This window comes from Tepidiphilus thermophilus (assembly GCF_001418245.1).
GTDB lineage: Bacteria > Pseudomonadota > Gammaproteobacteria > Burkholderiales > Rhodocyclaceae > Tepidiphilus > Tepidiphilus succinatimandens.
Genome location: NZ_LIPU01000004.1, coordinates 1 through 112399, shown reverse-complemented (window position 1 = coordinate 112399; position 112399 = coordinate 1). Strand labels below are relative to the sequence as shown.

Below are 112399 nucleotides of genomic sequence, written 5' to 3'. Positions count from 1 at the left end.
TACGCGCGGCATTTTCGGGCGGAGATGGGGAGCATTGGCTGAACATGAGCGAGACACGAACGGCCGGTACGCGACTCGAGCACCTGCCAGCGAGCGGCAGGCGCTCGGTTTGGCGTTGCGCGAACCCTTGGACGTGGACGCGACTCAGCCGTAGATTTTCCCCGAACGGATGAGGTTGCGCGCGATCACCAGCTGCTGGATCTGCGTGGTGCCTTCGTAGATGCGGAAGAGCCGCACGTCGCGGTAGAAGCGCTCGATGCCGTATTCGGCCATGTACCCCGCGCCGCCGTGGATCTGCACGGCCCGGTCGGCCACGCGGCCGCACATCTCGGTGGCGAACATCTTGGCGCAGGCCGCCTGCAGGTTGACGTTCTCTCCCGCATCCCGCAGGCGCGCGGCATCGAGCACCATGCAGCGCGCGGCGTAGATCTCGGCCTGGCTGTCGGCGAGCATCGCCTGGACTAGCTGGAATTCGGCGATGGGCTTGCCGAACTGCTCACGCTCACAGGCGTAGCGCAGCGCATCCTGCAGCATGCGCTCGGCCACGCCGACCGCGGTTGCGGCGATGGCGATGCGCCCTTTGTCGAGCACTTTCATCGCCGTCTTGAAGCCTTGGCCTTCGCGTCCGCCGATGAGGTTTTCGGCCGGCACGCGGCAGTTCTCGAAGACGACGTCGGCGGTGTGGGCCCCGCGCTGGCCCATTTTGACGTCGGGCGGGCCGACCCACAGGCCCGGTGTGTCGCGCTCGACGAGGAAGGCGGAGATGCCGTCGGCTCCTTTTTTGGCAGGATCGGTGCGGGCCATCACGGTGAAGATGCCGGCTTCCGGGGCGTTGGTGATGAAGCGTTTGGTGCCGTTGAGCACATAACAGTCGCCTTCACGCACCGCGGTCGTCCTCAGGCTTGCTGCGTCCGACCCGGCGCCCGGTTCCGTCAGAGCGAAGGAGCCGATGAGCTCGCCGGAGGCGAGGCGGGGCAGATAGCGGGCTTTCTGCTCCGGCGTCCCGTCGATGACGATCGCCTGGCTGCCGATGCCGCAGTTGGTGCCGAAATAGGAACGGAAGGCCGGCGAGGTGTGCCCCATTTCGAAGTACACCCGCACTTCTTCCTCCATGGTGAGCCCCATGCCGCCGTATTCTTCGGGGATCGTCAGGCCGAAGAGCCCCAGGCGGCGCATCTCGGCGACGATCTCCTCGGGGATGCGGTCGGTGCGCGCCACTTCCGCCTCGGCCGGCACCAGACGCTCGCGTACGAAGCGGGCGATCGTGTCGAGCAGAAGCGTCAAGGTTTCCTCGTCCCGGATCATCGACGCGCCCTCATTTGACGTATTTGCGGAAATCGGGCTTGCGTTTTTCCTGGAACGCGCGCACGCCCTCGGCCGATTCCGGCGTCTCGTAGTAGAGGCGCAGCGCCTGCATCGCCAGCGCTCCCATGCCGCGGATCATCTCGGTGTCGACGTTGAACGACTTCTTCGCCAGTGCGATCGCAGTCGGGCTCTTCTCCAGGATCTCGTCGCACCAGCGGCGCACTTCCTCGTCGAGCCGCTCGGGCGGCACCACGGCATTGACGAGCCCCATGGCCAGCGCTTCCTGGGCCGTGTAGCGCCGGCACAGATACCAGATTTCGCGTGCCTTCTTCTCCCCCACGACGCGCGCCAGCAGCGCCGTACCGAATCCGGGATCCACCGAGCCTACCTTGGGACCAACCTGGCCGAACTGCGCCGTCTCGGAGGCGATCGCCAGATCGCACAGCGTCACGAGCACGTTGCCGCCGCCGATCGCATAGCCGTTCACCCGCGCGATCACCGGCTTGGCGATGTCACGGATCACGCTCTGCACTTCCTCGATCGGCAGGCCGATGGCACCACGCCCGCCGTAGCCGCCCTCGTGGGTGCTCTGGTCTCCGCCGGTGCAGAACGCCTTGTCACCGGCGCCGGTGAGTACCACCACGCCGATGCTGCGGTCGAAGTCTGCATCTTTGAAGGCGTGGATCATTTCCTCGCAGGTTTGGGCGCGGAAGGCGTTGTAGCGCTGCGGGCGGTTGATCGTGATCGTGGCCACGCCATCGACCTTGGTGTAGAGAATGTCCTGATATTCCATCTTCTTGCTCCTTCCTTTTGGGTGGATCAGCCGGCCATCGTCAGGCCGCCGGAGACGCTGATGACCTGGCCGGTGATGAAGGCCGCTTCGTCGCTGGAGAGAAACACCACGATGCCCGCCACGTCTTCGGGTTCGCCCAGACGGCCGAAAGGGATTGCCTTGATGAGCGCCGCGCGCAGCTTCTCTCCTTGTTCGCCTTCGCCGGCAAAATCGCGAAAGAGTGCCGTGTCGGTGGGGCCGGGGCAGACGACGTTCACGTTGATCTTCTGCCGGGCGAGCTCGCGGGCGATCGTTTTCGAGAACGCCACCAGCCCGCCTTTGCAAAAGGCATAGACTGATTCGCCCGACGAGCCCACGCGCGCCGCGTCCGAGGCGATGTTCACGACCCGCCCCTTGCCGCGTGCCGCCATCCGGCTCAGCACCGCGTGGTGCATGTAGAGCGGCCCGTAGAGATTGACCGCCACGATCTTGTCCCACAGCGCCTTGTCGGTTTTGAGGAAAGGAGCCGCCCGGTCCCAGCCCGCGTTGTTGACGAGGATGTCGATGGGGCCGAGATCATTCTCGACCGCCGCCACCGTGGCCTGTACCTGTTCCTGTACGGTGAGGTCGACGGGGTAGGCTTTGGCCTTGCCGCCGGCGGCACGGATCTCCCCAGCCACCTCCTCGGCGGCTTTGCCGTTGAGATCGAGCACCGCTACAGCCGTGCCCTCTTCGCCGAAGCGGCGGCAGATGGCCGCACCGATCCCGCCTCCGCCGCCCGTGATTACCGCTACTTTGTCGCGCAAGCCTTTCATCATCTTCCTCCTTCCTCCTTGGTATCGAACACGATCCCGGTGCCGGGACCCCTACGGTTATACTTTCCTATTCTTTCCCGCCGCGTGCCTTTGCGCCATGAGTTGCCCATGAAGGATCTGACCCCTGAAAAGACCCTCGCCATCGTCGAGATCAACAACCGTCTCTTCTTTCGTTTCTTTCAGACGGCCAACACGCTGCACACCAAAGGGACGCAGGCGCTGAGCGAGTTTGGCGTGACCACCCAGCAGTGGTCGGTGCTCGGGGCACTCTCCCGTCCGCAGGCGGCCGAGGGGATGACCGTGGGTGAGCTCAGCCGCTATCTGCTGGTGAGCCGGCAGAACCTTTTCGGCATCCTCAACCGCCTGGAACGCCAGGGGTACGTCGAACGCGTCACCGGCGAGGAGGACCGTCGCTCGCGCAAGGTGCGCCTTACCGCGAAAGGGGAGAAGCTCTGGGCCGATCTTGCCGAACCGATCCACGATTTCTACGACAAGGCGCTCAAGGGGTTGTCGTTCGACGATCGCATCACCTTCATCCATTATCTCAACGTTCTGCATAACAACATGGCCAAACTCTAGGGGCGATGCCGGGCGAGCATCTGCCGGGAGATGATCATCTTCATGATGTTGGCGGTGCCGTCGCCGATCTGCAGACCGAGCACGTCGCGGTAGCGCTGACCGAACGGCAGATCGTTGCTGTAGCCTCCGTGACCGTGGGCGATCAGGCACTGCTGGATGATCTCGCAGGCGAGCTTGGGGGCCCACCACTTGCACATCGCCGCCTCGGCCGTGTGCGGAAGCTCTTGGTCTTTCAGCCATAAGGACTACCGCCACGTCGGCTTGGGTAGCCATCGAAATCGAGGCCTTCTCTCCGTTGAGCACGAAATGATCGCCTTTGCGCTGCGCTCGCAACCGGATGCGGGCGGCGTCCGACCCTGCGTGGGGTTCGGTCAGGGCGATCGCGATGAGTTTCTCTCCCGCCGTCACTGCCCGCAACCATTCCCTTGCCATGGAGGAGCGGCCGTACGTATTGTGCAACGATCTGCCCGCACAAGGAGGCGAGGAGATTGACATAGGCGACGTTGAAATCGCCCCTGGCGATGCTCTCGAGCAGTAAGCCGCTGCTGAGGCGATCCAGCCCCGAGCCACCGAAGTCCACGGGGAGCTCCGGCGCGATGAACCCTAGCTGGCCCATCTCCCGCGCGAGCTCCCTTTCGATCCGTCCTGCGTGCTCGCGGGCACGATAGCCCGGTTTCAGCCTTTGCGTGGCGAACCGGTCGGCTGCATCGACCAGTGCCTGTTGGTCTTCGCTGAGCGACAACTCCATCTCCCCCCCCTTCCTTCTTTTATCGTCAGTTTTTCTTTTCATTCCGCCGACGAGGATCAGTCTAGGGGAAGGGAAAGTTAATGTCAATACATTTACTTTTACACCTGAAAATTTGATTCGTGGCATGATTTTTATTGAAAACAGGTTGACACGATAATCGCAGGCTGCTAGCGTGGCTTCCCGAACGTCCCGTCGAAAGGGGTGCGTCTAAGGAGGAGACCATGGAGTTCAACCCTGTTTTACTTTTTCGCCACCGACCTGCCATGGTCGCTGCAGGTATTCATGCTAACGGGTACGGGAAGCGGGTGGCTGAGAGAGTGCGTTAGAGAGCCGGGAAGAGGCTTGGCCCCGGTATCGTCTCATGTCATCGCTGCGCAATCTTTCCGCGTCAGACTCGGGGCATCGTGGTCGCGCCGGAGGGAAAGATGCGCAAGGAAGAGGCGGTGGCGGCGCTGGGACAGCGTTCCTTGCTGTTGCCCGGCTGGGTGCAGGCGGCGCTGGCGGCCAATGACCGGCTCAAGCTCTATCTGAGCTTGCTGCAGGAGGCGGCGCGCCATGCCGGTGATCCGCAGGCGGCGGTGACGGACTGGTCGGCCGAGTTCGCCCGGGCGGGGGTGACGGAGACGGGGTGGCTGCAGGAGCTGGTGCGCAGCGCCTATCTTGCCGACGGGGTGCTGATGCTGCGCCATCTCGACCGGTGGTGCGAGGCGGTGGCGGCCGATCTGCAGACGATGGCGCGCCCCGTGTGCGAGTCTGCACCGTCGGGGCCGGCCGAGCTGCTGGCGCGGCGCGATGCCTGGCTCGAATTCTTGCATTCGCTCGATCCGCAGGAGGGGCTGGAACCCGAGCAGCTCGCTGCCTTGACGCATGGCGAGCGCGAGCGCGGCGATAGCCTGCACCTGCTGGTGATGGACCTGCACAAGGCGCTCAATGCGCTGGCCGCCGAGATCGCCACCGAGGAGCTCGACGGGGCGAACGTCTGGGGGCTCGCGCCCGAGGATCGGCCCTTGGTGCGGGCGTTCATGCGCGGACTCAGGCGCACGGCACCGCTCAAGTTCTCTCACCCGGGGCTGGATACGGCGGCCACGCGCGACGGCGCGCGCCTGCTCATCCAAAACGACATCGGTACGAACGACGTGCACGTGCTGGTGGTGACGGTCGAAGATCTGGAGATCCGGCTGAACTATTCGGATCTGCATCGCGGGCGTTTCCGTTTCTTCCAACGCTTGCTGGAGGAGGTCGGTTTCGTCTGGACGGTGCAAACCTCCGCCGCAGGGGCGGGCCTCAACGCGGGGCGGCCCTACATGGTGGGGGAGGCGGTGTTTCGCGGGCAGGATCGCGCTGCGCTCGAGGAGGCGCTGGAGGAGCTGGCTGCCAAGATCGTGTTCGTGATCGACTGGAACCGGGCGCGCAAGCGCTTGCAGCAGTTCGTCGGCAAGGCGCAGGCCCAGGAGATCCTCTACCGGGCGGCCAAGGAGGAGTGCGGGCACATGGGGTGGTTGCTCGCCGGGGGCGAGCGGCTGGTGTTCGCGGCCATGGAATCGGTCGATGGCGAGGCGTTTCGCATCGGCGATCGGCTCGACGAGGTGTTGGGTCCGCAGGCGGCCGGTGAGTACCTCTTCACCTTGCTGCGCGTGTCGAGCCGCATGCTGCTCGAGCGCCAACCGGTGGATCTCGTCGCCGACGAGGCGCGCATCCTGCTCGCCCGTCTGCTGCGGCAGCGCACTTTCGAGCTGGAGCTGCTGGCCGAGCATGCGGCGTATACGCACGCCATCGCGCGCGAGGTCTGCGCCGTGCTGGAGGAGGAGCCTGGGCCCGAGGCGCTCGAAGCGCAGGGGCAACGCGGCAAACAATGGGAGCGCGAGGCCGATCATCTCCTGATGCAGGCGCGTGCGCGTGCCGAGCGTCACAGCCGCTGGCAGCCTCTGGTGGCCTTGATGGAGCATGCCGACGACGTGTCCGATGCGCTCGAGGAGGCGCTCTTTTTGCATTCGCTGCTCTTCGTTGGGCCCTTGGCCGGGCTCACGCCGGGGGCGCGCGAGCCCCTGAGCCGGCTGGCGGACACGACCTTGGCGGCGATTCAGGATCTGGTGCGTGCCGTAGAGATCGCCCGCGCGGTGAGTGCGCAGGGGGAGGCGGAGGACGAGGACGCGTTCTTGCAGACGCTGTGGCGCATCCTGCGCGCCGAGCGCCTGTGCGACCAGCTCGCGCGCGAGGCGAGCCGCGCCATCGTCGCGACCATGTCCGAGAAACCCACGGGGGCACAGATCGCCGGGCAGATGGCTGCCGCGGTGGAGAAAGCCTCCGACGGTCTGCTCGCCGTGGGGTATGCCTTGCGCCAGATGGTGATGGCGCGCACGGGGGTGACGTCATGAACGCGCCGCATTGGCCCGAGGCGTGCTATCTGATCGCTGGTCGTCGGGAGATGGAGACTTTGCCGCGCAAGGCCCATCCTCCGAGCAAAGGGGTGCTGCAGCTCGGGAACAAGGCGTGGAACCTGTGGCTGATGGCGAGCGCCGGCTTGCGCGTGCCGCCGGCGCTGGTGCTGGGAACGCCCTATGCGCACCGGCCGGTCGCGGCGTGGGAGGAGGCGCTCTTCACGGCAGGATTGCCGGCGCTGGAGGCACTCACCGCTCGGCGCCTGGGTGATGCACGTCGTCCCTTGCTCGTGTCGGTGCGCTCGGGGGCGCCGGTGTCGATGCCGGGGATGATGGAGACGGTGCTCGACGTGGGCTTGTGCGACGAGACGGTGCCGGGGCTGCTGCGCCTGACCGGCAATCCGCGGCTGGTGTGGGATTCCTACCGGCGCTTGGTGGCGGGCTACGGCGAGGTGGTGGCCGGGATCGACCCAGGCGTGTTCGAGGCGGCGCTCGCGGAGCTCGCCCAGGGGCGGGAGGAACAGGCGCTCGCTTTCGACACGCTGCGCGCGCTCACGCGCCGTTTCCTGGAGTGCTACCGCGAGCAGGCGGGCGAGGCGTTCCCTCAATCGGTGCGGGTGCAGCTGCGCGAAGCGGTGCGGGCGGTGTTCGCTTCCTGGAATGCCCCCAAGGCCGTGGACTACCGGCGGCATCAGGGGATCGACGACGCGCTCGGTACGGCGGTCACCATCCAGCAGATGGTCTTCGGCAACGCGGACCGGCGCTCGGGGGCCGGGGTGGGATTCACGCGCGACCCGACCGACGGGACGCCGCGGCCGTGGGTGGATTTCCTCTTCGAGGCGCAGGGCGAGGACGTGGTCTCCGGGCGGCGCAATGCCGTGGGGCACGAGCGGCTGGCCGCGCGTCTGCCCCAGGTATGGGAGGAGCTGTGCGACGGTGGGACGAAGCTGGAGCGGCTCTTCGGCGACATGCAGGATTTCGAATTCACGGTGCAGGAAGGCACGCTCTTCTGGCTGCAGGCGCGCTCGGGCAAGCGGACCTTGCGGGCAGCCGCGCGCATCGCCCTCGATTTGCTCGACGAGGGAGTGATCGATGAGCGCGCCGCCTGGGAGCGTACGCGCGACATCGCCTTGGAGGAGCTGGCGACGGTGCGCCTGGCCACCGAGGGAGGGGAGGCGCCGCAGCGGCTCGCGTGCGGGATTCCGGCCTCGCCCGGCATTGCCGGCGGTGAGCTCGCGCTCGATGCCGAACGGGTGGCGGAGCGAGTGGCTCAGGGGGCCAAAGTGATCTTGGTGCGGCAGGATGCCGAGACGGCCGACGTCGCGGCGCTGCGCCAGGCCGGGGGACTGCTCACCCGGCGCGGGGCACGCACCTCGCACGCGGCGGTGGTCGCGCGGCAGATGGGCAAGGTATGCGTGGTCGGGTGCGAGGGCTTGACGATCGACGGCTGGGCGCGCAGCGTGCGCTTCGGCGAGCGGGTCGTGGCCGAGGGAGAGCCGATCACGCTCGATGGCAACGACGGCAGTGTCTATGCCGGACTGGTGCAGACGCAGACCGTTCCTGATGCGGCGCTGCAGGAGCGGCTCGCCGCGCTGCGGGCGCGCTTTGCCGGGGAGGGGGAGAATGCCTGAGCGACGGCTGCGTCTGAGTGTGGTCACCGAGACCTATCCCCCCGAGATCAACGGGGTGGCGCGTACCGTCGGGCGGATGCTGCAGGAGGCGGTCGCCGCGGGCCACGAGCTCGAAGTGGTGCGGCCGGATCAGGGAAGAGCAGAAGGGGAGGAGCTCGCGGGCGTGGCCTCGCTGCGGGTGGGCGCGATCGCCTTGCCGCGTTATCCGGGTTTGCGCATGGGGTGGCCGGCGTATGGACGACTCGTGCGCCATTGGCGGCAGAAGCGGCCCGATGGGGTGCATCTGGTCACCGAAGGACCGCTGGGTCTGGCGGCGCTCGCGGCGGCGCGCCGTCTGGGCATTCCGCTCACCTCGGCCTTGCATACGAATTTCGACGCCTATGGGGCCCATTACGGCCTCGGTTGGTTGCGCGGCGGGATCGCGGCCTATCTACGCGCTTTTCACAATGCGACGCAGTGTACGTTCGTGCCGACGCAGCGCCAGCGCGACGCCCTGCTCGCGGCGGGATACCGCCGGGTCGAGGTGCTCGCGCGCGGCGTCGACGCCGAGCTGTTCTCTCCCGCGCGGCGCGATCCGGCGCTGCGCCGGCACTGGGGCGTAGGGGAGGAGGGGCTGGCGGTGCTCTACGTCGGGCGGCTCGCGCCGGAGAAGAACCTCGATCTGCTCGCGCGGGCGTTTCAGGCCATTGCGGCGCATCGTCCTGAGGCGAAGTTGGTCGTGGTGGGGGAAGGGCCCATGGCGGCCTGCTGGCGGCGCGATCATCCTGAGTTCGTTTTCTGCGGCGCGCGCCGGGGCGAGGATCTGGCAGCGCACTACGCCTCGGCCGATCTCTTCCTCTTTCCGAGCCTGACGGAAACCTTCGGCAACGTCGTGCTCGAGGCGATGGCGAGCGGCCTGCCGCTGGTGGGCTACGACGAGGCGGCGGTGGCCGAGTGCGTGGAGGACGGCGTGAGCGGCTTGTCCTGCCCGCCGGGGGATGAGGACTCCTTCATCGCGCGGGCCTGCCGGATCGCCGCCGATGCCCCCTTGCGGCGGCGTCTGGGCACGGCGGCGCGCGCCGCGGCGGCTCGCCGCTCTTGGGCCGAGATCTTTCGCCAGGCGGAAGCGGTGCTCTGCGCCGTGCTGCAGGAAGGGGGCGAAGCGGTGAGTGTGACATCAGCGTAGAAGGGGGTCGATATGCCTGCCGTTCGTTCCGTCTTTCTCTCGGACATCCACCTCGGGACCCGCGCCTGCAAGGCTGAGCGCCTGGTCGATTTCCTGCGCGAATATCCGGCGCAGTATCTCTACCTCGTGGGCGACGTCGTCGATTTCTGGGCGATGCGCCGCGGCATCTACTGGAGCGCAGCGCAGAATACGGTCGTGCAGAAGATCCTGCGGCGGGCGCGCCACGGCGAGCGAGTGATCTTCATTCCCGGCAACCACGACGAGGCGCTGCGTGAATACGTCGGGGCTGCTTTCGGCGACATCACGCTGCACGCCGAGTACGTGCACCAGACGGCCGACGGACGGCGGTTCCTGCTCATCCACGGCGACGAGTTCGACGAAGTGACGCGCCATCATCGCTGGGTGGCGCTGCTGGGCGATGCGGCCTATGGCGCCCTCGTGCGCGCCAACGTCGTCTGGGCCTGGGTGCGTCGCCGGATGGGGCGGCCGGGCTACTGGTCGCTCGCGGGACACGTCAAGCGCAAGGTGAAGAAGGCGCTGGAGTTCATGTACGGGTTCGAAGACGCGGTGATGCGCAGCGTGCGCGAGCGGGGGCTGGACGGCATCATCTGCGGCCACATCCACTGGGCGGCGATCAAGGAGGTGGACGGTCTCACCTACGCCAACTGTGGCGACTGGGTGGATTCCTGCACGGCCATCGTCGAACACCTCGACGGTCGGCTGGAGCTGGTGGACTGGAATCGGGAGATCGCCCCCCCGCCGCCGCCTCAGGCGCCGCGCCGCCTGCTCGAGCCGCTACCACCCGAAGTCGAGCTCGCCGACGTGCTGCACCGCGCCGACGGCATCCTGTAGGGCCCCTCGGACACCCTGCTGCGCGGTGCTCCTGTAGCGCTCTGCTCACTTCTGCCGGCGGCGTTCGACGAAGAGCGAGCTGCCCGGCGTCTTCTTCGCCATCTTCTTCGCCACCGAGGCCGCTTCGGCCACGGCGTGGTGACTCTCGTAGCGCTGTGGCTCGTCGATGACGACGGCGCCGACCGACAAGGCGCACAGCGGGAAGAAGACCGTTCGCCCTTGCCGGTCCTCGGCCTCGATGCCGCCGCGGGCGCGGTCTTCGGGATGGTAGAACTCTGGGATACGCGCATCGAAGGTGCGCAGCAGCGCCTCGGTGCGTTCCTGCCAGTCGGGACTGCCCCACAGCACGATGAAGTCGTCCCCGCCGATGTGGCCGACGAAATCCCTGGCCGGATCGGTGTGCTCACGCAGCAGTTCGCCCACCAGCCGCAGGATGTCGTCCCCGCGGCGGAAGCCATAGATGTCGTTGTACGGTTTGAAATGATCGAGATCGAGGTAGGCGGCCACGAACGGTTCGCCCCGCTTGAGCCGGGCATCGATCTCCCGCTGGATGGGGACGTTGCCGGGCAGGTTGGTGAGCGGGTTGGCGTGACGGGCCGCCTCGAGCTGCAGGCGGGTGATCTCGCGCAGCAGCGCGTGCCCGTTGCCCAGTCCCAGGTAGCGGCCGGAGTCGGTGATGATGAAGCCCTGCACCAGGTGTTTGGGGTCGAGCTGGGTGATGAGATCCGAGAGTTGCTGCAGGCTCATGCGCCGGTCGATCACCAGCGCGTGGCGGTCGAGATACATAGTGCAGGGTCGGTGTCCGTAGAGCTCGCGCCGGTAGGGGCGGGCGTAGGCATCCATGAAGTGATTGCGCGCGATGAGCCCCAGCGGCACGCCGTCGGCGACCACCGGTTGGGCATAGAGCTCCGGGTCGCGTTCGAAGCGGGCGAAGACTTCCTCGTTCGTCGTCTCCGGCGCAAGCGGGGCGACGTAGTGCACCAGGGAGGCGACGCTCGCCTCTGCGCCCGCGGGTACGGAGGCGTCGAGCACCTGCTCGGAGCGGAAGTGTTCCGGCTCGGGCCGATATTCGGGTCGCGGTTCGGGCCGGCCGAAGAGATACCCCTGACCGAGGGGGATGCCGCACTCGCGCACCACGGCGAGTTCGGCCGGCGTCTCGATGCCCTCGGCGATCACTTGGGTGCGGCTGTTGCGGGCGATGCGCGCGATCGACTCCAAGAATTGCCATTTGATCGGGTCGGCGTGTGCCCCTTGCACGAAGTGTTTGTCAATCTTGACGAAATCCGGCTCGAGCTCCGACCACAATCGCAGCGAAGAAAAGCCTTCGCCCAGATCGTCGATGGCGATGGCAAAGCCGAGGCTGCGGTAGTGCGCCACGGCATGGCGCAATTGGGCGTAGTCCAGGCCCGGCGTGGCTTCGGTGAGCTCGATGACGACTTCCCGCGGTGACAATCCCGCCTGTTCGATCCAGGCGAGCGTCCGGCTTTGATCGCCCGGCTGCACCACCATCGCCCCCGGATCGACGTTGAGCAGCAGTTTCCCTTGGCCGCCTTGAGCAGCGAAAGCGGCGATGACCGTCTCGCGGCAGAGGTATTCGAGCTCGCTCAATCGCCCGAGACGGCGCGCCGCGTCGAAGAGCACCAGGGGAGCGTGCAGCGAACTGTCGCTGGGGCCGCGGATGAGCCCTTCGAAGCCGAGGAGTCCGCCGTCCTCCAGCGTGATCACCGGCTGGAAACGCGCTGCCAGGCGTCGTTCCTGCAACAGGCGTTCCAGCTCGGGGAGGACGTCGGCGGGATAGGGAGGGCACATGATTTCGGTCAGGGAATCCATGGACGAATTTCGCCACGACAAGGCGCATCGCCCGCCATCGTAGGCGAGCTGTGTGACGAGGATGTGACGCCGACGCCGTTGCTGCAAAGAGGCTCAGGCATGATTATTGCTGGTTCTAGTGGGCATGCCGCACGGTGCGGTGGAAATCGGAGGAACCCCCAATGCGCGAGCACGACGCGCCGGAATGCCTGGAAACATCGGTGCGCTGGCACCGCCATCCCGAGGACACGATCCTGAGCTATCGTGATTGGCAGCTCATGAGCCATTTCCAGCCGATCTTCAGCATCGCGCACGGGCGCATCGTCGGGCTGGAAGCCTTGCTGCGGCCACAGCACGAGGGGGTGGAGGTGCCACCGCTGCGGTTTTTCACCTCGAGTCTGCACCCCGAAGAGCTCATTCTGCGCGACCGGCTCGCCCGTCGGTTGCACTACGAAAACTTTCGGCCGCTGGCAGGCGACGATCTGTGGCTTTTCGTCAATCGGGCACCGCAGGCACAGCTCACCGAAGAAGACGATCTCCCGGCCGGGCTCGATCCGCACCAGGTCGTGGTCGAGCTCACCGAGGACGAGAGTACCGATTCCGGGTGGCTGCGCGAACTCATGGCCCGCTACCGGGCGCTCGACTACCTGGTCGCGCTCGACGACTTTGGTGCTCGTCATTCGAACCTCGACCGGCTCTTCACGCTCGCGCCCGACATCGTCAAGCTCGATCGCACGCTGATTTTGTTCGCGGAAGAGGACGCGCGGGTGCGCCGCAGTCTCCAGCGGCTGGTGGCGCTCATCCGCGACACCGGTGCCTTGGTGCTCTTCGAGGGCGTGGAAACCGCGGCGCAGGCGCAGCTCGCCGTGCAGGCCGAAGCCGATCTCGTGCAAGGTTTCTACTACGCCCGGCCGCAGCCGCGCGCTTTCGCCCTCAAGAGCACCTGGGGCGCGCGGGAGAAACTGCACGACCCGCTGCGGGCGCGTCCTGTGCGCCGTCGTGAGGCGGTACCCAAAACGCTCGAAGAGGTGTTCCGGCAGACCTTGCGCCGCGTCGCTTTGGGAGAAGACTTTGCTCTGGCGAGCGCCGAGTTGATCGCCCGCCCCGAGGTCTATCGCGCCTATCTGCTCGACGCAAACGGCCGCCAGCTCGGGCACAGCGCCTCGCGTGTGCCGGTGACCCTGCTGCGTTACCTACCGCTGGCCGATGGCGCCGGTGCCCTGTGGAGCGCCCGGCCCTATTTTCGCCGTGCCATCGCCATGCCCGGACGAATCCACTTGACCGACCCCTACCTCTCGGTACCCGATGGTACCTGGGTACGCACCCTTTCCGCCACGGCCCACGGCGAGGCCGGCACTTTCGTCGTCTGCGCCGACTTGGCGGCCGATACCCTCGATGCGGAGAATGCACCATGACGGCACAAACCTTGACCCATTCGAACCCTTTTGGTGCAAGTTATGCCCCGCCGCGCGCGGACGGCGCGCTCAAGAGCCGGCGCATGGCGCTCACCCCCGCCGAGCGGCACTGGCTGCCCTGGTTCGGCAAAACCGGCAAGCTCGCCATGGGCTGGGCCTGCTGGCTCAACCGCCACCGCTATCCGGCGATCGAGCGCACTTTCGAGAGCATCGCCGCCACCCGCGTGCGCCTGCTCGAAGACTGGACGCGGACGCAGTGGGAACACCTCGCCGATCTGGCCCAGACCTACGCTGGCCGGTTCGACCAGGCGCTCGATGCCGAACCCTTGCGCCAGAAACGCCTGCTCGCCGCGGATTGTTCCGAACTCTTCGTCATCGACCCGAAAGGGCGGGTGCTCGCCTCGACTGCGCCGCAGCACGTCGGCAAGCAGGATCTGCCGGAGAAAGCCGTCGCCGCCGGGCTGAGCGGCCCGTTCCTGCACGGCCCCTACGCCGACCCATTCACCGAGACGCTGGGGCCGACGACTTCGCGTTTCCACGACGAAGTCACGCTGATGTTTTACCACCCCATCGTGCGCGACGGGGAGACGCTCGGCTGTGTCTGCGCCCGCGTGCCCAACGACGTGATCGGCGATCTCATCCAGCGCGAGGCGGGGCACATCTACCGCGACTCGGGCGACAACTACCTCTTCATGGTCGAATCGCGCTTCGATCCGACGATCGCCCCGGGCACGGCCCTGTCGCGTTCGCGCTTCGAGGATGAAACGTTTACCCTCGGAGACAACCTCAAGCGCGGCGTTTCCACCCCCTACGGCACCGTACGCGTGCAGCGACACACCGAGCTCGAGCTGCGCTTCGTCGACCCGGCCACGGGGCAACTGCACCCCGGCGTGCGCGAAACGATCCGCTGCGGCGAGAACCTCTTCGTCACCTATCCCGGCTATTCCGACTACCGACACATCCCGGTGATCGGCAAGGGCATCACTTTCCGGCTGCCCGGTTCGCCCGATCGCTGGGGGATGATGTGCGAAGCCGATCTCGAAGAGGTCTATCGCCATCGCCCGCTGGGGTTTCAGCTCACGCGCGATTTCCTGCTGCTCGTCGGCGTCGCGGCGCTGCTGGCGACGGTGTTCGCGGCCTACGCCGCACCGCCGGCGCCGACCGTGGTGGTGGCGATGGTCGCGGTGCTGCTCCTCGGCTATGCGCCGCTGCTGCGGCGCCGCGTGCGGGCGTTCACCGGACGGCTCGACGCGATGGCCGAGACGATGCGCTCGCTCGCCGAGGGGGAAGCCAACCTCACCCAGCGCTTCGATCGTCGCCTGCTCGCCGAGGACGAGAGCGGCGAGCTCGGCCGCTGGATCGACAGCTTCATCGATTCGCTCGACGGCACCTTGGGGCAAGTGGTGCGCACCACCGACGAGGTGCGCCAGACGCACGGCGAGATGATCGACAAGAACACGGAAGCTGCTGGCACCGCCAATGAGCTCCTTGCCGAGGTGCAGCATCTGCTCGACTCGCTCGGCGAGCAGCTCGCCGAGATCGACACCGCCACCCATACCGCCGAGGAAGTGCGCACCGCGCTCGGCACGGTGGTGGAGAACGCCCAAACCCAGTTTCAGACGGTGCGCACCCAGACCCAGGCGATCCGCGATTCGATCGACGCCGCCAGCCGCACCATCCAGGCGCTCAACCAGCGCACCGAGGAGATCGGCGACATCGTGGCGGTGATCAACGACATCGCCGCCCAGACGAATCTGCTCGCGCTCAACGCGGCGATCGAGGCGGCGCGCGCCGGCGAGCACGGGCGCGGATTCGCGGTGGTGGCCGACGAGGTGCGCAAGCTGGCGCAACGCACGGCCAGCGCCACCGGCGACATCCGCGGCAAGATCGAGGGCATCCAGCACGGAGCGCGCGAGGCGGTCTCGATCATGGAATCCGGCGTGGCCGACGTCGAGAACGGTCTGCGGCTTGCCGAAGAAGCGGTCTCCGAGCAGGGCGAGGTGCACGAACTCGCCGAACGACTGCTGGGCGTGATCGAGCGCGTGGCCGAGCGCAGCCGCGTGAACGGCTCCATGATGCAACGCTTGGCGGCGATCGCCGACGGCATGCGCGGCTCGTTGGCGGCGCTCGCGGCGAGCGTCGACCGGGTCAAGCACGCCGCCGGCAAGCTGGGTGCTTCGATGCGGCGCTTCCGCGTGACGAGCGCGCGTTGAGCACCGGCGTGTTCCCTCGGGAGGACGAACATGACGAAGAACGAATCCGGCGCACGACGCGCCCCGCCGCTGGCCGTGGCGCTGAGGCACGTCGCTTACGAAGACTTGGGTCTGCTCGAGCCGTGGCTCGTGTGGCGCGGCTGGCGAGTGCGCTATATCGACCTCGGTCTCGACGAGCTCTGCGGCTGGGATGCGCTCGCGCCCGATCTGCTCGTCGTCCTCGGCGGCCCGCTCGGCGCCGAGGACGACGCGGATTTTTCTTTTCTGCCCGATGAAGTAGGGATCATCCGTTCCCGGATCGCGGCAGGCCGCCCCACCTTGGGGATCTGCCTCGGGGCGCAGCTCATGGCTCGCGCTCTGGGGGCACGGGTGCGACCCATGGGGGCGAAAGAGCTGGGCTATTTTCCGCTCGAACTCACCCCGGCGGCGGCCGGAACCCCCATCGGCCGGATCGGCGCACAGCCCGTGCTGCACTGGCACGGGGATTTCTTCGAGTTGCCCGACGGCGTGCAGAGCCTGGCACGTACCCCTTTGTGCCCCAATCAGGCGTTCATGGCGGGGGAGCACGCCATGGCCTGGCAATTCCACCTCGAAGTCGCCCCTTCTCGACTCGAGCGCTGGCTCATCGGCAACATCGATGAGATCCGGGCCTGCGGTCTGCGTCCGGACGAGCTACGCCGCCAGGCGCGGGCGCAGGAAGCGGGATTGCAGCAGGCAGCCGCAGCGGTGATGCAGGCGTGGTTCGAGCGGCTTGATCTCTGAGGTTGGCGCTCATCCACCCCGTGCGCCAAATCGGTAAGAGCGCACGTTGGAAGAATTTTTCTCGACAGAAGGATCGGCGATTTTCTCCTTTTCCAAGACGTCTTTTGATGAATTTTGCATTATTATCGCTCTCAGCCGGAGAATGAGTGCAAGGAGTTCTTCATCCTCGGCCATATCCTCGATTTCCTTCAGCACCTCCAAGGCTTGTTGTGCGTCTTTTTGCAGCCGTGCCAGATCGATGTTGTATTCCAGCTGACGACGGACGCTGAGTTTGAGTCGGGCGAGTAGTCGAATGAATTCGGGGTCGCTGGCGTCGATCATGGTTTCGTCCCGATCCTGCTTGATTGTTCATGCCCCCTCGACCGGACGTTGCCACAAACGATGGGCGAGGGGGTGTTGATCAAAAGCTTTTTTGGAACGAAAGAACTACTCTGGCATCGGCCACCTCTTCGCCGTCCCAGGTATAGGCGGATTTACTGGCATCGGTGTCGGTATAGGCCAGGGTGGCGACGCCGAAGCCGAGATCCTTGCTCACGCCGAGTTTCCAGTCGGTGTACGAGGCTGCGTCGTTGTCTTCCACTTCCTGATGCCCGACGTGGCCGAGCACACCCCAGCCCCCGCCCAGGTCATAGCTGGCCGAGAGATCGAGGTAGTAGCTGCCGCGGGTATCGCCGCCATCGTCGGTGGTCCAGCCGACGAAGTGGTCGGAAACCGTGTGGTAGTATTTGAGGGCCACCGTTTTCCAGGACAAACCGGCGTAGACTTCGGTGGTGTCCGGGTCGACCGCTCCCGAGATTTTGTCGCCGGGATAGTAGTACGTGATGATGCCGAAGTCATAGCCGAACGAGTCGGCGAAGGTGCCGCGAAAGCCGCCATAGAGGTCCACTTCGAGGCTGTTGTCCTCTTTGTAGCCGCCAGCTTCTACCCAATCGACGTTCGAGCCCCACAGTCCGACGTAGAATCCGCTATCGTGCGCCAATTCGAGGCCGCCTTGGACGGCGGGCTCGTTTTGTGTCTGCGACACACCGCGAAAGACATAGTCGCTGGTGGCCCCGAGGGTGAAACTGAGCGCAAACGGGCTCTTGGCCGTATCTTCGGCATGGGCCAAAGAGACGCCGAGCACGGCCAGGGTGGCGGTGAGGGGAAGCAGAGGGGTTTTCATGAAAGTCTCCGGTGGACAGGCCAGACGTTAGGAAGCAAGAACGATGCCAGTCGTTTTTTCCCGTTTGGCCGTGGCTTGCGGGCAGGCGCAGGGTGCCCCTTGCGCCATCTTGGGGCGGAAGATGCTTCGTTCGAGGGCAAGGGAACAGGGAGAGGCCCGAAAATGTCACGAAACCGTCACCGTTTCGCGATATAACGGCAACACGTTTCTGATGGCACGAGCGGAGGGATCATGGCGGCCAATGTGCTGGTGGTCGAGGACGAACCGGCGATCCTGGAGCTGATCGCGGTCAATCTCGAACAGGCGGGATTTCACGTGCTGCGCGCGTCCGAGGCGGAGACGGCCTTGCGGCTCATCGGAGAGGCGCTGCCGGATCTGGTGCTCATAGACTGGATGCTGCCGGGGCTGTCGGGCATCGAACTCGTGCGCCGCTTGCGGCGGGAAGAGCGTACGCGGGTGCTGCCGCTCATTTTGCTCACGGCGCGCGGGGCCGAGGTGGACAAGGTATTGGGGCTGGAGGCGGGGGCGGATGATTACGTCACCAAACCCTTTTCGCCGCGTGAGCTCGTGGCGCGCATCCGGGCGGTGCTGCGCCGGCGCCGGCCGGAGGTGGGCGAGGAGGTGCTCGAGGCGGGTGGCTTGAAGCTCGATCCGGCGGCGCGGCGGGTGCTGGCAGAAGGGCGGGTGGTGGCGCTGGGGCCGACCGAATTTCGCCTGCTGCATTTCCTCATGGTGCATCCGGAGCGGGTGCACAGCCGCTCGCAGCTGCTCGACCGCGTCTGGGGGGATCACGTCTTCGTCGAGGAGCGCACGGTAGACGTGCACGTGCGCCGCTTGCGCGCGGCGCTCGAACCCTATGGGATGGCGGGTCTGATCCAGACGGTGCGCGGGGCGGGGTACCGGTTTTCGGTGCAGACGGCACAGGAAGCATGAAGACGGCGCAGCGGCTGCGGCGACAGCGCCGTTTCGCTTGGCGGCGGCTGGCTGGCGTGGGAACGGTTGCAGCGGTGGGTGCGCTCTTTTCCTGGCCGGCGGGGCTAGGCCTGCTCGCGCTCGGGCTGGGCTGGGCATGGTGGTGCGTCGAGCGCGAGTTTGCCGAGGTGCTGGGGGAAGCGCTCACTGGAGCGCCTCATGAGGATCTTTCCCCCCGGGCGCGGCTGGTGCTCGAGCCGCTGCGGGCGCAGGAGCGGGTGTGGCGGCGCCGGGTGGAGGCGGCACGGCGCGACCGGGAGCGCCTGATCGCGGCCTGGGATCGCCTGCCGGTGGGGGTGGTGTGGCTGGCGGCCGACGGGACGATCCGCCGGCTCAACCGGCGCGCCGAGGATCTGCTGCAATTACAGCGCCGCCTGCATGGGGGGCAGCCGCTCGCCCTCTTCCTGCCCGAGCCGCGCTGGCTCGAACGCATTCGCGCTTCGGGCGAGGCCGGGTTTACCGGCGAGGTGCCGCGGCGCGGGGAAACGCTCCATTGCCGCCTGCAATGGGTTCCGCTAGAGGAAGGAGAGGCGCTGCTGCTCGTCGAGGATCGCACCGAGGCGATGCGGCTCGAGCGGATGCGGCGCGATTTCGTCGCCAACGTCTCGCACGAGCTGCGCACGCCGCTCACCATCGTGCGCGGCTACGTGGAGACGGCGCTGGATGCGCCCACTCCCCTGCCACCGCCCTTGGCGGGCTATCTGGAGCAGGTGCATGCGCAGGCGGTGCGCATGCAGCGGCTGGTGGAGGATCTTCTGACGCTGGCGCAGCTGGAGGGGACGCAGCCGCCGCCGGCGAAATGGGTCGACGTCGGGGAGCTTCTGGAGACGGCGGCCGCCCAGGCCAGAGGCGTGGCGCCTGAGGGGCTGACGGTGGAGGTGGATTTCCCGCCGCAACCCGGCGCGATCTTGGGTGTGCGCACCGAGCTGGAGTCGGCCTTGGGCAATCTCGCCCTCAACGCGGTGCGCTACACGCCCGCGCCGGGCCGGGTGGTGATCGGAGCGCGTGCGGCGGAAAACGGCGAAGGGGAGCTCTTCGTGCGCGATACCGGCATTGGGATCGCGCCGGAGCACCTGCCGCGCCTCACCGAGCGCTTCTACCGCGTCGATCGGGCCCGCTCGCGCGACCGCGGTGGCACCGGCCTGGGGCTGGCGATCGTCAATCACGTGGCGCAACGCCACGAGGCGAGGCTATTCATCGACAGCGCGCCGGGCAAGGGGAGCGAATTCCGGCTGCGCTTTCCCTCCGGGCGCTGGCGCGAGGGCGAGGCGGTCAAATGATGACTGGGTCGATCCAGAAGAAGGTGAGGATCAGGTAATCCTCGCCCTTTTCGAGGACTTCCTGCACGCGGGCGCCGCGCGTCTTGTGTTCGACCCACAGGTTGAGCAGCTTGGCTTCGGTGCCGATCTCGAGCGGAGCGAGCAGACGGTGCGTGCCTTCGTCGCCACGGCTCGTGTCGGGAAACCAGAAAGCGGGGTACCAGGGAGTTGGCGGCGCTCCTACCACGGGGAAGTGCTGCACCGCCGTCGGGCGGGGGATACCGGGGATCTGCTCGAGCCCGAGGTGGATCTCGCCGTCGAAGGTTGCTTGACGCCAGCGCACGCGCGTGAGCATGCCGCCGTAGGTCTTGGGGTGTTTGCGCACGAGAAGCAGCCGCCCGGGCGGCCAGCGGGTGAGCTCGCTGCGCGCGCCGCTGCGGCGGATGCGCCACCCCTTGGGACTGCAGTCCATGGCATCCCACTGCGTGAGGTGGGGGGAGTAGAGCAGCTCGTTCTTTTCCCGCTCGCGCTCGGTGAGATCGACGTCGCTGACGGTGCCGCCGAAGAGCTGGATGCGCTGGGCTTCCTCGAAGGTGCGGCGCACCGACACCGCCGTGGGCGGCTCGAAGGCGCGTCCCGTAAAGTAGAAATAGATCGCTGGCCAGTCGGAGACGACCTGCAGCCCTTCATTGCTCGGCTCGCGGGGTTCCTGTCGCTTGGGCGGCTCTCCCGTCCAGCGCTGCGACAGGGTTTCGAGGAGCAGGCGCTCGTCGGTGGATAAGCCCGTCTGAGCGAGCCGCATATGCACTTTGGGTATGAGTGCGCCGGCATCGTAGAGGCGCAGCATCTTGGCGTCGGCCAGGGCAAGCGCGGGGATGGGGGGCGAATTTCCGGCGAGGTCGATGCCGTAGCGATCGTCGATGCGATCGAGCCACTCCGGCGGAACGAACTGGGCGTAGGTAGCCAGTTCGAGCGCGAAGGTAACCACCCGCGGCAGCATCGACATGGGCAGGGCGTTGGGATTGGCGAGATGGATGAGGGCGGCGGCGTGGTGCACTTCGCGGCAGCTCAGCCGCAGCGGAGTGCCGAAAAGACCGTCGTCGACGCGTCGATTGGCCACGTTGGCGCGCTCGGCGCGCAGCAGCGCCTGGTGCAAGCCGCCCCAGAGGGTGTCGGGAACGCGCGTGAGCTCGAACCAGAAAATGAGCATCATGCGCAGCAGGCACCAGCTCTGGCGTTCGTGGGCGAGCGCGCAGTAAGGCGAGGAGGGAACGGCCGCCGGGTGCTGCGTGGCCTTGGTGTACAGCTTGATGAGCTTGCCCCAGGCTTTCAGGTACGGAGATTCGCGCGTGGGCGGGCTGCGGCGCGGCCAGCCAACGCGGTGCAGGGCCGCGCGCAGCAGGTCGGCACGATCGACGAGCTGGGAAAAGGTGGCGAACTCCTGGCCCAGGAGGCTGTCGGCCAGGATCTCGAACTCGGCCGCCGGAGGGGCCGATTCCGGGGCAACGGCCAACAGATGACGCAACCGCTCGTCGATGGCTTCGATCGTCTCCTGCATGGCGGGCCCTTTACCTATGCCGACGGAAATGGCATTGTAGCCGATTTACCCGAACGGTTTTTCCGGTCCGAACGCGATGGGAGCATCCCGTCAGGCGGTGAGTTTGCGCCGCAGCAGTTCGGTCACACGTTGTGGATTGGCCGCGCCGCGCGAGGCTTTCATCACTTGGCCGACGAGGGCGTTCAACGCCTTTTCTTTGCCGGCGCGGAATTCCTCCACCGACTTGGGATTGGCGGCGATCGCCGCTTCTACCAGCGCTTCCAGGGCGCTCTCGTCGCTCACCTGCTTGAGACCCTGCGCTTGGATGATCGCGTCGACGTCCTCGCCTGCACCCGCCCACAGCGCTTCGAACACCTTCTTGGCTCCGGCATGCGAGATCGTGCCATCCTGCACGCGGCGTGCCAGGGCGGCGATGTGTGCTGGGCGCACGGGGCTCTCGCCGATCTCGATCCCGCTGCGGTTGAGCCTGGCGGCGAGCTCGCCGAGAATCCAGTTGGCGCAGGGCTTGGCGAGTGCAGGGCCCACGGCGGCAACGGCGGTCAGATAGTAGTCGGCCAGTTCTTTGCTTGCCGTGAGGAGGTTGGCATCGTAGGGGGTGAGGCCGTGTTCCTCGACGAGCCGCCGCCGCAGCGCCTGCGGCAGCTCCGGGAGGCTTGCCCGCACTTCTTCGATCCAGGCGCGGTCGATGACGAGCGGCAGGAGATCGGGATCGGGGAAGTAGCGGTAGTCGTGCGCGTCTTCCTTGGTGCGCATCACGCGGGTCTCGCCGCGCTCGGGATCGAAGAGCACGGTGGCCTGTTGGACGGCGCCGCCTTCCTCGAGCGTTTCGATCTGCCAGCGGACTTCGTAGTCGATCGCCTGCTGCAGGAAGCGGAAGGAGTTGAGGTTCTTGATCTCGCGACGCGTGCCCAGGCGCGTCTCGCCCTTGGGGCGCACCGAGACGTTGGCGTCGATGCGAAACGAGCCCTCCTGCATGTTGCCGTCGCACACCCCGATCCAGCGCACCAGGGCGTGCAGCGCCCGGGCGTAGGCCACCGCCTCTTCGGCCGAGCGCATGTCGGGCTCGGAGACGATCTCGAGCAGCGGCGTGCCGGCGCGGTTGAGGTCGATTCCGGTCATGCCGTGGAAGTCTTCGTGCAGGCTCTTGCCCGCGTCTTCTTCGAGGTGCGCGCGCGTGATGCGCACGGTTTTCTCGTAGGCGGCTTCTCCCTCGCCCACCTGCACGGTGATGGCGCCGTTTTTGACCACCGGCAGCTCGTATTGGCTGATCTGGTACCCTTTGGGCAGGTCGGGGTAGAAGTAGTTCTTGCGGGCGAAGACGCTGCGCTGGGCGATTTCGGCCTCGATCGCCAGCCCGAGGCGGATGGCGCGCTCGACGGCGCCGCGGTTGAGCACGGGCAGGGTGCCGGGCAGGGCCACGTCGATGGCACATGCCTGGCGGTTGGGTTCGGCGCCGAAGGCGGTGGAGGCGCCGGAGAAGATCTTGCTGCGCGTGGTGAGCTGCGCGTGGATCTCGAGGCCGATGACGGTTTCCCAGTCGGTGCGGTTCATGGCGGTTCCGTGGTTTACAGCGGCGGCAACCGGCGGTGCCAGTCGGTTTTTTGCTGGAAGACGTGGGCGGCGAGCAGCAGCCGCGTCTCGGCAAGATAGGGGCCGATGAGCTGGCAGCCGATGGGCAGCCCTGCCGCGTCGAACCCGCAGGGGTGCGACAGCGCCGGCAGGCCGGCGAGGTTGGCGCCGATGGTATAGATGTCCTGCAGGTATTCCTGCACCGGATCTTGACCTTTTTCGCCCAGGCGCCAGGCCGTGGTGGGCGCGGTGGGGGCGAGGAGGAGGTCACAGGAGGCGAAGGCCCGGGCGTAATCTTCGGCGATGAGGCGGCGCAGTTTCTGCGCCTGCAGGTAGTAGGCGTCGTAGTAGCCGTGCGAGAGCACGTAGGTGCCGACGAGGATGCGGCGCTTCACTTCCTCGCCGAAACCCTGGGCGCGCGTCTTGCGGTACATGTCGTCGAGGTCGGTGTACGCCGGGGCGCGGTAGCCGTAGCGCACGCCGTCGTAGCGCGCGAGGTTGCTCGAGGCTTCCGCCGGGGCGATGACGTAGTAGGCGGGAATGGCGAGCTCGGCGCGCGGCAGCGACACCTCCACGAGGCGCGCGCCCAGGGCTTCATAGGTGCGGGCGGCTTCTTCGACGGCGCGGCGCACGTCGGCGTCGAGCCCCTCGACGGCGAAGAATTCACGCGGCAGGCCCAGGCGCAGCCCATCGAGCCGTCCGTCGGCGGCGGCGAGCGCCGCGGCATGGTCTTCGACTGGGCGTTCGAGCGAAGTGGAGTCGCGCGGGTCGAAGCCTTCGATGGCCGTGAGGGCGAGCGCGCAGTCTTCGGCGCTGCGGGCGATCACGCCGGCTTGATCGAGCGAGGAGGCGTAGGCGATGATGCCGTAGCGGCTCACCCGCCCGTAGCTCGGCTTGATGCCGGTGACGCCGCACATGGCCGCCGGCTGGCGCACGCTGCCGCCGGTGTCGGTGCCGGTGGCTACGGGCACGATGCCGGCGGCCACGGCCGCGGCCGAGCCGCCCGAGGAGCCGCCGGCGATGCGGTCCGTATCCCAGGGATTGCGACAGGGGCCGAAGTGGGAGTGTTCGTTCGCCGAACCCATGGCGAATTCGTCGAGGTTGGTCTTGCCGAGGGACACGGCGCCGGCTTGGGCGAGCCGCTCGACGACGAAGGCGTCGTACGGCGGCACGAACTCGGCGAGCATGCGCGAGGCCGCGGTGGTGCGCACGCCCTTGGTGCAGAAGAGGTCTTTGTGGGCGATGGGGATGCCGGAGAGTAACGAGATGTTTCCGGCACGGCGGTGTTCGTCGGCGGCGCGGGCGGCTTCGCGCGCGCGCTCCGGCGTGAGGGTGATGAAGGCGTTGAGTCGTTCCTGCAGCGCTTGCGCGCGCTCGAGGGCGGCCTCGGCCAGCGCTTCGGCGCGGGTGCGACCTTCGGCGAGCGCGGTGGCAAGCTCACGCAGCGAGGAGGCAAGGAGCCGTTCTGTGCTCATTCGATCACCTTGGGCACGAGATAGAGGCCGTTCTCCGCCGCGGGGGCGAGGGCGAGCAGGACGTCGCGCTGATCCGGTTCGGTGACGGCGTCCTCGCGCAGGCGCTGTGGCAGATCGAGCGGATGGCTCATGGGTTCGACGCCGCTGGTGTCGACGGCTTGCAGCCGATCTACCAGGGCGAGGACCCGTTCGAGGTCGGCACGGAACGCCGCCGCGTGCTCGGCGGTCAATTCGATGCGGGCGAGTTCGGCGAGGCGGTCGAGGTCGATGGCGGGCATACGGCAGACCCTGTCGCGTCCAAAGCTTTGTAGAGTATCATATTCGCGACCCTTTTGCCGAGACTTCCCCGTGGGGGGCGACTCCTTCGCGCCACGACGTCCTAGGCCGGCGAATGCCTGCGTTTCCGTTTCTCCAAGGACCCAACATGTTCGGTTTTCTGCGTTCTTTGTTTTCCAACGATCTGGCGATCGACCTTGGCACGGCCAACACCCTCATCTACATGCGCGGCCGCGGCATCGTGCTCAATGAGCCCTCGGTCGTGGCGATCCGCATCGATCCGTCCACCGGCAAGAAAGTGATCCAGGCCGTCGGGCAGACGGCCAAGCAGATGCTGGGGAAGACCCCTGGCAATCTGCAGGCGATCCGGCCGATGAAAGACGGCGTGATCGCCGACTTCGTCGTCACCGAGCAGATGATCAAACAGTTCATCAAGAAGGTGCACTCTTCCAGTCTGCTCTCGCCCAGCCCCCGCATCATCATCTGCGTGCCTTGCGGCTCGACCCAGGTGGAGCGCCGCGCGATCCGCGACGCGGCGCTCGCCGCCGGCGCGAGCAAGGTGTTTCTCATCGAGGAGCCGATGGCTGCGGCGATCGGGGCGGGTCTGCCGGTGGCCGAGGCCACGGGCTCCATGGTGGTCGACATCGGCGGTGGCACCACCGAGGTTGGTGTGATCGCGCTGGGCGGAATGGTTTACTCCGGCTCGATCCGGGTGGGCGGCGACAAGTTCGACGATGCCATCGTCAACTACATCCGGCGCAACTACGGCATGCTCATCGGCGAGGCGACGGCCGAGCTCATCAAGAAACAGGTAGCCATCGCCTTCCCCTCGTCCGAGGTGCTGGAAGTGGAAGTCAAGGGGCGCAACCTCGCCGAGGGGATTCCGCGCAGTTTCACCGTGTCGTCGAACGAGATCCGCGAGGCGATCGCCGATCCCTTGAACCAGATCGTCTCGGCGATCAAGATTGCGCTGGAGCAGACGCCGCCGGAGCTGGGTGCGGACATCGCCGAGCGCGGCATCGTGCTCACGGGCGGCGGCGCCTTGTTGCGCGATCTCGACCGCCTCATCCAGGAAGAGACGGGGTTGCCGGTGATCGTGGCCGAGGATCCGCTCACCTGCGTGGCGCGCGGCTGTGGCATGGCGCTGGAGAAAGTCGATATGCTCGATACCCTCTTCGCCACGGAATGACCTACGGTTTCGGGGAGTTGCGATGAATTCCCCGCTCGGCGCCTCACCCAACGTTCCGCGTTTCCATCGCGCGATGTCCCCCGGGCAGCGCCTGGGGCTGGCGACGCTCGCGTCGGTGCTGCTCTTGGTGCTCGATCTGCGCTTCGGGGCGCTGGGAGCGGTGCGCGATGCGGTCTCGGTGGTGCTTCGCCCGGTCCAGGAGGCGGCGCACTGGCCGGTGAAACTCGCCGCCGACGGGTCGATCTATTTCGCCACGCTCGCCGAGGTGCAGGCCGAGAATGCGCGTCTGCGGCGCATCGAGACGGAGGACCGGCTGCGCGCGGCCACCTTGGCCAGTCTCGAGGCGGAAAATGCCGAATTGCGGCGCCTGCTGGGCATGGGCAAGCGTGCCGAGCTGCGCACCCTCGGCGTCGAAGTGCTCTACGATGCGCCCGATCCGTTCAGCCGGCGCATCGTCGTCGATCGCGGGGCGAATGCCGGCGTGCGCCTGGGCCTGGCGGTGCTCGATGCCGATGGGCTCGTGGGGCAAGTGACGCGCATCCAGCCGCTCGTGTCGGAAGTGACCTTGATCACGCAAAAAGACCATGCGGTGCCGGTGATGGTGCAGCGCAACGGTGTGCGCGGCGTGGTCTATGGCCTGGGCGACGGCTACCTCGAATTGCGCCATTTGCTCGCCGATGCGGACGTGCGCGCCGACGACCTGCTCGTCACCTCCGGCCTCGATGGCGTGTTCCCTGCGGGAATTCCCGTGGCGCGGGTGGTATCCGTCGACACCGGCGCGGGTTTTTCCCATATCGTGTGCGAGCCCGTGGCCTTGGGCGAGCGGCGGCGTTATCTCATGGTGGTCGAACGCGTGCCGGCGAAGGAAGCGTCGGCGGGAGGTGCGTGATGCAGGCCGTTTCCCGTCCGGCGCGGGTGCTTCAGCCGCCGCGGCCGCGCTTCATTTTCCTTACCCTGGCGCTGGCGTTTTTTTGGGATCTGATTCCCAAGGGGGGGTGGGGGTTCTGGCCCGAACTGACGCTGGCGGTGCTTACTTTCTGGGCGATGCGCGATCCCGATCGGGTGGGCGTGGGGACGGCGTTCGTGCTGGGAGTGATGCTCGACGTGGGGCGCGGCGTGGCCTTGGGACAGGAGGCATTGGCCTTGGTGTGGGTGGTCTATCTGGCGCAGCGCCGTTCGGCGCGCATCCTGTGGTTCGGCGGCTGGGGCCAGGCCCTTTTGCTGTTGCCCTTATGGGTGCTGGCGCTCGCCGTGCAGGCGGCGGTCCGTCTGGCCGCGGGGGGCGACTGGCCGGGATGGGGGTATTTCGGCTCGGCCTTTGCCAATGCCGCCTTGTGGCCGCTCCTGAGCTACGCCCTGCTATGGCCGCAATGGCGGGCGGTGCGCTCGGACGCTTCGGCGTCTTTGTCCTGAGACGGGCATGACGGATAGCGGATTGGACGGCGAGGCGGTGGTGGGTCGGACGCGCCGGCGTCTGGCGGTGCTGGCCGTCTTGATCCTTGCTGGTTTCTCGGTCCTGCTCGGCCGCCTGCACCAGCTGCAAGTGCGGGAGCACGCGCGCTTTCAGACGCTGGCCGAAGACAACCGTCAGGCGTTCGTGCCCATCGTACCGCATCGCGGCCAGATCCTGGACATTCACGGTGAGGCGCTCGCGCGCAACGTGCGAGCCTATACCCTGGAGATCGATCCGGCGCAGGTTCGGGATCTCGATGGCACGATCGATCGCCTCTCCAAAATCGTCACGATCGAAGAGAGCGACCGCAAGCGCTTCCTGCGTCAGATGCGGGACCAGCGCGGCCTGGGCAGCATCGCGATCCGCCAGCATCTCACGGACGAGGAAGTGGCGCGCTTCGTGGCCTGGAAGTTCGCCTTTCCCGGCGTCGAGGTGCAGGCGCGGCTCTTTCGCGAGTATCCGCAGGGCGAAGCGACGGCGCACGTGGTCGGTTATCTCGGGCGAATCAACGAGCAGGATCTGGAGCGGCTGGAGGGCGAGGGGCTCACGGGTGCCTACCGCGGCACCGACTATACCGGCAAGGAAGGTATCGAGGCGCAGTACGAGGCGCTGTTGCACGGCACGACCGGCTGGGAGCGGCTGGAAGTGAATGCGGCGGGGCGGGCGGTGCGCCGGCTCGACCGGCGCGAGGCGGTGAGCGGCAAGGATCTGGTCTTGACGATCGATGCGCGCCTGCAGCGTTTCGTGCTCGACGCCTTTGCCGGGCGGCGCGGGGCGTTCGTCGCGCTCGACCCGCGCGACGGGGCGGTGATCGCCATGGTTTCTTCCCCCTCTTTCGATCCGAAGCTCTTCCTCGACGGTTTGACGCAGGCCGACTGGGAGCGGCTCGCTCTGAGCGAGGATCGTCCCCTCTTCAACCGCGCCTTGCGCGGTACCTATCCGCCCGGCTCGACTTTCAAACCCTTCATGGCCATGCTCGGGCTCACCTCGGGCAAGCGCCAGCCGGGGCAGCGGTTCGACCGGCAAGGGATGTTCGAGTATTCCGGCGTCAAGTTGTATGACAAGAAAAGCAGTTGCCAGAGCGGGGTCGATCTGCACCGGGCGCTGGCCTTCTCCTGCAACGTCTATTTCTATACGCTGGGTAACGAGCTGGGAATCGATGCCATCAGTTCCTTCATGGGTAAACTGGGGTTCGGACAGCGCACCGGCATCGACCTGCCCGGCGAAGCGTCCGGGGTGTTGCCTTCGCGCGAATGGAAACGGCAGCGGTTCAAGAAGGCGAGCCAGCAGCAGTGGTTCGGCGGCGAGACGCTGTCGACCTCCATCGGTCAGGGCTACAATGCCTATACGCCCTTGAAGATGGCACATGCCTTGAGTATCCTCGTCAACGGCGGCGTGATCCGCAAGCCGCACGTGCTGGCGGCCACGCTCGATCCGGCCACGGGCGAGCGCATTCCCGTCGCCGGTGAGGTAGCCGGCTTCGTCAAACTCGATCCCGCGCACGTCGATGCCGTGCTGCGGGCGATGGTCGACGGCGCGCGCATCGGCACCTCGGCCCGCGCCTTTGCCGGGGCGGCCTATTCGGTGGGCGGCAAGACTGGCACGGCGCAGGTCTTCTCCTTGCAAGGGCGCAAATACGACCCCGATGCCACCGATGAGGATCTGCGTGACCATTCGTGGTACATCGCCTTCGCTCCGGCCGACGAGCCCCGCATCGTCGCGGCGATCATCGTGGAAAACGGCGGCCCCGGCGGCCGGACGGCGGCTCCCCTGATGCGGCAGATCTTCGATTATTATTTTGCTTCCCATGTGGAACCCGGAGAAGAGGGCGGGCGATGAATCTCATGCCATGGCTCGCTGTCTTGAAGCGGATGGGACGGCGTTGGGACCCTCCGCTCATCGCCTGTGTGCTGCTGTTCTTCGCCGGCGGGCAGGTGGTGCTGATGAGCGCTTCTCCCGAGCGGGTCGATTCCCTGTGGCTGCACCAGATCTTGGCGCTCACGGCGCTTTTGGCGGCAGCCCAGGTGCCGTTTCGCTGGTGGTTTCGCCTGGCCCCGCCGCTGTATCTCGTGGGGGTGCTGCTGCTGGTGGCCGTGCTGCTCTTCGGCGAGACGGCCAAGGGGGCGACGCGCTGGCTCGATCTGGGCGTGGTGCGCATCCAGCCCTCGGAACTTATGAAGCTCGCGGCGCCGCTCATGCTGGCATGGTACTTTGCTCGGCGGCGCCAGTCGCTTGCGTGGTGGGATCACGCCGTGGCCTTCGCGCTGCTCGCGATCCCCGCCGCGCTGATCCTGAAGCAGCCCGATCTGGGCACGACCATCCTGGTGGTGGCCGCCGGTGGCTTCGTCCTCTTTTTCGCCGGGCTGTCGTGGCGGCTCATCGGGCCGCTCGTACTGGCGCTGGCGATCGGCGTGGGGGCGCTGCTCGTGCAGGGCGATCGCTGGTGTCAGCCGGACGTGGCCTGGCCCATGCTGCACGATTACCAGAAACAGCGCGTGTGCACGCTGCTCGATCCGGAGCGCGATCCCTTGGGCAAGGGATTCCACACCATCCAGGCGGCGATCGCCATCGGTTCGGGGGGCGTGTGGGGCAAGGGGTGGCGCGAGGGGACGCAGTCGCAGCTTTCTTTCGTGCCGGAGCGCCACACCGATTTCATCTTCGCGGTGCTTGCCGAGGAGTTCGGTTTCTTCGGCGCGGCGGCTTTGCTGTCGGCCTACGCGCTGCTGCTGCTGCGCGGCGCCTGGCTTGCCGCCCGCAGCCCGAGCTGGGCCGGGATGCTGATGGGAGGGGCGGTCGTCGGAACCACTTTCGTCTATGCGTTCGTGAACGTGGCGATGGTGAGCGGCATGTTGCCGGTGGTCGGCGTGCCTTTGCCGTTCATCAGCTACGGCGGAACGGCGCTGGTGACGCTGGCCACCGGTCTGGGGTTGCTCTTGAGCGCGGCGGCCGAGAGTGCCCCTGAGAGAGGTTTTTCCGCCTGGCGGGGGGTGGCATGAAACGCGTGCAGAGATGGCCTGCGGCCAGCGTGGTGGTCCTCGTCGGTCTGAGCGTGGCGGCCTGCGGTTCGCCGCAGACGAAGCGCACGGCAACCGAGGCAGGGGTGCGCAGCGCGATGGTTTCCGGCGAGGAGCCGATTCCGCGCGTCGAGCCCTTGCGTCCGGCCAATGCACGCGCTTACACCGTGCTCGGCCGCACGTACTTCCCCATGACGGATTTTGCTCCGTACCGGGAGATCGGCCTGGCTTCGTGGTACGGCCGGCAGTTCCATGGCCAGCCGACGGCTACGGGCGAGACCTACGACATGTATTCCTTCACCGCCGCGCACAAAACACTGCCCATTCCCAGCTACGCGCGCGTGACCAACCTCGCTAACGGTCGACAGGTGATCGTGCGGGTGAATGACCGCGGCCCCTTCGTCTCCGAACGGCTCATCGACCTGTCGTTCGCGGCGGCCGACCGCCTGGGGTTCGCCAACCAGGGGACGACGCAGGTAGAAGTGGAGCTGATCCTGCCGGAAGAGATTCGCCTGGCCGAGGCGCGCGGCGAGCCGATTCGCGCCCGCGGCAGTGAAAACCGGCCGACGACGCTCGCTGCCCGTTCCGCGGCTACCCCCACACCGGCGGCAGGGCGCACGCCGCCCGAGGCGGAAACCGCCCCGACCGCCGTGCCGCCCGTGATCGCCACGGCCAGTACGCCGGCGAACGAGGCGGCGGCCGTACAGACTGCGGCCGTTCCGACGCAAGAGGCGATTGCGGCGGTCCCGCTCGCACCCACTGCGATCGAGCGCACGGTTCCGGCGCCTGGCTATTACCTGCAGCTGGGAGCGTTCGCCCAGGCAGACAACGCCGATTCCTTCCGGCGGCACGCGGCGACGATGTTGCCGGAGATCGACTTGCACGTGGTCGCCGCAACGGACAAAGTCCGCGTCTGGGCCGGGCCGTTCGCCGACGAGGCGGCGGCGCGCACGGCAGCGCGCATCGTCACGGCACGCCTGGGCGGCAGCGCCTTCGTGGTCACCGCCCCCTGAAGCGTCGCGGCGTATAATGGGGTGCTTCGCAATGTGTCGTAGGAGTCGGAGCGTGAGGTTTCCTCGGACGATTCAGGCTTTGTTTGCGTTCTTTCTGGTGTGCTGGGTCGCAGTGGCGCAGGCGGTGGTGCCGCCCATCACCCTCAATGCCCGGCAGTGGGTGCTGATCGATGCGCGCACGGGCGAAGTGCTCGCCGGCAAGGATGCCGACCAACCGGCCGAGCCGGCCTCCATCACCAAGCTCATGACCGCCTACATCATCTTCGGTGCGCTGCGTGACGGGCGTCTTCGGCTCGACCAAAGCGTGCCCGTCTCGCCCACGGCGTGGAAGATGGGCGGTTCGCGCATGTTCATCGACCCCAAGATGGCGCCCACGGTGGAGCAGCTGCTGCGCGGCATGATCATCCAGTCGGGCAACGACGCTTCCGTGGCCTTGGCCGAGGCGGTGGCCGGCAGCGAGGAGGCCTTCACCGCCCTCATGAACGATGCGGCGAAGAAACTCGGCATGAAGAACTCGCACTTCATGAACGCGACCGGCATGCCCGATCCGCAGCACTACATGAGTCCGCACGACATCGCCCTGCTCGCGCGCGCCCTCATCGACGAGTTTCCCCAGTTCTACAAGATCTATTCGGAAAAGGAATACGTCTTCAACGGCATCCGCCAGCCCAACCGCAACCGCCTGCTGTGGCTCGACCCCAGCGTCGATGGCATCAAGACGGGGCATACCGCCAGCGCCGGCTACTGCCTGGCCTCTTCGGCGCAGCGCGAGGGGCGCCGGCTCATCGCCGTGGTGCTGGGGGCGCCCTCTGACGAGGTGCGGGTACAGGAATCGCTCAAGCTGCTCAATTACGGCTTCCAGTTCTTCGATGCCGTCAAACTCTACGATGCCAACCAGACGGTGGCCACGCTGCGCGTGTGGAAAGGCGAGAAGAAAGAAGTGCCCGTGGGCTTCACCTCCGACGTGGTGCTGACTCTGCCGCGCGAAGACGCCAAGCACGCCCAGGCGCGCTTCGTCGGCGAAGAGCCGCTGCTCGCGCCCGTGAGCAAAGGGCAGCCGGTGGGCCGGGTGGAAGTGACCGTCGAGGGTAAACCGCTCACCACGCTCACCGCGGTGGCGCTCGAGGACGTGCCGCAGGCAGGATGGTTCGGCCGCGCCTGGGACGCGCTGGTGCTGTGGCTCAAGCGTTGGTGAATCCTACCTCGGTGCACTGGCTCGGCCGGCAGTCCTACCAGCCGGTGTGGCGCGCCATGCAGCGCGCCACCGCCGAGCGCGGGGGAGATGCCCCCGACCGGCTGTGGTGCCTCGAACACGAGCCCGTCTATACCCTGGGGCTTGCCGGCCGTCCCGAGCACCTGCTGCCCCAGGGGCGGGCATTGGGGATCCCCGTGGTGCACATCGACCGCGGCGGACAGATCACCTATCATGGCCCGGGGCAGCTCATCGTCTATTTTCTCCTCGATCTGCGCCGCCGGGGTTTGAGTGTGCGCGCCCTGGTGCACCACATCGAGCAGAGCGTGATCGACCTGCTCGCCAGCTGCGGCCTGCACGGCGAGCGGCGTGAGGGCGCCCCTGGCGTTTACCTCGCTGGCGCCAAGATCGCCGCGCTGGGGCTGCGGGTGAAGAATGGCTGTACGTACCACGGGCTCTCGCTCAACGTGGACCTCGACCTCTCGCCTTTTGCCGGCATCAATCCCTGCGGCTATGCGGGGCTCGTCACCACGCGCCTGCGCGATCACGGCATCGATTGGAGCGTGCGCGAGACCGCCGAGCGGCTGCTCGGGCCGCTGCAGACCTGGCTCGGGCCGCTTGCCTGGAGCGCTGCTCCCGACCCCTGGGCCCCGCCCTCTTCCTGAAAGGAACCGATCATGGACCGACCCGTCGATGCGCCCGAGAAAGCCCGCGGTGCTCAAAAAACCGCCCGCATTCCGATCAAGATCGTCCCCAAGGCACCACTGCCCAAACCCGAGTGGATCCGCGTGCGCCTGGCGGGCGGCGAAGAGGCCGAACGTTTCCAGAGCATCAAGGCGACCTTGCGCGCGCACCGGCTGCACACCGTGTGCGAGGAGGCCTCCTGCCCCAACATCCACGAGTGCTTCGGCAAGGGCACGGCCACCTTCATGATCCTGGGCGACGTCTGCACGCGCCGCTGCCCCTTCTGCGACGTGGCCCACGGCAAGCCGCTGCCGCCGGATCCGGCCGAGCCCGAGCACCTCGCGCGCACGGTGGCGGCCATGCGCCTGCGCTACGTGGTCATCACCAGCGTCGACCGCGACGACCTGCGCGACGGCGGCGCGGCGCACTTCGCCGCCTGCATCCGTGCCGTGCGCGAGCATTCGCCTTCCACCCGCATCGAAGTGCTGGTGCCGGATTTCCGCGGCCGGCTGGAGGCGGCGCTGGAAGCCTTCGCCCACGATCTGCCCGACGTGATGAACCACAACCTGGAAACCGTGCCCCGGCTCTACCGCCAGGCGCGGCCCGGGGCCGACTATGCCCATTCCTTGCGGCTGCTGGCGGAATTCAAGGCGCGCCATCCCGAAGTGGCGACCAAGTCCGGCCTGATGGTGGGGTTGGGCGAAACCGACGAGGAGATCGTGCAGGTGATGCGCGACCTGCGCGCGCACGGCTGCGACATGCTCACCATCGGCCAGTATCTGCAGCCGTCGTCCGGGCACCTGCCGGTGGAGCGCTACGTTCCGCCCGAGACCTTCGCTGCCTTCGAGCGCGAGGCACTCGCCCTGGGATTCCGTCATGCCGCCTGCGGGCCGCTCGTGCGTTCTTCCTACTGGGCCGACCGCCAGGCGCAGGAAGCGGGCGTGGCCTGACCCGGCGCGTATGGAGCTCAATGCGGCGCAGCGCGCGGCGATCACCCACCTCGACGGCCCCTGCCTCGTGCTCGCCGGGGCCGGCAGCGGCAAGACGCGCGTCATCACGCACAAGATCGCCCACCTCATCCAAAAGGTGGGGCTCGCCCCCCGGCACATCGCCGCCATCACCTTCACCAACAAGGCCGCTCGCGAGATGCAGGAGCGGGTGGCGGCGCTCCTGGGCGGGCGCCTCCCCGGCGGGCTGACCGTGAGCACTTTCCATGCGCTCGGTGTGCGCCTGCTGCGCGAGGAGGCGCCGCATCTCGGCCTCAAGCCGAGATTCTCCATCCTCGATCCGGCCGATGCGCAGAACGTGCTCGCCGAGCTCCTGCCCGCGGCCGAGCGCGGCATCGTGCGCCAGCTGCACTGGCGCATCTCACAGTGGAAGAACGCAGCGGTCGAACCGGAGGAGGCCGAGCAGCTCGCCGGCGACGAGCTCGCCGCGGCCGCGGCGGCGGCTTACCGCGACTACGAGCGCACGCTGCGCGCCTACCACGCGGTCGACTTCGACGATCTCATCCTCTTGCCCCTGCGTCTGCTACGGCGCGATGCCGAGGTGCGCGAGCGCTGGCAGAACCGGCTGCGCTACCTCCTCGTCGATGAATACCAGGACACCAACCGCACCCAGTACGAGCTCCTGAAACTGCTCGCCGGGCCGCGCGAAGCCTTCACCGCCGTGGGCGACGACGATCAGGCGATCTACGGCTGGCGCGGCGCCGACGTCGAGAACCTGCGCCTGCTCGCGCAGGACTACCCCCGGCTGCGCGTCATCAAGCTGGAGCAGAACTACCGCTCCAGCCGCCGCATCCTCGCCGCCGCCAACACGCTCATCGCGCACAACGACAAGCTCTTCGACAAGCGCCTGTGGTCCGAGCACGGCGAGGGCGACCCGGTCACCGTGTTCGCCTGCCGCGATCCCGAGCACGAGGCCGAATGGGTGGCGGCGCGGCTCGATGCCCACCGTTTCCAGCACCGCGGCCGCTGGCGCGACTATGCCATCCTCTATCGCGGTAACCATCAGGGGCGGCTCTTCGAGCAGGCCCTGCGCCAGCACAAGATCCCCTACACCCTCACCGGCGGGCAATCCTACTTCGACCGCGTCGAGATCCGCGACGTCATGGCCTACCTGCGGCTGCTGCTCAACGAGGACGACGACCCGGCCTTCGTGCGCGCCGTCACCACGCCGCGGCGCGGCATCGGCCCGGCGAGCATCGAGGCCCTGTCGCGCTACGCCGGCCTGCGCCACCTGAGCCTGTCGGCGGCATTGCGGGAAGAAGGCGCGGCAGCGCACGTGCCGGCCGCGGCGCTGCAGGCCCTGCGCACCTTCGCCGGCTTCCTCGACCGGCTGCGCTGGCGGGCTGAGCGCGAGCCGGCCGCCCGGCTCCTCGAAGAGCTGCTCGCGGCGATCGACCTCGAAGGCTGGTATCTCGCGCACGGGCAGCCGCGCGAGGCCGAGGCGAGGGCGCGCTCGCTGCGCGACTTCGCCGCCTGGGTGGGGCGCAAGGGAGAGGAGGAAGGAAAGACGCTACTCGAGCTCGCGCAGACGCTCAACCTCGTCGCCCGGCTCGACGAGGGGGAAGACGATGCCGACGCGGTGCAACTCGCCACCCTGCACGCGGCCAAGGGGCTGGAATTCAAGCACGTCTTCCTCGTCGGCGTCGAGGAGGGCATCCTGCCGCATCAGGCGAGCCTGGAAGAAGAGCGGATCGAGGAAGAGCGCCGGCTCATGTACGTCGGCATTACGCGTGCGCAGCGCAGCCTGACGATCACCTGGTGCGAGCGCCGGCGCGAGGGCAAGGAATGGCGCAGCGTGGAGCCGTCGCGCTTCATCGCCGAGATGGGCGATGGCGTGCAGACGCGGCGGCGCGACGAGCCCGTGGCCAAGGAAGACGCCCAGGCGCGGCTGGCGCGTCTGCGCGCGATGCTCGAAGGCGGCTAGCGCCCCAGCCAGCGCTCGAGCCGCGGCAGCAGCTCGTCGGGGCCGAGATAGCCGGCCACGCGCAACTCGCTGCGCTCGGCGCCGCCGGGTGAAAAGAAAAGGAGCGCCGGCGGCCCGAAGAGCTCGAAGCGACGCAGCAGCGCGCGGGCGGATTCGTCGGCGGCGGTGACGTCCGCTCCGACACGGACCACTCCAGCCAGGCGCTCGCGCACGCGAGGATCGTCGAGCGTGACGCGCTCCAGTTCCAGGCAGGAGACGCACCAGTCGGCCCGCACGTCGACCAGCACGGGGCGATCGCTCGCGCGCACGGCCGCCTCCAGCTCGGCGAGCGAGCGCACCGTGGGAACCTGCTGCGCCGGTGCCGCTGCGGCGGAAGCGGCCGACAAGCGCAGCGCGAGCGGCTGCAGGGGGTCGCGTCCGCCGGAGAGCAGGCCGATCAGGGCGACGATGCCGTAGGTGGCGAGCGCCAGACCCACGGCCTTGCCCAGGCGTCGCATGGCCGACGCCTGCGGGGGTAGGGGGTCGATCGCGTGCAGGAAGACGCCGGTGCCCAAGGCGAGCAGCGCCCAGCCGAGCAGCCACAGCCAGTCCGGCGCCACTGGCCGCACGATCCACCAGGCGAGTGCCAGCATCAGCACGCCGAAGGTGCGTTTCACGCCCGTGAGCCAGGGGCCGGAGCGCGGCAGGAGTTCCCGCGCGCCCATACCCACCGCCACGAGCGGCGCCCCCATGCCCAGCCCCAGCGCGAAGAGCGCCCAGCCGCCGAGCCAGGCGTCTCCCGTGCGGGCGATGTAGAGCATCGCCCCGGCGAGCGGCGCGGCCACGCAGGGGCCGACCACCAGCGCCGAGATCGCTCCCATGAAGGCCACCCCGAGATAGCGCCCGCCCGGCAGCCGCCCGGCGGCGGCATCGAGCCGGGTCTGCCAGGAGGACGGCAGCTGCAGCTCGTAGAGGCCGAACATCGACAAGGAGAGCAGCACGAACACCAGCGCAAAGCCTCCCAGCACCCAGGGCGTCTGCAGGGCGGCCGAGAGCATCGTGCCCGACAGCCCCGCGAGCGCCCCCGCGAGGGCATAGACGGCGGCCATGGCCAGGACGTAGGCGAGCGACAGGCCGAACGCCCGTCCGCGCGAGACGTGTTCCTTGCCTCCGACGATGATGCCCGAGACGATGGGGATCATGGGGAAGGTGCAGGGCGTGAAGGCGAGCAGCAGCCCCAGCCCGAAGAAGGTGGCGAGCATGGGGGCCCAGTGGCGTCCGGCGAGCGCCTGCGCGAGCCGCCCACTCTCATCGGCCGGCAACGCGCTCGCAGGCGGCGCAGCCTCGGAGGTCGCAGCGGGGGACGTCTCCACGGCACCGCGCAGCCGCTGTAGCAAACTCGCGGCAGGAGGGGCGGCGGCCACCTCGAGGTCGGTGACCACCGGCGGAAAGCAGATGCCACCGTCCCAGCAGCCTTGGTAGGTGAGGCGCAGGTGCTGCGGGATTTCGCCTTCGTAGGGAAGGGGGATGGCGACACGGTCGCGGTAAACGTAGACGTCGCCGAGGAATTCGTCCTGCTTGGCTTCCCCCGGGGGCAAGCGCGGAGCGTGCAGCTGCGCTCCGGCAGGGGCCGTGGCGGTGAATTTCAGCTTGTCGCGATAGAGGTAGTACCCCTCGCGGATGGTGAAATCGACGACGATGGAGTTCTCCGCCCCGCGCCAGGCATGCGGGACGAAGGCTTCTTCCGGCGGCACCGGATCGGCGGCGCGCGCGACGAACGGTGCGAAGAGGAAGAGCAGGGTCAGCAGGCAATACGGCAGGCGTGACCGAGAACGAAGACGGTTCATGCGGAATCCTCGGGTGCGGGCAGGGTCTGCGCGGCGACCCACTCCAGATAGGCGGGCAGCCCCGCCGACACTGGGACCGCGACGATCTCCGGGAGTTCATAGGGATGCAGCGCGCGCAGGCGCTCCTGTAGCGCCTGGTAGCGCACCGCGGTGGTCTTCAGAAGCAGCAGGGCTTCCGCGTCTTCATGCACCTTGCCTTGCCAGCGGTAGAGCGAGCGCAGGCCGGGGACGACGTTCACGCAGGCGGCGAGCCGCTCCTCGACCAAGGTGCGGGCGAGCTCGCGCGCCGTGTCGGGGTCGGGGGCCGTGCAATATACGAGCAGGATCGTGTCCATCGCCATCGTTCCTCGTGACGGTTTTCCATTATATCGCCCGGTGTCGCCGGGCTTCCTCGCTATAATGAATACGTTACGAAGGAAAAGATTTCATCATGACGATCCTCTTCGTCCTGCTGCTGCTCGTATTGGCGAGCGCGTTCTTCTCGCTGGCGGAGATCTCGCTCGCCGCCTCGCGCCGGCTGCGCCTCGAGATGTTGGCCAAGGAGGGCAATGCCGCGGCGAAACGGATCCTGCACCTGCAGGACCAGCCGGGTCACTACTTTACGGTGGTACAGATCGGTTTGAATGGCGTCGCCATCCTCGCCGGGGCGGTGGGCGAATCCTCGATCACGCCCTCGCTCGAACCGCTTGCCGCCCTCGTGCTCCCTCCTGAATACGCCGGCTCGGTCGCCTCCTCGATTGCCTTTCTCGCCGTGACGCTGCTCTTCGTCGTGCTCGCCGATCTGGTTCCCAAGCGCCTTGCGCTGCTCGCCCCCGAGCGCATCGCCCTGGTGGTGGCCCCGCCGATGACGCTGCTCATGCGCCTGCTGCACCCCCTGGTGTGGGCGATCGATGCGCTCGCCTCCGCCGTGCTGCGCGTGGCCGGCGCGCCGGAGCGGCGGCGCGAGGAGGTTACCGTCGACGAGATCGTGGCGCTCGCCGATGCGGCCACGCGCGCCGGGACGCTGCTCGCCGAGGAACAGAAACTGGTGACGCGCGTCTTCGAACTCGACGAACGCACCGTGCGCACCGCCATGGTGCCGCGTGACGAAATCGTTTACCTCTTGGTGGGGGAGGCCGAGGAGAGCATCCGCAAGAAACTGCGCAACCATCCGCACGGCAAGTTTCCCGTGTGCGACGGCTCGCTCGACCGGCCCGTGGGCTACGTCGATACGCGTGATCTCTTTCTCTCCATCATCGACGGCGAGAAAGTCTCGCTCACTGCCGAGATGGTGGTACGGGATTTGTTGGTCTTCCCCGATACGCTCACGCTGCTCGAAGCGCTGCAGCGCTTCCGCAGCGCGGGGCAGGATTTCGCGCTCATCGTCAATGAGTACGCCATCGTCGTCGGTCTGCTCACCCTGCGCGACGTGATGGATACGGTGGTTGCCGTCGACCCCGTGGTGGGGCGCGAGGAAATGATCGTGCAGCGCGATGCCGACTCCTGGCTGCTCGATGGGCTCACCCCTATCGCCGAGGTGGCCGAGGTGCTCGGCATCGACGAATTCGAGGGCTCGGAGCACTTCGAGACCATTGCCGGCTTCATGATGTACCACCTACGCAAGGTGCCCAAGCGTACCGATGCGCTCGAATACAAGGGTTATCGTTTCGAGGTGGTCGATATCGACAACTATCGTATCGACCAGCTGCTGGTGACGCGCCTGGCGCCGCCGTCGGAGGCGGCGCCAGCGGCGGAAGGCGCAAGGGCGCCTGCTTCCTGAGTCATTTGCCGATTTGGTCGCCGATGAGACCGCCGATGGCGGCTCCACCGACGGTTCCCAGCACGCCGCCGTCGGAGACCGCCGCCCCGACCACGCCGCCCACGGCGGCTCCGCCCACGGCGGCTTTCTCGCGGGCCGACATGCGATCCCACGTGGCGCAACCACTCAGTACGCCCAAGGCGGTGGCAGTGAGCGCGAGGAAGAAAACCCGTTTCATGTCCACTCCCTTCGTGATTCGAACGTTTCCCTTTTATACCGCAAGCGGCGTTCGGGAGATGTTTCGGAGTGTCAAGCGCTCAAGGCTGCTTGATACGGGTGATCTTCGTGCCCTCGATGTTGATGCCGCCCATCAAGCCTTGCTGGTCGAAGATGAAGGCATAGGCGTCGTCGCGCAAGGTGGTGGTGGAGAGGTTCGCGGCCACGCCGGTATCCACCAAGGTGACGGTTGGGCCGGTGCCCAGCTCCCAGCCTTGGCTTTCCTCGAGGTATTTCAGCGCCTTGTCGTTCATCAAAAAGAGCGCGTAACCGTAGGACTGGGCGCCGAGCTGCAGCCCCCAGGAGGCGGAGACGGAATTGTAGAAGCCGCGCACCTTGCCATCGACGAAGAGCACCCCTTCGCCGTAGCTGCCACCGAAGACGAGCCCTGCCTTGATGATGTTGGGGAACACCAGCACGCCTTTGGCCGATTTGGCGATGGCATCCGCCGCGGGGTTGATCTTGCGCAGCGTGGCGAGTGCTTCGCGGGCGTCGCGGATGAGCTCTTCCTGGTTGGTGGCCGCTTGCGCCGGCGGCAGGATCAGGACGAGGCTCATGGCGATGAGAAGGGCGTAGAGCCAAGGAGTGAGACGTCGGCTGTATTGGATCATCGTTTTTCCCTCCAGGGAATGAACAAAGTGTGCACGCCCCTCAGCTTAGGACATGGAAGAATGGCCTGCCAGAACGAAAACGAGACGAAATGTTGCAGGGTGGCTCCCATGTCCGTGCAAGAAAGATGACATGAGGGGGGCTCGCTTGGGCGGGGGTGGCGTCCAGGGGCAAGTCGGCGTTACACTTACGGCAATTTTCTCTTGACCGGACAGTTCATGCATCTTGCCGATGTCACGTTGTTCTACTCGGAATCGAGCGGAGGCGTTCGGACGTATCTGGAATCGAAGCGGCGCTTTCTTTCCGCGATCGAAGGGGTGCGGCACACCTTGGTGGTTCCTGGGGCCGAAGATCGCTCCGCACCCGGCTGCGAGACGATCTCGGCCTGGCCCATTCCTTTTTCCACCGGCTATCGCTTCCCCTTGCGTCCCGGACCGTGGGAAGAGCGGCTCGTGGCGCTTTCGCCCGACGTGATCGAGGCGGGAGACCCTTACGTTCCCGCCTGGGCGGCGCTGTCGGCCGGCGAGCGGCTGGGGGTGCCGGTGATCGGTTTCTACCATTCGGATTTGCCACGCCTCGTCGAGCGGCGCTTCGGCCGCGCCTGGGGTTTGGCGGCGGCCGCCTACGTGCGCAAGCTCTACCGGCGTTTCGACCGGGTGCTCACGCCCAGCCGCACCATGGTGGAACATCTGGCGGCGCTCGGCGTGGAGGGGGCGATCGCCCAGCCCTTGGGGGTGGATACGCAGATTTTTTCGCCGGCGCGGCGCGATCCCGCTCTGCGTGCCGAACTGGGCATTCCCCAGGCGCGCTGCCTCATGGTCTTCGCCGGCCGTGGTGCGCGCGAGAAGAATCTCGACGTGCTGCTCGCGGCGACGCGGCTCTTGGGCGAGGACTTCCACCTGCTGCTCGTGGGCAGCGCCATGCCGCACCGGGTACCGGAAAACGTGACCGTGGTCGATCGCTTCGTCGGCCGTGAGGACGTCGCCCGCATCCTCGCCAGCGCCGATCTGCTGGTGCACGCCGGCAATCAGGAGACTTTCGGTCTGGTGGTGCTCGAGGCGATGGCAAGCGGCATCCCCGTGGTCGGCGTAGCCGGCGGGGCCGTATCCGAACTGGTGCCGCCCGAGGCTGGCCGGATCGCGCCGAGCCTGGATGCGACGGTCTTTGCACAGACGGTACGCGACTTCGTGCGCGAAGTCGATCTTGAAGAGGCCGGGCGGCAGGCGCGCGCCTGGGTGGAACGCCGCTACGCCTGGCCGGCGGTGCTTCCCGGACTGCTGGAGCATTACCGCGCCTTGTGCGGGGTGCCTGCATTGCTGCCGGTGCCGGTGGATGCAGAAGTGGCCGATGCCTGGCAGGGGGGGCGATGAAGGCGCTCTTTTCCGTGGTGCTGCACGACGTGGCCCCGGCCACCTGGCCGCTTTATGCCGACTTTGCCGCGCGCGCAGCGGCGCTGGGCGTGCCATTGACGCTCTTGGTGGTACCCGACTACCACGGGCAAGGGACGTTCGACCGCGATCCCCGTTTTTGCGCGGCGATCGAGCGGGAACTGGCCCGCGGCGGCGAGGCGGTGCTGCACGGCTATTTCCACGCCGACGAGTTGCCCTGCCGTGGTCTGGCCGATTTCGTGCGCCGCCGCATCCTTACCCACGAGGGGGAATTCGCGGCGATCTCCGAATCAGAGGCCCAGGCACGGCTCGAACGGGGACTCGCGCTCTTCTCGTGCCTGGGCTGGCCGGTGGAGGGCTTCGTCGCGCCGGGTTGGCTCTTGGGCGAAGGCGCCTGGCGCGCGCTCGCGGGCTTTCCCCTGCGCTACACCAGCTCGCCGCGGCGGGTGTATGGGCGCGCGGGCGAGGGGTGGTGTCCGATCGATGCGCCGAGCCTCGTGTGGAGCGCCCGCAGCGGCTGGCGGCGGCTTGCCTCGCAGGCGGTCAATGAGCGCTGGCTGAGGCGCAGCGCGAACCGTTCCTGGCTGCGACTGGGGCTGCATCCGGTGGATATGCGCCACGAGCGCTCGCGCCGTTTCTGGGAGCGGGCGATGCGCGCGCTGCTGGCCGAACGCACGCCGTGCACCAAGGGCGAGGCGCTGCGGCGCTTGGCGCCGCTACAGCAGGGCGGCGACGGCGGCGTACTCGTCGCGCAGCAGCCGCAGGCAGCGGGCCACGCCGTGGGCGCCCTCTAGGGCAAGCGCTGCCACGTAGGGGCGGCCGACGAGCACGGCCGATGCGCCCTGCGCCAGGGCTTTGGCGACGTCGCTGCCGCGGCGCACGCCGCCATCGAAAAGCACGGTCATCTTTTCTCCCACGGCCCGTGCGATCGGTTCGAGCTGGGTGAGACTCGCCGGGGCGGCATCGAAAGTTCGTCCGCCGTGGTTGGAGACGACGAGGCCGTCGTAACCCAGCCGCGCCAATGCCTCGGCGTCTGCTTCGTGCAATACGCCTTTGGCCAGGAGGGGCTGCCGCAGGCGATCGCGCAGCCAGGCGAGATCGTCATGCGTCGGAGCGAGGGCGAGGAGGGCCGCCAGGTCGTGCGTGCGCTGCGTCGGCGCCTGCGCTTCGAGGTTGGCCGGTACCGCCTGAGGCGGCAAGCGGAAACCGCTACGCCACAGCCGCCAGCGCAAGCCTCCGATGGGCGCATCCAGGGTGATCATCCAGGCTTCGGGGCGCAGCGCCGCGGCGCGCTCGATGAGCCGCTCGGTGGCGGCGCGATCGCCCTGCCAGTAGATCTGGAACCACAGCGCTTCGTCTTCGGCGAGCTGGCGCAGTTGCGGCCAGGGGGTGCTCGCCAGGCTGGAGACGATGGGCGTGACGCCTTGCGCCAGCGCGGCGAGGACGCTCGCCGCTTCGCCGTCGGGATGGAAGAGGCGCTGATGGGCGATCGGCGCGAGCAGCAGCGGCGAGGCGTGGCGCCGGCCGAACAGGGTCGGACCGTTTGGCGGGGCGGGAGGCGTTTCGCGCACGAAACGGGGGATGAGGGTGGCGGCGTCCAGCGCCTCGCGGTTGCGCCGCGCCGCCAGTTCGGCTTCGGCCCCGCCGAAGAGGTAGGCGGCGACGTCCGGCGCCAGCCGCCGTTGCGCGAGCTCGAGGTAGTCTTCGGCGCATACGGGCGCAGGAGTGTCGGACACGGCTAGACGCTCCAGCGTCGCAGAAGGTTGTGGTAGAGCGTGGAGAAGCGCGCGGCGAGCGCGCCCTCCCCGTGTTCGCTGCGCAGCGTCAGGGTGGCCATGTCGAGTTCGAAGAGCAGGCGTCGTTCGACCGGGTCGGGCACCAGGCTCTGGAACCACATGAAGGAGGCGAGCCGCTCGCCCCGGGTGACTGGCGTGACCTCGTGCAGCGAACTGGCGGGGTAGATGACGATGGAACCGGCCTTGCCCTTGACGCGCTGTGTGCCGAAGAGGTCGTGGATCACGAGCTCGCCGCCGTCGTATTCTTCCGGGGCGCTGAAAAAGAGGGTGGCCGAGACGTCGGTACGCAGTTTGCGCTCGCCCACCAGCCGGATGGCGGCATCGACGTGCGGCCCGTAGTGCTCACCCTCGCCGATGGCGCGGTAGCGGTTGAACTGCGGCGGAAAGATGTCGCGCGGCAGCACGGCGGAAAAGACGAGTGGCTCGCGCTCGAGCGCCTGCAGCACCAGGCGGCGCAGCGGCGCGAGAGTGGGGCAGTCTTCGGCGATCTGCAGGTTGTTCTTGACTTCGCGCGCGAGTGGTCCGGCGCTGCTGCGGCCATCGATCCAGCGCGCCTGCGCGAGCAGTGTCCGGGCGTGTTCGACTTCCGCGGCGGAGAGAACTTCGTCGATCGTCAGGAGCATGGTGTCTTCCGTTGAGGGCGGGGCCAGGAGCCCCGCCGAAAGCTCAGAACTTGAACTCGGCCGTGAGGATCACCGCCCGGTCGGTGCCGGGGACGACGAAGCCGCCGTTGTCGTAGATGGCATCATAATAGACCTTGTCGAAAAGGTTGCGCACGTTCATGCGTACCGTGTAGGAGGGCTGTTCATAGGCGAGCATGGCGTCCCAGCGGGTGTAGGAGGGGGCGACGTTGGGCGAGAACTTGCCGTTTACGAAGGGTCCGTTGGCGGCCATGGGGTTATAGCCATAGCGCTCGCCTTTGGTCTCGGCGCCCAGGCCGGCTTTCCAGCCTGGCATGAAGCGGTAGGTGGTCCACAGGTTGAAGGTGTAGTCTGGCGTGTTGCGCGGCTGCTGCCCCTTGAGGCGCGGGTCGGCGCCGGGGGCCACTTTGAGGATTTCGGCGTCCATCAGGGCCAGGCCGGCGAAGACTTCCCAGCGCTCGGTGATGCGGCCGGCGGCTTCGAGCTCCAGCCCGTCGGTGCGGCGCTTGCGGGTGAGGATGGCGCCGGTGGTCTCGAGATCGGTGTTGCGCTCCCAATCCTTGGTGGCGCGAAAGAGCGCGGCGCGCAGCGAGAGATCGCCTTCGAAGAGCATCCACTTGGCCCCGAGCTCGACCACGTCGCTGCGCTCGGCCGGATATTCGCCGCCGGAGAGCTGGTAGAGGTCGGCGGTGGGGCTGAAGCTGTCGGACCACGAGAGATAGTAGTGCTGGTTGGCGGTGGGCAGCCACGACAGGCCCGCCCGGTAGCTGTTCTCGCCGTAGTCGAGGCTGGGGGAATTGACGTTGCTGTAGTCGGCGGAGAGCTCGTCGCGGCGTGCGCCCAGGGTGAGTTTCCAGCCGGGCAGGAATTCGATGGTGTCCTGGGCGAGCAGCGCGTAGCTGTCGCCGGTGAAATCGGTGGCGCTCGCCTTGGGATCCTCGATGCCGGGGCGATAGAAGGCCGGCGCCCCCGGGGCGGCGAGATTGCGCAGCGAGCGGCGGTGGCTGTCTTCGTTGAGGTATTCGAAGCCGGCGAGCAGCTCGTGGCGCATGCCGGCGAGCGTGAGGGCATGGGTGAGGTCGGATTGCAGCGCCACGGTCCGATAGTCGGTGTTGCGCGTTTTCGCGCTGCCGCTCGAGCCGTCGGCCGAGGGCGCGGCTCTGCCTGAAGGGGCGAGCGCCCAGTAGCTGCGGTCGTAGTCGGCAAAGCGCAGCACGGTGCGCCACTCGGTCCCGGGCTGGAAGCGGTGGGTGTAGGTGGCGGTGGCGATGTGCGTGTCGGAGTCATCGAACGTGTCGTCGGTGCCCCAGAAGGCGGAAGTGCCGTAGCGTTTGAGCGGCCGCTTGGTCGTGGAGTCGAAGGGCACGCCGTAGTCGGGATTGTCGCGGGTCTGCAGATAGTAGTAGTTGAGCTGTACTTCGTCGCGCGTGCCCATGCCGTGGACGAAACTCAGGGCCGCGCCCTGGCGGTCGATCTCGGGTTCGGCGCCGTTGGCGGGGTTCTCACGCCAGCTCTCCTCGGTGCGCTTCATGAGGTTCACGCGCAGCGCCGAGTTCTCTCCCAGGGTTTTGTTGAGATCGGCCGTGCCCTCGCGATAGTCTTCACTGCCAAAGGAGCCGGTGAGCTTGTATTTGTCGGCGGGTAGAGGCGCCTTGCTTACCTGGTTGATGATCCCGCCTGCCTGGCCGCGGCCGTAGAGCATGGCCGCCGAGCCGCGCAGCACTTCCACGCTTTCGAGGTTGAAGGTCTCGCGGTTGTATTGGGCGGTGTCGCGGATGCCGTCGAGGTACATGTCGCCGAAGGTGTAGAAGCCGCGCAGCATCATGTTGTCGCCGGAGCGGCCCCCCTCGGCGGCGTTGAAGGTGAGCCCCGAGACGTTGCGCAGGGCTTCGCGCAAGGAGCCTACCTGCTGGTCTTCGAGCAGGTCCTGGGTGAGGATGGTGATCGCCTGCGGGATCTCGTGCGGGTCCTGCAGCGTCTTGCCCACGCGGGTGGTGTGCTTGAGGTAGCCCTGCGTTGCGGTAGGGGCCTCATCGGTGACGGTGACGGTGGGCAGCACCTGGGCGTCGGCAGCGCCCGTCTCGGCGCTTTGCGCGAGCGCCGGCTGCGCCGCGCCCAGGCCGATCAGCATCGCTGCGCCCAGCGGCAGCACCTTGGGGCGAAGAGGCGCGGCGTTTTCCGCTCGCGGCTGGGGTTCGTGCGGAGGGACGGTCGACATCGAAAAAACTCCTTGGGGTTGGGGAAAAGCGTCGTTTTTCAGGGAGCGGGTTCGCCGGGCAGCGTCACGAAGGCGATCTTCGCCAGGCCGTGGCGCGAGGCGGCGGCCATCAGGCGGGCGAGCGCCTCGTAGGGGGTGGCACGGTCGGCCTGCAGCTCCAGGGTGGTTTGGGGTGTGAGCTCGGCGAGGCGCGCTTCTAGAGCCGTCCAGTCGATCGCCTCGTCGTTCCAGTGCAGGGTCTGGCCGTCGGCGGCGAGCCGCAGGCGCAGGCGCTCCTCGTCGCGTTTCGTGTCGGGGGCGCTGCTCGCCTGGGGAAGGTCGACTTTCACCGCGTGGGTCATCAAGGGCGCGGTGACGATGAAGATGATGAGCAGCACCAGCATCACGTCGATGAAGGGCACCATGTTGATCTCGTTGATCGGTTCGGTGTCGCCGGTGCTGTCGAGTCGGGCGAAGGCCATGGGGGTTCTCCGTCAGGAGGCGGTCTTGCGGGCGGGGCGGGGGGCATCGGCATCGAGCGCGACGACGGCGGGCTCGGGCCGGGTCGCTGGGCGCTTGATGCCGGTGACGAGGAAGGTGTAGACGTCGTAGGCGAAGGCTTCCAGCTCCTGCGCGCGGCGACGCTGGATGCGGCTGAAGGCGTTGTAGGCGATCGCGGCCGGAATCGCGGTGGCCAGACCGAATCCGGTCATCACCAGGGCTTCGCCGATGGGGCCGGCCACCTTGTCGAGCGAGGCGCTGCCGCTGGCGGCGATCGCCTGCAGGGCGTGATAGATGCCCCAGACGGTGCCGAAGAGCCCGATGAAGGGGGCGCTGGAAGCGGTGGTGCCGAGCAGCGTCATGCCGGCCTCGTCGCGGGCGCGGGCTTCGTCGATGGCGCGGCGCAGCGCCCGGGTGAGGAGCTCCTGAGGCTCGCCGCGCTCCCCGAGCGGCCCGGGGCGCGCCGCGGCGTTTTCGCCGGCCCGCTCGAGGCGTTCGAGCACCTCGAGGCCGTGATGCACGAGGTGCGAGGCCGGGTCGATCGCGCCGTGTTCCCGCAGGTCGCGCGCAATCTCGGCCAGGTCGCCCGCGTTCCAGAATCGGCGCAGAAACTGGGCGGCGCGCCGCGACAGGCGCAGATGCAGCGCCGTCTTGGCAAGGATCACGGCCCAGCTCAGCACGGAGAGCAGCGCGAGCAGCAAGAAGATGAAGCGGCTCACGCCGTCGCCTTGGGCGAAGAAATGCAGTAGGGATTCGTTCATGGGTGAGGCTCCGCAAGGGTCAGGATGAAGAAAGGGAGAAAGCGATGGGGACGAGCACGGTGGCTTCGACCGGGGTGTCGCCGCGGCGCGCGGGGACGAATCTCCAGCGCTCGACGGCCTCGCGCGCGGCCCGGTCGAGCCGGTGGTAGCCGGAAGAGCGCTCCAGTTCGACGCGGCGTGGCGACCCGTCGGCGCCGACCAGTACGCGCAGGATCACTTTGCCCTGCTCGCCGAGCTGGCGCGATACCGGGGGGTAGGAGGGGCGCGGATTGGCGAGATAGGCGGCGTCGAAGCGCGGTTCGGTGAAGGGCGCGGCTTCCGTGCTTCCAGTATTGCCGCGCACGGGGGCGGCCGGTGCCGTGTCCGCAGGGGGTGCAGGGTCGCCTCCGGCCTCGTTTGCCGCGACGGACGAGGTTGCGGCCGCAGTCACCGCTTGCGTCGGCGGCGGGCTGGATCTGGCAGGAGTACGGGGCTTGGCCGTCGTGCGTGCGGGGGCTTTCGCCTTGGGCGGGGTCGGCGAGGGCCCGGTGGCCGGCGCAGGTTCGACGGCGGGGGCCGCCGTTGCCGCAGGAGCGGGATCCGGTGCCGGAACGACCCAGGCGATCGTCATGCTCGGGGCGACAGGAGGCGTCTGCACTTCAGGCAGGGCGCGTGCCCCGGCGTAGAGGACCGCGCCGTGCAGCGAGAGGGCGGCGAGGATCGCCCAGGGCGGAAGGACGCGGCGAGGTTCTTGGGTCATGGCTCGGTTCGTGAGACGTTTCTTTGCAAATGATATAGTAAACGATAATCAGTATCAAGTGCAAAAAAGCTATCTCGCGTGTGAGGGGATCCGCGGGCGCTCGCCGTTACATTCGCGTTACGTTTTTGACAAACCCTTGCAAGACTTCGCCGGCACAATGCAGCCGTCGCGTGGAGGGAGACGGCCCCGCCGAAAAAAGAAAACGACGGCGGGGCACACGCTCATCGGATTGGAGGAGGGTTGGCATGGCCGAGGGCACGAAACCGCATGCCCCTGCGATCATTCCGGGTCTGGAGACTTTTCCGCGCCTGCTGCGGCATCACGCCCGCGTACGCGCCGACCGGCCGGCGATCCGCGAGAAGGAATACGGCATCTGGCAAACCTACACCTGGGGCGAGTGCTACGCCCAGGTGCGCGCGCTCGCCTGCGGGCTGGCCGAGGCGGGATTCCGGCGTGGCGATCGCCTGGCCATCGTCGGCGACAACCGGCCACGCCTCTACCTGGCGGTGGCCGCGGCGCAATGTCTGGGGGGCATCCCGGTGCTGCTCTACCAAGATGCGATCGCCGAGGAGATGGCCTACGTGCTGCAGGACGCCGAGGTCAAGATGGCGGTGGTGGAGGATCAGGAGCAGGTCGACAAGCTCCTCGAGATCCTCGACCGCCTGCCCTCGCTCGAGCGCATCTTCTACGACGATCCGCGTGGCATGCGCCATTACACCCAGCCGCTGCTGCAGGGACTGGACGAGCTCCTGGAGGCCGGGCGCATCCACGACCGCAACCAGCCCGATTTCGTCGACGAGGAGATCGAGAAAGGGGAGAGCGACGACGTCTCGGTGATGCTCTACACGTCGGGCACTACTGGCAAGCCCAAGGGGGTGTGCCAGACGCATCGGGCGTTCCTCTTCGCCGGCATGGGCGGGGTGCAGTTCGACCACCTCACCGACCGCGAGGAAGTGCTCTCCTACCTGCCGATGGCCTGGGTGGGGGACCATCTTTTCTCTTATGCCCAGGCTTACGCGGCAGGCTTCACCATCAATTGCCCCGAGTCGAGCGAGACGGTGATGACCGATCTGCGCGAAATCGGTCCCACGTACTACTTCGCCCCGCCGCGCGTGTTCGAGAACCTGCGCACGCAGGTGTGGATCCGCATGGAGGATGCCGGGCGTTTGAAGCAGGCGATGTTCCGCCATTTCATGAAGGTGGCCGAGCGCTGCGGCATCCAGATCCTCGAAGGCAGGCCGGTGCCGCTGCTGCAGCGCCTGCACTACGCCTTGGGCGAGATCCTGGTCTATGGGCCGCTGCGCAACGTGCTCGGCCTGTCGCGCCTGCGCGTGGCCTATACGGCCGGGGCGGCGATCGGGCCGGATCTCTTCCGTTTCTACCGCTCGATCGGCATCAACCTCAAGCAGCTCTACGGTCAGACGGAGACCTGCGCCTACGTCTGCCTGCAACCCGACGGCGAGGTCAAGCTCGACTCGGTGGGCAAGCCCGCCCCTGGGGTGGAGGTGAAAATCGCCGACAACGGCGAGATCCGCGTGCGCGGTCCGATGCTGCTCAAGGCCTACTACAAGCGGCCGCAGGATACGGCCGAGGCCTTCGACGAAGAAGGCTACTTCATGACCGGGGATGCGGGCTTCTTCGACGAGGATGGGCACCTCAAGATCATCGACCGGGCCAAGGACGTGGGAAGGCTCAAGGACGGCTCGATATTCGCGCCCAACTACATCGAGAACAAGCTCAAGTTCTTCCCCCTCATCAAGGAGGCGGTGGCCTTCGGGCACGATCGCCCTTACGTGACCGCCTTCATCAACATCGACCTGGAGGCGGTGGGCAACTGGGCCGAGCGCCGGGGGCTCGCCTATTCGGGCTACACCGATCTGGCGCAGCAGCCGGCCGTCTACGATCTCATCCAGCAGTGCGTGGAGCAGGTCAATGAGGACCTGAGCCACGATCCGCAGATGGGCGGCTCGCAGATCCGGCGTTTCCTCATCCTGCACAAGGAGCTCGACGCCGACGACGAGGAGCTCACCCGCACGCGCAAGGTGCGCCGGCGCTTCATCGCCGAGAAGTACGCCGTGCTGGTCGAGGCGCTCTACGCCGGCAAGGACAGCCAGTACATCGAGACGGCGGTCAAGTACGAGGACGGGCGCGCCGGCAAGATCGCCGCCGAGGTGCGCATCCGCGACGCGAAGGTCTTTCCGCCCTCGCCGCGCCCGCAAGGCTGAAGGAGGAGGAAATGGCGCGAGTCATCGGCGACGTGATCCTCGATCTGCAGAACATTTCGCTGTCGTTCGGCGGGGTCAAGGCGCTCACCAACATCAGTTTCGACGTGCGCGAGGGCGAGATCCGCGCCATCATCGGCCCCAACGGCGCGGGCAAGAGCTCCATGCTCAACGTTATCAACGGGGTGTATCACCCGCAGCAGGGGCGCATCGTCTTCCGTGGCCAGGAGCGGCGGCGAATGAACCCGCACGAGGCGGCGGCGCAGGGCATCGCCCGCACCTTTCAGAACATCGCGCTCTTCAAGGGCATGACGGTGCTCGACAACATCATGACCGGTCGCAACCTCATGATGCGGCGAAATTTCCTGTGGAATGCGCTCTACTGGGGGCCGAGCCGGCGCGAGGAGATCGCGCATCGCAAGCGCGTCGAGGAGATCATCGATTTCCTCGAGATCCAGAACATCCGCAAGACGCCGGTGGGGCGCCTGCCCTACGGCCTGCAAAAGCGGGTGGAGCTCGCCCGGGCGCTGGCGGCCGAGCCGTCGCTGCTGCTGCTCGACGAGCCCATGGCCGGCATGAACGTGGAGGAGAAGCAGGACATGTGCCGCTTCATCCTCGACGTGAACGAGCAGTTGGGCACCACCATCGTGCTCATCGAGCACGACATGGGGGTGGTGATGGACATCTCCGACCGGGTGGTGGTGCTCGATTACGGCCGCAAGATCGGCGACGGGCCGCCCGATGAGGTGCGCAACGATCCGGTCGTGATCGAAGCCTATCTCGGCGCCGGGCATTGAGGAGGAGCGGACGATGGGATTCTTTCTGGAAGTGCTGATCGGCGGTCTGCTGGCCGGCATGCTCTATGCCCTGGTGGCGCTGGGATTCGTGCTCATCTTCAAGGCGTCCGGCGTGCTCAATTTCGCCCAGGGGGCGATGGTCTTCTTCGCCGCGCTCACGTTCGTGGGGCTCACCGAGCGTCTGCCGGCCTGGCTGGGGCTTTCGCCCGAGTGGGCGGGGCTTTTCTGGGTGGCGTTGGTGCTCACCGCCGTCGTCATGGTGCTGCTCGCCTGGCTGGTGGAGCGCTTCATGCTGCGCAAGCTCGTCAATCAGCCGGCGATCACCCTCTTCATGGCCACCATCGGGCTGAGCTATCTGATCGAGGGGGTGGCGCAAGGCATGTGGGGGGCGGTGGTGCGTGGGCTGGATCTGGGCATCGCCGACGAGCCGGTGATGGGGCTGCTCGAGCGCTACAACCTCATGATCTCCAAGTTCGATCTCGTCGCGGCCACGGTGGCCGGGGTGCTGGTGGCGGTGCTCGCGCTCTTCTTCCAATATACCAAGGTGGGGCGGGCGCTGCGGGCGGTGGCCGACGATCACCAGGCGGCGCTGTCGATCGGCATTCCGCTGCAGCGCATCTGGGTGATCGTGTGGGCGGTGGCCGGGTTCGTGGCCATCGTGGCCGGGCTGGTGTGGGGCTCGCGCAACGGCGTGCAGTTCGCGCTCACCTATACGGCGCTCAAGGCGCTGCCGGTGCTGATCCTCGGCGGGCTCACTTCGGTGCCCGGCGCCATCGTCGGCGGGCTCATCATCGGGGCGAGCGAGAAACTGGCCGAAGTGTATCTCGGGCCTTTCGTGGGCGGGGGGATCGATTCGTGGTTTCCCTACGTGTTGGCGCTCGTCTTCCTGCTGATCCGGCCCGAGGGGCTCTTCGGCGAAAAACACATCGACCGCGTCTGACGGTATCGGGAGGAACGTGAGATGATCTATCGCGAGGCGGGACAGTTCAAGGCGAGCTACGAGGAAGATCAGCAGATTTTCCCCATCAAGCAGGACCGCATCGTCATGGCGGCGCTCGTGGCTGCGGCGTTCTTCGTCGCGCCCTTCGTGGCGAGCGAATACTGGCTGCAGGCGGTGCTCACGCCGGTACTGGTGTTCGCCCTCGCTGCCCTGGGGCTCAACATCCTCACCGGTTACGCCGGGCAGCTGTCGCTGGGCACGGGGGCCTTCATGGCCGTGGGGGCGTACGCCACTTACAATTTCTTGCTGCGCCTCGACGGGCTGCCTTTCCTGGTGGGACTCGTCCTCGGCGGGCTGAGCGCGGCGGCCGTGGGGGTCGTCTTCGGCCTGCCTTCGCTGCGCATCAAGGGTTTCTACCTCGCCATGGCTACGCTGGCGGCGCAGTTCTTCATCGTCTGGGCGCTCGCCAAGTTTCCCTGGTTCTCCAACTATTCTTCCTCCGGCATCATCACCGCGCAGCGCATCGAGATCTTCGGCTTCGCTTTCGATACGCCGGCGCGCAAGTATCTGCTCACGCTCGCCATCGTCTCGCTGCTCGCCCTGGTGGCGAAGAATCTCGCGCGCACCAACACGGGCCGCTCGTGGATGGCGGTGCGCGACATGGACGTGGCGGCCGAGGTGATCGGCATTCCGCTCATGAAGACCAAGCTGCTCGCCTTCGCCGTCTCTTCCTTTTACTGCGGCATCGCCGGCGGGCTCTACGCCTATACCTACCTCGGCACGGTGGAGCCCGATGGCTTCGGGCTGGATCTTTCCTTCAAGATCCTCTTCATGATCATCATCGGTGGGATGGGTTCGGTGCTGGGGGCTTTTCTCGGCGCGGCCTTCATCCTCTTGCTGCCCGTCGGGCTCAACGTGCTGATGCACACTTCGGTCGGGGCGCTCGTCCCGGCCACGCTTGCCTCGAACCTGGAGTTGATCGTGTTCGGCGTGCTCATCATCTTCTTCCTGATCGTCGAGCCGCACGGCCTCACCCGTCTGTGGCAGATCGGCAAGGAGAAACTGCGCCTGTGGCCTTTCCCGCACTGAGCGGAGGCGGTCGACGGCGAGGGCGTTTCACCACACCAAGAGGAGGCATGGCGATGAAACTGAAGAAAGCATGGCTGACGGCGGTGGCGGCGGCCACCGTCTGGGGCGCGGCCGGTCTGGGTGCGGCGCAGGCGGCGGAACAGTACCTCGGCCTGCCGAGCTATCGCGTCGGGCCGTACGCGGCCGGCGGCACGGGGGTGTTCGGCGGCTGGATCGACTACATGAAGCTCATCAACGAGCGCGAGGGCGGGGTCAATGGCGTAAAGCTCGTGTGGCAGGAGTGCGAGACGGAATACAACAACGCGCGCGGCGTGGAGTGCTACGAGCGGCTGAAGAAACAGGGGGACCAGCAGAACGTGCTCTTCGCCCCGGTCTCCACCGGCATCACCTTTGGCGTGTTCGAGCGCGTGCCGCAGGACAAGATCCCGCTGCTGTCGATCGGCATCGGCCGCTCGGACACCGCCGACGGGCGCGTCTTCCCCTGGGTCTTCCCCATGATCGCCACTTACTGGTCGCAGGCCTCGGCCATCGTCGGCTACCTCGGCCAGCGCGAGGGCGGCATGGACAAGCTCAAGGGCAAGAAGATCGCCGTGCTCTATCTCGACTTCGCCCCGGGCAAGGAGCCTTTCCCCGTGCTCGACCGCTTGGCGCAGAAGTGGGGTTTCACCACCGAGAAGATCGCCGTGGCCATGCCCGGCAACGAGCAGCAGGCGCAGTGGCTGCAGATCCGGCAGATGCGGCCGGATTACGTGATTCTGCTCACCTATGGCGTGTCGAACCCGACGGCCCTGAAGACTGCGGCGCGCACGGGTTTCCCGGCCGAGCGGATCGTGGGCTGGTGGTGGTCCGGGGCCGAGGAGGACGTCGTGCCGGCGGGCGATGCCGCCAAGGGCTTCGTGGCCGGGGCGTTCAACCCGGCGGGCACCGACTTCGCCGTCATCCAGGACATCCAGAAGCTCGTCTATGCCAAAGGCCAGGGCGATATGCAGGATCCCAAGCGCGTCGGCAGCACCTATTACAACCGCGGCGTGGGCCACGGCATCATCTACGTGGAAGCGCTGCGGCTTGCGCAAGAGAAATTCGGCAAGGGCAAACCAGTCACCGGTGAGCAGATGCGCTGGGCGCTGGAGAACCTCAAGCTCGACGAGAAGCGGCTGGAGGCGATCGGCGCCAAGGGCCTGATGCCGGCGCTGGCGCTGTCGTGCGCCGACCACGAGGGCTCGGGGCGGGTGCGCTTCCAGCAGTGGGACGGCACGAAGTGGGTGTCGGTCTCCGACTGGATCGAACCGGACCGCGAGCTGGTGCGCTCGCTGGTGGAAGAGTCGGCGGCGGCCTACGCCAAGGAAAAAGGCATCACGCCGCGTGATTGCAGCAAGGAGCAGTGAGGCATTGGCGGCGGTCCTCGACGGGCCGCCGCGCTTGGGGACAGGAGAGCCAAGGATGAGGGCTGGGCATGAATGCTGAAGCGCTTCGCGGGGCCGCCGGCGGCGAACCCTATCTCGTCGTCAACAACGTCGAGGTGATCTACGACCACGTGATCCTGGTGCTCAAGGGCGTCTCGCTCGAAGTGCCGCGCGGCGGCGTCGTCGCCCTGCTCGGCGCGAACGGGGCGGGCAAATCGACCACGCTCAAGGCCATCTCCAACCTGCTGCGCGCCGAGCGCGGCGAGGTGACCAAAGGCTCGATCAGCTTCAAGGGGGAACGCGTGGATGATCTCACGCCCAACGAGCTGGTGCGCCGGGGTGTCATCCAGGTGATGGAGGGGCGGCACTGTTTCGAGCACCTCACCATCGAGGAAAATCTTCTCACCGGGGCCTACACGCGCAGGCTCTCGCGCGCCCAGCTCGGCCAGGCGCTCGAGCGCGTCTATCACTACTTCCCCCGGCTCAAGGAGCGGCGCAAGTCGCAGGCCGGCTACACCTCGGGCGGCGAGCAGCAGATGTGCGCCATCGGCCGGGCGCTCATGGCCGCGCCCGAGATGATCCTGCTCGACGAACCTTCCATGGGCCTGGCGCCGCAGGTGGTCGAAGAGATTTTCGAAATCGTGCATGAGCTCAACGCCAAGGAAAACGTGAGCTTTCTGCTCGCCGAGCAGAACACCATGGTGGCGCTGCGCTACGCCAATTTCGGCTACATCCTGGAAAATGGCCGCGTGGTGATGGAGGGCGACGCCCAGGAACTGCGCGAGAACGAGGACGTGAAGGAGTTCTACCTCGGTCTGTCGTCGCAGGGGCGCAAGAGCTTTCGCGAAGTGAAACATTATCGTCGGCGCAAGCGCTGGCTGTCTTGACGGAGAGAACACATGACCCAGGGGACGACTCGGGCGGCGCGGCGCCGCTACTACGACGAGCGCGAGACCTGGCCGCAGGAGCGGCGCGAAGCCGATCTCTTTGCCCGCTTGCCGGCGCAGATCGCGCATGCCAAGGCGCATGCGCCGGCCTACGCCAGATTGCTCGCCGACATCGATCCAAGTGAGATCACTTCGCGCGCGGCGCTCGCCCGGCTGCCGGTGGTGCGCAAGTCGGAATTGCTGGAACTGCAACAGCGCGAGCGGCCGTTCGGCGGTTTCGCCGCTGTCGGGTGGGGGCGGGAGGTGCTGCGCGTATTCGCTTCCCCCGGCCCGATCTACGAGCCCGAGGGCAACCGGCCGGATCATTACCGCGTGGCGCGTGCCCTCTTCGCCGCCGGTTTCGGCGAAGGAGACCTGGTGCAGAACACTTTCTCCTATCACATGACGCCAGCGGGCAGCATGATGGAGACCGGTGCGCATGCGCTCGGCTGCACCGTCTTTCCGGCCGGAGTCGGGCAGACCGAACTGCAGGTACAGGCGATCGCCGATTTGAAACCGAATGCCTACACCGGTACACCTTCCTTCCTGCGCATCCTGATCCACAAGTGCCGTGAGGCAGGCGTGGCGCTTTCCCTGCGCAAGGCTTTCGTTTCTGGCGAAGCGTTCCCTCCGGCACTGCAGCGCGAAGTGGCCGAAGCCGGCATCGACGCCTATCAGGGCTACGCCACCGCGGATCTGGGCCTCGTCGCCTACGAGACCGAGGCGCGCGAGGGGCTGGTACTCGACGAGGACGTGATCGTCGAGATCGTGCGCCCGGGCGGGAGCGAACCGGTGCCCGAGGGTGAGGTGGGGGAGGTGGTGGTCACTACCTTCAATCCGGTCTATCCCCTGATCCGCTTCGGCACGGGGGATCTCTCGGCCGTCTTGCCCGGCATCTCGCCCTGCGGGCGCACCAACACGCGCATCCGCGGCTGGCTCGGACGGGCGGATCAGACGACCAAGGTCAAAGGGATGTTCGTGCATCCCTCGCAGGTGCTGGCGGTGGCTTCGCGCCACCCTGAAGTGCGGCGCGCCCGGTTGGTGGTCGAGAATCCGAATCTCTCCGACGTCATGATTCTCGAGTGCGAAGTGGCGCAGGGGGACAACGATCTGCGTCAGGCGATCGAGACGAGCTTGCGCGAGATCACCAAGCTGCGCGGCGAGGTGCGTTTCGTGCCGCCAGGCAGCCTGCCGAACGACGGCAAGGTGATCGATGATCGGAGGAAATATGACTGAGATGACTGAGCCCATGCCTCTGCTTGCGGGCATGACGGTGCTCGATCTCTCGCTGCTGCTGCCGGGGCCGATGGCCGGTTGGCATCTGGCCGAACTCGGTGCGCGCGTGATCAAGGTCGAGCCGCCCCAGGGCGACGACGCCGCGCGGTTGGGGATACGGCGGAAGGGGGAGGAGGAGTCATTCTTCTATCGCCGCATCAATGGACGCAAGGAAATTCACCGCATCGATCTCAAGAGCGAAGAGGGGCGGGCGTGGTTCGCGGCGCGTCTGCGCGAGGCCGATGCGGTGATCGAAGGATTCCGCCCCGGGGTGCTCGAGCGGCTCGGCTTGGGGTTCGACGCCATGCGTTCGATCAATCCGCGCATCGTGCTGGTGTCCATTTCCGGCTACGGCCAGGACGGGCCGATGGCACAGGCGGCAGGGCATGACATCAACTATCTCTCGCTCGCCGGCGTGCTGGATCAGACCGGAACGGCCGGTGGACCGCCCGCGCAGTGCAACCTGCAGATCGCCGACTTGCTGGGCGGGGCGCTGCACGCGGCGCTGTCCGTGGTGGCCGCCGTGCATGCGGCGCGCCGCGACGGGGTCGGCGCGCACGTCGACCTCTCCATGACCGAGGCTTCTTGGGCGCATCTGGTGTTCCCCCTGGCGCAGGCGCTGGTCGAGGGGCGCAGCGAACCGCGCGGTGCGGGGCTGCTCACCGGGGGAGTGCCATGCTACGGGGTGTATGAAACCGCCGACGGGCGCCACCTCGCCGTCGGGGCGCTGGAAGAGAAATTCTGGGTGCGGCTGTGCGAGGCGATCGCTCGCCCCGACCTCATCCCTTTCCATCGCGCCGCGGGCGACGAAGGGGCCAGGGCCAGAGCGGAACTGGCGGCGGTGCTGCGCACGCGCACGCGCGACGAATGGGCGGTGTTCTTCGCGCCGCTCGATTGCTGCGTCACGCCGGTGCTTGCACCCGAGGAAACGCTGGAGCACCCGCTCTTTCGTGAGCGGAATGCCCTGAAGACGGCGGAGGAAGGCGGCCCCTGGCCTCGCTCGCCGCTGCGGGTGCGGCGGGGTTAGGCGTTTTCGCCGCCGCCTTGATCGGGCGCCTGGGCGCTTTTCTGCCGCCGTCGCGCCGCCTTGGGTTTGGGCGAAGATCCTTCCGGGCCCGTGTCCGCGCCGGCCGAGGGCGGCGCGGCCGGAGACTCGGCTGCGGGCGGTGGGGAAGGGGGTTGGGAGAAGGCCTGATGCGCCGCCTGAGCGGCGGTGGCGGTGGCCTCCACCGTCTGCTGGGCGGCCTGTTGCATCGTCTGCCACAGCTGCGCCATCGCCTCGAAAGGATTGCCGGCCGGCGTGGTGGCCGCTTCCGCTGCTGCGGCTTGGCTCGCCGTGCCCATCTGGGAGAGCGAGAGGATGGCGACCCGCTGCATTTCCAGCGATTGGCGCGTCATCTGCAGGGTGCTGAGGTTCATCTGCAGCCACTGTTCCACCGCCTTGAACTCGGCGATGCGCCGCTCGACGTCGGCGAGGTCCATCGTCGGAAACACCATTCCCGGCAGCGGCACGCCGATGTTGGCGCACATCTGCCGCATGAAGGCGAAGGGATCGCTGCCCTCGAAGAAATTCTGCGTCATGGTCTTCCTCCCCGGTCGGTGCGGCACTTCGTGCCGCCGTTTTCCCTTGGCATTGTAGCGCGAGGCGCTCCTCAGCGCTTGAGGCGCAACGGCATTTCTTCTTCGGGAATGCCTTCACAGACTGCTTCGCCTTCTTCTTCCTCGAGGGAGGTGGGTAGCTCCCGGCCGAGGTCGAGCACTTCCAGCAGCTGGCGGGCGAAGCGCCGGGCCGTGTTGTTGAGGGGGGTGGGAAGTTGCGCCGGCAGACGCTTTTGCAGCAACAGCTTGCTTGCCGAGACCATCGGGACGGGGCGCAGGATGCGGCCGAGGTAAGGCGCCATCAGCTGCGCTACCGCGCGATCGGCCGCCTCGCGCTGCCAGGCGTTGACCGGCCACTGGCTGGGTACGGCGTAGGCGCGGGGGAACTGCTCGAGATCGGCGACGACCGTGCGGATATCTTCGTGCGACTCGCGAAACGGCAGCAGCACCAGATCGGACAGGGCATAGAGGCGCCGGTCGACGTCGGGACGGTTGCCGCCGCCGTCGATCACGCCGATCCAGTCATCGAGCGGGCGCAGCTTGTCGATGATGCGCTTGAGCGTATCGAGCGAGCGGGCGTCGGCGATCACGTAGCGCCGTCCGCGCGGATCGAGCGGTTGGCGGGTGGTGTCGGTGAGCACGCAGGCCGAGCGCCGGCCGAGCAGTCCCAGGCCGTGGCACAGCAGGTGCGAGAGCGTGGTCTTGCCGGTGCCGCCTTTGTTGCCGATGATCGCGATCAGGATCGCCATGACGAAAAACCTCGTGGTGGAGGGCAGCCTTGGCAGGATTATCGGCAGATACGCGCCGAATCTTGAGGAAAATAGCGGCCCCCTATCCCTCCAATTCCAACGCTACGCCACGCGGTAAAGCCAGAGAGGACGGGTGGTGCCTTGCGGCAAGACGCGGGCTTGGGGCTCGATCCCTGGGATGGGGAACTCGTTGCTACAGACGAGCGCTCCCGGCGGGAGTTCCGCGCAAGCCTTGCGCCACAAGTCGGGCATGGGCACGGGCGAGAGGAAGGCGTAGAGCACGTCGTATCCTGTCCAGGGCAGCGCGAAGGCATCGGCGCGCCGCAGGTGCAGGTTGGGCAGTCCGCGGCCGCGCCAGCGCGCGATCAGGTGCGGCAGGATCGCCTGCTCGACGCCGGTGAATTCGCCCTGGGGAAAGGCGCGTGCGAGCGCGACGACGACGCGTCCCGTGCCGCTGCCTACGTCCAGAAAACGAAAGAGGCGATCCGGCGGCAAGAGCGGCGCGAGCGCCTCTATCGTGGCGCGGTGCGACAAAAAGAGCGGTACGCGCGTGCGTACCGGGTTGCCGAAGACGAGGGCGAGCGCGACGAAGGCCGCCAGATACCATGCCGGCGCGAGCCCCAGGCCGTGCAGGGCCACGAGGGCGGGGGAAAAGACGAGGTGCAGGGCGAGCCACCACCAGGGGCTGCGCAGCAGCGCGGCCGTGCCTGCCGCTGCGAACGCCTGCACGGCGAGGAGCGGCCACAGTCCGGTGATGAAGCCCAGGCGCGCGGCGACGAAGGCGAGCATCCAGCCCAGCAGCTGGACCAGGGCCGCGGCGAAAAGCGGCGAGCGCGGGAGGCGAAACGTCATGTTTTCATGATACCGCCTCGCGCGCTTCAGTGCTCAAGCCGGCACGGGGTATCCCGCCGCCGGCTGCGTCGCGCTGGCCGCGCCCGTTTCCTGCCAGCGTTGCCACAAGGCCGCGCGTCGCCGGGCTGCCTCTTCGCCGGCGGCGCGTTTGACGTGCCCGTAGCCACGGATGCGCTGCGGCAAGGAAAGCAGCTCGGTGGCGAGCGCCAGGCGCTCGGCGGTGAGTTCGCGCAGCACGCGGTCGACGTCGCCCTCGAATTCGGCGACGAGCCCCCGCTCCCAGCGCCGCTCCTCGGTGCGGGCGAAAGGATCGAGCGCCGTGCCGCGCAGCCGTTTCATCTTCGCGAGCAGGGCGAAGGCGTGGCGCATGCTCGGACCGTACTCGCGCTTGGCGATGAGGCCGGTGACGGGGTCGGGGCGGGCAAGGAGCGGCGGGGCGAGATGGAAGCGCACCTCGAAGGGGCCTTCGAAGGTGTCCTCCAGTTTTTGCCAGAATTTCGGGTCGCAGTACAGGCGCGCCACTTCGTATTCGTCCTTGATCGCCAGCAGCTTGAAGTAGGAGCGGGCCACGGCGTCGGTGAGTGGCATCGTGCCGGGGGTCTCTTCGGCGGGGGCGCCGCGCAGCGCGCGTTCGGCCTCGCGCACGCGCGCCACCAGCCGGCGATAGCGTTCGGCATAGGCTTCGTCCTGGTAGTCGACGAGGTAGGTGGCGCGCCGTTCGATCACCTCGTCGAGCGTGCGGGCGAAGCGCGCCCCGGACTCGGCTGCGGGGTGGGCGAAATCGCGCACCGCCTGCGGGTCGTGCGCCATGCGCCGCCCCCACAGGAAGGCGGCGCGGTTCATCTCCACCGCCACGCCGTTCAATTCGATCGCCCGCATGAGCGATTCGTGGCGCACCGGCACCCAGCCTTTCTGCCAGGCGTAGCCCAGCAGGAAGAGGTTGGTGGCGATGGCGTCCCCCATGAGCCGGGTCGCGAGCCCCGTGGCGTCGAGGAACTCGGCGCTTTCTTCGCCCACGGCCTCGCGCAGGCGGGTGCGCAGCTCCTGTTCGGGGAAGGCCCAGTCGGGATTGCGCAGAAAATCGATGGTGGGGATCTCGGCGGCGTTGGTGACCACGCGCGTGCGTCCGGCTGCCATCTTGGTGAGCGCTTCGGCGCTCGCGGTGACGATGAGATCCCCGCCGATGACCACATCCGCCGCGCCGGCGGCGATGCGCACCGCGTGCAAGTCCTGCGGGGTGGCGGCGATGCGGATGTGGCTGAAGACCGAGCCGTTCTTCTGCGCCAACCCCGTCATGTCGAGCACGGTGACGCCCTTGCCGTCGAGGTGCGCCGCCATGCCGATGAGCGCACCGATGGTGATGACGCCTGTGCCGCCCACGCCGGTCACGAGAAGGTTCCAGGGCGATGCGAGCTCGGGCAGAATCGGTTCGGGCGGCTCGGTGAAACGCGCCGGCTCGTCGGCGAGCGCCTTGCCCTTGCGCGGTCGCCCCCCTTCGATGGTGACGAAACTGGGGCAAAATCCCTTGAGACAGCTGTAGTCCTTGTTGCAGTTGGACTGGTCGATGCGCCGCTTGCGCCCGAACTCGGTCTCCACCGGGACGACGGCCACGCAGTTCGATTGCACCGTGCAGTCGCCGCACCCCTCGCACACCGCCTCGTGGATGAACACGCGCCGGGAGGGATCGGGGTAGAGCCCACGCTTGCGCCGGCGCCGCTTCTCGGCGGCGCAGGTCTGGTCGTAGACGAGGGCGGAGACGCCCGGCAGTTGCCGCAGCTCGCGCTGGATCGCCTCGAGCTCGTCGCGATGCCGGATCGGGACGTGGCGCAGGTCGGCCGGACCATAGGGGCGCGGCGTACCGTCGGTGACCACCACGATGTTGGCCACGCCTTCAGCCTGCAGCTGTTTGACGAGCAGCGGCACGGTGAGCGGGCCATCGACCGGCTGACCGCCGGTCATGGCCACGGCGTCGTTGAACAGGATCTTGTAGGTGATATTGACTCCGGCGGCCACCGCCTGACGGATGGCGAGAATGCCGGAATGGAAATAGGTGCCGTCGCCCATGTTGGCGAAGAGGTGGCGCTCTTGGGTAAAGGGCGCCTGTCCTACCCAATTGACGCCCTCGCCGCCCATGTGGGTGAAGGTGGCGGTGCGTCGATCGGGCATCCAGGTGACCATGTAATGGCAGCCGATGCCGGCGACCGCCCGGCTGCCCTCGGGCACGCGGGTGGAGGTGTTGTGCGGGCAGCCTGGGCAGAAAGTGGGGACGCGTTCGGCGGCGGGCGGGCGCACGCTGAGCGCGCGTTCGCTCGCCTCGAGGAAGGCCAGACGCTCGCGGATGCGCTCGGAGGTGTAGAAGCGCGCGATGCGCTGGGCGATGACGCGGGCGATCTGCGCCGGCGTGAGCTCGCCGGCCGCGGGCAGCAGCCATTGGCCGTGGTCTACCGTTCCGTCCGGGCGCAGGATGTGGGCCCATTCACCTTTCTCGTCGAACTTGCCGATCACGCGCGGCCGCACGTCCTCGCGCCAGTTGTAGAGCTCCTCCTTGAGCTGGTATTCGATGAGCTGGCGTTTCTCCTCGACGACGAGGATCTCTTCGAGCCCTTCGGCGAAACGGCGCACCCCTTCGGCTTCGAGCGGCCAGACCATGCCGACCTTGTAGACGCGCAGGCCGATCTGCGCGGCGAGCGTCTCGTCGATGCCCAGATCGTCGAGCGCCTGGCGCACGTCCAGATAGGCCTTGCCGGAGGTGATGATGCCCAGGCGCGGCTGCGGCGAATCGATGACCACGCGATTGAGCCCGTTGGCGCGGCAGTAGGCGAGCGCGGCATAGAGCTTGTGGTGCAGCAGCCGTTTTTCTTGCACCAGCGGCGGATCGGGCCAGCGGATGTTGAGGCCGTCGGGCGGCAGGGGAAAATCGTCGGGGATGCGGGTTTCGATGCGAAACGGATCGACGTCGATCGAGGCCGAAGTCTCCACCGTGTCGGCGAGCGCCTTGAAGGCCACCCAGCAGCCGCAGTAGCGCGACAGGGCGTAACCGTGGAGGCCCAGGTCGAGGTATTCCTGCACGCCGGCCGGTGCGAGCACCGGCATCATCAGCGCCTTGAAGACGTGATCCGTCTGGTGCGGCAGCGTGGAGGACTTGGCGGCATGGTCGTCGCCAGCCACGGCCAGCACGCCGCCGAAGCGCGAGGTGCCGGCGGCGTTGGCGTGGCGGAAGACGTCGCCGCAGCGATCGACTCCCGGCCCCTTGCCGTACCACAGGGCGAAGACGCCGTCGTACTTGGCGCCGGGGAAGAGCCCCACCTGCTGCGTGCCCCAGACGGCGGTGGCGGCGAGGTCTTCGTTGACGCCGGGCTGGAAAACGATGTGGTGCGAGCGCAAGTGTTCCTTGGCGCGCCACAGGGTCTGATCGAGCCCGCCCAGAGGCGAGCCGCGATAGCCGGAGACGAACCCGGCGGTGTTGAGCCCGGCGGCTGCGTCGCGTTCGCGCTGGATGAGCAGCAGACGCACGAGCGCCTGGTAGCCGGTGAGATAGACGCGCCCAGTGACGCGATAGCGGTCGTCGAGCGAGGCGAGGGGGGCGGCCACGGCGGGCGCGCCGGCAGGGGTGCTGGCCATCGGTGTCTCCTCCTTTCATCCGCCGGGCTCGCTCGTGGCGAGTCGGCAGGGATTCATGCGGTCGGGCGCGGGTAGGCGCCTCTTCTCCGCTTCAGCTTAGTCGAGGAGTAAGCCTAGTGCCAAATGGTTGCTTGCGGCAGTCGGGTAAACCCTGAAGGGTTTACTCGCGGTGATAGGGATGTCCGGCCGTCAGGCTCCAGGCGCGATAGAGCGCTTCGATGAGCACGACGCGGGCGAGCGCGTGCGGCAGCGTCAGACTGGAGAGGCGCACGGTTTCGTCGGCGGCCTGCAGTAGCGCGGGATCGAGCCCGTCGGGCCCGCCGATGAGGAGCGCCACGTCGCGTCCGTCCCGGCGCCAGGACTGGAGCCGATCGGCGAGCTGCTTCGTATCGAGGTCGGAGCCATGCTCGTCGAGCGCGACGAGGCGTGCCCCGGTGGGGATCTGCGCGCGCAGCCGTTCGGCTTCGCGGCGCTTGAGTTCGACCACGGGCTTGCCGCCGGTGCGCGGCTCGGCTTTGACTTCCACGATCGCCAGCGGCAGATCGGGGGGAAAACGCCGCGCGTATTCGGCGCAGGCGGACTCGGCCCAGGAAGGCAGGCGCGTGCCGACCGCTAGCAGCGTGAGCTTCATCGGCCGGGGTTCAGGCGCTTTGCCGCCCGCCAGCGCCGTGCTGCCACAGGTCTTCGAGGCGATAGTAGGCGCGCACGGCCGGCTGCATGACGTGCACGACGACCGGTCCGAGATCGACGAGCACCCATTCGCCCAGCGCTTCGCCCTCGACGCCGACGATGGGGATGCCGGCCTCCTTGGCGCGCTGGATCACGCGTTGGGCGAGCGCCTTGGTCTGGCGCGTGGACTGGGCGCTGGCGACGATGACGCGATCGAAGAGCGGCGAGAGCGCTTGCGTGTCGAACACGCGGATGTCTTCACCTTTGACGTCTTCGAGGGCGCCCACGGACAGGGCGGCGATGGCTTCGGCATCGAGCAGGGTATCGGTGGCGGTCATGGGATCAGAGAGTCTCCTTGGTACAGCGAATGGGTGGCGATGTAGCGCAGCACCGCCTCCGGCAAGAGATAGCGGGCGCTGCGTCCCTCGTGCAGCAGCCGGCGGATGCTCGTGGCCGAGATGGCGAGCGGCGTGTTGCGGAAGAATCCGACGAGGCCGGCCGGGGTCTCGGCAAGGTGCGCGAGTTTCGGTGCACGCCGTACGGCGAGTACCTCCTGCAGCGCCGGCGGCAAGCCGGCTCCGGGCTCAGGGGGATCGTCTTCGGGCGGTTCGCTTCCCCAAGGCGGCGGAAAATCCGGCCGCATGGCCACGAGCAGGTGGGCCAGCTCGAAGAGCCGCTGCCACTGGTGCCACGAAGGCAGGCCGAAGAAGGCGTCGGCGCCGAGAATCAGCACGAGCGGGCGGTGTGGACCGTAGCGGCGGCGCAAGGTTTCCAGCGTGGTGACGGTATAGCTCTTGCCGCCGCGGCGCAGCTCCAGGTCGTCGGCGCGAAAGGCGGCATGGCCACGGAGGGCGCAACGTACCATTCCGAGCCGATGGGCGGCCGGGGTGCCCGGCGCGGGCCGATGCGGCGGGTCGCCCGCCGGGATGAAGAGCACGCGCTCGAGGGCGAGCGCCTCGCGGGCCTCTTCGGCGAGCCGCAGGTGGCCGTAGTGGATGGGGTCGAAGGTGCCGCCGAGCACGCCGATCGGCCGCAGCGGGGCGTTAGCGGGGGCCGAAGACATCGCGTACTTGCAAGTAGAGCCCGGCGAAGAGCGTCGGCACGAGCACCAGCGGCAGCAGGAACATGGCGATGCCGAGCACGTAGGGATGGATGAGCGCGGCGAGCAGCGAGACCGCGAACGCCACGACGAAGGCGAGCGCCGCGAGCCCCAGCGCATAGAGGAGGAAAGGGCGCCAGTTGCGCAGCATGGCGTAGAAGCTGAAGAAGAGCGCCTTGATCCAGGGCTGCCGGTACCAGGCGACCAGCGGCGGGGCGAACCAGTAGGCCATGGTCACCGGCAGCGCCACCGCGAGCCAGACGAGCAGCGGCCACAGGAGTTGCGGGTCGCCCTCGAGCGAGGCGGGATCGATCGTGCCGCGGTACAGGCCGAGCAGCAGGCCGCCGTCGACGAGCACCGTGGCGAGCACGGCGAGCAGGTTTCCCGCCAATTGGAAAGCGCCGAGGAGGGCGAGCGAGCGCCAAGGACCGCGGAATCCGGCGAAAAGAATCTCCGGTCCCGGACGGCGCCCGGCTTCGGCAGCGGCCATGCCCTCGAGCACGCCGATGGAAAGAATGGGCATGAGGAGCGGCGCGATGAGCTGTCCGAGATAGGGCAGGCTGGAAGCGAGCAGCAGGATCAGCACGTAGGCGAAACTGACGTAACTCGTGAGCGCCGGGGCGCGGCGCCACAGCGCGAACCCGTCGGCGATCCAGCGCCAACCCTGCGAATACCCTAGGATGTGAGCGTGCATGCGGCGCCCGTGCTCACCAGGACTTGAGGATCCACATCGGCACGGAGAGCTCCGGCGTGCCGTCGAAGCGCTCCATCACGCCGTTGCCGGTGCGATCGATCAGATAGTACGGCGTCCCTCCGTGGGCCGGTACGACCTTGATCATATAGACGCGCCCGCCGACGCGGTATTCGGTGACTTCGTCCTCTCCTTCCTTGCGGATCGTCACCTGGGGTTCGATCAGATCCTCTTCGGTGATCGGTCCGGGCAGCGGCGGCGGCTCCGGGATCGGTTCGAGCGGCGGGCGCGAGGATTGCTGCGCCCAAGCCGTGCCGGCCATGAGCAAGGAGGCGAACAGGAAGGGGCGAAGGCGGGGTTTCATGGATACGATTCCGACGGGGAGGCTTCTTGCCGGCATTCTACAATAGCGGCAGGCAGACTCGCCCTTTTCTTCGCTTTTTCACAGGTTGAGCATCAGCTCGCGCTCCGTGGGCAGGGGCTCGAAACCGCGGCTTTCGTAGTACTTGAAGATCGCCGCGACGATCTCGTCGGGATCGTCGATGAGCTGCACGATGTCGAGGTCCTTCTCGTCGATCATCCCTTCGCCCACCAGGCGCTCGCGCATCCAGTCGAGCAGCCCCTGCCAGAAGGGGTGATGGACGAGGATCACGGGGATGCGCCGGCTTTTTCCCGTCTGGATGAGGGTCATCGCTTCGAGCAGCTCGTCGAGGGTGCCGAATCCGCCGGGCATGACCACGTAGGCCGAGGCGAACTTGACGAACATGTACTTGCGCGCGAAGAAGTGGCGGAACGTCTGCGAGATGTCCTGGTAGGGGTTGGCGTGCTGCTCGTGCGGCAACTGGATGTTGAGCCCCACCGAAGGGCTCTTGCCGAAGTAGGCGCCTTTGTTGGCCGCTTCCATCACGCCGGGGCCGCCGCCGGAGATGACGGTGAAGCCGGCGTCCGACAGTTTGCGCGCGATGCGCTCGGCGAGCAGGTAATAAGGATGGTCGGGGACGACGCGGGCGCTGCCGAAGATGCTCACCGCCGGCCGGATGGCGGCCAGCCGCTCGGTGCCCTCGACGAATTCGGCCATGATGCCGAAGATGCGCCAGGATTCGCGTCCGTTGTACTGGATGTCCTTGGGGTCGACGATGGGGTTGGGGAGTTTGTCGTGCAGCGGCATGGTCTTCCTTTCATCGTGCGCCGAACCGCGGTATAGTTTCCCGTTTGCAAGCTTCTGTGAGAGACGCCATGACGACGCGTCTGCTGCTCGTCGACGGTTCGAGCTATCTTTATCGAGCGTATCACGCTTTGCCCGATCTGCGTACCTCGCGTGGCGAGCCCACCGGCGCCATCCGGGGGGTGCTGTCGATGCTGCGGCGGCTGGCGCAGGAATTCCCCGCGCCTTATCGTGCCTGCGTGTTCGACGCGCCGGGCAAAACCTTCCGCGACGAGTGGTATCCCCAGTACAAGGCGCAGCGCCCCGAGATGCCCGAAGACCTCGCCGCGCAGATTCCCGTATTGCACGAGGCGATCGAGGCCGAGGGCTGGCCGCTCCTGATGATCCCAGGGGTGGAAGCCGACGACGTGATCGGCACGCTCACCCGTCAGGCACTGGCGCGCGGCTGGGAGGTGGTGATCTCCACCGGTGACAAGGACCTCACCCAGCTCGTCGGCCCGCGGGTGCTGTGGGTCGACACCATGCGCGGCGAGAAGCTCGACGCCAAGGGCGTGGAGGAGAAGTTCGGCGTGCCGCCCGAGCGCATCGTCGATTACCTGGCGCTGGTGGGCGATACGGTCGACAACGTCCCCGGGGTGGCCGGCTGCGGTCCCAAGACGGCGGCGAAGTGGCTGCAGCAGTACGGCTCGCTCGAAGCGCTGCTCGCGCACGCCGACGAGATCAAGGGGAAAGTGGGGGAGAATCTGCGCGCGGCGCGCGACTTCCTCCCGTTGGCAAGAAAGCTCCTGACGGTGCGCTGCGACCTCGATCTGCCGGTGCGGCTCGACGACCTGCAGGCGCGTCCGCCGCAGCGCGAGAAACTCCTCGCGCTCTATGAACGGCTCGAATTCCAGGCGTGGTTGAACGAACTGCGGGCGCAGGGGGTTGCAGCCCCGGCGGGGCAGGAGGGCGGCGACGGGTTCGAAACGCCCGCGCAGGCCGCGGCGCGGCGTTCGGCCTACGCCTGCATCACCGACTGGGACGAATTCGAGCGCTGGCTCGGTGAAATCGAGCAAGGCGCCCGCGTGGCCTTCGACACCGAGACGACCAGTCTGGATGCGCGCAACGCTTCCCTCGTCGGCGTCTCCTTCGCCGTGGGGCCCGGGCGGGCGTGCTACATTCCGCTCGCGCATCGCGGGCTCGAGGTCGGGCCGCAGCTGCCGCGCGAGGAAGTGCTGCGCCGGCTCGCGCCCTGGTTTGCCACGGCCGATGGCAAGGTGGCGCAGAACGCGAAGTACGACTGGCATGTGCTCGCGGCGCACGGGGCGGAGCCGGGCGGGACCATCGACGACACGATGTTGATGTCCTATGTGCTCGAAAGCGACGCCCAGCACGACCTCGATCGCCTCAGCCGCCGCTGGCTTTCGCTCGAACCGCTCACCTACGCCGAGCTGTGCGGCAGCGGCAAGAAACAGATCGGCTTCGACGAAGTGCCGCCGGCGCGCGCGGCGGCCTATGCCGCCGAGGACGCGGACCTCACTTGGCGGCTCTTCGAGGTGCTCTCGGCCAAACTCGCTGCCGAACCCAGGCTCGAGCGCGTCTATCGCGACATCGAGCGCCCGCTCGTGCCGGTGCTGGTGGCCATGGAGCGCGCCGGCGTGGCGATCGATCCCAAGGTGCTCGCGGCGCAGTCCCGCGAGTTCGAGACCCAGCTGCGTGTGCTCGAGCAGAAAGCCCATGAACTGGCGGGGCGGGCATTCAATCTCGCCTCGCCCAAGCAGGTCGCCGAACTCCTGTTTGGCGAGCTGGGCCTGAAAGCGGCCAAGAAGACCGCCGGGGGTCAGGCTTCGACCAGCGAGGAAGTGCTCGAACGCCTGGCGCACGAGCATCCCATCGTCGAGGTGCTGCTGCAGCACCGCCAACTCTCGAAACTGAAGAATACCTATCTCGACAAACTGCCGAAGATGATCGATCCGCGCACGGGGCGGGTGCACACCACCTTTTCCCAGAGCGTGGTGGTCACGGGACGCCTGTCCTCGAGCGAGCCGAACCTGCAGAACATCCCGGCGCGCACGCCCGAGGGGCGGCGCATCCGCTCGGCCTTCGTCGCCCCGACCGGCTGCCTGCTGCTGTCGGCGGACTATTCCCAGATCGAGCTGCGCATCATGGCGCACCTCTCGGGCGATGCGACTCTGGTGGCGGCCTTCCTGCATGGCGAGGACATCCACAGGCACACCGCTGCCGAGATCTTCGGCGTGCCGCTCGAGGCGGTCACGCCCGAGCAGCGGCGCGTGGCCAAGACCATCAACTTCGGCCTCATCTACGGCATGAGCGCGCATGGCCTGGCGCGCAGCCTGGGGATCGACCGCGCTTCGGCGCAGGAATACATCGACCGCTATTTCGCCCGCTATCCTGGGGTGGCAAAGTACATGGAGCAGGCGCGCAAGACGGCCTATGAGCAGGGCTACGTCGAGACGCTCTACGGGCGCCGCGTGTGGCTGCGCCACATTCGTTCGCGCAACCCGGCCCAGCGCCAGGCCGACGAGCGCGCGGCGATCAATGCCCCCATGCAGGGCACCGCGGCCGATCTCATCAAACTGGCCATGATCGGCGTGCATCGCGCCTTGCAAGAGGGCGGCCTCGCGACGCGGCTCGTCCTGCAGGTTCATGACGAACTGGTGCTTGAAGTGCCCGAGGCGGAGGTGGACGCCGCACGTGCGCTCGTCACCGACCAGATGCAGAACGTTGCCAAGCTCCGTGTGCCGCTCGTGGTCGACGTCGGCGTGGGACGTAATTGGGACGAGGCGCATTGATGGAACGAAGCATGGATTCTTCCTGGGTGCTCTATCGCCGCCTGTGGCAGTACGTGCGCCCCTATCGCGGCGCGTTCGCGCTGGCCATGCTCGGTTACGTGATCTTCGCCAGCGGCCAGCCGATGATGATGGGCGCGCTGAAGTATTTCGTCGATGGCCTGACCAACCCGGCGCGGGCTCGGCTGGTGGTGCCGGCGTTGGGCGAAGTCGACACGCTCTACCTCGTGCCGGCAGCCTTGATGCTGGTGGCGCTGTGGCAGGGGATCGGCTCGTTTCTCGGGGCCTACTCCATGTCCAAGGTGTCCGTAGGGATCATCCACGACCTGCGTGCGGCGCTCTTCGCGCATGGGCTGAGGCTTCCTACGGCCTATTACGATTCCCAGGATTCCGGGCGGATCATCTCGCGGCTCACCTTCGACGTGACCATGACCACCGGCGCCGTGACCGAGGCGGTGCGCGTCGTCGTGCGCGAAGGCTTGACCGTGGTCTCGCTCTTTTCCTATCTGCTGTGGTCGAACTGGAAACTCACGCTGGTGCTGGCGGTGCTCCTTCCCGTGCTCGGCGCGATGATGCGCAGCGCCGGGCGCAAGCTGCGCTCTGCCTCGCGCCGCTTGCAGGAGACGATGGGGCGCATCACCGCCATCGCCACCGAGGCGGTATTGGCCCAACGGGTCATCAAAGCCTTTGGCGGCGAGCAGCGGGAATTGCAGCGCTTCGCCCGGGCCAACGACGAGGATTTCCAGCGGCAGCTGCGGCTGGCGCGGATCGGGGCACGCAACGGCTCGACGACGCAGCTCGTCACCTTCGTGGCGATCGGCTCCTTGCTGTGGCTCGTGCTGTGGCTGCGCGGCGATGCTTCCGCCGGTGAGCTGGTGGCCTACGTCACGGCCGCGGGGCTGCTGCCCAAACCGATCCGGCAGCTGACCGAGGTCAATAGCCGCATCGCCCGCGGCTTGGCCGGGGCCGAGAGCATTTTTTCGCTGCTCGACGTGCCGCCGGAACATGACGAGGGGAGCTTTGCCCCCGAGCGTGCCCGCGGCGAGATCGCCTATGAGGGGGTGCGCTTCCGTTATCCCAATGCCCAAGACTGGGCGCTCGACGGCCTGGATCTGCGCATCGAGCCCGGCTCGGTGGTTGCCCTGGTGGGCCCCTCGGGCAGCGGCAAGTCGACCATGGCCCAGCTGCTGCTGCGCTTCTACGATCCTACCGAGGGTTGCATCCGCTTGGACGGCGTCCCCTTGCCGCAGTGGCGGCTCGCGGCGCTGCGCCGTCAGATCGCCTACGTCGGACAGCAGGTGGTGCTGTTCGACGCGACCGTGGCGGAGAACATCGCCTACGGGGCGGGCGAGCGGGCGGTGTCGCGCGAGGAGATCGTCGCCGCGGCGCGCGCGGCGCATGCGCTGGAGTTCATCGAGCGTTTGCCGCAAGGTTTCGACACCCCCATCGGCGAGAACGGGGCGCTGCTCTCCGGCGGCCAGCGCCAGCGCCTGGCGATCGCCCGCGCCTTGCTGAAAGATGCGCCGGTTCTGGTGCTCGACGAGGCGACCTCCGCCCTGGACAACGAATCCGAGCGCGCGGTGCAGGCAGCCTTGGAGACGCTCATGCAAGGGCGCACGACGCTCGTGATCGCGCACCGCCTCACGACGGTGGAGCGGGCCGATCGCATCGTAGTGATGGAGCGCGGCCGCATCGTCGAGAGCGGCACGCACGCGCAGCTGCTCGCCGCGGGCGGGCGCTACGCGCAGCTGTACCGGGAGGATCTGGTGGCATGAAGGCCGAAGCGCCTTCCGCGCTTCGGCCATGGCCCTCGGCTATCCCCACCGGTGGCAGCTGCACCGTGCAGGCAGCGCCGGTTTACGTCCGGTTGAACCACCGCAGCATGCTTCCCCAGGGTTCGAGGTCGATGCGCGTGGCCTGGGCGCAACCGAAGTCGAGCGACAGCCAACGCTCGCGTGGCAGCCCCAGCAGATGCCCGGCGAGCACGCGCAAGGGGCCGCCGTGGGCGACGATCACGATCGCCTCTTCATCCTGGTGGCGTTCGCGCGTCTCCTGCCACCATTCGAGCACGCGGATGGCCATTTCGGCGGCCGACTCGCCTCCCGGCGGTTGAAACCCGAAGGGATTTTTCGCCCAGAGTTCCAGGGCTTCGCCCAGGGACTCGAAGGGTTGCAGCTCCCATTGGCCGAAGTGCATTTCTTTTAGCCGTTCATCGAGGATGGGCTGCCCTAGGACCTGGGCCAGCGCCAGCGCCCGGCTCGAGGGGCTGGAGAAGAGACGGAATCGTTCGGGCAGCCAGGGACGCAGACGTTCGGCGGCCTCTTCGGCGGGTTCGGCCAGCGGCACGTCGCTGTGGCCATAGCACAGCTGCGGGTCGATGGCCACGCGCGGATGTCGGATCAGATGAATTTCCATGCAGCCAAGATTCCTAGCAGAAAGGCGATTTCGCCCGTTTGTTGGACGGCGCCGAGCACGTCGCCGGTATAGCCCCCCAGCCGGCGGGCGCATAGCCGCGTCCATGCGGCCCCGGTGGCCCCGGCGGCAGCGAGCCCCGCGAGCGCGACCGGCGGCGGGAGCAAGGCGAGCGGTGCGAGCACCCCGAGCGCGGCGGTGAGCCGTGCCGTGCCGTCCAGTCCTTGCACCACCGGTTTGGCGCGGCTCGTGGCGTCTTCGGCGCGCGCGTAAGGCAGGGCCAGCATGGGGACCAGCACCGTGCCGCGCGAGACCGCGTGCGCGGCCATGAGCGCGGCCAGGATCGCCACCCCGTCGAGCCGGACGGCGATCGCGGCAGTGAGTGCGATGCGCGCCGCCAGCGCCAGGATGAGCGCCGTGGCGCCATAATTGCCCAGCCGCACGTCCTTCATGATGGCGAGGATGTGCATTCTATCCCAGCCCGCGCCGAAGCCGTCGACGGTATCGCTCAGACCGTCCTCGTGCAGGGCGCCGGTGAGCGCCACTGCGGCGGCCACGGCGAGCACGGCGGCGACTTCCGGTGGCCAGAGCCAGCGCGTCAGGAGCAGCACGGCCCCGCAGAGCAGTCCGACGACGATGCCTGTCCAGGGGAAGAATCCGATGGCGCCGCTCTGGTGAATCGGCACCTGCGGCAAGTCGCGCGGCAGCGGCAGCCGGGTGAAGAACTGCAGCGCCGCGACGAACCGCAAGAAGAGGGTGCGGATCATGTATGAGGCGGGGGCGCGTGGCGGTTCAGCTGCCCGAGGCCACGCCGGCGGCCGAGAAACTGGCCATCTCGCGCAGGAAGGCGGCGGCGGAAACGATGAGCGGATAGGCGAGCGCTGCGCCGGTACCTTCGCCCAGACGCAGATCGAGTTCGAGCAGCGCTTCGGCGCCAAGCCGCTCGAGCTGCAGGCGGTGTCCCGGCTCCTGCGAACGGTGCGAGAAGAGGCAGTAGTCGAGCACGGCCGGTTCCAGGGCATGGGCGACGAGGAGCGCGGCGGTGACGATGAATCCGTCGACGAGGATGACGAGGCGGCGCTCGGCCGCCGCCAGCATCGCCCCGGCGATCTGGCCGATCTCGAGCCCGCCATATTCGGCGAGCACGTCAATCGGATTGGCGGGTACGCCGCCGCGTACGAGCGCCGTCTCGAGCAGCCGGCGCTTGGTCGCCAGTCCTTCGTCGTCGAGCCCCGTGCCGCGGCCGGTGATCGCCTCGAGCGGTGCGCCGGTGAAGCAGTGCGTCAGCAGGGTGGCGGAGGCCGTGTTGCCGATGCCCATTTCGCCCAGCAGCAGGCAATCGGTCTCGGGCGGCAGGCGGCGCACCAGCTCGGCGCCGGTGGCGAGGCTGCGCACGGCAAGTTTCCGGCCGAGCGCCGGGGCCTGGAGGTAGTCGTTGCTGCCGAAGGCGAGCTTGGCATCGATCAGGCCGGGGCGCGGCGCGAACACGTGGTCGACGCCGGCGTCGACCACGGCAAGGGGGATGCCGTGCTGGCGGCAGAAGACGTTGATCGCCGCGCCGCCGGCGAGGAAATTCTCCACCATCTGCCAGGTGACTTCGCGCGGAAAGGCCGAGATGCCGGGCCGGCGCGTGGCGCCGTGATCGGCGGCGAAGACGAGCGCCTGCGGGTGTTCCTGGCGGGGATCGAGGCGGCGCTGGATGAGGCCCATGCACAGCGCCGTGGTTTCGAGCCGCCCCAGCGCGCCGCGCGGCTTGGTCTTGTCGTCGATGGCGCGCTGCAGGCGGGCGGCGAGGTCCGGGTCGTGCGTCGGCGTGATGGAGAATTCGAGCATCGAAAGGGAAGGATCGTCGGCGAAAGCCCGCATTGTACGCAAAGGCGATGGCGGGGGAAACGCCGGCGCCGCTATTTCAGGCGCAACGGCAGTCCGGCAGCGACGAAGCTCACCGCGGCCGCGCGCGCGGCGACGTCCTGATTGAGCCGCCCGGCCTCGTCGCGGAAGCGCCGCCCGAGCGCCGTTTCGGGAACCAGTCCCAGCCCGACTTCGTTGGCGACCAGGACGAGCGGCCCCGGCGGGGCGGCTACGAGTTCGAGCAGCGCCGCACGTTCGGCGGAGAATTCCTCCGGGCCGCGGCGCGGCGTGTCGTCGAGACAGGCCAGGAGCCAGTTCGACAGCCACAGCGTCAGGCAATCGACGAGCACGAAGCGTCCGGGGGCGGCATGGGCGCGCAGCGCGTCGGCGAGTGCGAAGGGGGCTTCCACCGTGCGCCAGTGGGCGGGGCGCTCACGTCGGTGGCGGGCGATGCGCTCGGCCATCTCTGCGTCGCGCGGCTCGCCCGTGACGATCACCGTCACCGGCAGAGCGCTTTCTTCGGCGAGCCGCTGGGCCAGGGCGCTCTTGCCGCTGCGGGCGCCGCCGAGCAGGAAGTGGGCGCTCATGAGGTAGGGGTCCGATCCGTGGAAACCCTCTATTATAGGGAGGACGGCGACCACTGGTGTGGGGGGAACGATGGAGGGGAAAGAGGCGCTTGAGGCCTGCATCGACCGGCGCGTGGCCTCGCCCAACTGTGACGAGCGCCCGGCAGGGATGCCGATCAGCCTCGTGGTGCTGCACGCGATCAGCCTGCCGCCGGAAGTCTTCGGTGGCGACGCGGTCGAGCGGCTCTTTACCAACACGCTCGATCCGGCAGGGCATCCCGCCTTCGCCTCACTCGAAGGGCTGCGCGTGTCGGCACACTACTTCATCCGGCGCGACGCCGAGACGATCGAATTCGTTCCTCCGGATCGCCGTGCCTGGCATGCCGGTCTCTCCTGCTGGGAAGGGCGGGCCCGCTGCAACGATTTCTCCGTGGGCATCGAGCTGGAAGGATCCGATCGCCAGCCTTTCACTTCCGCCCAATATGAGCGGGTGGCGGCGCTCGTCGCCGCCCTCCTGAGACGATATCCTTCGATCGACTCGGTTGCAGGGCACTGTCATATTGCGCCGGTCCGCAAGACCGACCCCGGACCTTTCTTCGACTGGCACCGTTTCGCTGCCCTTCTGCCTCCGACGTCGACGGCGCGCGTGCGGATCGCAGGCCTTTCTTCGGGGCGTTTTCTTCCCCTTTTGCTGTCGTAAGGATGCAACAAACGCGGGTCGGCCGCGCATTCTGATCAGCCAACCCCTTGGCGGAACGAAAGTTTCGCGTTATCCTGCGTTTTCCTCAACGATCATTCTGCTTTTTCTCCCCTGCGGCGGCACCCCCGCCGCGCCCCGATCGGCCGCATTTCGGCCGGCATGTACGACCTCACGATCGCCTTCGTCGCCGCCATTTCTGCGGCAGCATCACTGTGATACTCGGCGAAGGCGCCTCGGTACGAAAGGAGGACATCGTCATGACCGAAGACCGACGGTATGACAAAGAAGTAGAAATTGCGACCGGTCGCACTGCCGTGCCCGGTCGCGTGGCGGCCACCGTCCTGCTCGCGCTCGCCTGCTGTACCGGCCTCTTGGGGCTTTTCGTCGTCTCCGGTCCCGGAGAAGCGGCGATGGCGCCGGCGGCCACGGCCTTGTTGCCTTTGCCCGAAGACGACGGCGACGACGATATCGATGCCGCTGCCGAAGTTTCGCAGCCGGTGGTCAGCGAAACGGCCGCGCCTGCTCCCGTGTCCGCTCCGGCCGAAAAGCGCGTCGCTTCTTCGTCCGTCCCTCGTGAGCCGGCCAAGGTTGCCAAGGCGCCCGGCGATTCGGTGCAGGCGCACCTCGGCATCCAGGCCCTGAGCCCCGAGATGCGCCGCGTGCGCGATCACGTGGCGCGGCGTTATCGCGTGGCCTCCGCCGCGCTCACGCCGCTCTTCCTTACGCTGGAGCAGGAAGCTCGCCGCCGTGGGCTCGATCCAACGCTGGTGGTGGCGGTGATCGCCATCGAGTCCGAGTTCAACCCCTTTGCCGAGAGCCCCGACGGGGCGCAAGGGCTGATGCAAGTCGTCCCGAAGTGGCACGTGCAACGCATCCATGCGCGGCTCAAGCGGAAAGCGCCCGAAGATGCGCTCTTCGATCCTCAGCTCAACGTTTCGGTGGGGATCGAAGTGCTGGCCGAAGCCAAACAGCGCTACGGTAGCACCGAGAAGGCCCTGCAAGCCTTTGCCGGCGCTTTGGACGACCCGGAGCAGCGCTACGCGCGCCGGGTGCTGGCGATGAAGCGCAGCCTGGAGCAGATCGCGCGGCGGCAAGGCTGAGGATCTGCGCGGAACTCGCTGCGTCGCTTCAGCGGCGCAGCACCTTGGCCAGCCGCTCGATGGCGGCGGCGATGCGCGCCTGGGTGGTGGTGTAGGCAAAGCGCAGGAATTGATCGGCGCGGTGCTCGCCAAAATCTCTGCCAGGGGTGACGGCCACGTACGCTTCCTCGATGAAGCGCTGCGCCAGGCGCTCGGCCGTCTCTCCCAAAGCCGAGACGTCGGCGTAGGCATAGAAGGCGCCGGTGGGTTCGGCCGGCACGGTCAGGCCCAATGTGTCGAGTCCGCGAAGCAGCACGGCTCTGCGCCGGGCGAACTCCGCGCGGCGCCGCTCCAGCTCGTCCTGCGTCTGCGGCAGGAAGGCGGCGAGCGCCGCGTGCTGCGCCACTGTCGAAGGCGAGATGAAAAGGTGCTGGGCGAGCTTTTCCGCCTCGCGCACCCAGTCGGCGTCGGGGAGCACCAGCCAGCCGAGCCGCCAGCCGGTCATGCCGAAATACTTGGAGAAGCTGTTGACGACGAGCACGTCGCGCCGGCGCGAGAGGATGGTGCGCATCGGCACGCCGTAGGTGAGCCCTTGGTAGATCTCGTCGACGAGGGTGATCGCGCCGCGCTCGGCCGCCGCCTCGGCGATCGCATCGATCTCATCGAGCGAGAGCAGGGTGCCGGTGGGATTGGCTGGCGAGGCGAGCATCACGCCGCGGGTGCGTGGCCCGCAGGCGGCGGCGATCATCGCCGCCGTGGGTTGGAAGGCCGTTTCCGGGCCGACCGGCAGCAGGCGCACGCGTCCTTCGAAGGTGCGCACGAGGTGGCGGTTGCAGGGGTAGGAAGGGTCGGGCAGCAGCCACTCGTCGCCGGGGTCGGTGGTGATGCCCAAGGCCAACACCAAGGCGCCAGAGGCGCCGGCGGTGATGACGATGCGCTCGGGAGCGACATCGGCCCCCAGACGTTCGGCGTAGAAGGCGGAAATGGCCTCGCGCAGGGCCGGCAGCCCCAGCGCCGGCGTGTAGGCCACGCGCCCGGCGGCGAGGAAACGCTGCGCCGCTTCCAGCACCGGTTCGGGCGTGGGAAAGTCGGGCTCGCCCACTTCCATGTGGATCACGTCGCAACCGGAGCGTTCGAGCTCGGAGGCGCGGCGCAGCAGCTCCATCACGTGAAACGGCGCAATCTCGCCCATGCGGGCGGCGAACCTCGGGGCCATCGCCGCGCTCCTTTGCCGGTCAGTCTTCGTGCAGCATCAGTTCGAAGAGTTCGCGCTTGAGTACCAGCTCGCGCGGCAGGCGCTCGCCGAGCTTGTCGAACCACTCCTTGTGCTCCGCCAGTTCCTGACGCCAGGCTTCGACGTCGACGCGGGTGAGCGCCTCGAATTGTTCTCGGGTGATGTCGAGCCCCGTCCAGTCGATGTCCTCGAAGCGCGGCATCCAACCGAGCGGCGTCTCCTTGGCGCCGACGCGGCCGTGGCAGCGATCGACGATCCACTTGAGCACCCGCATGTTTTCGCCGAAACCTGGCCACATGAAGCGGCCGTTTTCGTCCAGGCGGAACCAATTGACGCAGAAGATGCGCGGCGGGTGCTCGACCACGCGCCCCATGCGCAGCCAGTGGTTGAAGTAGTCGCCCATGTGGTAGCCGCAGAAGGGCAGCATGGCGAAGGGATCGCGGCGCACCACGCCCTGCTTGCCGGTGGCCGCCGCCGTGGTTTCCGACCCCAGGGTCGCGGCCATGTACACGCCGTAGCCCCAGTTGAAGGCCTCATAGACGAGCGGCACGGTGGTGGCGCGCCGTCCGCCGAAGATGAAGGCGGAGATGGGCACGCCCTCGGGGTTTTCCCATTCGGGGTCGATGGAGGGGCACTGGCTTGCCGGCGCGGTGAAGCGGGCGTTGGGGTGCGCCGCCTTGCGCCCGGTCTCGCGGGCGATTTCGGGCGTCCAGTCGCGCCCTTGCCAGTCGAGGCAGTGCGCCGGCGGCTCGGACATGCCTTCCCACCACACGTCGCCGTCGTCGGTGAGCGCGACGTTGGTGAAGATCACGTTGGCGTGCAGCGTGGCCATGGCGTTGGGGTTGGTCTTCACACCGGTGCCGGGCGCGACGCCGAAGAAGCCCGCCTCGGGGTTGATGGCGCGGAACTTCCCGTCGGGGCCGGGCTTGATCCAGGCGATGTCGTCGCCCACTGTGGTGATCTTCCAGCCGTCGAAGCGCTTGGGTGGGATGAGCATGGCGAAGTTGGTCTTGCCGCAGGCCGAGGGGAAGGCAGCGGCCACGTAGGTCTTCTCGCCCTGCGGGGATTCGACGCCGAGGATGAGCATGTGCTCGGCAAGCCACCCTTCGTCGCGTGCCATGGTGGAGGCGATGCGCAGCGCAAAGCACTTCTTGCCAAGGAGTGCGTTGCCGCCGTAGCCCGAACCGAAAGACCAGATCTCGCGCGTTTCGGGGAAGTGCACGATGTACTTGGTGTGGTTGCACGGCCAGCGCGCATCTTTCTGGCCCGGCTCGAGTGGCGCGCCCACCGAATGCACGGCCGGCACGAAGAATCCGTCTTCGCCCAGCACGTCGTAGACGGCTTTGCCCATGCGCGTCATGATGCGCATGTTGGCCACGACGTAGGGGCTGTCGGAGAGTTCGACGCCGAGGTGGGCGATCGGGCTGCCCAGCGGCCCCATGGAGAAGGGGATGATGTAGAGCGTGCGCCCGTGCATGCAGCCGCGGAAGAGCCCCGTGAGCGTGGCGCGCATCTTCGCCGGATCTTCCCAGTTGTTGGTGGGGCCGGCGTCGTCGGGGTTCTGGGTACAGATGAAGGTGCGATCTTCCACCCGGGCGACGTCGGAGGGGTCGGACCAGGCGAGGTAGGAGTTCGGGCGTTTCTCGGGGTTGAGCCGGATCAGCGTGCCGGACTCGACCATTTCCTGACACAGGCGGTCGTATTCTTCCTGCGAGCCGTCGCACCAATGGACGCGGTCGGGTTCGGTGAGCTCGGCGATGTCGGCCACCCAGCGCTTGAGCCCTTCGTGGCGGACGTAGTCAGGCGCCGATTCGAGCGCCATGCGGCGAAAACGATTGTCGGTCATGGACTTCCTCACGGGTGATACAGTAAAAAGCCGGTCGGCGACGCGGCCCGCAGGCGGCGGCGAAGCCGTAATTGTCGCACGAGTCGATGACGGGGATGCCGGCGCGACGGCGTAATTCCGTCCGTGGGGGGCTCGTTTTTCGTCACGAACTGTTATATTTGGCGGATCATCGGGTGCGCGATTTGCGTCGGGAGGCTGCCATGCTGCGTCGACTCGTTCAGAGGGGGATTTTCGCGATCCTCCTGGTGATGGTGTCGTGGGCCCAGGCGGGGGAGCCGCCGCTCAAATCCGAGTCTTTCCTCGTGGCGGATGCGCGCTCGCTCGAGCGCATTGCCCTGCGCGGTGATCCGGCCGAACCCATGCCGATCGCTTCCATCACCAAGCTGATGACGGCCATGGTGGTGCTCGAGAGCCACCTGCCGCTCGACGAGACGATCACCGTCGGCCAGGAGGACATCGATACCCTCAAGGGGACGCGTTCGCGCCTGCCGGTCGGCACCCGCCTCACCCGGCGCGAGGCGCTCCTTCTGGCGCTCATGGCTTCCGAAAACCGGGCGGCCATGGCCCTGTCGCGCCATTATCCCGGCGGGCGGCCGGCCTTTTTGCAGGCGATGAACGTCAAGGCCCGCATGCTGGGAATGCGCAATTCCCGTTTCGTCGACCCGGCAGGGCTCAACCCAGGCAACGTCGCCTCCATGCAGGATCTGGTGAAAATGGTGCGCGCCGCGAGCGAGTACCCCTTGATCCGCGACTTTTCCACCCGGGAACAGGCCGCCGTGCAGGTCGGCCGGCGGCTGGTGCAGTTCGGCACCACCAACCGGCTGGTGAAACGCGACGACTGGCACATCACGCTGCAGAAGACCGGCTATACCAGCGAGGCGGGGCGATGTCTGGTGATGATCAGCGAGGTCTCCGGCCGACCGGTGATCATGGTGCTGATGAACAGCCAAGGTAAGCTCACGCGGGTGGCCGACGCGCAGCGCCTGCGCCGCTGGTTGGAGACGGGCGGCAGCGTCACCGAGGCGCGCGGCGGCAAACCGCGGCTGGCGGCGCACCGCGGTTGATCTAGGGGTAGCGCCAGGGAATCGGGCTGGCGTCCGGTCCGGTCGTGGCGTCGCCCGCTCCTGGCGTCCGCGTGCCACGCTACTATCCCGAGCGGGGGCGAGTGCTTCGCGGCGGGCGCTCAGGGAGCGAAGACTTCGTGCGCCGGCGTCTCGGCCCGGCCCGTGGGGGCATGGCCGAGCGCCCGCGAGATCGCATCCGCCGTTCGCTTCACCGGTCCGGCCAGCGCCGGGTCGTAGCGCTCGGCCGGTGTGGAGAGCGATAGCCCCGCCACCAGCGCGCCGTCTTCGTCGCGAATGCCGGCGGCGATACAGCGCACCCCCACCTCCTGTTCGTCGAGATCGTAGGCGATGCCTTCCCGGCGAACCCGCGCCAATTCTTCGTGCAGCCGCGCCGGATCGGTGATCGAACGCGGCGTCATTGGGGGGAGGCCCGTGCGGGCGATGTAGCGCTCGACCTCCGCCTGCGGCTCTTCGGCGAGGAAGAGCTTGCCGGTGGCGGTGGTGTGTAGCGGCGCACGGGAGCCGACGATGTGCACCACGCGTACCGCCGAGCGCCCGCCGCTCGTGCGCTCGATGTAGACGATGTGATCGCCGTCGCGGATGCCCAGATTGACGCTCTCGCCGGTGGCGCGATGCAGCCGCTGCAGCCAGGGATGGGCGACGTCGCGCAGCGACAGGCGCGCCTTGACGAGCGCGCCGAGTTCGAGCAGCCGAATGCCCAGGCGGTAGGTTCCTCCTTCGAGCCGCTCGACGAAACCGGCCGCCGTCATGGCGGCGAGGATGCGGTGCGCCGTGGAGGGGTGCAAACCGGCCTCGCCCGCGAGCGCCTTGAGCGGCAGCGGATCGGGATGGCGGGCGAGCACGTCGAGCAGGGTGACGAGCCGGTCGATCACCTGGATCGAACTCTTGGCTTCGACCGGAGCCGGGTCGGGGGCTGCAGAAGGGTGCGGTATCATCGGGTCGATCGCTTGTTTCGAGGCGAAAGTATAGCGCGATTTTTCGCATCGTGAAATGAGGAGGGGCGATGGGGGTAAGTGCAATCGTCGCTTTGCCGCTGCTGGGGGCGATCCTGCCGCCGCTCTTCACCCGGGCGGGGCGTACGCCGGCGCTGCTCGCCGCCCTAGCACCGAGCCTGGTGGCGCTCGCGCTGCTGTGGGGGAGCGCGCCGACGGTATTCTCCGGCGCGGTGGTGGAAGAGGTCGTGCCCTGGGTACCTTCCCTGGGTTTGGAATGGGCGCTGCGCCTCGATGGTCTGGGGTTTTTCTTCGCCTCCCTGATCCTGGCGATCGGTATCCTGATCTTCATCTATAGCCGCGCTTATCTCGCCGGCAACGAACCTCTCGGCACGTTCTACGCTTATCTCCTCCTGTTCCAGGGGGCGATGCTGGGGGTGGTGCTCGCCGACAATCTCTTGCTCTTACCCGTCTTCTGGGAGCTCACCAGCCTTTCTTCTTTTCTCCTCATCGGCTTCTGGCACCATCAGGCCGATGGACGGCGCGGGGCGAGGCTCGCGCTGGCGATCACCGGTGCCGGGGGGCTCGCGCTGCTCGCCGGCCTGATCCTGCTCGGGGAGATCGCTGGCACCTACCGCATCTCGGAGCTCGCGGCGCGGCGCGAGCTGATCCTCGCCGCGCCTGTGGCGCCGGTGGTGCTTGCCTTGATCCTGCTGGGCGCCTTTACCAAGAGCGCGCAGTTCCCCTTCCATTTTTGGTTGCCGCACGCGATGGCTGCGCCCACTCCGGTTTCGGCCTACCTGCATTCGGCCACCATGGTGAAGGCGGGGCTGTATCTGCTCGCGCGCCTGTGGCCGGTGTTCGGCCAAACCGACGCGTGGGGCGCATGGGTGACGGGGGTCGGGGCAGCGACCATGCTCCTGGGAGCAGCGATCGCGCTCTTCAAGGACGATCTGAAGGCGCTGCTGGCCTATTCCACCGTGAGTCATCTGGGTTTGGTGACCATGCTCCTTGGCTTGGGCTCGCCTGCGGCGGTGTTCGCCGCTCTGCTGCACGTGCTGATGCACGCCACCTTCAAGGCGGCGCTCTTCATGAACGCGGGCATCGTCGATCACGAGACGGGTTCGCGCGACCTGCGCCGCCTCGGGGGCCTGGCCAAAGTCATGCCGGGGACGGCAGGCATGGGAACGCTGGCGGCACTGTCGATGGCCGGGGTGCCGCCGTTGAACGGGTTCGTCTCCAAGGAGACGATGCTCTCCGAGGTGCTGGCGACACGCTGGGGGGACGGCTGGCTGCTGTGGGGAATCGTCGTCTTGGCGACGATCTTCTCCGCGGCCTACGCGTTCCGGTATTTTTCGGCGCTCTTCTTCGGGCCGTTGCGCCTTCCGGAAGGACGACGTCCGCACGATCCTCCGGCGCTGCTGTGGGGGCCACCCTTGGTCCTGGTCGTGGCGGTGGTGGCGTTGGGGCTGTGGCCCGGTCTGGCCGAGCCCTTGCTCGTTGCGGCGAGCGCGGCCGCCGCGGGGAGCGGCCGTGAGTGGCCGGAGCTCGCGCCGTGGCATGGGTTCGGCGCGCCGCTCGTGGTGTCGGCCGCGGCCTTCGTTTGTGGTGCGGCGCTGGTGTGGCGCTACCAAGCGCTGTCTTGCCGGGTGCTTGCCTGGGCTTTGCCGCTCGATGGACGAAGGGCGTTCTTCGCCGCGCAGGAAGGGTTGGTGCGGGGGGCGCACTGCCTCGTCGCTCGCCTGCACTTGGGGGTACTGGGGCGCTACGTGCTGCTGCTCGCCCTGGTGAGCCTCCTTGCGCTCGCGCTGGGTTGGGGTACAGGGGAGGGCTGGCAGCCGCAGCGCCCGCCCACGCCCGCCAACGGACTGGCCTGGATCTTCGCCGGCCTTGCGCTCGTGGCCACCGCCGCCGTGCTGCGCTGGCATCATGAGCGACTGCGGGCGGTGCTGCTCATCGGAGTGGTGGGGCTGGTCGTTTCGCTCGCTTTCCTCCATGCGTCCGCGCCGGATCTGGCGCTTACTCAGATCGCGGTGGAGGCGGTAACCACCGTGCTGCTCTTGCTTACGCTGTTCTTCCTGCCACAGCAGGATGCACCCCGGGCGTCGGCACCGCGAGGTGCGGCGGTGGTGGCGATACTCGTCGGCCTGGCGGTGGGGCTGCTCGCCTGGGTGATGATGCGCAATGAGGCCCCCACCCTGGCCGAGTATTTCTGGAGCCGTTCGGTACCAGAAGGCGGAGGGCGCAACGTGGTCAATGTGATCCTGGTTGATTTCCGCGGCTACGACACCTACGGCGAGATCACGGTGCTTGGCATCGCCGGACTGGTGATCTATGCCCTGCTGCAGGGGATGCAGGAGGGGCCGGCGCGCGAGGGGCTTCGCGCCTGGCATTTCCCCTTCGCCCTCTCGCCCACGCGCCATCCGCTGCCTTTCGCCGTGACGGCGCGGGTGATGTTGCCTTTCCTGCTCACGGCCGGGGTCTATGTGTTCTTGCGTGGGCACAATGCCCCGGGCGGCGGGTTCATTGCCGCGCTGCTCGTGGCGCTCGCCTTCCTGATCCAGTACATGGCGAGCGGCCTATGCTGGACGATGCAGCGCCTGCGCGTCGATGCCCATCTGTGGATCGGTGCGGGCTTGCTCGTGGCCGGCATCACCGGCATGGCGGCGATGGGCTTGGGCGCGTCCTTTTTGCGCAGTGCCCATGGAGAAGTGCATCTTCCGGGCATCGGGCCGGTGGCGCTGGCGAGCGCCATGGGGTTCGATCTGGGGGTGCTGCTGACGGTGTTCGGAGCGGTGACGCTGGCCTTGGCGCAGCTGGCGCGCCTGGGGCGGCTGGCGGGGTTTGCGCCGAACCGCACGCCCATGGATCCGGACGTGTCGCCGGAGTCGTCGAGGGAGGAATCGTGAGATGGAAGGCTTGTTCGCCGTGCTCATCGGGGCGCTGACCGCCGCCGGGCTGTATCTGTGCTGTCTGAGGCAGGTTTTTCTCGTGGTGCTGGGTCTGTCGCTGCTCTCCTACGCCACCAACCTCTTCGTCTTCGTCGCGGGACGGCTGAGCTTGGGCGCGCCGCCGATCTGGGAGGAAGGCGTGACGCGCTTCGCCGATCCGCTGCCGCAGGCGCTGGTGCTCACGGCCATCGTCATTTCCTTCGGGATGACGGCGCTCCTGGTGGTGCTGGCGATCCGGGCGCGCTTCGAGGCGGGCGAGGAGCGCATCGACGTGCCGCCGGTGACGCGCGCGACGGAGACGGACCGGTGACGGCGCATCTGCCGGTCTTGCCGGTGCTGATTCCGGCGGTGAGCGCGGCAGTGATGGTGGCGCTCACGCGCCAGGACGTGGTGCTGGCGCGCGTGCTCGCCTTTGCTTCGGCCGCCGCCCAGATTGGAGTCGCCATCCTACTCTTCGCCGCGGTGCGCGAGGGCGAAATCCTCGTCTATCGGCTGGGGGACTGGCCGGTACCCTACGGCATCGCGCTGGTGGCCGATCGCCTGTCGGTGGCCTTGGTGCTGCTCACTGCCGGTTTGGGAGCCGTGCTCCTGCTGCAGGCGCTCTCTGCCTGGGACCGGGCCGGGCCGCATTTTCACCCGCTCTTCCAGTTCCAGCTCATGGGGATTTATGGCGCTTTTCTCACGGGCGACTTTTTCAACCTCTTCGTCTTCTTCGAGGTGATGCTGATCGCCTCCTACGGGCTGATGGTGCATGGCGGCGGCGCGGCGCGCCTGACGAACGCCATGCAGTACATGGTGGTGAACCTCATCGGTTCGACGCTCTTTCTCTTCGCCGTCTCGCTCGTCTACAACGCGGCCGGCACCCTCAATTTCGCCGATTTGGCAGTGCGCGTGCCGACGGTGCCGGCTTCCGATCGGGGCATCCTCATGGCCGGGGGGATGCTGCTGTGCGTCGTTTTCTTGCTGAAAGCGGCGGTGGTGCCGCTGCAGTTCTGGCTGCCGGGGGCCTACGGGCACGCGCCGGGGGTGGCGGCGGCGCTCTTTGCCTTGCTCTCCAAGGTCGGGGCTTATGCGCTGCTGCGCTTCGCGCTCGTCGGCCTGGGTCTGGGGCAGCTGGCGGCGCTGGAGCCGCTCGCCTGGCTTACCTTGTTGGCCGGGGCTTTGGGGGTGCTGGCCGCACCCACGCTGGGGGTGCTCGCCGGTTTTGCCTCCATCGCCTCGATCGGCGTGCTCTTCGTCGGGCTTGCGGGGGCGCAGGCGCCGCGCCTGGGGGCCGGGCTCTATTATCTGGTGCATTCCACCCTGGCTGGCGCCGCGCTCTTCGTGCTCGCCGATCTGGTGCGTGCGGCACGGCGCAAGGAAGGCGACGCCGTTGTCGGCGGCCAGAATTTCGCCGGACGGGCGCTGCTCGGCGGGGGCTTTTTCCTCGCGGCGATCGCGGCGGTGGGCCTGCCGCCGCTCTCCGGCTTCGTCGGCAAGATCGCGCTGCTGCGCAGCATCCCGGTGGAGGGGGGCGCCGGGGCAGCGAGCTGGGCCTTCGTGCTCGTGACGTCTTTCCTCCTGCTGCTGGGTCTGTCGCGGGCGGGTTCGCGGGTGTTCTGGAAGGCGCAAGGGGAGGCGCCGGCCGCGGCACGCGGACCGGCGGCGGGCGGCGTGGCGGTGCTCGCGCTGCTGTTCGCGGCGATGTTCGCCTGGGCGATCGCTGCCGAGCCGGCGCTCGCCTATTTCACGCAGGCAGCCCAGGCCCTGCTCGAGCCGGGTGCCTACGTGCAGGCGGTGACGGGGGCGGGGGTGTTCCGATGAGCGTTCGTGCGCGCCTGCGGCGCTGGCTGCCGCATCCGGTCTTGAGCCTGGCACTGATCCTGGCGTGGGTGGCGCTGCAAAACGAGTTCGCCGCGGCGCATTGGCTGATGGGTGCGATTGTGGGCGTGGTGATTCCGCGGCTCCTGCGCCCTTTCTGGCCGGATCCGCCGCCGGTGCGCTCGTGGCGCGCCGCGCTGGCCTATGCGGCCGTCGTGCTGTGGGACATCGCCAAGGCCAACGTGCAGGTGGCCGGCTGGGTGCTGCTGCGCCGGCCCGAGACGCTGCGCTCGAGCTGGCTCGTCGTGCCGCTGGAATTGCGCGTACCGGAGGCGATCACCTTGCTCGCGGGCACGATCACCATGACACCGGGCACGGTGAGCTGCGATCTGGCCGCAGACGGTTCGGCGCTGCTGGTGCATTGCCTGCACACCGAGGATGCGGCGGCGACGGTGGCCGAGATCAAGGCGCGTTACGAAGCGCGCCTGATGCGGATGTTCGGGGAGGATGAATCATGATCGAGATGGCGGCGTTGGTGGCGCTGGCGGCGTTCGGGTTGGGGGTGCTGCTGTGTGCCTGGCGGCTTTGGCGCGGCCCGGATCTGGTCGACCGGGTGCTGGCGATGGATACCTTGACGGTGAACGTGATCGCGCTCATCGTCACCTCGGGCATCTGGCAGGGAAGCTCGGTGCCGTTCGTGGCGGCGCTTTTTTTCGCCATGATCGGGTTCGTGTCGACGGTGGCGTTTTGCCGCTATGTGCTGCGCGGGCAGATCATCGAATAGGAGGGGCGAGATGGCGGATATGCTGGTCGCAGCCTTGCTGCTCGTGGGGGCGTTCTTCGGTCTGGTGGGCTCGTGGGGGCTGGTGCGGCTGCCGCAGACGATGCAGCGCCTGCACACGCCGACCAAGGCGACCACGCTGGGAGTGGGCGGAGTACTGCTCGCGTCGATCGTCTATTTCGGCGGTGTGCGCGGCGAGTGGTCGATCCATGAGCTGCTCGTCACCCTCTTTCTCTTCCTGACGGCCCCGGTTTCGGCGCTCATGCTCGCTCGGGCCTGGCTGCACCGCGAGCGGGAACGGGTGCGCGCAACGCTGCCCCGTCCTGGGGCGTCCGGCGTCGACTGGGGAGTGTACCAGCCGATACCGGAGGAAGCGGAGCACGGTGCCGCACCGAAGCGATAGGCTTCACTGCGCTCCGCGGATCATCCCCGCGGCCACCGTGTCCCAGGTGGCGGGGTCGAGGAGGAGGAAGCTGCCGGTATCGCGCAGCACCTCGTAGCGATCGGCGGCGATCGGTTGGGCGAGTTTGACGCGCACCCGGGCGATGTCGTTCATCGCGAGTTCGTGCGCCGGTACGCGCTCGAGCGTGGCCACGTCCAGGTTCCATTCGATCGCTTCGATCCGCGCCTGTACTTCGCGCGTGGTGTGGCGCAGCAGGTAGGTGCGCCGGGGGGCGAGAGGGGCCGGGTCGAGCCAGACGAGGTCGGCCTCTACGCCGCGGGCGAGCGTCGGGGCGGATTCGTCGGCGCGCACGAGGAGATCGCCCCGGCCGACGTCGAGATCGTCGGCGAGCCGGATCATGACCGAATCACCGGCGACGGCGTGCTCGCGCGGTACGCCTCCCACTTCGATGGCGGTCACGGTGCTGCGGCGCCCGGAGGGCAGCACGGCGATCTCCTCGCCCACGGCGAGCGTGCCGGCCGCGACCTGTCCCGCCAGGCCGCGGTAGTCGTGCAGCAAGGGGTCGGTGGATTCGCGCGGCCGGCAGACCCATTGCACGGGAAAGCGGAAGGGCTTGTCGCGCGCGCCGTCCTCGACGGGGGTGCGCTCGAGCACTTCCAGCAGCGTCGGGCCCAGGTACCAGGGCAGATGCTCGCCGCGCTCGACCACCATGTCGCCCAAAAGGGCCGACATGGGGAGGTAGTGGCGGCGCGCGCGCAGGCCGCTTGCCTCGGCGAAGTCTTCGAAGGCGTAGACCACCTCCTCGAAGGCGGCCGGGTCGAACCCGACGAGGTCCATTTTGTTGACCGCGATCGCCAGCGCCGGGATGCCGACGAGGTCGGCGAGCAGGGCATGGCGCCGGGTCTGGGCCGTGAGTCCCTGGCGCACGTCGACCAGCAGCACGGCGAGCTGGGCGGTGGAGGCGGCGGTGACCATGTTGCGGGTGTATTGCTCGTGCCCCGGTGCGTCGGCGATGATGAAGGTGCGCGCGCCGCTGCGGAAGTAGCGGTAGGCGACGTCGATGGTGATGCCCTGTTCGCGCTCGGCGATCAGCCCGTCGGTGACGAGCGAGAGGTCGGGGGCGGTGGCTCCGCGGCGCCGGCTGGTGCGTTCGATTCCCTCGAGAGTGTCGACCAGCAGCGCCCGGCTGTCGTAGAGCAGACGCCCGATGAGCGTGCTCTTGCCGTCATCGACGCTGCCGCAGGTGAGAAAGCGCAGTACGGTATCCATCAGAAATAACCCTCGCGTTTGCGTTGTTCCATCGACGCTTCGTGCGTCTGGTCATCGAGCCGGGTGGCCCCTCGCTCGGAGACGGTGGTCGCGGCGGTCTCGCGCAGGATTTCCTCGATCGTGCGGGCGCGCGATTCCACCGGCGCGGTGCAGGGGATGTCGCCCACCGTGCGAAAACGCACCCACAGCGTCTCCACCGTCTCGCCCTCGCGCGCCGGGGTGAGCTCGGTGACCGGTGCGAGCAGGTTGCCGCGGCGCACGCAGGGGCGGGGATGGGCGAAGTAGATCGAGGGCAGTTCCAAGCCCTCGCGGGCGATGTACTGCCATACGTCCAGTTCCGTCCAGTCGCTGATGGGGAAGGCGCGCACGTGCCCGCCCGGCGGGACCTTGGCGTTGTAGAGGCGCCAGAGCTCCGGACGCTGGTTCTTCGGATCCCATTGGCCGAACTCGTCGCGCACGCTGAAGACGCGCTCCTTGGCGCGGGCTTTTTCTTCGTCGCGGCGCGCGCCGCCGATGAGGCAGTCGAAACCGAACTCCTCGATCGCCTCGCGCAGGGTCACCGACTGATGTCGGTTGCGCGACTCGTCCGGACGAGCGAGGCGGACCGTGCCGCGGGCGATGGAATCTTCCACCGAGCGCACGATGAGCCGCTCGCCGAGTTCGGCGGCGCGCCGGTCGCGGAAGGCGATCACCTCGGGGTAGTTGTGACCGGTGTCGATGTGCAGCAGGGGAAAGGGAAAACGGCCGGGGCGGAAGGCTTTTTCGGCGAGCCGCAGCAGGCAGACCGAGTCCTTGCCGCCGGAGAAGAGCAGGGCGGGGTTCTGGCATTGCCCCGCCACTTCACGCAGGATGTGGATGGCCTCGGCTTCGAGCCGGTCGAGATGGGTGCGGGGGGCGATCATCGGGTCTCTCCGGTGAGGACGGGGCGGCGGTGCAGGCCGCATTCCTTGTGTTCGGGCCGTTCCCACCACCAGCGTCCGGCGCGCGGGTCTTCGCCCACGGCCACGGCTCGGGTGCAGGGGGCGCAGCCGATGCTGGGGTAGAAACGCTCGTGCAGGGGGTGGAAGGGCACGCCGTGGTGGCGCAGGTAGGCCCAGACGTCGCGCGCGCTCCAGTCGGCGAGCGGGTTGAACTTCGCCAGCCCGTGCGCTTCGTCCCATTGCTCCGGCGGCAGGTCGCTGCGGGTGGGAGATTGCTCGCGGCGCATGCCCGTGATCCAGGCTCGCTTGCCGGCGAGCGCCCGGGCGAGTGGGCGCACCTTGCGCGCGTCGCAGCAGGCAAGGCGCGCTTCGAGCGAATCATAGAATCCGTTGATGCCATGGCGGGCGACGAAGGCTTCCACGTCCTCGGCCTGCGGGGCGAAGAGCTGCAGACGCAGGCCGTAGTGCGCTTCCACCCGGGCGATCAGAGCATAGGTCTCCTCGTGCAGACGGCCGGTGTCGAGCACGAAGAGGCCGATGGAGGGGGCGTGGCGGGCGATGAGGTCGGTGAGTACCATGTCCTCGGCGCCGAGGCTGCTCGCGAGCACCGCCGGGGCGTGCTCGCGGGCGATGCGCTCGAGAAGGGCGATGGCGGCCTCGGTTTTTTTGTCGAGCGCCGCCAGTTCGGCGGCATCGAGCCGGGGGCGGGTGGGATCGCTCATGGGGTTCGCTCCTCGGCAAGTCCGCGCGCCCGGCGACGGAAAAGCGGCTCGGGTACGGCGGCGCTCGCCTGATAGGGTTCGGGGAAGACGGTCAGCAAACGGGTGCCGTCGCGCTCCAGGGTTGCACGGTCGTAGCGGGCCGGGTCGGGAACGAAGCCGTCGAAACCGCAGCGGCGAAGATAATCGAGCTGGTCGAGCAGGAAGGCACCGAAAGCGGTGAGCCGGCCATGCCAGCCGCGCCGACGCAGGCGCGTGGCCTGGCTGAAGGCCCGTCCGTCGGTGAATTTGGCAAAAGGCAGCACGATCTCCCCGAGCCGGGCGCATTCTTCCGCCGTGAGGATCGGTTCTTCTTCCGGAGCGAGCCACACCCGCCGCGGCAGGGGTGATGCGCCCGCGGCGAGCGCCTCGCGCCAGGCCGGGAGTGCCAGCACGGCGTCCGCTTCGTCGAGCGCGGCTTCCCAGGCCGATACCAGCACCGCGCGGTAGGCAGAGACGCGGCCGTCGAGCTCAAGCTTCCACATCGGCGGCCTCCTGGAGCGCGGGGTGACGGGCGGCGGGGGTACCGGCATAGACGGCCTCCTTGAAAGGCGCAGGCCCCAGACGGTCGAGCGTGTCGAGGAAGGTCTCGCCCGGGGCGCGTCGGGCGCGGTAGGTTTCGACCAGGGTGCGCGCCACGCGCGGCATGTCCTCGGCGCGGAAGGCCGGCCCGATCACCTTACCCAGCCGCGTGTCGTTCCCCTGCCGTCCGCCGATCGTCACCTGGAACCATTCCTCGCCGTTCTTATCCACCCCGAGCACGCCGATGTGCCCCACGTGATGGTGGCCGCAGGCGTTCATGCAGCCCGAGACGTTGATCGACAGCGGTCCGATGTCTTCCAGCTCCGCTTCGGTGAACTCGGCGAGCAGCGCCTGCGCCACCGGAATCGAGCGGGCGTTGGCGAGGGCGCAGTAGTCACCGCCGGGGCAGGAGATGAGATCGTGCGCGAGGCGGAAGCTCGGATGCCCGAAACCGAGCGCGCGTGCTTCGCGCCACAGTCCCGGCAGCGTTTCCTCGCGCACCCAGGCAAGCGCCAGGTTCTGCTCGTGCGTGACGCGGATCTCGCCGTCGCCGTAGCGTTCGGCCCAGTCGGCGATCGCCTCCATCTCATCGGCGGAAACGTCGCCCGGGGCGCTCGCTGCGCGCTTGGTGGTGAGCACGACGAGGGCGTAACCCGGCTGACGCTGCAGGTGCACGTTGCGCTGCCGCCAGCGCGTGAAGGCCGGCCATTCGTCCGCGCCGAGCGAGGCGACGGCAGGCAGCTCGGTTTGCCGCGCCCGCACGCGGCGCAGATCGTCGAAGTGCGCTGCCACGCGTTCGATCTCCTCGCGCGTGGGCCGCAGGGCCTCGCCCTGGGCCGCGAGTTCGGCGCGGTAGGCATCGACCTCGGCGCGAAAGGCGTCGACGCCGATCGCCTGCACCAGGATCTTGATGCGCGCCTTGTAGAGGTTGTCGCGCCGCCCATGGCGGTTGTAGACGTGCAGGATCGCTTCCAGCACGGTGAAGAGTTCCTCGGCCGGCACCTCGTCGTAGAGGAGTTTGCCCAGGATCGGCGTGCGTCCCAGCCCACCGCCCACGAAGACGCGCACCCGCGGCAGGAGGGGATCTTCGCCCGGCAAGAGTTCGAGGCCGATGTCGTGGGCCCGGACGAGCACGCGGTCTTCCTCGGCTCCATGCACGGCGATCTTGAACTTGCGCGGCAGGAAGGCGAACTCGGGGTGGAAACTCGACCATTGGCGGATCAGTTCGCACCAGGGGCGCGGATCGACGCGCTCATCCGGGGCCGCGCCGGCAAACGGATCGGTGGTGAGGTTGCGGATGCAGTTGCCGGAAGTCTGGATGGCGTGCAGCCCCACTTCGGCCAGACGCTCGAGGATGTCGGCCGTGTCCTCCAGCCGGATCCAGTTGAACTGGATGTTCTGCCGGGTGGTGAAGTGACCGTAGCCGCGGTCGTAGCGGCGGGCGATGTTGGCCAGCATCCGTAGCTGCCGCGCCTCCAGCAGTCCATAGGGAATGGCCACGCGCAGCATGGGCGCGTGGCGCTGGACGTAGAGGCCGTTTTGCAGGCGCAGCGGGCGAAATTCGTCCTCGCCGAGCTCACCGGCAAGGAAACGGCGCAGCTGGTCGCGATACTGGGCGACGCGGGCCTGCACCATGGCTTGATCCCAGGAATCGTAGCGGTACATGCAAGTTTCCCCTATGCGATGGCGGCAGTGTAGCGGCCGCCTCTGGCGCATAACAGGCGATTTGCGTTAGACTTCGATAACCGGCGGTTATTAGGAAACGGTGATGAACCTGCAGCAGATCCGCTACGTCGTCGAAGTGGTGCAGCACAATTTGAACGTGTCCGAGGCGGCCGATGCGCTCTTCACCTCGCAGCCCGGCGTCTCCAAGCAGATCCGTGCCCTCGAGCAGGAGCTGGGCGTGGACATCTTCGTGCGTCACGGCAAGCGCTTCACCGCGCTCACCGAACCGGGGCGCCAGATCGTGGCGATCTGCGAGCGCATGCTGCGCGACATGAACCACCTGCACGCGGTGGCGGAAGAATTCTCGCGCGCCGACGAGGGGGTGCTGTCGATCGCCACCACCCACACCCAGGCGCGCTATGTGCTGCCGACGGTGATCCGCAACTTCCGCGAGCGTTTTCCCAAGGTGCGCTTCTCCCTGCACCAGGGCAGCCCGCGGCAAGTGTGCGAGATGGTGATCGCCGGCGAGGCCGATCTGGCCATCGCCACCGAAGGCATCGGCGATTTCCCCGAGCTGGTCGAGCTCCCCTGCTACCAGTGGACGCACGCACTGGTCGTGCCCAAAGGCCACGAGCTCGCCACGTTGGAGCCGCTCACCCTGGAGGCGATCGCCCGCCATCCCATCATCACCTACGACGGTGCCTTCACCGGGCGCGATCACATCAACAAGGCTTTTCTCGGGCGCGCCCTCAAGCCAGAGGTGGTGCTCACGGCGATCGACTCGGATGTCATCAAGACCTACGTGCGCATGGGGTTGGGCGTGGGGATCCTGGCGAAAATGGCCTTCGACCCCGCGGCCGACGCCGACCTCGTCTGCCGCGACCTGGGGCATCTGATCGAATCGAACACGACGCGCATCGGCGTCCTGCGCGACGCCTACCTGCGCGGATTCGTCTTCGCTTTCATCGAAGCCTTCGCGCCGCACCTCAAGCGCGACGTGGTGGAGCGGGCATTGCGGGGGGACGGGGAGGATTACGGTTTGTGATGGGCTCCGCCCTCATAGGCCGGCAGATGCCAGCCCCGCGTGATGCCCAGCCCGCGCAGCGCCAGGGCCGTGCCGGCGCCGGCGGCGAGCGTGGGATCGTGGGGCCAGCCGGCCTTCAGTCCGAGGACGTAGACCGCCGCCCCGGCCGCGGCGGCGGAAGCGTAGATCTCGCGGTGCAGGATCATGGGGATCTCGTTGCAGAGGATGTCACGCAGCAGCCCGCCAAAGCTGGCAGTCATCATGCCCATCACCACGGCGATGAATCCGTTGGCTCCAGCCGAGAGCGCGGCTTGCGCACCGATGAGGGCGAAGACCGACAGACCCACCGCGTCGGCCCAGTCCAGCAGCCGGCTCCAGCGCACCGGGCGTGCCGGACGCGGTGCGAATCGCCCCCAGACGAACACCGCCCAGGCGGCGAGCAGAGTGATGACGAGATATTCCCACTGCGTGATCCAGTAGACGGGGCGATCGAGCAGCAGGTCGCGCAGCGTGCCGCCGCCGATGCCGGTCACCGTGCCGATGAGGGCAAACCCCACTGGGTCGAGCCGTTTGCGCGCCGCGGTGATCCCCCCAGAGAGGGCGAACACCGCTACGCCCGCGTAGTCGAGCCACTGGATGAGCGTCATCGGGCGGCGGGCGGGCAGGGCGAGGGGGGGCGGCTGCCCGCTGCGCAGGGGAGCGCCGGATTCATTTCAGCTGCTTGCCTTCGCCGTCGAATACGCTCAGCACCAGCGGGATGCCGGCGGCCACGCTCTGGCCGACGACGCAGAATTCCTCGAATTGCCGCAGGATGCGGTCCAGATGCTGCAGGGCGGCGGCGGGCGCCCCGATTTCCAGGCGCACGTGGATGCGACGCACGCGCAAGCGGCCGGCCTCGTTGCGCCCCATCTCGGCGCTCGCCTCGGCGCGTACGCCCTGCGGATCGTTCTTGAACTTCGTCAGGGCGAAATAGAGGCTCGAGGCCATGCAGTTGCCCACGGCGGCAAGGAGCAGGTGGGTGGGTGCGGGACCCGTACCCTTTCCTAGTGGCGGCGGCTCGTCGGTGAGCAGCGGCGACATGCCTTCGCCGAAACGCACTTCGAACTGGAACCCTTCGATCTGGCGCAGGCTGACGCGCGGCGGGATCTTCTCTTCCATGGTCGCTCCTTCCGAAGAATGGGTGGTGTCAATGGTAGCACCGGCGGCCGTCAGTGTGTCCCCGCATGCCCTGTCGGCATGAGCCCGGCCCAGACGAGGATCTCGTCGAGGTAGTCGTTCCAGCGGGTGAAACTGTGATCGCCCCCTTCGAGCACCGTCTGCTTCGCGCCTTGGTAGAAGGCAATGGTCTGGCGGTGATCGAGCAGCTCGTCGCCCAGCTCTACCATCAGCCAGATCCGCTCGGGATGCTCCAGGCGATCGCGCTCCAGCGCCCGCAGCTGCGCCACGTGTTCCGACGTCCACTCGAACGTCTCGCCGGTGTAGAGGTTGGTGAGCCGGCCCACGTAGGCGGAAAGCCCCCGCGACGGATGGACCACCGGATTGACCGCCACCGCCCGCACGCCCAACTCCTCGGCGAGCCGGGTGGCGTAGAAACCACCCAGCGAGCTTCCCACCACCGTCGGCAGCCGTCCTGTGTGCTCGGCGAGCCGCGCCACTTCGGTGCGCAGCATGGCCATCGCCTCCGCCGGAGCCACCGGCAGCTGGGGGCAGCGGAACGCGTCGGCGAGCCCTTTGGCCGCCATGTGCGCGGCGAGCGCCCTCGCCTTCACCGATTGCGGCGAGGAGCGGAAACCGTGGAGGTAGAGGATCATCAGGAGGCGTCCTTTGAGGGGGAAAGCAAACCGGCTTCCATCGCCGCGATGCGGGTGAGCGCCGCCCAGTCGAGCGCCTCTCCGCCCTGGGCCATCAGGGCGAGGAAGCGGTCGCGCACGAGGCTCGCGAGCGGCATGGGCGCCGCGGCGCGTTCGGCCGAAGCGAGCACGAAGCGCATGTCTTTCAGCCCCAGCTTGGCCGCGAAGCCGGCAGGGGAGAATCGCTCTTCGGCCACGATGCGGCCGTAGTTTTCATAGACCGGCGAGCGAAAGAGCCCGTTGATGATCTCGAGAAACTGCAGCGGCTCGATACCGGCCTTGCGCATCAGGGCATAGGATTCGCCCAGCGCCTCGAGAAGCGCCATGATCATGAAGTTGCCCGCGAGCTTGACGACGTTGGCCAGTTGGGGTTGCGTGCCGACGACGTGCACGGCTTCGCCGATCGCCTCGAAGATCGGACGAGCGCATTCGACGAACTGCGGTGTTCCGGCGACGACCACGCGCAGTTTGCCCGCCGCGGCGGCCTCGGGCCGGCCGAACACCGGGGCGGAGACGAAACCGTGCCCGGCACGGGCGTGTTCCTCGGCCAGCCGCACGACGAAAGCCTCGCTCAGGGTGCTCGACGAGACGTGGATCGCACCAGCAGGAAGCGCGGCAAAGGCGCCGTTCGCGCCGAAGAGCACCGTTTCCACCGCTGCATCGTCGGCAAGCATCGTCACTAGGGCATCCACACCCTGAACTGCCTCCGCGGGGCTGGCTGCCGGTTTCGCGCCTTGCGCCACCAACGGCTGCATCCGCTCCGGCGTGCGGTTATAGACGACGAGCTCATGGCCAGCGCGCAGCAGGTTCTGTGCCATGCCGGAACCCATCCGGCCGAGACCGAGAAAAGCGATTTTCATGCCGTGGACCTCCTCAGGGATAACGGAATCATGATAGTCGAGATGAGGGGTGGTGCAACTTTCTTCCTGTAAATGTACCAAGTCGATGTCATTGAAATGTCAAGATCAGGCATGCGAGTTGAGATAGACCTTGTCGCTCATCCTTTCCTCGTTGCATTCGGCGAGCAGGGCCGAGGCGAGGAGTAGGCAGGACGCCGGGGTGGGAAAGATCTACTGCTGGCACCGATCCGGTCCAGCATGATGCCGCTTCCATTCAACTCGGTGTATCAAGTTGCACTCGTTGGCCTGTGTCACTGAATTTACAGCCGTTGCTGACGCACGTCGGAGAGTTGATCGATCGGGGTTGATTCCCCATGTTGTCAGGGGGCTAAATCGTCGTGTTGCCTGATTCCACCGATTGACGGCTTGGCGCAGCGGGAGGAGGGAACCTCAGGACCCAGGGTGTCCGACGACAACGCCTTCGTCGAATCGCTCTTCAAGACGGCGAAGTACCGCCCCGAATTCCCGGCGCGCGGCTTCGCCAGCCTGGACGAAGCCCGTTGCTGGGGACAGAACTTTGTGCACTGGTACAACGTCGAGCATCGCCACAGCGGCCTGCGCTACGTCACCCCCGCCCAGCGACATGCAGGGGAAGACCACGCGATCCTGGCGGCACGGCACCAGACCTATCTGCAAGCCCGCGAACGTCACCCGGCACGCTGGTCCGGGCAGACACGGGACTGGACACCGATCGGGGCCGTCACGCTCAACCCGGAACGGGACAGCGTCGTTCAGGACTCTACCCAAGCTGAAATAGAAGGCAGGTGATGGCATGAATCAGGCGACAACTATCTTGACTTGCCCGAGGTACGTGCTCAAGAGGCAAAGGCCGGAATCCGCGCCAATGCTGGGGGAATGAGCAAAAAAATCCCAACCGATAAGGGTTGGGATTTTTGGTGTTGGTGGTGGAACGCGGAACCGAACCCGCGTCCCACTCCCGAGCCAGATCGTAACGCCTGGGCCTTGAGGGCGTGGATTCGATGATTTGGCCGCCAGAGAGTCGTTGAGTAACGCGTCAGCGCTATGCCGAGCTTGGCTTCTTGGCAGAACAGCGCGTTCATGAGACTCCTGCCAACAACAACGTCAGTCCATGACGCCGGTCACCCCCGCCACTTCCCTCCAAACGCCTGGAGAGCCACCCATCCCGAGCTTCGGCAAGGCAGCAGACCGAGGCGGATTGCCGACTTGCATCGCATTGCCGAAGCCGAGTCGATACTGTAGAATGCAGTACATTTGCAGTGGCTTCCGGAGAGGCTATGGCCGCAAGCAAGACCGCTACGCTGACCTTTCGGATCGATCCCGCTCTCAAGGAAGCGCTGCGCCTCGCGGCGAATCTCGAACATCGGTCCATCGCCAACATGGTCGAGGTCCTGATTCGCGACTATTGCGAACAGCGAGGGGTCGAGATTCCGCCCTCCGACGAAGCCGAGAACAACAGCGGAGTGCGCTCATGATCAAGACGGTCAAGCAGGCCTGCCGGTTCAATCCGATCATCCGGGACTACCGGATGAGCCAGGGGATCGAGAATCTGGCAGAGCTCATCAATGACGAGGGGGATGGGCGGGAGTTCTTCTCGCGCAACTTCGTCACGCACGGCATGGAGCAGCTGTTCCGTGAGGGGCTGCTGCGCTTGTCGGGCAAGTCAGATCAGGCGGTCTTCGAGCTCACCCAAGCCATGGGTGGCGGTAAGACGCACATGATGATCGCGCTCGGCCTGCTGGCGCGTCACCCGCACCTGCGTTCCGATGTCCTCCCTCCCGATCTCGCTGCCCGTGTGGACTTTGGCACGGCACGTATCGCCGCCTTCAACGGTCGCAACAATCCGGACAACTACATCTGGGGTGAGATCGCAAGCCAGCTTGGCGCCGAAGATGCCATCAAGCCCTACTGGGCCAACGGTCCCAAGGCCGTCGATCAACGCAAGTGGAAGGAAATCATCGGCGACAAGCCGACCTTGATCCTGCTGGACGAGCTGCCACCCTATCTCGACAACGCCAGCACCCAGGTGTTCGGTCAGGGCACGCTGGCCAACATGGTGGTCTACAGCCTCTCCAGCTTGATGAGCGCGGCGCTGGAGTTGCCCAACTGCGCCATTGTCGTTGCGAATCTCTCGGGTAGTTACAAGGCGCAGACGAAGGCCCTTGCCGACGCAATCTCCAATCTTCAGCAGGAGACGCGCCGTCAAGCGATGACCATCACACCGGTGCAACTGGCCGGCAACGAGATCTACGAGATCCTCAAGAAGCGGCTCATCGACGAGCTGCCCGACGAGCGCGTCATCGCGGATGTGGCCGAAGAGTACGCCCAGCAGATCAAGAAGGCCGAAGACGGCGGCTACATCGTGGCCAGCAGCATCGAGCAGATTGCCGAGCAGGTGCGCGAGACCTACCCCTTCCACCCCTCGTTCAAGCACCTTGTCGCGCTGTTCAAGGAGAACGAAGGGTTCCGCCAAACCCGTGGCCTGATGCAGTTTACCGCCCGACTCCTCAAGAGCGTCGAGGAGCGCGAGACGGATGACGTCTTCCTGATCGGCACGCAGCATCTCAACCTCAACGACGATCAGGTCAAGGACGAGATCGAACGCATCGCACCGAAGCTGATGCCGGCCGTCACGCGGGACATCGCCGACAACGGCAACGCAATTGCCGAACACATCGACGACGAGCTGGGCTCTGATGCCGCGCGACAGGTGATGACCCTGCTGCTGGCCTCGAGCCTGTCCCGCGCGGTTGGGGGGCGGATCGGCCTTTCCGAGAGCGAGCTCATCGAGTTCCTGGCTGCCCCGCAGCGCAAGCCTGACGAATTCCTTCAGGCTATGCAGCGGCTGCGGGAGGCCGCCTGGTACCTGCACCGTGAAGAGCAACGCTTCTTTATCAAGGAAACGGAGAACCTCTCGCGCCAGATCGAGCGCAACGCTAAGGAGGTCCCTCAGCCCAAAATCGATCAGGCGCTGATCAATCGTCTCACCGGCATCCTTGAGCCGGTTCGCAAGATTGCATACCAGGATGTGCAGGTCCTGCCCAAGCTCGATGAATTGAAGCTCTCCGGCCCGCGGACGCTCATCGTCATCAAGCCCGATGGCAAGGTTCCGCCGAGCGAACTTCAGAACTTCTTCGACTATCAGCAGGAGAAAAATAACCTGCTGGTGCTCACGGGCCAGGACAGCCATTTGGCGGATGCGGTCGAAGAGCGTCTGCGCGAGCTCTACGCCATCGAGCAGATCCACAAGCGCCTTCGCCCTGGCGACACGCTATTCGAAGAGGCCCGCGACCGGCTGGAAGAGGCGGAAGACCGCTTCGGCAAGGCCCTGTCGGCGGCCTACAACCGCCTCTACTTCCCGGTGAACGACCCGGTCGATGGCCGTGACGTTTTAGCCGGCGTCACCATCGATCAGGGGTTGAAGATCGGCCAGGGCGATCAGTCCGCCGAAGCTCAGATCGAGAGTCTGCTCGCAAGCCCCAGAGCGGATTACAAGCTCGTGCGAGAGCTGACGAAGGACAACCTGGACGAGTACTTCGCGCAGGCCGAGGAGTACCTCTGGCCCTCCGGCAAGGACAACCGCCGCACGCCGTGGAAGGACGTCGTCACGCGCGCCAAGTGCTCGCCCATCTGGCCCTGGATGCCGGGCGCGAGCGGCCTCGACGCCCTCAAGACGGAGGCGTTGAAGCAAGGTCGCTGGCGTCTCGGTGAAGACGGCTACATCGAGAAAGGCCCCTTCCCCAAGGACAAGGCCACGGTCAATGTGTCCGTCGTCAACGTCAAGGCCGACTCGGGAGAGACGGTGTTGAGTCTGACGCCTCGCCATGCGGGCGACAGCCCGGTGGTCTATTGGTCGACCAAGCCCGAGGTCACGGACAAGGACCAGAAGGTCGATGACCTCGACAACTTCACGACGACGGAGGGGACCCTCTACTTCTGGGTGAAGGACACCACTGGGCAACATGAAAGCGCTCCAGCCGTGCGCTGGCTGGCCGACCTGAAGATCCGTCACCAGGTCGAACCGGCTGCCGACAAGCGCCGTGTGCGCCTCGAGGCCACCCCGCGGGCAGATCTCTACTACACACTGGACGGGTCCAACCCTAAGGACGGCACTCGGTACGACGGCCCCTTCGAGATCGGCCCCGGTGCTTATCGCCTGCTGGTGTTTGCACGGGCGGGCGAAGCCAACAAGACGGCCGACTTCCAGATCCCGGCCAGCGGCGATAAGACGGTCCAGATCGTCGATGCCAAGCCGGCCCGTCTACAGAGCAAGCGCGTGTCTCTGGACACCACCGACCGTGTGTTCGGGGTCATCAATCGCTTCCGCGATCAGCCCGGAACGCGTTTCAAGGGCGTTCGCATCGAGATCGGCGAAGGCGAAAACACCGTGACCGTGCGTTTCCAGGAGCGCGAGGTCACGGCCGCCATGATCGAAGGCGTCGTCAACAGCCTTCGCGACGTTCTGGGTGAGCCCGAAGCCTTGGTCAACATCGCCATCGCTGAAGGCATTCAGTTCGACACGGGCTTTGCGCTCAAGGAGTTCGCGAAGATTGCTGGTGTTGAGCTCAAGCCGGGCGACGTGAGCCAGGAGGAATGACCATGACGCGAGCCAAGGCTGCAGCAACCCGGACGCCAGCAGGGCGTGCGCAAGTCCAGCATACGCTGGGCTTCGGGGTGCCCGCGACCTCGGACCCGCATCACTTCAAGGTGCTCATCCCCAAGAGCAGCACGGGCAAGGTTCAGATCAGCGAGTACCTCGGGCTGCAATCGGCCTCGGCGGACACCGCGGTGATCGACCGCGTCTTGCTCGACCGGCCGCGCTGGACGGCCATCCGTGCCGAGGTGCAGCGGGCCTTCAACGCACGCCTCACCGCGCACGGATTGAAGCCCAGTGCATGGAAGATCGGCGAGAACCCTGTGGATAGGCTGCTCGGCAAGGAGCTTTGCGTCCTGGCCTGGGCCGTCGAGCAGATGGAGGCATCCAAGATCCCCGTCGCCGTGAGGAACTGGCTGGCGCTTCGGCCCGAGGAGCGCTGGTGGCTGTTTGGCATGACCGCCATGGCCACTGGCGGCGTCATGGACGCCGGCAAGGGGTGGCGCATCGCGCTTCAGCATGCCCTGGGTGATGTCGCGCAGAGCGATTTGCTCGGCACCCGCGCCCGCCGCGGCCGCAACGACCGCGACGACAACCGGCTATCGCTGGACCTGTTCGGGGACGACACGGCATGACCAACGGCCTCGTACCCCCGCAGCCCAAGATCTACCACATCGCCCATGTGGATCGTCTGCCCTCCATCGTGGCCGACGGCTTCCTCTGGTGCGACGCGGCGGTCATTCGTCGTGCGCCCGCGGGTACGACCATCGGCATGAGCAGCATCAAGCAGCGGCGCTTGACCCTGACACTGAACAGCCACCCCGACCTGCACGTGGGCGACTGCGTGCCGTTCTACTTCTGCCCGCGCTCGGTGATGTTGTACCTGATCCACCAGGGCAATCATCCGGAGCTGGGTTATCGCGGTGGACAGGCCCCGATCCTGCATTTCGAAGCCGATCTGCACGCCACCGTTGCTTGGGCACAAGCCCAACAGAGGCGGTGGGCCTTCACCCTCTCGAACGCTGGTTCGTACTTCTTCGAGGACCGTTGCGATTTGGCACGCCTCGACGAAATCGACTGGGTGGCTGTTCAAGCGCGGGATTGGCGGCAGTGCAAGGAAGGCAAGCAAGCCGAGTTTCTGCTGGAGCACAGCTTTCCCTGGCACCTGATCGAGCGCGTTGGCGTACTCAATCGCACGATCTACCAGCAAGTTGTGAACGCCCTTCCGGTAAACGGACACCGACCTACGGTCGAAATCCGCCCGGATTGGTATTACTGAGAAATGAGAGGGGCACAGCCATGATCGAGTTCACCTCGGGCGACATCCTCAAGTGCGAGGCGGACGCGCTGGTCAACACCGTCAACTGTGTCGGTGTGATGGGGCGTGGGATCGCCTTGCAGTTCAAGAACGCCTTCCCCGAGAACTTCAAGGCTTACGAGGCTGCCTGCAAGCGCCAGGATGTGCAGCCGGGCCACATGTTCGTCTTCGAGACGGGTCAGCTCACGCCGCCACGCTTCATCATCAACTTCCCAACCAAGCGCCATTGGCGCGGCAAGAGCCGCATCGAGGACATCGAAGCGGGCTTGGTCGATCTGGCCCGGGTCATTCGCGACAAGGGCATCCGCTCCATCGCCATACCACCGCTGGGCAGCGGCCTGGGGGGCTTGGACTGGAGCAAGGTGCGTCCACGCATCGAGCGAGCGCTGGGGCAACTGGAGGACGTGCACGTGCTCGTGTTCGAGCCCAACGGCGCGCCCACCACTGACAAGATGGCGCATGGGCGCGAAGTGCCGGCCATGACCGCCGGTCGTGCGGCCCTGGTCGAGTTGATCCACCGTTATCTCGGCGGCTTGCTCGACCCCTTCGTGACCTTGCTGGAGGTGCACAAGCTGATGTACTTCATGCAGGAGGCAGGAGAGCCGCTGCGCTTGAAGTACGTCAAGGCGCCTTATGGCCCCTACGCCGAGAACCTGCGCCACGTGCTGCGCACGGTCGAGGGACACCTGATCGCCGGTTACGCCGACGGCGGCGATGCGCCCGACAAGCCGCTGACGCTGGTTCCCGGCGCCATCCAGGAGGCATCCGCCTTCCTCGACCAACATGCCGACAGCCGTGAACGCTTCGAGCGTGTCACCCGCCTCGTCGAGGGCTTCGAGTCGCCCTATGGCCTCGAGCTGCTCTCGACCGTGCATTGGGTCATGACGCACGAGGGGGTCAGCCAGCTCGACGACGTGGCCGCCCGCATCCACGCCTGGAACCCGCGCAAGCGCCAGTTTACGCTCCGACAGATCGCCATCGCCGCCGACAGACTCGCCTCCCAAGGCTGGGTGCAGGCAGCGACCGCTTGAAGATCACCTTGCCATGCATGCACAAACAAGAACCTCCCTCACCCCCCTGGCGCTCAAGGACGCCCCGGCACTGATTGAAACCGTCTTTCCGGCACAGAAGGTGTCGTTTGAGGCGCAAACCGAGCGGGGTGCTGGGCGTGGCCAGACGCTGACATCGATCGGCTCGTACTGGAAGGGCCGCAAGCCGCTGATTCTGGTGCGCGCTATCGTGCTGGGCAGTCTCCTGCCGCCCACCGACGACGCAGAAGCCGACCTTGCCATCTTCGAGAAGTTGATGGCCTTCGACGACGAGGCGCTGGCACGTCGTGCACTCGCGGCCAACGCGTTTTCAGCGACCAAGTTGCAGGAACTGATCCCGATCAGCGATCCGGAGCGCTACTTTAGCGGGCGCGGCTGGCGCCGGGATGTCACGGACGATGACAAGCTCGAACTCTACCGTCAGGCGCTGGCCACCTTCGCCAGCTACGAGGAAAAAGCGAGCCTGTGCAAGCGCCCGGAGGAGGTGGATCAAGACTGGCTCTACGCGCCGGTGTGGCCCCAGGTCAACCGTCATTACGCTCATCTGGGGATCAAGGCGCATTCCTTCCCGGAGTTGGTGGAGCAACTGGGCATCCTGCGCTATGGGCATCGTCCGCGCGTCGGCGACACTTTCTGCGGCGGCGGCTCCATCCCCTTCGAGGCGGCGCGTATCGGTTGCGACGTCTATGCCTCCGACCTGAACCCCATCGCCTGCATGCTCACCTGGGGGGCGCTGAACATCATCGGCGCCAATCCGCAACGTCGTGCTGAACTTGAACAGGCACAGCGCGAATTGGCAGTAGCAGTGGATGCCGAAATCATCCGCTTTGGCATTGAACATGACGAGCAAGGCAATCGGGCCAAGGCATATCTATATTGTCTCGAAACCCGCTGCCCGGAAACAGGCTGGAAAGTGCCAATGATCCAGGACCGGATCATTTCCAAGAATCGCGCCGTCATCGCTGTGTTGGAACCAGATCATGCTAATCGGCGATTCAACATCAAGGTCATCGAAGGCGTCTCGAATGACTTGCTAAGCGAGGCCAGGAAGGGAACTGTGCAGGGAGGCGATCTTGTTTACGAAATCGACGGCAAGAGCTATCGCACCCCCATCAAGACCCTGCGCGGGGACTATCGGCTGCCTGATGGCAGCACGGGCAATCGGCTGCGCCGCTGGGAAAAACACGATTTCAAGCCGCGCCCGGAAGACATCTTCCAGGAGCGGCTCTATTGCATCCAGTGGATCAAGAAGGAAACGATCGACGCCGCCCGCCAAGAGACCTGGTTTGCCGAGCCCACCGAGGCGGACCTGGAACGTGAGCGCAAGGTGGAGACCATCGTCGCCAAGAACCTTACCCGCTGGCAGGAAGAAGGCTTGGTGCCCGACATGGCCATCGAGCCGGGGTACAACACCGACCAGCCGATCCGCGAGCGCGGCTGGACGCATTGGCATCATCTGTACACACCCAGAAATCTGCTTCTCATGGCGACAATAAAGAAGCATGCGAGGACGCCTGACCTTGCGCTCCTTCATTGTGGCCAGGCTGACTGGAACTCCAAGAAAGTGCGCTGGGATCGCATCTCGCTTACCGCGCTTAACGCCATGACGGACCAAGCATTGGACACCAACGTCGATTGGCTTACCCGAAGTGGCTATGTGTTCTGTCATTCCCGAAATATGACGCTTCGGGACAGAGAAGTTTTTGCGAGGAACGTGCAAATCCAATCTCGCCCCGCGAACGAGATTGAGTGCAACGCGGAGATATTCATTACTGATCCGCCGTATGCAGACGCGGTGAATTATCATGAAATCACCGAGTATTTCATCGCCTGGATGCGCAAGAACCCGCCCAAGCCGTTCGACGAATGGGTCTGGGACTCGCGCCGCGCGCTGGCGATCAAGGGCGCGGGTGAAGAGTTCCGCCGTGGCATGGTGGCGGCTTACAAAGCCATGGCAGAGCACATGCCCGACAACGGAATGCAGTGCGTGATGTTCACGCACCAGGACACTGGGGTGTGGAGCGATCTGATCGGCATCTTCTGGGCGGCGGGCCTACAAGTCGTGGCCGCCTGGTACATCGCCACCGAGACCACCTCCGAGCTCAAGAAAGGCGGCTATGTGCAGGGCACGGTGATCCTGATGCTCAAGAAGCGACCCGCCGGCGAGCGCACGGGGTTCAAGCAGCGCATCTTGCCTGCCGTGCGGCAGGAGGTGGCGCGGCAGATCGAAACCATGATGCACCTCAACGACACGGTGAGGGCACATCACGGCGAGCCGGTGTTCAACGACTCCGACCTGCAAATGGCGGGCTATGCGGCGGCGCTCAAAGTGCTCACCGCCTACACCCACATCGGCGGCGAGGACGTGACGACTTTTGCTCTCCGCCCGCGGGCGCGCGGAGAAGTGACGGTCGTGGACGAGATCGTCCAACAGGCGGCAGAGACGGCGTCGAGCCTGCTGGTGCCCGAAGGCCTTGCCCCGGACACATGGGCCAAGCTCACCGGCATCGAGCGCTTCGTGTTACGCATGCTGGACATGGAGACGACCGGCGCGCAGAAGCTCGACAACTACCAGAACTTCGCCAAAGCCTTCCGTGTGGAGGACTACAGCCGCGTGATGGGCGACATGCGCCCCAATCACGCGCGGCTCAAGCGTGTGACCGAGTTCGCCTCGCGCGATCTGACCGACGCCACCGAGCTCGGCCCCACGCGCCTGGGCCGGCTCATCATCGCCTTGCAGCAGAGGCTCGAGGGCGCCGAGCCGCAAGTCATCGTCGAGCAGATCAAGAACGAGATGGCGGACTTCCTCGAGGTGCGGCCGCTTCTGGTGGACATGCTGGCCTTCATCGAGCGCAAGTCGCCGGAGGCCGAGGTGCGCAGCGCCGCCGAGGTGCTGGGGGCGCGGCTGAAAAATCTGCGTTTCGGGGCATAAGCGACGTCACAGGAGGACTGCCACGATGAATATCAACGCATCGATCATCGACCAGCGCTTGAATGGCGTAAGCGAGGAGATCAAAGACCGCGCCCGCGAGGAGCTGGGCGTGGAAGGACCGCAGCGGCTCAAATCGTTGGCCTTCGTCTATCTGTGCGTCAAGACCATGCTGGATCTGGACGATGACGAGACCTTTGATTGTCTGACTGACGGCGGCGGCGATTTCGGTGTCGATGCCCTACACATCTCGGAGGAAAACGACGGCGAATTCGGGGTTACGCTCTTCCAGGCGAAATACAAGCAAAGTCTGGATGCCGATGCGCATTTCCCCGGCCAAGGGATTGAAGCGCTGATCAATGCCATCCGCCATGTTTTCGACCCATCCTCCGATCTTGGGACGATCAATGACCGCCTGCGAGTCAAGGTGGAGGAAGCCCGTTCGCTCATTCGCGATGGCTACATCCCGCACGTGCGCGCCATCGCCTGCAACAACGGTCTGCGATGGAACGAAGATGCACAATTGGCCATCGAGCGCGCCGGTTTCGGCGGCCAAGTGACATGGGAACATGTCAATCATGACGTACTCGTGGGTATTCTGCAGCGGCCGAAACAAGTGGACGAGACCTTGCGCCTGACCGGCAAGGCGCTCGTCGAGGATCTCAACTTCAGCCGCGTGTGCATCGGCCGCATGCCCGTCACCGAGGTCGCCGCGCTCATGAAACGGCATGGCGAGCGATTGCTCGAGCGCAATATCCGCCGCTATCTCGGCCTGCACGGCAATCGCGTCAACGAGGGCATCAGAGCGACTTTGCGCTCCAACGAACCCGCCAATTTCTACTTCTTCAATAATGGCCTGACCTTGGTCTGCGACGATTTCGCTTATAACGCCCTGCAAGCGAGCGATTTTCAGATCCAGGTGGAGGACCTCCAAATCGTCAATGGCGGCCAGACCTGCATGACCATCCTCAAGACCTGCGAGGAGCTGGCGAAAGAGGGTAAAAACCTGCCTTCGGAAGCGAGCGTGCTCGTGCGGCTTTATAAGCTGCCGAAGTCGAACGAGGATCTCGTCTTGCAGATCACGCATGCCACCAATAGCCAGAACCCGGTGGACCTCAGGGACTTGCGCGCCAACGACGAGAAACAACGGCGCCTTGAACAAAGCATCGGGGATTTGGGCTTCACTTACAGAAGGAAACGGATAGATACCGCGGTCAAGCCCAGCGAAATCACCTCGGGCGCCGCGGCCGAGGCCCTGCTTGCCGTGTGGCGCAACAAGCCGCACCAGGCCAAATTCTTCACGCGCGAGCATTTCGGCAAGCTCTACGACACAATCTTCACCGATCAGACAAACGGCGCTCAGGTCATCTGCGCCGTTCTGTTGTACCGCATCGCGGAGAATCACCGCCGTCGCCCAGCCGAGGATGATCCGATCTTCGTCCGTTACGCCTCCTGTTTCATCGCCATGCAGATGGGACGCAGGCTACTCAGGGATCTCGGCTGCGCTCTCGATGGACTCGATCACCGCAATTTCGCCCAGGCCAAGCAAGCCATAGAAACCAGCGGCGAGAATTATTTCAAGAGCAGTGTCGCGGATGTGGAGAAAGCACTCAGGGGGCTCTACGGGGATGACTGGAAAGACAAGATATCGATCCAGCAGCTATCGGCGACATTCCGGCGCGGCGATTTGATTCAGCGGCTCCTCGATCTTGCCGTATAGTCTTGAAACAATGCTTGCAAGTGGGATGACATGAGCATCCGGCGCTTCTCTTCCCGCACCCATCGTCTCGATGCCAGCTTTCTGCTGCAGCATCTCAAGGGGGCGAGGAGCTACAAGCGTATCGCCGGCTACTTCACGAGCTCCCTGTTCGAGGTCGCCGGAGAGGTTCTGGAGGACATCCCCGAGATCAAGATCGTCTGCAACGTCGATATCCACCCGGATGACCTGAAAGTCGCCCAGCTGCGCGAGAGCAAGATGCTGGGCCGGTGGAACGAGCGCGCCCTGGAAGCCGAAGCGTTGCTCAACCGGGATCGGTATCGCCGACTCGATGCCTTCTTGCAAAAGCATGGCCAGGTGGTGCGGGTGGCGCCGGACGACATTTGCGGCTTCGTGCATGGCAAGGCAGGAGTGATCACGCTGGCGGACGGACGGCGACTCGGCTTCATCGGGTCTATGAACGAAACCCGCAGTGGCTGGCAGCGGCACTACGAGATCCTGTGGGAGGACGAGTCCCCCGAGGGGGTGGCCTGGATCGAGGAGGAGTTCGACTTCCTGTGGAATGCGGGCAAGCCGCTGCCCCAGGCGGTCATCCGAGAAGTGCATCGCCGTGGCTATCGCCGCGAAGTGGTCTTCGACGAGATTGATGAGGACGAGAACCTTGCGCCGGCTGCGCTGATCGAGTCCCCGCTGTACCGCGAGGGGCAGGAGCTGCAGCCTTGGCAGCAAGGATTCTTGACCGAGTGTTTGCGCCACCACCGGCTCTACGGCGCGGTGCGGCTGCTTCTGGCCGATGAGGTGGGGTTGGGCAAGACGCTGTCGCTGGCGACGGCCGCGCTGACGCTGTGTCTTCTCTCGGACAAAGAAAACGGCCCGCGACGCCCGGTCGTGATCTTTGCGCCGGCCACCCTCACCGAGCAATGGCAGACCGAGATGCTGGATAAGCTCGGCATCCCGACCGCACGCTGGGATACGGTACGCAAGGTGTGGCTGGATGCGGACGAGCGCGCCATCTCTGCAGCGGGCCGCGAGCAGATCGCACGCTGTCCGCTTCGTATCGGCATCGTGTCCACGGGCCTCATGATGCGCGACTCGTTGGAGAAGCAGCACCTGCTGGGCTTGAGGTTCGGCGTGGTGATCCTGGACGAGGCTCACAAGGCGCGCACGCGCCAAGGCTTCGGCAGGGACGCCGGAACGCCGAACGAACTGCTGGCCTTCATGCGCGAAGTCGCCGCCCGGGCGGACCATGTGCTGCTCGGCACGGCGACGCCCATCCAAACTGATCCGAGAGACCTCTGGGACCTGTTGGGTATCCTGCACCAAGGCCGAGGGCACTTCGTCTTGGGGCATGACCTGGCGGCATGGCATCGGCCCGATGAAGTGCTGGAGATCTTGGCTGGTCGCCAAGAGGTACTGGACCCCGGCCATGCCTGGGAGTTGCTGCGATCTCCGCTGCCGCGCGTCGAGTCCACCAGCGAGCCACGTGCCCGTAAACTGTTCTCGGCCATCCGGCAAGACTTGGGGCTAACCAACGGAGAATGGCAAACCAATCGCCCCTTGACCGATCTCGCCGAGGAGACGCGAGAGATCCTGGAAGAGGAACTAGAGCGGCGCATCGCCGGAGCAACGTTGTTCCAACGTGAGAACCCGTTGGTCAGGCACGTCGTGCTTCGTAAACGACAGCAGCTGGAAGACGCGAACCTGCTAACACGGGTCGGGGTCGAGATTCACCCGGATCGCTCCAAGGTGGCCGAACCGCGGATCTTCGACGTCCTGTTCGAGGGCAAGGCGCTTCGAACTTCAGAAGACTTCCGCGAGGCCTATAGCCAGGCACGCGCCTTTGGCAAGGCACTCGCCAAACGCGGCAAGGGCAGCGGGTTCATGAAGAACATGCTGGAGCAGCGCATTTGCTCCAGCATCCAAGCCGGACTCGCGACAGCTCGACGACTGTTGCAAGGGGAGGCCGTGCATGAAGAGAGAGACGAGTTCGAAGCCGACCTGGCCGTTGAAACGCAGGAGGAACGTGAAGTTCTCGAACGTCTCATCGACAGACTTCAACGGCTCGACGCGGACCCCAAGATGGAGGCCGTCATCCACTTCCTGGATAAGGAGAGGTGGCTCGAACTCGGCGTGATCATCTTCAGTCAGTACTACGACACCGCGAAATGGCTCGCGGATGAACTGGCGGTCCGTTATCCAGATGAGGCCATCGGTCTTTACGCCGGAGCGGGGCGTAGCCGCCTCTATCAGCGTGGTGACAGCGTCGCGGTGGAGCGCGAGACCCTGAAGCGCATGGTGGCCGAGCACCAAATCCGGATCATGGTAGCCACCGATGCCGCGTGCGAAGGTCTCAACCTGCAAACCCTCGGCACGCTGATCAACGTGGACCTGCCCTGGAACCCGACGCGCCTGGAACAGCGCATCGGACGAATCAAGCGCTTCGGCCAGAGGCGCGAGACTGTCGACATGCTCAACCTGGTGTTCGAGCAGACCGTGGACGAGAAGATCTACGAGCGGCTGTCCGAGCGGATGCGAAATCGCTACGACCTGTTCGGGTCCCTGCCCGACACCATCAAAGATGAATGGATCGAGGACATCGAATCCCTCGGTGAGAAGCTGGACGAGTACATCAATGCCCAGCGGACTGCCACAGGTTTTGATCTGCGTTACACGGGCACGATGGCCCCACCAGAGAAGGATTGGCGGGATTGTTCGGAAGTACTGGCTAGGCGAGACTTCGTTTCGTTGATGAGCGCGGCTTGGGGCTGACGGGCAGTCAAATGAGGAAAAACCCGATGGGAAAGCTGATCGATGGGGACAACAGTCTGCTTGACAACGACGAATTCGACAAGTTAGACGATCAGCATTCCTTCGGTGGGCCTTGGACTCGCATCAAGTTGGAGGCGCTTGAGAAGTACCTCGTGGCATTCAATACCGCGCTCAGCAAGCAGAGCTTCACGCGGCTCTATATCGACGCGTTCGCCGGTACAGGCCGTTGCGACATCAAGGTTGATGGCGAGAAGAAAACCGTCGACGGCTCCGCGCGAAGGGCATTGGCCACCAACCCCGCGTTCCACAAGTTCTACTTTATCGAACTCCGCACCAAGAAGCTGGCCGCGCTGAATGCGCTTGGTGCGGAATACCCTGACAAGACCATCGAAGTGATCAAGAGCGATGCCAATGCGGCATTGAAAACCCTCTGCGGCCGATACCAGTGGCGAAGCGAGCGGGCCGTGCTGTTCCTTGATCCGTTCGGAATGCACGTCGAATGGTCAACGCTGGAAGCGATTGCCAAGACCGGCGCAGTTGATGTCTGGTATCTGTTTCCGTATGCCGGACTGTATCGGCAAGCCGCCAAGAATGCGGATGCGCTGGATGCTGACAAGGAGGCATCTCGGTTGTGCAACCTTTTTTCTGTAAATTTCCGTGGTGTTGGTCATGACGCCGGGGTTACGGGTTGAGGTTGAGATAGACCTTGCCGGTCATCCACTCGTCGTCGAGTTCGGCCAGCAGCGCCGAGACCAGGCGCAGGCAGGAATCCATGTTGGGGAAGATGCTGGCCACTCGGGTGCGTCGTCGCAGTTCCCGGTGTCGGGTAGCAGGACGGCATTACTGCCGCCCCGCCCCCTAAGAACCGTACGTGCGAGTTTCCCCGCATACGGCTCAAGCCTCTGCAAAGCTCCTTTTGACAGGAGCCGGCAGTTCACTTACCACCTT

The 112399-nt window shown here is 66.9% G+C and carries 100 protein-coding genes and 3 pseudogenes (1 of these 103 cut by a window edge); 54 read left to right on the top strand and 49 right to left on the bottom strand.

The window, feature by feature from the left end:
- Positions 1–42, top strand: partial view of a GNAT family N-acetyltransferase gene (locus ASC37_RS04845; protein WP_082438377.1) — the end only. It extends 741 nt beyond the left edge of the window; only the last 42 of its 783 coding nucleotides appear in the window; the start codon falls outside the window, past its left edge; its stop codon occupies positions 40–42.
- Positions 43–144: 102 nt separating this feature from the next.
- Here the strand turns inward: ASC37_RS04845 and ASC37_RS04840 are convergent, their stop codons facing one another.
- The 3 genes from ASC37_RS04840 to ASC37_RS04830 are packed head-to-tail and all read right to left on the bottom strand — an operon-like array spanning position 145 to position 2892.
- A complete protein-coding gene (locus tag ASC37_RS04840) occupies positions 145–1305 on the bottom strand; it encodes an acyl-CoA dehydrogenase family protein (protein ID WP_055423300.1) in 1161 nt (386 codons plus the stop codon).
- 10 nt (positions 1306–1315) lie between these two features.
- Complete coding sequence (badI, locus tag ASC37_RS04835) at positions 1316–2098, bottom strand: 2-ketocyclohexanecarboxyl-CoA hydrolase (protein WP_055423299.1); 783 nt, start codon at positions 2096–2098, stop codon at positions 1316–1318.
- Positions 2099–2124: 26 nt separating this feature from the next.
- A complete protein-coding gene (locus ASC37_RS04830; RefSeq protein WP_055423298.1) occupies positions 2125–2892 on the bottom strand; it encodes a glucose 1-dehydrogenase in 768 nt (255 codons plus the stop codon).
- A gap of 108 nt (positions 2893–3000) precedes the next feature.
- On the opposite strand from ASC37_RS04830, the gene ASC37_RS04825 reads away from it, so the two are divergent.
- A complete protein-coding gene (locus tag ASC37_RS04825; RefSeq protein WP_055423297.1) occupies positions 3001–3471 on the top strand; it encodes a MarR family winged helix-turn-helix transcriptional regulator in 471 nt (156 codons plus the stop codon).
- Here ASC37_RS04825 and ASC37_RS11245 read toward each other — a convergent pair.
- Positions 3468–4219: pseudogene (locus ASC37_RS11245) on the bottom strand (acyl-CoA dehydrogenase family protein). The gene ASC37_RS04825 and the pseudogene ASC37_RS11245 sit on opposite strands and share 4 nt — an antisense overlap.
- Positions 4220–4644: 425 nt before the next feature.
- Here ASC37_RS11245 and ASC37_RS04810 point away from each other — a divergent pair.
- Genes ASC37_RS04810 through ASC37_RS04795 form a run of 4 tightly spaced genes read left to right on the top strand, consistent with a single transcriptional unit; the run spans position 4645 to position 10245 of the window.
- On the top strand, positions 4645–6594 hold the full coding sequence (locus ASC37_RS04810; RefSeq protein ID WP_055423294.1) for a hypothetical protein: 1950 nt from the start codon (positions 4645–4647) through the stop codon (positions 6592–6594).
- The gene (locus tag ASC37_RS04805) at positions 6591–8228 is read left to right on the top strand and encodes a PEP/pyruvate-binding domain-containing protein (RefSeq protein ID WP_055423293.1); all 1638 of its coding nucleotides are present in this window, start codon (positions 6591–6593) and stop codon (positions 8226–8228) included. The genes ASC37_RS04810 and ASC37_RS04805 overlap by 4 nt, the downstream gene beginning before the upstream one ends.
- Positions 8221–9393 (top strand): glycosyltransferase family 4 protein, encoded by a 1173-nt coding sequence (locus ASC37_RS04800; protein ID WP_055423292.1) that lies wholly within the window; start codon positions 8221–8223, stop codon positions 9391–9393. Before ASC37_RS04805 ends, ASC37_RS04800 begins: the two co-directional genes overlap by 8 nt.
- 12 nt (positions 9394–9405) lie before the next feature.
- Complete coding sequence (locus ASC37_RS04795; protein ID WP_055423291.1) at positions 9406–10245, top strand: UDP-2,3-diacylglucosamine diphosphatase; 840 nt, start codon at positions 9406–9408, stop codon at positions 10243–10245.
- A gap of 45 nt (positions 10246–10290) precedes the next feature.
- Here ASC37_RS04795 and ASC37_RS04790 read toward each other — a convergent pair whose 3' ends face one another.
- Complete coding sequence (locus tag ASC37_RS04790) at positions 10291–12075, bottom strand: GGDEF domain-containing protein (RefSeq protein WP_198289004.1); 1785 nt, start codon at positions 12073–12075, stop codon at positions 10291–10293.
- A gap of 161 nt (positions 12076–12236) precedes the next feature.
- Between ASC37_RS04790 and ASC37_RS04785 the strand changes: the two genes are divergently transcribed.
- The 3 genes from ASC37_RS04785 to ASC37_RS04775 all read left to right on the top strand — a co-directional run bounded on the left by ASC37_RS04785 (position 12237) and on the right by ASC37_RS04775 (position 16444).
- Positions 12237–13469 (top strand): sensor domain-containing phosphodiesterase, encoded by a 1233-nt coding sequence (locus tag ASC37_RS04785; RefSeq protein WP_055423290.1) that lies wholly within the window; start codon positions 12237–12239, stop codon positions 13467–13469.
- Positions 13470–13552: 83 nt separating this feature from the next.
- Complete coding sequence (locus tag ASC37_RS11705; protein ID WP_055423398.1) at positions 13553–15682, top strand: methyl-accepting chemotaxis protein; 2130 nt, start codon at positions 13553–13555, stop codon at positions 15680–15682.
- 30 nt (positions 15683–15712) lie between these two features.
- Positions 15713–16444, top strand: a complete 732-nt coding sequence (locus tag ASC37_RS04775; RefSeq protein WP_055423289.1) for a glutamine amidotransferase — start codon at positions 15713–15715, stop codon at positions 16442–16444.
- A gap of 9 nt (positions 16445–16453) precedes the next feature.
- On the opposite strand, the gene ASC37_RS11500 is transcribed toward ASC37_RS04775, so the two are convergent.
- Positions 16454–16765, bottom strand: a complete 312-nt coding sequence (locus tag ASC37_RS11500; protein WP_141056122.1) for a hypothetical protein — start codon at positions 16763–16765, stop codon at positions 16454–16456.
- 79 nt (positions 16766–16844) lie between these two features.
- Positions 16845–17606 carry a TorF family putative porin gene (locus tag ASC37_RS04770; protein ID WP_055423288.1) on the bottom strand — a complete coding sequence of 254 codons (762 nt, stop codon included), beginning with the start codon at positions 17604–17606 and terminating at the stop codon, positions 16845–16847.
- 231 nt (positions 17607–17837) lie between these two features.
- Here ASC37_RS04770 and phoB point away from each other — a divergent pair, with 231 nt between their 5' ends.
- Together phoB and ASC37_RS04760 are read left to right on the top strand one after the other, a co-directional pair.
- Positions 17838–18539, top strand: a complete 702-nt coding sequence (gene phoB, locus ASC37_RS04765; protein WP_055423287.1) for a phosphate regulon transcriptional regulator PhoB — start codon at positions 17838–17840, stop codon at positions 18537–18539.
- Positions 18536–19858, top strand: coding sequence for an ATP-binding protein (locus ASC37_RS04760; protein ID WP_055423286.1), 1323 nt, complete (start codon positions 18536–18538; stop codon positions 19856–19858). The genes phoB and ASC37_RS04760 overlap by 4 nt, the downstream gene beginning before the upstream one ends.
- Here ASC37_RS04760 and ASC37_RS04755 read toward each other — a convergent pair.
- The 4 genes from ASC37_RS04755 to gatC form a co-directional block, all read right to left on the bottom strand.
- Entirely contained in the window at positions 19851–21395 is a 1545-nt protein-coding gene (locus ASC37_RS04755) for a hypothetical protein (protein ID WP_055423285.1), read from the bottom strand. The genes ASC37_RS04760 and ASC37_RS04755 overlap by 8 nt on opposite strands.
- Positions 21396–21485: 90 nt before the next feature.
- Entirely contained in the window at positions 21486–22946 is a 1461-nt protein-coding gene (gene gatB / locus ASC37_RS04750) for an Asp-tRNA(Asn)/Glu-tRNA(Gln) amidotransferase subunit GatB (RefSeq protein ID WP_055423284.1), read from the bottom strand.
- A gap of 14 nt (positions 22947–22960) precedes the next feature.
- The gene (gene gatA, locus ASC37_RS04745) at positions 22961–24439 is read right to left on the bottom strand and encodes an Asp-tRNA(Asn)/Glu-tRNA(Gln) amidotransferase subunit GatA (protein ID WP_055423283.1); all 1479 of its coding nucleotides are present in this window, start codon (positions 24437–24439) and stop codon (positions 22961–22963) included.
- Positions 24436–24717 (bottom strand): Asp-tRNA(Asn)/Glu-tRNA(Gln) amidotransferase subunit GatC, encoded by a 282-nt coding sequence (gene gatC / locus ASC37_RS04740; RefSeq protein ID WP_055423282.1) that lies wholly within the window; start codon positions 24715–24717, stop codon positions 24436–24438. Before gatC ends, gatA begins: the two co-directional genes overlap by 4 nt.
- A gap of 146 nt (positions 24718–24863) precedes the next feature.
- Between gatC and ASC37_RS04735 the strand changes: the two genes are divergently transcribed.
- Genes ASC37_RS04735 through ASC37_RS04690 form a run of 10 tightly spaced genes read left to right on the top strand, consistent with a single transcriptional unit; the run spans position 24864 to position 36191 of the window.
- A complete protein-coding gene (locus ASC37_RS04735) occupies positions 24864–25904 on the top strand; it encodes a rod shape-determining protein (protein WP_055423281.1) in 1041 nt (346 codons plus the stop codon).
- A gap of 22 nt (positions 25905–25926) precedes the next feature.
- Positions 25927–26793, top strand: a complete 867-nt coding sequence (gene mreC / locus ASC37_RS04730; RefSeq protein WP_072247925.1) for a rod shape-determining protein MreC — start codon at positions 25927–25929, stop codon at positions 26791–26793.
- A complete protein-coding gene (gene mreD, locus ASC37_RS04725; protein ID WP_055423280.1) occupies positions 26793–27317 on the top strand; it encodes a rod shape-determining protein MreD in 525 nt (174 codons plus the stop codon). The genes mreC and mreD overlap by 1 nt, the downstream gene beginning before the upstream one ends.
- Before the next feature lie 7 nt (positions 27318–27324).
- Positions 27325–29196 carry a penicillin-binding protein 2 gene (mrdA, locus tag ASC37_RS04720; protein WP_055423279.1) on the top strand — a complete coding sequence of 624 codons (1872 nt, stop codon included), beginning with the start codon at positions 27325–27327 and terminating at the stop codon, positions 29194–29196.
- Complete coding sequence (rodA, locus tag ASC37_RS04715) at positions 29193–30353, top strand: rod shape-determining protein RodA (protein WP_055423278.1); 1161 nt, start codon at positions 29193–29195, stop codon at positions 30351–30353. Before mrdA ends, rodA begins: the two co-directional genes overlap by 4 nt.
- Positions 30350–31384 (top strand): septal ring lytic transglycosylase RlpA family protein, encoded by a 1035-nt coding sequence (locus ASC37_RS04710; RefSeq protein WP_055423277.1) that lies wholly within the window; start codon positions 30350–30352, stop codon positions 31382–31384. The genes rodA and ASC37_RS04710 overlap by 4 nt, the downstream gene beginning before the upstream one ends.
- Before the next feature lie 52 nt (positions 31385–31436).
- Positions 31437–32579, top strand: coding sequence for a D-alanyl-D-alanine carboxypeptidase family protein (locus ASC37_RS04705; RefSeq protein WP_055423276.1), 1143 nt, complete (start codon positions 31437–31439; stop codon positions 32577–32579).
- Positions 32580–32635: 56 nt separating this feature from the next.
- Positions 32636–33241: a lipoyl(octanoyl) transferase LipB gene (gene lipB, locus ASC37_RS04700; RefSeq protein WP_055423396.1), complete on the top strand. Its 606-nt coding sequence runs from the start codon at positions 32636–32638 to the stop codon at positions 33239–33241.
- A 12-nt stretch (positions 33242–33253) separates the two neighbouring features.
- Positions 33254–34210 (top strand): lipoyl synthase, encoded by a 957-nt coding sequence (gene lipA, locus ASC37_RS04695; RefSeq protein WP_055423275.1) that lies wholly within the window; start codon positions 33254–33256, stop codon positions 34208–34210.
- A gap of 10 nt (positions 34211–34220) precedes the next feature.
- Positions 34221–36191 carry a UvrD-helicase domain-containing protein gene (locus tag ASC37_RS04690; RefSeq protein ID WP_055423274.1) on the top strand — a complete coding sequence of 657 codons (1971 nt, stop codon included), beginning with the start codon at positions 34221–34223 and terminating at the stop codon, positions 36189–36191.
- Here ASC37_RS04690 and dsbD read toward each other — a convergent pair.
- Together dsbD and cutA are read right to left on the bottom strand one after the other, a co-directional pair.
- Complete coding sequence (gene dsbD, locus ASC37_RS04685; protein ID WP_055423273.1) at positions 36188–38017, bottom strand: protein-disulfide reductase DsbD; 1830 nt, start codon at positions 38015–38017, stop codon at positions 36188–36190. The genes ASC37_RS04690 and dsbD overlap by 4 nt on opposite strands.
- The gene (cutA, locus tag ASC37_RS04680; protein WP_055423272.1) at positions 38014–38352 is read right to left on the bottom strand and encodes a divalent-cation tolerance protein CutA; all 339 of its coding nucleotides are present in this window, start codon (positions 38350–38352) and stop codon (positions 38014–38016) included. The genes dsbD and cutA overlap by 4 nt, the downstream gene beginning before the upstream one ends.
- A 95-nt stretch (positions 38353–38447) precedes the next feature.
- On the opposite strand from cutA, the gene ASC37_RS04675 reads away from it, so the two are divergent.
- Entirely contained in the window at positions 38448–39776 is a 1329-nt protein-coding gene (locus ASC37_RS04675; protein WP_055423271.1) for a hemolysin family protein, read from the top strand.
- 1 nt (position 39777) lies between these two features.
- Here ASC37_RS04675 and ASC37_RS04670 read toward each other — a convergent pair whose 3' ends face one another.
- Together ASC37_RS04670 and ASC37_RS04665 are read right to left on the bottom strand one after the other, a co-directional pair.
- Positions 39778–39993 (bottom strand): glycine zipper 2TM domain-containing protein, encoded by a 216-nt coding sequence (locus tag ASC37_RS04670; RefSeq protein ID WP_055423270.1) that lies wholly within the window; start codon positions 39991–39993, stop codon positions 39778–39780.
- Between the two features lie 79 nt (positions 39994–40072).
- Positions 40073–40588 carry a lipid-binding SYLF domain-containing protein gene (locus tag ASC37_RS04665; protein ID WP_408646100.1) on the bottom strand — a complete coding sequence of 172 codons (516 nt, stop codon included), beginning with the start codon at positions 40586–40588 and terminating at the stop codon, positions 40073–40075.
- Positions 40589–40858: 270 nt separating this feature from the next.
- On the opposite strand from ASC37_RS04665, the gene ASC37_RS04660 reads away from it, so the two are divergent.
- Complete coding sequence (locus tag ASC37_RS04660; RefSeq protein ID WP_055423268.1) at positions 40859–42010, top strand: glycosyltransferase family 4 protein; 1152 nt, start codon at positions 40859–40861, stop codon at positions 42008–42010.
- Entirely contained in the window at positions 42007–42822 is an 816-nt protein-coding gene (locus ASC37_RS04655) for a DUF2334 domain-containing protein (RefSeq protein ID WP_072247924.1), read from the top strand. The genes ASC37_RS04660 and ASC37_RS04655 overlap by 4 nt, the downstream gene beginning before the upstream one ends.
- Here the strand turns inward: ASC37_RS04655 and ASC37_RS04650 are convergent.
- The 6 genes from ASC37_RS04650 to ASC37_RS11620 are packed head-to-tail and all read right to left on the bottom strand — an operon-like array spanning position 42745 to position 48663.
- On the bottom strand, positions 42745–43764 hold the full coding sequence (locus ASC37_RS04650) for an alpha-hydroxy acid oxidase (protein WP_055423267.1): 1020 nt from the start codon (positions 43762–43764) through the stop codon (positions 42745–42747). The two genes, ASC37_RS04655 and ASC37_RS04650, sit on opposite strands and share 78 nt — an antisense overlap.
- Before the next feature lie 2 nt (positions 43765–43766).
- Positions 43767–44447 (bottom strand): Fe2+-dependent dioxygenase, encoded by a 681-nt coding sequence (locus tag ASC37_RS04645; RefSeq protein ID WP_055423266.1) that lies wholly within the window; start codon positions 44445–44447, stop codon positions 43767–43769.
- 43 nt (positions 44448–44490) lie between these two features.
- Entirely contained in the window at positions 44491–46683 is a 2193-nt protein-coding gene (locus ASC37_RS04640; RefSeq protein WP_055423265.1) for a TonB-dependent receptor, read from the bottom strand.
- 38 nt (positions 46684–46721) lie between these two features.
- The gene (locus ASC37_RS04635) at positions 46722–47144 is read right to left on the bottom strand and encodes an ExbD/TolR family protein (RefSeq protein WP_055423264.1); all 423 of its coding nucleotides are present in this window, start codon (positions 47142–47144) and stop codon (positions 46722–46724) included.
- A 12-nt stretch (positions 47145–47156) separates the two neighbouring features.
- Positions 47157–47924 carry a MotA/TolQ/ExbB proton channel family protein gene (locus ASC37_RS04630; protein ID WP_055423263.1) on the bottom strand — a complete coding sequence of 256 codons (768 nt, stop codon included), beginning with the start codon at positions 47922–47924 and terminating at the stop codon, positions 47157–47159.
- Between the two features lie 19 nt (positions 47925–47943).
- Positions 47944–48663, bottom strand: a complete 720-nt coding sequence (locus tag ASC37_RS11620; RefSeq protein WP_055423262.1) for an energy transducer TonB — start codon at positions 48661–48663, stop codon at positions 47944–47946.
- A 245-nt stretch (positions 48664–48908) separates the two neighbouring features.
- Here ASC37_RS11620 and ASC37_RS04620 point away from each other — a divergent pair, with 245 nt between their 5' ends.
- The 8 genes from ASC37_RS04620 (at position 48909) to ASC37_RS04585 (ending at position 58342) form a co-directional block, all read left to right on the top strand.
- On the top strand, positions 48909–50888 hold the full coding sequence (locus ASC37_RS04620; RefSeq protein ID WP_055423261.1) for an AMP-dependent synthetase/ligase: 1980 nt from the start codon (positions 48909–48911) through the stop codon (positions 50886–50888).
- Positions 50889–50899: 11 nt separating this feature from the next.
- Positions 50900–51682 (top strand): ABC transporter ATP-binding protein, encoded by a 783-nt coding sequence (locus ASC37_RS04615; protein ID WP_055423260.1) that lies wholly within the window; start codon positions 50900–50902, stop codon positions 51680–51682.
- Positions 51683–51695: 13 nt separating this feature from the next.
- Positions 51696–52622: a branched-chain amino acid ABC transporter permease gene (locus tag ASC37_RS04610; protein ID WP_055423259.1), complete on the top strand. Its 927-nt coding sequence runs from the start codon at positions 51696–51698 to the stop codon at positions 52620–52622.
- Positions 52623–52643: 21 nt separating this feature from the next.
- Positions 52644–53711 (top strand): branched-chain amino acid ABC transporter permease, encoded by a 1068-nt coding sequence (locus ASC37_RS04605; protein WP_055423258.1) that lies wholly within the window; start codon positions 52644–52646, stop codon positions 53709–53711.
- A 53-nt stretch (positions 53712–53764) separates the two neighbouring features.
- Positions 53765–55096 carry an ABC transporter substrate-binding protein gene (locus tag ASC37_RS04600; protein WP_055423257.1) on the top strand — a complete coding sequence of 444 codons (1332 nt, stop codon included), beginning with the start codon at positions 53765–53767 and terminating at the stop codon, positions 55094–55096.
- A 68-nt stretch (positions 55097–55164) separates the two neighbouring features.
- Positions 55165–56001: an ABC transporter ATP-binding protein gene (locus ASC37_RS04595; protein WP_055423256.1), complete on the top strand. Its 837-nt coding sequence runs from the start codon at positions 55165–55167 to the stop codon at positions 55999–56001.
- 12 nt (positions 56002–56013) lie between these two features.
- The gene (locus ASC37_RS04590) at positions 56014–57276 is read left to right on the top strand and encodes a phenylacetate--CoA ligase family protein (protein WP_055423255.1); all 1263 of its coding nucleotides are present in this window, start codon (positions 56014–56016) and stop codon (positions 57274–57276) included.
- Complete coding sequence (locus ASC37_RS04585; RefSeq protein ID WP_082438374.1) at positions 57269–58342, top strand: CaiB/BaiF CoA transferase family protein; 1074 nt, start codon at positions 57269–57271, stop codon at positions 58340–58342. The genes ASC37_RS04590 and ASC37_RS04585 overlap by 8 nt, the downstream gene beginning before the upstream one ends.
- On the opposite strand, the gene ASC37_RS04580 is transcribed toward ASC37_RS04585, so the two are convergent.
- From ASC37_RS04580 to ASC37_RS04535, 10 genes are all read right to left on the bottom strand, one after another.
- A complete protein-coding gene (locus ASC37_RS04580; protein ID WP_055423253.1) occupies positions 58339–58896 on the bottom strand; it encodes a PhaM family polyhydroxyalkanoate granule multifunctional regulatory protein in 558 nt (185 codons plus the stop codon). The genes ASC37_RS04585 and ASC37_RS04580 overlap by 4 nt on opposite strands.
- 71 nt (positions 58897–58967) lie before the next feature.
- The gene (locus ASC37_RS04575) at positions 58968–59663 is read right to left on the bottom strand and encodes a nucleotide-binding protein (protein ID WP_055423252.1); all 696 of its coding nucleotides are present in this window, start codon (positions 59661–59663) and stop codon (positions 58968–58970) included.
- Between the two features lie 102 nt (positions 59664–59765).
- Positions 59766–60515 carry a class I SAM-dependent methyltransferase gene (locus tag ASC37_RS04570; RefSeq protein ID WP_055423251.1) on the bottom strand — a complete coding sequence of 250 codons (750 nt, stop codon included), beginning with the start codon at positions 60513–60515 and terminating at the stop codon, positions 59766–59768.
- Positions 60516–60548: 33 nt separating this feature from the next.
- Positions 60549–64136 carry an indolepyruvate ferredoxin oxidoreductase family protein gene (locus ASC37_RS04565; protein ID WP_055423250.1) on the bottom strand — a complete coding sequence of 1196 codons (3588 nt, stop codon included), beginning with the start codon at positions 64134–64136 and terminating at the stop codon, positions 60549–60551.
- 160 nt (positions 64137–64296) lie between these two features.
- Positions 64297–64767 (bottom strand): 23S rRNA (pseudouridine(1915)-N(3))-methyltransferase RlmH, encoded by a 471-nt coding sequence (gene rlmH / locus ASC37_RS04560; RefSeq protein WP_055423249.1) that lies wholly within the window; start codon positions 64765–64767, stop codon positions 64297–64299.
- Positions 64768–64777: 10 nt separating this feature from the next.
- A complete protein-coding gene (gene rsfS / locus ASC37_RS04555) occupies positions 64778–65143 on the bottom strand; it encodes a ribosome silencing factor (protein WP_055423248.1) in 366 nt (121 codons plus the stop codon).
- On the bottom strand, positions 65140–65868 hold the full coding sequence (gene nadD, locus ASC37_RS04550) for a nicotinate-nucleotide adenylyltransferase (protein ID WP_055423247.1): 729 nt from the start codon (positions 65866–65868) through the stop codon (positions 65140–65142). Before nadD ends, rsfS begins: the two co-directional genes overlap by 4 nt.
- A complete protein-coding gene (locus ASC37_RS04545; RefSeq protein ID WP_055423246.1) occupies positions 65849–66598 on the bottom strand; it encodes a BPSS1780 family membrane protein in 750 nt (249 codons plus the stop codon). Before ASC37_RS04545 ends, nadD begins: the two co-directional genes overlap by 20 nt.
- Before the next feature lie 13 nt (positions 66599–66611).
- A complete protein-coding gene (locus tag ASC37_RS04540) occupies positions 66612–66959 on the bottom strand; it encodes a DUF2782 domain-containing protein (protein WP_055423245.1) in 348 nt (115 codons plus the stop codon).
- A gap of 78 nt (positions 66960–67037) precedes the next feature.
- On the bottom strand, positions 67038–67763 hold the full coding sequence (locus tag ASC37_RS04535) for an LOG family protein (RefSeq protein WP_055423244.1): 726 nt from the start codon (positions 67761–67763) through the stop codon (positions 67038–67040).
- Positions 67764–67831: 68 nt separating this feature from the next.
- Between ASC37_RS04535 and polA the strand changes: the two genes are divergently transcribed.
- Positions 67832–70552 carry a DNA polymerase I gene (gene polA / locus ASC37_RS04530; protein WP_055423243.1) on the top strand — a complete coding sequence of 907 codons (2721 nt, stop codon included), beginning with the start codon at positions 67832–67834 and terminating at the stop codon, positions 70550–70552.
- Positions 70553–70563: 11 nt separating this feature from the next.
- Positions 70564–72324, top strand: coding sequence for a lipid A export permease/ATP-binding protein MsbA (msbA, locus tag ASC37_RS04525; RefSeq protein WP_198289002.1), 1761 nt, complete (start codon positions 70564–70566; stop codon positions 72322–72324).
- 82 nt (positions 72325–72406) lie between these two features.
- On the opposite strand, the gene cobC is transcribed toward msbA, so the two are convergent.
- The 4 genes from cobC to cobU all read right to left on the bottom strand — a co-directional run bounded on the left by cobC (position 72407) and on the right by cobU (position 75399).
- Positions 72407–72964: an alpha-ribazole phosphatase family protein gene (cobC, locus tag ASC37_RS04520; RefSeq protein WP_055423241.1), complete on the bottom strand. Its 558-nt coding sequence runs from the start codon at positions 72962–72964 to the stop codon at positions 72407–72409.
- Positions 72949–73728: an adenosylcobinamide-GDP ribazoletransferase gene (cobS, locus tag ASC37_RS04515; RefSeq protein WP_055423240.1), complete on the bottom strand. Its 780-nt coding sequence runs from the start codon at positions 73726–73728 to the stop codon at positions 72949–72951. Before cobS ends, cobC begins: the two co-directional genes overlap by 16 nt.
- A gap of 25 nt (positions 73729–73753) precedes the next feature.
- Positions 73754–74794 carry a nicotinate-nucleotide--dimethylbenzimidazole phosphoribosyltransferase gene (cobT, locus tag ASC37_RS04510; RefSeq protein ID WP_055423239.1) on the bottom strand — a complete coding sequence of 347 codons (1041 nt, stop codon included), beginning with the start codon at positions 74792–74794 and terminating at the stop codon, positions 73754–73756.
- Between the two features lie 71 nt (positions 74795–74865).
- Positions 74866–75399, bottom strand: a complete 534-nt coding sequence (cobU, locus tag ASC37_RS04505) for a bifunctional adenosylcobinamide kinase/adenosylcobinamide-phosphate guanylyltransferase (protein ID WP_055423238.1) — start codon at positions 75397–75399, stop codon at positions 74866–74868.
- Positions 75400–75469: 70 nt separating this feature from the next.
- Between cobU and ampD the strand changes: the two genes are divergently transcribed.
- Entirely contained in the window at positions 75470–76078 is a 609-nt protein-coding gene (ampD, locus tag ASC37_RS04500; RefSeq protein WP_072247923.1) for a 1,6-anhydro-N-acetylmuramyl-L-alanine amidase AmpD, read from the top strand.
- 257 nt (positions 76079–76335) lie between these two features.
- On the top strand, positions 76336–77178 hold the full coding sequence (locus ASC37_RS04495) for a lytic transglycosylase domain-containing protein (protein WP_055423237.1): 843 nt from the start codon (positions 76336–76338) through the stop codon (positions 77176–77178).
- A 28-nt stretch (positions 77179–77206) separates the two neighbouring features.
- Here ASC37_RS04495 and ASC37_RS04490 read toward each other — a convergent pair whose 3' ends face one another.
- Together ASC37_RS04490 and ASC37_RS04485 are read right to left on the bottom strand one after the other, a co-directional pair.
- Complete coding sequence (locus ASC37_RS04490; RefSeq protein WP_055423236.1) at positions 77207–78373, bottom strand: pyridoxal phosphate-dependent aminotransferase; 1167 nt, start codon at positions 78371–78373, stop codon at positions 77207–77209.
- A 19-nt stretch (positions 78374–78392) separates the two neighbouring features.
- The gene (locus ASC37_RS04485; protein ID WP_055423235.1) at positions 78393–80237 is read right to left on the bottom strand and encodes a phosphoenolpyruvate carboxykinase (GTP); all 1845 of its coding nucleotides are present in this window, start codon (positions 80235–80237) and stop codon (positions 78393–78395) included.
- Between the two features lie 200 nt (positions 80238–80437).
- On the opposite strand from ASC37_RS04485, the gene pbpG reads away from it, so the two are divergent.
- Entirely contained in the window at positions 80438–81301 is an 864-nt protein-coding gene (gene pbpG / locus ASC37_RS04480) for a D-alanyl-D-alanine endopeptidase (RefSeq protein WP_055423234.1), read from the top strand.
- Between the two features lie 119 nt (positions 81302–81420).
- On the opposite strand, the gene ASC37_RS04475 is transcribed toward pbpG, so the two are convergent.
- Positions 81421–82257 carry an IclR family transcriptional regulator gene (locus tag ASC37_RS04475; RefSeq protein ID WP_055423233.1) on the bottom strand — a complete coding sequence of 279 codons (837 nt, stop codon included), beginning with the start codon at positions 82255–82257 and terminating at the stop codon, positions 81421–81423.
- A 68-nt stretch (positions 82258–82325) separates the two neighbouring features.
- On the opposite strand from ASC37_RS04475, the gene mbhE reads away from it, so the two are divergent.
- The 6 genes from mbhE to ASC37_RS04445 are packed head-to-tail and all read left to right on the top strand — an operon-like array spanning position 82326 to position 88189.
- The gene (gene mbhE / locus ASC37_RS04470; RefSeq protein ID WP_055423232.1) at positions 82326–85163 is read left to right on the top strand and encodes a hydrogen gas-evolving membrane-bound hydrogenase subunit E; all 2838 of its coding nucleotides are present in this window, start codon (positions 82326–82328) and stop codon (positions 85161–85163) included.
- Between the two features lies 1 nt (position 85164).
- Positions 85165–85515, top strand: a complete 351-nt coding sequence (locus ASC37_RS04465) for a Na+/H+ antiporter subunit C (protein ID WP_055423231.1) — start codon at positions 85165–85167, stop codon at positions 85513–85515.
- Entirely contained in the window at positions 85512–87008 is a 1497-nt protein-coding gene (locus tag ASC37_RS04460; protein ID WP_055423230.1) for a monovalent cation/H+ antiporter subunit D, read from the top strand. Before ASC37_RS04465 ends, ASC37_RS04460 begins: the two co-directional genes overlap by 4 nt.
- Positions 87005–87523 (top strand): Na+/H+ antiporter subunit E, encoded by a 519-nt coding sequence (locus ASC37_RS04455; protein ID WP_055423229.1) that lies wholly within the window; start codon positions 87005–87007, stop codon positions 87521–87523. The genes ASC37_RS04460 and ASC37_RS04455 overlap by 4 nt, the downstream gene beginning before the upstream one ends.
- On the top strand, positions 87520–87789 hold the full coding sequence (locus tag ASC37_RS04450; RefSeq protein ID WP_055423228.1) for a K+/H+ antiporter subunit F: 270 nt from the start codon (positions 87520–87522) through the stop codon (positions 87787–87789). Before ASC37_RS04455 ends, ASC37_RS04450 begins: the two co-directional genes overlap by 4 nt.
- A gap of 10 nt (positions 87790–87799) precedes the next feature.
- A complete protein-coding gene (locus ASC37_RS04445) occupies positions 87800–88189 on the top strand; it encodes a Na+/H+ antiporter subunit G (protein WP_055423227.1) in 390 nt (129 codons plus the stop codon).
- Between the two features lie 3 nt (positions 88190–88192).
- Here ASC37_RS04445 and ASC37_RS04440 read toward each other — a convergent pair whose 3' ends face one another.
- The 5 genes from ASC37_RS04440 to ASC37_RS04420 are packed head-to-tail and all read right to left on the bottom strand — an operon-like array spanning position 88193 to position 93323.
- Positions 88193–89458 carry a sulfate adenylyltransferase subunit 1 gene (locus ASC37_RS04440; RefSeq protein ID WP_055423226.1) on the bottom strand — a complete coding sequence of 422 codons (1266 nt, stop codon included), beginning with the start codon at positions 89456–89458 and terminating at the stop codon, positions 88193–88195.
- The gene (gene cysD / locus ASC37_RS04435; RefSeq protein WP_055423225.1) at positions 89458–90360 is read right to left on the bottom strand and encodes a sulfate adenylyltransferase subunit CysD; all 903 of its coding nucleotides are present in this window, start codon (positions 90358–90360) and stop codon (positions 89458–89460) included. Before cysD ends, ASC37_RS04440 begins: the two co-directional genes overlap by 1 nt.
- Complete coding sequence (locus tag ASC37_RS04430) at positions 90357–91100, bottom strand: phosphoadenylyl-sulfate reductase (protein ID WP_055423224.1); 744 nt, start codon at positions 91098–91100, stop codon at positions 90357–90359. The genes cysD and ASC37_RS04430 overlap by 4 nt, the downstream gene beginning before the upstream one ends.
- Complete coding sequence (locus tag ASC37_RS04425; protein WP_055423223.1) at positions 91097–91621, bottom strand: DUF934 domain-containing protein; 525 nt, start codon at positions 91619–91621, stop codon at positions 91097–91099. The genes ASC37_RS04430 and ASC37_RS04425 overlap by 4 nt, the downstream gene beginning before the upstream one ends.
- Positions 91608–93323 (bottom strand): nitrite/sulfite reductase, encoded by a 1716-nt coding sequence (locus tag ASC37_RS04420; RefSeq protein WP_055423222.1) that lies wholly within the window; start codon positions 93321–93323, stop codon positions 91608–91610. The genes ASC37_RS04425 and ASC37_RS04420 overlap by 14 nt, the downstream gene beginning before the upstream one ends.
- A 103-nt stretch (positions 93324–93426) precedes the next feature.
- Here ASC37_RS04420 and ASC37_RS04415 point away from each other — a divergent pair, with 103 nt between their 5' ends.
- Positions 93427–94368: a CysB family HTH-type transcriptional regulator gene (locus ASC37_RS04415; protein ID WP_055423221.1), complete on the top strand. Its 942-nt coding sequence runs from the start codon at positions 93427–93429 to the stop codon at positions 94366–94368.
- Here the strand turns inward: ASC37_RS04415 and ASC37_RS04410 are convergent.
- The 4 genes from ASC37_RS04410 to ASC37_RS04395 all read right to left on the bottom strand — a co-directional run bounded on the left by ASC37_RS04410 (position 94356) and on the right by ASC37_RS04395 (position 97078).
- Positions 94356–94994, bottom strand: coding sequence for a trimeric intracellular cation channel family protein (locus tag ASC37_RS04410; protein ID WP_055423220.1), 639 nt, complete (start codon positions 94992–94994; stop codon positions 94356–94358). The genes ASC37_RS04415 and ASC37_RS04410 overlap by 13 nt on opposite strands.
- A 61-nt stretch (positions 94995–95055) precedes the next feature.
- Entirely contained in the window at positions 95056–95505 is a 450-nt protein-coding gene (locus ASC37_RS04405; protein WP_055423219.1) for an OsmC family protein, read from the bottom strand.
- 50 nt (positions 95506–95555) lie between these two features.
- Positions 95556–96158 carry a YqiA/YcfP family alpha/beta fold hydrolase gene (locus ASC37_RS04400; RefSeq protein ID WP_055423218.1) on the bottom strand — a complete coding sequence of 201 codons (603 nt, stop codon included), beginning with the start codon at positions 96156–96158 and terminating at the stop codon, positions 95556–95558.
- Positions 96158–97078, bottom strand: a complete 921-nt coding sequence (locus ASC37_RS04395) for an NAD(P)-dependent oxidoreductase (RefSeq protein WP_456300378.1) — start codon at positions 97076–97078, stop codon at positions 96158–96160. Before ASC37_RS04395 ends, ASC37_RS04400 begins: the two co-directional genes overlap by 1 nt.
- A 414-nt stretch (positions 97079–97492) precedes the next feature.
- Here ASC37_RS04395 and ASC37_RS04390 point away from each other — a divergent pair.
- Positions 97493–97864, top strand: a pseudogene (locus ASC37_RS04390) (integrase core domain-containing protein); the annotation flags it as partial.
- A gap of 47 nt (positions 97865–97911) precedes the next feature.
- On the opposite strand, the gene ASC37_RS11495 reads toward ASC37_RS04390, so the two are convergent.
- Positions 97912–98157: a hypothetical protein gene (locus ASC37_RS11495; protein ID WP_141654649.1), complete on the bottom strand. Its 246-nt coding sequence runs from the start codon at positions 98155–98157 to the stop codon at positions 97912–97914.
- 195 nt (positions 98158–98352) lie between these two features.
- Between ASC37_RS11495 and ASC37_RS04385 the strand changes: the two genes are divergently transcribed.
- From ASC37_RS04385 to tcmP, 9 genes are read left to right on the top strand one after another with little or no spacing between them, the layout of a single operon-like run.
- The gene (locus tag ASC37_RS04385; protein WP_055423215.1) at positions 98353–98550 is read left to right on the top strand and encodes a hypothetical protein; all 198 of its coding nucleotides are present in this window, start codon (positions 98353–98355) and stop codon (positions 98548–98550) included.
- The gene (locus ASC37_RS04380; RefSeq protein WP_055423214.1) at positions 98547–101672 is read left to right on the top strand and encodes an anti-phage-associated DUF499 domain-containing protein; all 3126 of its coding nucleotides are present in this window, start codon (positions 98547–98549) and stop codon (positions 101670–101672) included. Before ASC37_RS04385 ends, ASC37_RS04380 begins: the two co-directional genes overlap by 4 nt.
- A 2-nt stretch (positions 101673–101674) precedes the next feature.
- Positions 101675–102304, top strand: a complete 630-nt coding sequence (locus ASC37_RS04375; RefSeq protein ID WP_072247922.1) for an anti-phage-associated DUF3780 domain-containing protein — start codon at positions 101675–101677, stop codon at positions 102302–102304.
- Positions 102301–102948, top strand: coding sequence for a type II toxin-antitoxin system toxin DNA ADP-ribosyl transferase DarT (darT, locus tag ASC37_RS04370; protein WP_055423212.1), 648 nt, complete (start codon positions 102301–102303; stop codon positions 102946–102948). Before ASC37_RS04375 ends, darT begins: the two co-directional genes overlap by 4 nt.
- A gap of 20 nt (positions 102949–102968) precedes the next feature.
- Entirely contained in the window at positions 102969–104018 is a 1050-nt protein-coding gene (gene darG / locus ASC37_RS04365) for a type II toxin-antitoxin system antitoxin DNA ADP-ribosyl glycohydrolase DarG (protein WP_055423211.1), read from the top strand.
- Positions 104019–104031: 13 nt separating this feature from the next.
- Positions 104032–106968, top strand: a complete 2937-nt coding sequence (locus ASC37_RS04360) for an anti-phage-associated DUF1156 domain-containing protein (protein ID WP_055423210.1) — start codon at positions 104032–104034, stop codon at positions 106966–106968.
- A 25-nt stretch (positions 106969–106993) separates the two neighbouring features.
- A complete protein-coding gene (locus tag ASC37_RS04355; protein ID WP_055423209.1) occupies positions 106994–108685 on the top strand; it encodes an AIPR family protein in 1692 nt (563 codons plus the stop codon).
- Between the two features lie 30 nt (positions 108686–108715).
- Positions 108716–111451, top strand: a complete 2736-nt coding sequence (locus ASC37_RS04350) for a phospholipase D-like domain-containing anti-phage protein (protein ID WP_055423208.1) — start codon at positions 108716–108718, stop codon at positions 111449–111451.
- Between the two features lie 26 nt (positions 111452–111477).
- The gene (tcmP, locus tag ASC37_RS04345; protein WP_055423207.1) at positions 111478–112143 is read left to right on the top strand and encodes a three-Cys-motif partner protein TcmP; all 666 of its coding nucleotides are present in this window, start codon (positions 111478–111480) and stop codon (positions 112141–112143) included.
- On the opposite strand, the pseudogene ASC37_RS11240 reads toward tcmP, so the two are convergent.
- A pseudogene (locus ASC37_RS11240) lies at positions 112133–112273 on the bottom strand (transposase); the annotation flags it as partial. The gene tcmP and the pseudogene ASC37_RS11240 overlap by 11 nt on opposite strands.
- Positions 112274–112399 lie beyond the last annotated feature (126 nt).

Bases quoted from the DNA above. Each gene is read 5' to 3' on its own strand.
- ASC37_RS04440 (WP_055423226.1), bottom strand. From the start codon at position 89,458: ATGGATACCGTACTGCGCTTTCTCACCTGCGGCAGCGTCGATGACGGC.
- cutA (WP_055423272.1), bottom strand. From the start codon at position 38,352: ATGGACACGATCCTGCTCGTATATTGCACGGCCCCCGACCCCGACACG.
- ampD (WP_072247923.1), top strand. From the start codon at position 75,470: ATGGAGGGGAAAGAGGCGCTTGAGGCCTGCATCGACCGGCGCGTGGCC.
- ASC37_RS11500 (WP_141056122.1), bottom strand. From the start codon at position 16,765: ATGATCGACGCCAGCGACCCCGAATTCATTCGACTACTCGCCCGACTC.
- ASC37_RS04660 (WP_055423268.1), top strand. From the start codon at position 40,859: ATGCATCTTGCCGATGTCACGTTGTTCTACTCGGAATCGAGCGGAGGC.
- ASC37_RS04755 (WP_055423285.1), bottom strand. From the start codon at position 21,395: ATGCAGGAGACGATCGAAGCCATCGACGAGCGGTTGCGTCATCTGTTG.
- ASC37_RS04645 (WP_055423266.1), bottom strand. From the start codon at position 44,447: ATGCTCCTGACGATCGACGAAGTTCTCTCCGCCGCGGAAGTCGAACAC.
- ASC37_RS04790 (WP_198289004.1), bottom strand. From the start codon at position 12,075: ATGGATTCCCTGACCGAAATCATGTGCCCTCCCTATCCCGCCGACGTC.
- ASC37_RS04455 (WP_055423229.1), top strand. From the start codon at position 87,005: ATGAGCGTTCGTGCGCGCCTGCGGCGCTGGCTGCCGCATCCGGTCTTG.
- ASC37_RS04575 (WP_055423252.1), bottom strand. From the start codon at position 59,663: ATGGCGATCCTGATCGCGATCATCGGCAACAAAGGCGGCACCGGCAAG.
- polA (WP_055423243.1), top strand. From the start codon at position 67,832: ATGACGACGCGTCTGCTGCTCGTCGACGGTTCGAGCTATCTTTATCGA.
- ASC37_RS04690 (WP_055423274.1), top strand. From the start codon at position 34,221: ATGGAGCTCAATGCGGCGCAGCGCGCGGCGATCACCCACCTCGACGGC.
- ASC37_RS04545 (WP_055423246.1), bottom strand. From the start codon at position 66,598: ATGCACGCTCACATCCTAGGGTATTCGCAGGGTTGGCGCTGGATCGCC.
- ASC37_RS04635 (WP_055423264.1), bottom strand. From the start codon at position 47,144: ATGGCCTTCGCCCGACTCGACAGCACCGGCGACACCGAACCGATCAAC.
- ASC37_RS04415 (WP_055423221.1), top strand. From the start codon at position 93,427: ATGAACCTGCAGCAGATCCGCTACGTCGTCGAAGTGGTGCAGCACAAT.
- phoB (WP_055423287.1), top strand. From the start codon at position 17,838: ATGGCGGCCAATGTGCTGGTGGTCGAGGACGAACCGGCGATCCTGGAG.
- dsbD (WP_055423273.1), bottom strand. From the start codon at position 38,017: ATGAACCGTCTTCGTTCTCGGTCACGCCTGCCGTATTGCCTGCTGACC.
- ASC37_RS04830 (WP_055423298.1), bottom strand. From the start codon at position 2,892: ATGAAAGGCTTGCGCGACAAAGTAGCGGTAATCACGGGCGGCGGAGGC.
- ASC37_RS04420 (WP_055423222.1), bottom strand. From the start codon at position 93,323: ATGTACCGCTACGATTCCTGGGATCAAGCCATGGTGCAGGCCCGCGTC.
- ASC37_RS04665 (WP_408646100.1), bottom strand. From the start codon at position 40,588: ATGAGCCTCGTCCTGATCCTGCCGCCGGCGCAAGCGGCCACCAACCAG.
- cysD (WP_055423225.1), bottom strand. From the start codon at position 90,360: ATGATCGCCCCCCGCACCCATCTCGACCGGCTCGAAGCCGAGGCCATC.
- ASC37_RS04400 (WP_055423218.1), bottom strand. From the start codon at position 96,158: ATGATCCTCTACCTCCACGGTTTCCGCTCCTCGCCGCAATCGGTGAAG.
- tcmP (WP_055423207.1), top strand. From the start codon at position 111,478: ATGGGAAAGCTGATCGATGGGGACAACAGTCTGCTTGACAACGACGAA.
- ASC37_RS04410 (WP_055423220.1), bottom strand. From the start codon at position 94,994: ATGACGCTCATCCAGTGGCTCGACTACGCGGGCGTAGCGGTGTTCGCC.
- lipA (WP_055423275.1), top strand. From the start codon at position 33,254: ATGGACCGACCCGTCGATGCGCCCGAGAAAGCCCGCGGTGCTCAAAAA.
- ASC37_RS04710 (WP_055423277.1), top strand. From the start codon at position 30,350: ATGAAACGCGTGCAGAGATGGCCTGCGGCCAGCGTGGTGGTCCTCGTC.
- ASC37_RS04640 (WP_055423265.1), bottom strand. From the start codon at position 46,683: ATGTCGACCGTCCCTCCGCACGAACCCCAGCCGCGAGCGGAAAACGCC.
- ASC37_RS11705 (WP_055423398.1), top strand. From the start codon at position 13,553: ATGGCGCTCACCCCCGCCGAGCGGCACTGGCTGCCCTGGTTCGGCAAA.
- ASC37_RS04810 (WP_055423294.1), top strand. From the start codon at position 4,645: ATGCGCAAGGAAGAGGCGGTGGCGGCGCTGGGACAGCGTTCCTTGCTG.
- ASC37_RS04425 (WP_055423223.1), bottom strand. From the start codon at position 91,621: ATGTGGAAGCTTGAGCTCGACGGCCGCGTCTCTGCCTACCGCGCGGTG.
- ASC37_RS04795 (WP_055423291.1), top strand. From the start codon at position 9,406: ATGCCTGCCGTTCGTTCCGTCTTTCTCTCGGACATCCACCTCGGGACC.
- ASC37_RS04380 (WP_055423214.1), top strand. From the start codon at position 98,547: ATGATCAAGACGGTCAAGCAGGCCTGCCGGTTCAATCCGATCATCCGG.
- pbpG (WP_055423234.1), top strand. From the start codon at position 80,438: ATGCTGCGTCGACTCGTTCAGAGGGGGATTTTCGCGATCCTCCTGGTG.
- ASC37_RS04565 (WP_055423250.1), bottom strand. From the start codon at position 64,136: ATGGCCAGCACCCCTGCCGGCGCGCCCGCCGTGGCCGCCCCCCTCGCC.
- nadD (WP_055423247.1), bottom strand. From the start codon at position 65,868: ATGTCTTCGGCCCCCGCTAACGCCCCGCTGCGGCCGATCGGCGTGCTC.
- ASC37_RS04670 (WP_055423270.1), bottom strand. From the start codon at position 39,993: ATGAAACGGGTTTTCTTCCTCGCGCTCACTGCCACCGCCTTGGGCGTA.
- ASC37_RS04655 (WP_072247924.1), top strand. From the start codon at position 42,007: ATGAAGGCGCTCTTTTCCGTGGTGCTGCACGACGTGGCCCCGGCCACC.
- ASC37_RS04375 (WP_072247922.1), top strand. From the start codon at position 101,675: ATGACGCGAGCCAAGGCTGCAGCAACCCGGACGCCAGCAGGGCGTGCG.
- ASC37_RS04735 (WP_055423281.1), top strand. From the start codon at position 24,864: ATGTTCGGTTTTCTGCGTTCTTTGTTTTCCAACGATCTGGCGATCGAC.
- gatA (WP_055423283.1), bottom strand. From the start codon at position 24,439: ATGAGCACAGAACGGCTCCTTGCCTCCTCGCTGCGTGAGCTTGCCACC.
- ASC37_RS04535 (WP_055423244.1), bottom strand. From the start codon at position 67,763: ATGCCGCTGCACGACAAACTCCCCAACCCCATCGTCGACCCCAAGGAC.
- ASC37_RS04385 (WP_055423215.1), top strand. From the start codon at position 98,353: ATGGCCGCAAGCAAGACCGCTACGCTGACCTTTCGGATCGATCCCGCT.
- badI (WP_055423299.1), bottom strand. From the start codon at position 2,098: ATGGAATATCAGGACATTCTCTACACCAAGGTCGATGGCGTGGCCACG.
- ASC37_RS04770 (WP_055423288.1), bottom strand. From the start codon at position 17,606: ATGAAAACCCCTCTGCTTCCCCTCACCGCCACCCTGGCCGTGCTCGGC.
- ASC37_RS04490 (WP_055423236.1), bottom strand. From the start codon at position 78,373: ATGGCCCCGAGGTTCGCCGCCCGCATGGGCGAGATTGCGCCGTTTCAC.
- ASC37_RS04450 (WP_055423228.1), top strand. From the start codon at position 87,520: ATGATCGAGATGGCGGCGTTGGTGGCGCTGGCGGCGTTCGGGTTGGGG.
- ASC37_RS11620 (WP_055423262.1), bottom strand. From the start codon at position 48,663: ATGACCCAAGAACCTCGCCGCGTCCTTCCGCCCTGGGCGATCCTCGCC.
- cobS (WP_055423240.1), bottom strand. From the start codon at position 73,728: ATGATCCGCACCCTCTTCTTGCGGTTCGTCGCGGCGCTGCAGTTCTTC.
- rsfS (WP_055423248.1), bottom strand. From the start codon at position 65,143: ATGACCGCCACCGATACCCTGCTCGATGCCGAAGCCATCGCCGCCCTG.
- ASC37_RS04595 (WP_055423256.1), top strand. From the start codon at position 55,165: ATGAATGCTGAAGCGCTTCGCGGGGCCGCCGGCGGCGAACCCTATCTC.
- gatC (WP_055423282.1), bottom strand. From the start codon at position 24,717: ATGCCCGCCATCGACCTCGACCGCCTCGCCGAACTCGCCCGCATCGAA.
- ASC37_RS04590 (WP_055423255.1), top strand. From the start codon at position 56,014: ATGACCCAGGGGACGACTCGGGCGGCGCGGCGCCGCTACTACGACGAG.
- rodA (WP_055423278.1), top strand. From the start codon at position 29,193: ATGAATCTCATGCCATGGCTCGCTGTCTTGAAGCGGATGGGACGGCGT.
- ASC37_RS04840 (WP_055423300.1), bottom strand. From the start codon at position 1,305: ATGATCCGGGACGAGGAAACCTTGACGCTTCTGCTCGACACGATCGCC.
- ASC37_RS04360 (WP_055423210.1), top strand. From the start codon at position 104,032: ATGCATGCACAAACAAGAACCTCCCTCACCCCCCTGGCGCTCAAGGAC.
- ASC37_RS04825 (WP_055423297.1), top strand. From the start codon at position 3,001: ATGAAGGATCTGACCCCTGAAAAGACCCTCGCCATCGTCGAGATCAAC.
- lipB (WP_055423396.1), top strand. From the start codon at position 32,636: ATGCAGCGCGCCACCGCCGAGCGCGGGGGAGATGCCCCCGACCGGCTG.
- ASC37_RS04675 (WP_055423271.1), top strand. From the start codon at position 38,448: ATGACGATCCTCTTCGTCCTGCTGCTGCTCGTATTGGCGAGCGCGTTC.
- cobT (WP_055423239.1), bottom strand. From the start codon at position 74,794: ATGCTCGAATTCTCCATCACGCCGACGCACGACCCGGACCTCGCCGCC.
- ASC37_RS11495 (WP_141654649.1), bottom strand. From the start codon at position 98,157: ATGAACGCGCTGTTCTGCCAAGAAGCCAAGCTCGGCATAGCGCTGACG.
- ASC37_RS04350 (WP_055423208.1), top strand. From the start codon at position 108,716: ATGAGCATCCGGCGCTTCTCTTCCCGCACCCATCGTCTCGATGCCAGC.
- cobC (WP_055423241.1), bottom strand. From the start codon at position 72,964: ATGGAAATTCATCTGATCCGACATCCGCGCGTGGCCATCGACCCGCAG.
- cobU (WP_055423238.1), bottom strand. From the start codon at position 75,399: ATGAGCGCCCACTTCCTGCTCGGCGGCGCCCGCAGCGGCAAGAGCGCC.
- ASC37_RS04445 (WP_055423227.1), top strand. From the start codon at position 87,800: ATGGCGGATATGCTGGTCGCAGCCTTGCTGCTCGTGGGGGCGTTCTTC.
- ASC37_RS04585 (WP_082438374.1), top strand. From the start codon at position 57,269: ATGACTGAGATGACTGAGCCCATGCCTCTGCTTGCGGGCATGACGGTG.
- ASC37_RS04630 (WP_055423263.1), bottom strand. From the start codon at position 47,924: ATGAACGAATCCCTACTGCATTTCTTCGCCCAAGGCGACGGCGTGAGC.
- ASC37_RS04430 (WP_055423224.1), bottom strand. From the start codon at position 91,100: ATGAGCGATCCCACCCGCCCCCGGCTCGATGCCGCCGAACTGGCGGCG.
- rlmH (WP_055423249.1), bottom strand. From the start codon at position 64,767: ATGAAGCTCACGCTGCTAGCGGTCGGCACGCGCCTGCCTTCCTGGGCC.
- ASC37_RS04605 (WP_055423258.1), top strand. From the start codon at position 52,644: ATGATCTATCGCGAGGCGGGACAGTTCAAGGCGAGCTACGAGGAAGAT.
- ASC37_RS04495 (WP_055423237.1), top strand. From the start codon at position 76,336: ATGACCGAAGACCGACGGTATGACAAAGAAGTAGAAATTGCGACCGGT.
- mrdA (WP_055423279.1), top strand. From the start codon at position 27,325: ATGACGGATAGCGGATTGGACGGCGAGGCGGTGGTGGGTCGGACGCGC.
- ASC37_RS04355 (WP_055423209.1), top strand. From the start codon at position 106,994: ATGAATATCAACGCATCGATCATCGACCAGCGCTTGAATGGCGTAAGC.
- ASC37_RS04475 (WP_055423233.1), bottom strand. From the start codon at position 82,257: ATGATACCGCACCCTTCTGCAGCCCCCGACCCGGCTCCGGTCGAAGCC.
- ASC37_RS04580 (WP_055423253.1), bottom strand. From the start codon at position 58,896: ATGACGCAGAATTTCTTCGAGGGCAGCGATCCCTTCGCCTTCATGCGG.
- mbhE (WP_055423232.1), top strand. From the start codon at position 82,326: ATGGGGGTAAGTGCAATCGTCGCTTTGCCGCTGCTGGGGGCGATCCTG.
- ASC37_RS04615 (WP_055423260.1), top strand. From the start codon at position 50,900: ATGGCGCGAGTCATCGGCGACGTGATCCTCGATCTGCAGAACATTTCG.
- mreC (WP_072247925.1), top strand. From the start codon at position 25,927: ATGAATTCCCCGCTCGGCGCCTCACCCAACGTTCCGCGTTTCCATCGC.
- ASC37_RS04600 (WP_055423257.1), top strand. From the start codon at position 53,765: ATGAAACTGAAGAAAGCATGGCTGACGGCGGTGGCGGCGGCCACCGTC.
- ASC37_RS04800 (WP_055423292.1), top strand. From the start codon at position 8,221: ATGCCTGAGCGACGGCTGCGTCTGAGTGTGGTCACCGAGACCTATCCC.
- ASC37_RS04805 (WP_055423293.1), top strand. From the start codon at position 6,591: ATGAACGCGCCGCATTGGCCCGAGGCGTGCTATCTGATCGCTGGTCGT.
- gatB (WP_055423284.1), bottom strand. From the start codon at position 22,946: ATGAACCGCACCGACTGGGAAACCGTCATCGGCCTCGAGATCCACGCG.
- darT (WP_055423212.1), top strand. From the start codon at position 102,301: ATGACCAACGGCCTCGTACCCCCGCAGCCCAAGATCTACCACATCGCC.
- ASC37_RS04775 (WP_055423289.1), top strand. From the start codon at position 15,713: ATGACGAAGAACGAATCCGGCGCACGACGCGCCCCGCCGCTGGCCGTG.
- darG (WP_055423211.1), top strand. From the start codon at position 102,969: ATGATCGAGTTCACCTCGGGCGACATCCTCAAGTGCGAGGCGGACGCG.
- ASC37_RS04540 (WP_055423245.1), bottom strand. From the start codon at position 66,959: ATGAAACCCCGCCTTCGCCCCTTCCTGTTCGCCTCCTTGCTCATGGCC.
- ASC37_RS04570 (WP_055423251.1), bottom strand. From the start codon at position 60,515: ATGACGTTTCGCCTCCCGCGCTCGCCGCTTTTCGCCGCGGCCCTGGTC.
- ASC37_RS04405 (WP_055423219.1), bottom strand. From the start codon at position 95,505: ATGGAAGAGAAGATCCCGCCGCGCGTCAGCCTGCGCCAGATCGAAGGG.
- msbA (WP_198289002.1), top strand. From the start codon at position 70,564: ATGGATTCTTCCTGGGTGCTCTATCGCCGCCTGTGGCAGTACGTGCGC.
- ASC37_RS04620 (WP_055423261.1), top strand. From the start codon at position 48,909: ATGGCCGAGGGCACGAAACCGCATGCCCCTGCGATCATTCCGGGTCTG.
- ASC37_RS04465 (WP_055423231.1), top strand. From the start codon at position 85,165: ATGGAAGGCTTGTTCGCCGTGCTCATCGGGGCGCTGACCGCCGCCGGG.
- ASC37_RS04610 (WP_055423259.1), top strand. From the start codon at position 51,696: ATGGGATTCTTTCTGGAAGTGCTGATCGGCGGTCTGCTGGCCGGCATG.
- ASC37_RS04760 (WP_055423286.1), top strand. From the start codon at position 18,536: ATGAAGACGGCGCAGCGGCTGCGGCGACAGCGCCGTTTCGCTTGGCGG.
- mreD (WP_055423280.1), top strand. From the start codon at position 26,793: ATGCAGGCCGTTTCCCGTCCGGCGCGGGTGCTTCAGCCGCCGCGGCCG.
- ASC37_RS04785 (WP_055423290.1), top strand. From the start codon at position 12,237: ATGCGCGAGCACGACGCGCCGGAATGCCTGGAAACATCGGTGCGCTGG.
- ASC37_RS04485 (WP_055423235.1), bottom strand. From the start codon at position 80,237: ATGACCGACAATCGTTTTCGCCGCATGGCGCTCGAATCGGCGCCTGAC.